Here is a 115343-nt window from a genome sequence, read left to right on the forward strand (position 1 = left end):
CGTGGCAACGTGGCACCAACGAGAACACCAACGGACTGCTTCGTCAGTACTTTCCCAAAGGCACCGATCTGTCCGTTCACTCCCCGGAACGGCTCGCCGAGGTCGAGGACCTACTCAACAACCGTCCTCGTAGGACCCTCGGATGGGATACTCCTCTGAAGGCATACGACAAGACGCTCGTTGCGATGACCGCTTGAGACCGCCTACATTCGCACGCACGTGCGGCGTAGCCGCCTGAAACCGCGAACCCACCTCGAACAACATGCCCTCGCGGTGCGCCGCAGCGGTCAACTGCGCACCGATGGGCATGCCCGACGACGGATGGAACCCGACGGGCAGGGCCAGCGTCGGGCCGTCGTGCAACGACCACGGATAGCTGAACTGCCCCATCCGCCGCGACTGCTCGATCACTCCACTGCCGCCGTCGATCAGCGGCACGTCCACCGGCATCGTCGGCGTCAACACGACGTCGACGTCCGAGAACAACCCTGCCAGTCCGGCGCGGTACTCGTCACGGCCCCGCAGAGCCGCCAACCGCTGTTCTTCGGTAATCCTCAGCCCCAACGAAATTCGCTCCAACGTCGCCGGTTGGAACAACTCGGGCGACGTCTCGAGACGCTCCCGATGGCGGGCAGCGAGATCCGAGTAGATCAGCGTGTAGACGATGTCCTGCGCCGACGCCGCACCCGGCACCTCGATCGGCACGAGCGAGTAACCGAGAGCCGCCAACTCACGCGCAGCAGCGGAGACCGCGTCGGAAATCGCCGGATCGACGTCGTCGGTGATGAACACCGTCGGAACGCCGATCCGACGCGCCGTCCCTCCGAGGTCCGACGAGGTCGACAGCACCGAGAACAGCCGCGCCACGTCGTCGACGGTGCGCGCCATCGGCCCGACGGTGTCGAAATCCTCGCTGACGGGATAGACGCCGTCGTTGCTGATCGCACCCCACGTCGGACGCAGGCCCGTGACACCGCACGCCGACGCCGGAAGCCGCACGGACCCACCGGTATCGGTGCCGAGGGACGCGTCGACGAGCCCTGCGGCGACGGCCGATCCCGAACCGCCGCTCGACCCACCCGGCACCCGAGCGAGATCCCACGGGTTTCGCGGCACCGGCCCGGCCGTGTTCTGCGACGTCACGCCGACGGCGAATTCCGCCATGTTGAGCTTGCCTGTGATTCGCGCACCGGCCCCGATCAACCGGGTGACGACGTCCGCATCCGCCGACGCGACATTGTCTTCGAAAAACCGTGACCCACAGGTCGATACGACGCCCTGAACATCGATGTTGTCCTTGACGCCGATGCGCATGCCCGCCAACGGCCCCGAAGAACGCCCGGCGCGGTCACACCAGGTGATGACCGCGCCGAGATCGGTCAGGCCGCGCTCCCTGCGCGCAGACCCGCCGTCGCGTCCTCGTCGACGACCCACTTCTCGGTATCCACGACGACACCGTAGTCGCGTCGTGCATCCTCGGCCGTCAGGTACTCGTCCCAGACGTCGCTGAGCACCTGGAACGGGTCACGCTTGAACGGATCACCGAAGCCACCGCCGGACGGCAGCTTGATTTCCAGCGTGTCGCCTGCCTTGATCGTTTCCTGAGTGACCTTGGAGTACAACACTTCCTCGCGATCCGTTCCCGCGTTGCGCGTGAACGAGCCGGATACACCGTCGTGACCGCCGAGCGCACCGGCGGGTGCGTCGGAACGGTTGTCGGCCTCGGATCCGAGGAACGTGTCGGTCTCCATGAGCCACTTGCGCACGCTACCGATGCCGCCGCGCCACTGACCGGGAGCGGGCGGCTCGTCACGCAGCTCGTACCGCAGAGCCCGCATCGCGTGGTTGAGCTCGAGCTCCTCGATGGGGTTGTTACGGGTGTTGGCCATCAGCGCGTCGACGGCGTCCATGCCGTCCTTGCCGTTGCGGCCACCATACGAGCCCTCGTTGATCTCGATGTACACCCAGTACGACTCGCCGTCCGGCGCGATGCCCGAATACGCGATGGCGCACAGCGCAGCCGAGGAACCGGCGACGGAGTGATCCGGCAGCACCGGAGCCAGCGCCAGGTTGATCGAGTCGAACACGCGGTTGACCTGTGAGAACCGAGCGAAGCACGACGCCGGGAAGTCCGGGTTGAAGATCGTGCCTTCCGGTGCGTAGGCCTTGACCGGGCGGAAGCAGCCGTCGTTCTGCGGAACGAATTCTTCGGTGATGTCCTCGTCGAGCAGGATCGTGCGGATCGCCGACACGGCGACCGGGAGCACCGAGCCCTCGAACGGCACGTTGAACGCCGTCGGCACCTGGCTGTTGGATCCGGTGAGGTCGATGAGGATGTCCTCGCCCTCCACCTGAACACGCACGGCCACAGCCAACGGCTCACCGCGGTTCTTGCCGTCGTCGTCGAGGTAACCGATGGGCGCGGAGTAACTGCCGTCGGGAATCTCCCGAATCTTGGTGCGCAGCATGTTCTCCGAGTAGTCCATCCACCGCTCGCCTGCGCTCATGACGGTGTCGAGGCCGTACTTCTCGAGCAGTTCGGTGAAGCGCTTCTCGCCGATGCGCGAGCAGGCGATGAGGGCTTCGAGGTCACCGCGGTTCTGCTCGGGCGTGCGGACGTTGTCGAGGATGTGCTGGATGAGGTAGTCGTTGCGGACTCCGGCCTCGTAGATCTTCATCGAGTCCATCAGCTTGCCCTCGGCCCAGACGTCGACGACGTCCATGCACAGGCCGGGGAAGTTACCGCCGACGTCGGACACGTGGCCGGTGCAGCCGGCGAATCCGATGTGCTCACCCTGCCAGAAGATAGGGATGATGACGCCGTAGTCGGGCGAGTGTGCCGCACCGTGGTACGGGTGGTTGTGCAGAATCACGTCGCCGGGCTTGTACGTCCCCGCGAGTCGACGGTTCACACCGCGGATGTAGGCGGGAATCGAACCACAGTGCATGGGAGTGGAATCCGACTCGCACAGTTCGCGGCCGTTGACGTCGAAGATGCCTGCGCCGAGGTCCTCGGACTCGCGAATGAGGCTCGAGTACGCCATGCGATAGAGAACCTGGGCCATCTCCTTGGCCATCGACTGGAGTGCACCACCGATGACGCGCAACGTGATCGGATCGACCTCGACGTCGTTCCACGTGCGCGTGGCTTCGCCCGCGAGCGATACACCGGTCTTGGGCATCAGCGCCTTGCTCATGCGGGCTTCCTCTCGATGATGATGTGGCCGACAGCGTCGACGTATGCGTGCTGGTTCATGCCGATGATGGTGGTGGAGTCGAACTGTTCGACGATGGCAGGACCGTCGATCTTGTTGCCCGCGAGCAACTGTGCGCGTTCGTAGACGGGGGTCTCGACCCACTCCGGCTTCGCGGTTTCGCTCGCCCAGAACAGTGCCTGCGTCGTGGTCTTGATCGCGGCCGACGCGTCGTCGCCGCCCTTCTCGATCTCGGCGATGCGGACGTGCGGGACAGCGCCGACACCCGTGACGCGCACGTTGATCAGCTGCACCGGCTTGTCGTCGAACCGCTGCGAGTACGTGCGGCCGTGCGCCTCGTGGAATGCCTCGGCGGTCGTCTTGACCCAGACGTCGTCGATTTCACCGTCGGGTGCGGACACGCGAAGCTCGTAGCCCTGTCCGACGTAGCGGCAGTCGACGCTGCGTTCGAGCGAGATGTCCTCGGGGGCAACACCGTCCGCTTCGAGCTGCGCGATGGCCTGCTTCGACAGGCGGTCGATCTGCTCGGAGATCAGCTCGACGTTCGGGTCGGCCGACGACGTCCACACCGTGGTGGGCATTTCGTAGCGAATGTCGGTGGTCAACAGGCCGACTGCCGACGTGATGCCCGGGTGGCCGGGAACGATAACGCGCGGAATGCCGAGCTGGTCGGCGATCTGCCATGCGAACAGCGGTCCGGCGCCGCCCTCGGCGATCAGCGAGAAGTCGCGTGGGTCATAGCCTTTGCGCACGGAGTGCAGGCTGATGGCCTCGGTCATCGAGTGCGCGAGGATCTTGAAGATGCCCATCGCGGCCTCGTCGACCGGGGTCTCGAGCTTGTCGGCGATGTGGGTCTGGATTGCTTCACGCGCCAGTTCCGGCTTGACCTCCATGGTGCCGGACAGGAAGCTGTTCTCCCGCAGCCAGCCCATCATGACCATCGCGTCGGTCGACGTCGGCTCGGTGCCTCCGCGGTTGTAGCAGGCGGGCCCGGGAACGGCACCTGCAGACCGCGGGCCGACGCGGAACATGCCACCGTCGTCGACGACGGCGATCGAGCCGCCGCCCGCGCCGATCGTGTCGACCTCGGCCATCGGCACCATCGCGTGGTAGTCGCCGATACGGGTGTCGAGCAGGTGCTTCATACGCAGCGCACCGTCGGGTGCGACACCGACGTCGGCCGACGTGCCACCCACGTCGAGTGTGATGACGCTCGGGAATCCGGATGCCTTGCCGATGGCGCAGCCACCGAGCAGGCCGGCGATGACGCCACTGGTGAGCAGCGACACGGGAATCTCGCTGGCACTCCGCGAGGTGACGAGGCCACCGGCCGACGTCATCAGGTGCACGTCCTCGCCGACCTGGGCAGCACTTGCCTTGCCCGCCAGGTTCTCGATGTACTTCGACGTCTTCGGGCCGATGAATGCATTCAACGCGGCCGTCGAAAAGCGTTCGTACTCACGGTATTGCGGCGCGACTTCACTGGAGAGCGAGATGAAGACCTCGGGGAACTCCTCGAGAATGATCTCCTTGACGCGGCGCTCGTGCGTCGGATTGCGGTACGAATGCAGGAATGCGACGGCAATCGCCTGCACGCCACGTTCTTTCAGCAGGCGCACCTGCTCGCGGACGGCGTCCTCGTCGAGCGGCGTCAGGACGTTGCCCGCGGCGTCGATGCGTTCGGGCACGACCCGACGGTTGCGGCGCGGCACGAGCTGCCACTTCTGCCACGGCAGGTCCTGGTAGTTCGAGTAATTGAGCGGACGCTTCTTACGCGCGATGTGCAGGAGGTCGCGGAACCCTTCGGTGGTGATCATGCCGACGTCGCAGCCGTTGTGCTCGAGCACGATGTTCGTCGCGACGGTGGTGCCGTGGAAGAACATGTCGATCTCGGACGGGTCGATTCCGGCGCGCTCGGCGAGAACCTGAATGCCGTCCATGGTTCCGATCGACGGATCGTGATTGGTCGACGGTGTCTTGTGGACCACCACGGTGCCGTCGTCGTCCCACAGCACGAGGTCGGTGAACGTACCGCCGACGTCGACTCCGATTCGTTTCATCCTAGGTTCCATTTCTGCCGGCGCTCGCGGTGGAGCGGAGGGGCTGACGTGCAATGCGTCGACCCCGAAAAGTGTCGGGTTCACCGTGCGAAGGTGACTGGTGTCATAGTGCCTGTCGCCCGATCGGAAAGCAATACCTCAGATGTTTCGATCATGAAAACTCGGTTTCGTCGCCCGAAAGGTCCGATCCAGACACCGTGCGCGTTCAAAAGGCGGATGATTAAACGGCGCTGATGTTCAGGACGAATCGCATCACTCGGGATAGGCTCGTGCCCGCACCGACCCCTGCACGAAAAGGATCGCGACGTGACCGATACGACCGCCGACGTGGCGCCGAAGAGCGGCCCGGCATACGCCGTTCTGGCCGCGCGCCTGCGCGAGCGAATCCTGTCCGGCGAACTCCAACCCGGCGCCCGACTTCCCGGCGACGCCGAGTTGAGCGCCGAATTCGGCGTCGGCCGCAGCACGATTCGTGAAGCCCTACGGTCGCTGGCCAGCCAGAACCTCATTCTCACGACGCGTGGCGTCACCGGCGGCAGCTTCGTCGCCGAACCGAGCGTGGGGCACATCAGCGCTCACCTCGAGACGGGCGTCGCGCTGATGGCTGCCGCCGAGGCGGTCACCGTCGACCAGCTCATGGAAGTCCGCAACCTCATGGAGGTCCCGGCAGCGGGTATCGCAGCGTTCCGTCGCACGGACGAACATCTCGAACAGCTGCATGCGGCCATGTTCGACCCCTCGGGTGCGCAGGGCCCGGAAACGTACAAGCAGAACCAGGAGTTCCACCTCGTCCTGCTGCGTGCCGCCCAGAATCCCCTGCTCGAGCTCATCACGGCACCGGTGTTTCGTGTCCTGTCCAGTCGTTTCGGGCGCGATCATGCGCCCGACGGGTTCTGGCAGTGCGTCGATCACGACCACCGCGCGATTCTCGACGTCGTCGTCGCGGGCGATTCGATGAGCGCGATGGATTTGATGCGCAAGCACCTCGACCACCTCGGCGACTCGTACCGGCAGATGGATCGACTACGCGCCGAGTAAATATCTGCTCTTTTCGCCCAGTTTCTCCGCGGTTCTGCGGCGATAGTGACCCTTGACACCCTAAACATCAGATGTTTATGGTTCAGTGGAAGGCATTCGCCGAACCAACCTGAGGAGACACGGTGGCAACCCATCCGGCCGTTCTAGGGCGCTTCTTCGAGGATTACGTCGTGGGTGACGTGTACCAACACCCCCTGGGACGGACGATCTCCGAAACCGACAACACGTGGGTCACGCTGCTGTCGATGAACACCAACCAGAATCATTTCAACGCCCACCTCGCGGCGCAGAACCCGATCACTGAGGGACGCGTCATCGTCAACTCGGGTCTGACTGTTGCTGTGGTGCTGGGTATTTCGGTACTCGACATGAGTCAGAACGCGATCTCGAACCTCGCGTTCACCGACATCAAGATGTCGCATCCGGTCTACGCCGGTGACACCATCTACGCCGAGAGCCTGTGCACCGGACTGCGCAAGTCCGAGTCGCGGCCGTACTCGGGAATCGTCTCGATGATCACCCGCGGCCTGAATCAGGATGGCGTGGAGGTCATTTCGTGGAAGCGCTCCGTCATGGTCGCGACGCGCGAGAGCGGCATCGGCCAGAACTACTTCCCCCAGGCCAAGAACGGCCCGCTGCAGCTGCCGGAGACGAAAGGCACCGAATCATGAGGCCACTCGAAGACGTCCGCATCATCTCGCTCGAGCAGTACGGCGCAGGCCCGTTCGGCAGCGTCCACCTCGCCGATCTCGGTGCGGACGTCATCAAGATCGAAGACCCGAACGTCGGCGGCGACGTCGGGCGCTACGTGCCCCCGTACAACCAGGGTGAGGATTCGCTGTTCTTCGAGACCTTCAACCGCAACAAGCGCAGCCTGTCGCTCGATCTCTCGACGCCTGCAGGTCGCGCCGTGTTCGAGGATCTCGTGCGCGGCGCCGACGCGGTCTACTCGAACCTGCGCGGCGACGTTCCGAAGAAGATCGGAATCACGTACGACGACCTGAAGCACCTCAATCCCGCGATCGTGTGCTGCAGCCTGACCGGCTTCGGCATGACCGGTCCGCGCGCGAAAGAGCCTGGCTACGACTACATTCTGCAGGGACTTGCCGGTTGGATGGACGTCACCGGCGATCCCGACGGCCCGCCCACCAAGTCGGGTCTGTCGCTCGTCGACTACTCGGGAGGCTTCGTCGCGGCGATCAGTCTGCTGTCCGGTCTTCATGCTGCGCGACGCGACGGCGTCGGCGGCGACTGCGACGTCTCGCTCTACGACACGGCGATGTCGCTGCTCACCTACCCGGCGACGTGGCACCTGAACGCGGGGTTCGAGCCGGTACGGACGAAGAACTCGGCGCACCCGTCGCTGGTTCCGTTCCAGGCGTTCGAAGCGAGTGACGGCTGGCTCATCGTCGGCTGCGCGAAGGAGAAGTTCTGGGAACGCCTCGTCGTCGCCATCGGGCGGCCCGAGCTCGGCGAGGACCCGCGTTTCACGTCGTTCGCACTGCGCGGGACCAACCAGGGTGAGCTTCTCCCGATCCTCGAAGAAGTCTTCGTGACCGACACCGTCGAACACTGGTTGTCGCTGCTGCGTCCGGCGGGAGTTCCGTCCGGTCCGGTCAACAACATCGAGCAGGCACTGAACGAACCTCACACGCTCGCAAGGGATCTCATCGTCGAGACCTCCCACCCGGTGTACGACACCATCCGCCAGGTCGCCTCGCCGGTGAACTTCGGAGCCGAGAAGCCGGAGTACCGTCGGGCACCGCAACGCAACGAGCACTTCCAGCAAGTCCTCGACTCCCTCGGGTACGACGCCGACCGCGTCGCCGAACTCGATGCCGCAGGTGCATTCGGGAAAGCCGGTGTCCGGGTATGACGTCGCGTGACCTTGCCGAGTGGGCAGTGGGCGTCGGCGATCTGCCCGACGACGTCCGGCACGCAGCTGCGCGGCACATGCTCGACGGCGTCGGAAATGCCATTGCTGCAGCACGATTCGGCAGCGGCACCGCGGGATGGGCCGTCGCGAATGCTCTCGGCGGCCCAGGCGAAGCTCGGCCGTTGACCGGCTCGGCGGGTCTCTCCGCACCCGCCGCGGCCATGGCGACGGCCGTGCTGATACACGCCCTCGATTTCGACGACACCCACGCCGGTGCCCTCGTTCATCCGACCGTGGTGTCGCTACCTGCGGCATTCGCTGTCGGGCAGGAGACGGGAGCGACGGGGGCAGAGATCCTGACCGCCTTCGCTCTCGGTCTCGAAACCGCCTGCCGCCTCGGCGCCGTCAGTCCGCACGGCTTCCATGCGCGTGGAATGCACGCATCGGGCGTCGTCGGAACGTTGTCGTCGGCACTCGTCGCCGGACGCTTGATGGGCTTCGAGTCGTCGGTTCTGGTGCACGCGTTGGGTATCGCGGGCTCGTCGAGCGCCGGTCTGCTCGAGTTCCTCGACAGCGACGCAGACACCAAGTCCCTGCATCCGGGATCGGCGAGCTTCAACGGCATTCTCGCTGCACGGCTCGCTGCGGCGGGCGCCAGCGGACCTGCGTCGGTACTGGAGGGCAAGCGCGGACTGTACGCCGCACTCTCGGACCGCCCCGCGGATCTGACGGTTCTGACGAACGACCTCGGCAGCACCTGGGAGGCCACGCGCATCGGCATCAAGCCGTATCCCAGCTGCCAGCTGATGCACGTGACGCTCGACGCCGTGAAAGCTGCCGGACCGTCTGCCGACGAGGTCGCCGACATCGAGGTGTTCGTCCACCCCGATTCGAAGCACATCGTCTGCGGCCCCAACGCCGGAGTCGCCGCACCGCGCAGCACATACGACGGCAAGTTCGACTTGCCGTGGTCCGTCGCCGCACTGCTGCACGACGGCGCCGTCACAGTCGAGACGTACACTCCCGAATCGATTGCACGCGAGAAGATCTTGCAGACCGCGCGCAAGGTGCGCGTGGGCGACATGATGTACGACGGGCCTGCCGCGTCCGCACCCGGGCGGGCACTGATCACTCTCGACGACGGCCGCATCCTCGAAGGCCGCGTCGACGGTAGCCGCGGCAGCGCTGCATTCCCGCTCGACGACGACGCACTGCGGAACAAGTTCGACGCGAACTGCGGTTCGCACTCTCGCGCACAGGAATTGGCCGACCGGATCTTCGGCCTGGCCGACGAACCCGACCTCACCGCGGTGCTGGACCTGGCCGCCGACATTTCCCGATAGGACATCTCCCGTGGATTTCACCTACACCGAAGATCAGCTCGAATTCCGTAAAGCTCTGCGCCACTTCGTCGACAAGGAGATCGTCCCTGTCGCGAACGAGTGGGAGAAGAGCGGCCGCTATCCCACCGAGATCGTCGACCACATGAAGGCCATGGGTCTGTTCGGCATCACCACACCCGAAGAGTACGGCGGCATCGACCTCGACAAGGTGTCGTTCACGCTCGTGTACGAAGAGTTGGCGCGTGGCTGGATGGGCATTGCAGGAATCGTCGGTAGCCACAACCTGTCGTGCTGGATGATCAACAAGCACGGCACCGACGAGCAGAAGCAGAACCTGTTGCCCAAGTTGGCAACCGGTGAATGGCGTACCGGCGTCGGCCTGACCGAACCCGGCGCCGGAACCGACCTGCAGGGCATCAAGACCACCGCCAAGCGCGACGGCGACCATTACATCGTCAACGGTGCGAAGACGTGGATCACCAACGCTCGCCACGCGAACGTACTGCCCGTGCTCGTGAAGACCGATCCGACCGCGACTCCCCCGCACAAGGGCATGAGCCTGCTGCTGATCGACACGAGCACCGACGGCTTCGAAGTGCAGCGCGACATGGGCAAGCTCGGCTACAAGGGCACCGAGTCCTGCGAGATCCTGCTCGACAACGTCTGCGTTCCGGTCGACGCTCTCCTCGGTGGCGTCGAGGGCCGTGGTCTGCAGCAGGCGCTCTCGGGACTCGAGATCGGACGCCTGAACATCGCCGGCCGTAGCGTCGGAATCGCGCAGGCGGCCTACGACGCGGCCCTGCAGTACGCCCGCGAGCGCACCGCATTCGGTCAGCCCATCGCCGACTTTCAGGCCATCCAGCTGAAGATCGCGGACATCGCCACCCAATTGCAGGCCGCACGCTTGATGACGTACTGGGCTGCGTCGCAGGCCGATTCGGGCAAGCGCGTCGACATGGAAGCCGGAATGGCGAAGTACTTCGCGTCGGAGACTGCGATCACCGCAAGCCTCGAAGCGATGCGCATTCACGGCGGCTACGGCTATTCGACGGAGTTCGTCGTCGAACGTCTGTACCGTGACGCACCGCTGATGGCCATCGGTGAGGGCACCAACGACATCATGCGGACGGTCATCGCGAAGTCCCTCGTCGCCGGTAGTGGAGTCATCGGGTGAGCGGTGCGCTGACCTACCTCTACGTACCGGGCACCATGCCCGAACGGTTCGACAAGGCGCTCGCGTCGGGGGCCGACGCCGTCGTACTCGATCTCGAGGACGCGGTTGCGCTGGCCGACAAAGAGACTGCGCGACGCACCGTCGCGCAGTGGGTGGCGCAGTGCATGCCCGGCGACGTCGAGGTCTGGGTTCGCGTCAATCCCGGCGATCTGGACGACGTTCGGGCCGTCGCCGATCCCCGATTGACCGGTGTGTGGTTGCCGAAGGTCGGGTCGGCGGCGGAGGTCGCGCGGGTGGCCGACGTCCTGGACGCGGTGTGCCCTGAGGCGGCCATCTCGGCCATGATCGAAACCGCAGCTGGAGTGTTCGAGGCGTTGGCCATTGCCAGGGCGCCGCGCATCAGGTTCCTGCAGATCGGCGAGGTGGATCTGGCGGCCGACCTGGGCGTGGACGGTTCGCACGATTCGTTGCTGTTCGCACGCAGTCAGGTCGTCGCGGCGTCCGTCGCGGCCGGCATCGAACCGCCACTGGCTGCGGTGTCGCGGAACTTCCGTGACCTGGACGAGTTCGAATCCGACACCCGAAAACTCGCCGGGCTCGGATTCGTAGGGCGGGCCTGCATCCATCCGGCGCAGGTGGCGGCGTCACGAAAGGTTTTCGTGCCGACGGTCGACGAGGTTCAGGATGCGTACGCCGTTCTGGAAGCGCTAGCGACAACGGGTGTCGCCGTCGACTCCCGCGGCTTCCTGATCGACGAGGCAGTTGCGCGTCAGGCGCGGCGGGTGGTGGCGCTCCGCGCCCCGTGAGTGGGAATGTATAGCGGGCTATACATTCCCACTCACGGCCTGCATCACCGACTCGGTCCCGCAGGCTCGTGGCTCAGTCGTGCACCGACCTGTCCGGCTCACCGCGGAACCGGGAGATCTGGCCGTCGATACGCAGCTTCTTCCACAGATACCTGGCGATCCGGTTGGTCATTCCGATGTCGTCGACGAGCATGCGAACGTCACCGAAGTACGACTGCAACTGCTCGCTGCCGACCGGTCCGTCCCAGTACGCTTCCTTCACGACGGCGCGCGGAATGCCCAAGTCTCGCGCCAACTTTCGCGGCGGCGCCATGATGACGCCGGCGAGCCAGCGCATGATGATCGGCGTCGACACCGCGACGAGCCACTTGTTGAACCGCCCGAGGTTCGGGTAGTGCTGGCGCAGGAAGTGATGCGCGAACGAGATGTGCCGCGCCTCTTCCGCGATGTGAATCTCCATGGTGCGCAGCATCGCCGGTGGGACGTCCGCACCCTGGCGGATGACCGACTTCTGCCAGTGATCGATCGGCTCCTCCCCTGCCAGGATGCCGATGAAGAACACGACGGGGAACGCTGCGCCCAGCATTCCCATCGTGGGCGACGCCAGTCGGAAATCGGTACGCATGCCGGGCACATCGGCGCCGGAGCGGTTCACCAACTCCTGGAACATCTGAATGTGGTTGCACTCCTCGGTGATTTCGTGGAGGCAATACCGAAACTCGAGTGAGTTGTTCGGCATCTTCATGATGAACTGCATCATTCCGCGGATCAGGATGCTCTCGAACGCAGACCCGACCTTCACCGAGTTGATCTGAATGTGGTGTCCGACTTCGATCTGCCGATCGATCGACAGACTCCGATACCACGACGTCCCGCCGAGCGGGTGATACTCCGGCAGCACCCACCGCGGGTCGTCCGACGTCATCTGAAACTCGTCGCTGTCCCAGTCGATGTCCAGATACGGATCGAAGTTGCGACGCACCGACCCCTCGGACAGTACGTCGAGCATCTCTCGGTAGGTCTCGACCGGCAGTCGAGTCGTGCGTCCCGTCTGGCGGGTAACCGTAACCATGAGCTGTGCACCTCATCCCGATTGCGCGTTTGCCGTGCTCACGGGCCTTGGACCCGAAAACAAGCACCATTGCTGGTAACTGAGGTTACACACACATTGATGCCGAGGGAAGAGGTCGGGCGGCTTCGCCACCCGTGCGTGGTCGGTTGGCCCCTGGGCCAACCAACCACGCACGGGCGCGTCAGCGCACTACCCGGTGACGCCGGTCAGCTCGTTGGGTGTGTGATCGAGCTGTCCGGTCACGGCGACGGTGCCGGCGGCGAGGTCGACGGCGTGAATCTCGTTCGTCGCGGGCTCGGAGACGTACGCGGTGCCGTCCTGGACGAACAGCGCCGGACGCGGCTCCTGCCACTTGATCGGCTCTTCCCAGGCATCGACGACGGGGATGGTCTTCGTAACCGCCTTGGTGTTGACGTCGATGACGTGCAGCGCGCCGTCGGTTCCGAGAACGATCGCCTCCCCCGCCGGTCCACGTCCGAGCGAGCGGAAGGTGTAGCTGGTGCCGAGGTCGACGAGGGTGAGTTCGCCGGAGGCGGTGTCGGTGAGCGAAACGCGGGTCGGGCGCTCGAGTTCGGCGTCGGGGTCGACCTTGTAGTCACCGAGCAGGACCGGCGAGTCTTCGTCGCCCGCCTGGTTTCCGATGCGTCCGTAGGCGTCGGGGCTCTGGACCTTCGTGATTACGCCGTCGCGGTAGATCAGCAGACCGTCCTCGCAGCCGACGACGACCGTCTCGTTCGCCGCGACTGCCTCACCGTGGACACCGGGGCACTCTTCGTTGCGGACGATTTCCTTGCGGTCGGCGTCGAGCACGACGATCCCGGTGCGCTCGTCCTCGTTGCCGATCGTCGTCAGCAGCGAGCCGTCCGAAAGCTCTACGGCGACACCGTGATGCGCCTCGGGCGTCGTGTAGCGCTCCGAGTCCGGCTTGGAACCTTCGAGCAGCGCCGCAGACTCGAAGACGTCCACGTTGCCGGTGCCGTCGTCGAACAGCACGGTCTTGCCGTCGTGACGGACGACGTGACCCGGCGTGGTGGCGTCGAACTTCAAGTCGGTGAGCGCTGGAGTCGACGTGTAGTACTCCGAGCCCTCGGTCCATGTTCCCGCGTCGAGCGCGGTGAAAGCGCCTGAGCCACTGACGAACACGTGTCGTCCGTCGCCTGCGGGGTTGAGCCGGGTGAAGCCGTCGATGCCGGAGATGTCCTCGACGGTCTCGAGCGTCTTCGCGTCGAGGATCAGGACGCCGCCGTCGTAGCTGGTGGCGATGCGAGGCGTTGCCGCCGAGTTCGATTGCGCTGCGGCAGTGGTTGTTTCAGCGGAGGCATCGGAAGTCGATTCCGACGAGCACGCGGCCAACAGGGCCGCCGAGGTACCCAGCGCCACAGCTGCGCCGAGTGTACGAGATGAGCGAATTGTCATGGCATCAGAAGTACAGGGCTTCGTAAACGCATGTCAAAGGGTGTAGTGCGTACAAATGCATGTGTTGCAACGGAATTGGCGCTGCACGCCCCGTGCGCGTGAATGTACAGCGGGCTGTACATTCACGCGCACGAGCACGTCAGCGAACCAACCCCTCCGCAATCGCCGCGGAATTGAAATCCATCATCTCCAGATAGGTAGGCGCTTCGGAATTCTCGTCACCGAGGGATTCCGTGAACAGCTTCACGACGCCGATCTCGATCCCCGCTTCCGACGCCATCACCTGCGCCAATCTGTCGGGCTGCGACGAATCGACGAAGATGGTCCGCACACCGGCGTCCCGTACCGTCCCCGCCAGCTCCGACAGGTCCGACGCACTCGGCGACGCCAATGTCGTGCCGCTCGGAATGACCGCACCGATCACCTCGAATCCGTACCGATCCGCGAGATACCCGAACACATGATGATTGGTCACCAACTTTCGACTGTCCGGCGCAATGGCGTCGAACCTCTCGGCCATCAAGGCGTCGAGTTCGACGAGCTTCGCATCGTAATCCGCCGCTGCCGCATCGACATTCACGCCGTCGACGTTGGCGTTCACTGCGTCACGAATCAACGTCACGACGCTGCGCATGCGCTCGGGGTCGGTCCAGATGTGCGGATCCTCGGCACCGGTCGACTGGCCCGTCACGTACTGGATGGGATCCGCAGCTGGTCCCGCCTCGACGACCTCGATGCCTTCCGAGCGCGCCGCATCGATGGTCTTCGCGACGCCTTCCTCCAGGCCGAGTCCGTTCACGATCATCAAGTCCGCAGATTCGACGCGTGCCGCCTCGGCGGCGGAGATCTCGAACGAGTGCGGATCCGAGTTCGGCGGCATCAGCACCATGACGTCGGCCTGGTCCCCGACGATATTCGACGTGATATCGCCCAGAATGTTCGTGGTCACCACGATCGTCGGTTTGCCCGACGCCCCGGCATCGGAACAGCCCGCGAGAACAGCCAGCAGCGGAAGTGCCAGCAGCATCAGCTTTTTCATGCGCCGACGACTCCGATCGAACCGGGCGAGTACTCGAAGTCGAACGTGCGCGCGACGCGCCCACCGTCACGGTAGTCGATCTCGACGACGGCGTTCGCAGCCGGATCCGACACGTACGCACGGGTTCCGGCGACGACGATCGCCGGCGAGTCGTCCTCGCCGACGGGCCCCGCCAGCACCGGCGTCGACGACAGTTCCGCCCCGGTCACCGCATCGAACGTCCGGAAAGTGCCGTCGGTCTGCAGCGACAGCACCGTCTTGCCATCGCTCGACATCCCCGACGCCACAGCCTCGTCCGCGGTCCGGGCCTCGACCCACTGGCCCGAGCGGGTGTCGAGGACGAGGACGCCCGTCGCCGTGGGTGCGGCGACGAGCGCGCCACGCGACCCATGTTCCACGGACCAGGCACGCTCGGCGTTCGGCGGGTACGGGAACTTGGTCGTCGCGAAGTCGGCCGTCGCGTCGACCTTCAGAATGCCGTCGTCACATGCGACGACGAAGTAGTTCGAGAACACCGCCTCGCCGTGCATCTCGGGGCAGGTCCCCTCGAGCGCTCTCACGAGTTCGCCGGAGCCGTCGCGCAATTCGAGGCCGTTCGGCAACTCCTCCTCGGTTCCGCCCGTCGACACGACGAAGTGGTCCGACAGCGGGACAGCGATGCCGTGATGCGGCGCGCTTTCGATGGTCGTCGCAACTGCGGACTCACCCTTGCTCAACGAGTCGAAGTCGACGACATCCGCCGTGCCCGAGCCGTCGAAGAACACCGACACCTTCCGATCACCGGCGATGACGTGGGCAGGTTCGTCCCCGTCCAGGGTGCCGATCTCGACGGGATCCTTGATGTACGAGTGCGAGTGGTCGCCATGTTCGATGGTCCACGATCCCGGATCGAGCACCGACGCCTTCTTCTCGTCCGTCGCGACGACGTAGCGTCCGTTGATCGTCGTGATGCGCGACGCGTCCTCGACGTCGAACGAATGCAGCGATTCCTCCGTCGCGAGGTCGAGCACATCGATGCGACCGGAGTCGGCGTCGGCTACCACGAGTCGCGGCTCGGCACCCTCGACCTCGGTCGACCCAGCTTCCGCAGCCAAGTCGCTACCGGCTCGCGCGGTTCCGGTCTCCTCGGCAACCGGTTCGGTCGGCTCTTCACTACTGCACCCAGCAACCGTCAGCGCCACGACGCCGACAGCCAGAACAATTTTCCGCACAGAATCTCCAGACAGATATGACAACGATTGTCATTACGGTAAACCATGTGGGTGTCCCGGTTCGACCGAGGGCGACCTTCGCTCACTCAGAGTGACCGAATGCGTCATTCGCTCAGCTCGGCCGGCGGTCCGGTTCGGACCGAGGGCGCCCCTCAGTCACTCTGAGTGACCGAATGCGTCCCTCGCTCAGCTCGCGCCCACGTACTAGCGAAGGCGCCCCTCAGTCACTCAGAGTGACCGTCTGTGACATTCGGTCACCACCCGGCATTCGGTCACCACCCAGCGCCCGCGCACCACCCGAGCCCCGCGCACCACCCGACCCCCGCGCACCACCTACCGCCCGCACCCCCGCGACCAGGAAGAACTGCAGCACTGCCAACCCTGCGATCGTGGCGCCCGCGGCGGTGTTGGCGTGCCACGACACGAGGAGCCCCACGACTACAGCCGACCATCCGAACAACGTGGCCAGGATCATCGACGGCACGATCGACCGCCCGAACAAGTACGCAGTCGCCGACGGTGCCACCAACAGCCCGAAGACCAGCAACGTCCCAACGATCCGGAACGACGCAACCACTGCCAGCACCACCAACGCCAGCAGCACCACATGCGCCAACCGCGGTCGGAATCCGAACGTCTGGGCCTTCCGCTCGTCGAACACCAGCGCCACGAACGGCCGGTAGGCGACGACCGACACCACCAGCGCAACCAGGGCCGCAACCGCGAGAAACACCAGGTCCGCGTATGTCGCCGACAGGACATCACCGAACAGGAACGACGTCAGGTCCACCGCAAAGGATCTTGCCCTCGACACGATCACGACCCCGAGCGCGAGCATGCCGACGAATAGCAAGCCGATGCCCGTGTCCTCCGACAGCCGCGAGTGTCGCGACACCCACGCCACTCCTCCGATCATGACGACGGCACTCACTGCCGCGCCGATCAGCAGGTTCGCACTCATCAGGTACGCGATCGCGACGCCCGGCAGCATGCCGTGCGATACCGCGTCGCTGAGAAAAGCCATGCCGCGCAACACGACCCAGGTTCCCACCAACGCACACAAGATCGATACGAGCATGCCTGCCCACAGGGCGCGCTGCACGAACGAGACAGCGAAGGGGTCGAGTAGCCAATCCACATCCAGCACCATATGCGACAATGGTTGTCATGAACGAATCGGTGACCGTACGCAACCTCTCCGTCCGGTACGGCAACACCACCGCGCTGCACGACGTCACCGCATCGTTCGGGCCCGGCACCGTCACCGCACTCGTCGGGCACAACGGATCTGGCAAATCGACGCTGCTGCAATCACTTGCGGGGATCGTCACGCCCTCACACGGCACCGTCGACACTCACCGATGTTCCGTCGCCTACGTCCCCCAACGCTCCGACGTGAACGACCGCATGGCCATCACCGTCGGCGAGGTGGTTGCCATGGGCACCTGGCCGCGACGCGGCATCCTCGGACGGGCCACGAAGCAAGATCGACAAGCAGTCGACGACGCCATCGCGCGCCTGAAGTTGACCGAACTCCGGTCACGCCGATTGTCGACGCTCTCCGGTGGCCAACGTCAGCGAGCGCTCCTCGCGCAGGCACTCGTCGAACGAGGTGATCTCGTCCTGCTCGACGAACCCACCACCGGTCTCGACGCCGAGGCCCGCGAAATCATCAACGGCGTCGTCGACGACGAGGCGGCCAGGGGCGCCGTCGTCGTCATGGCAACGCATGACCTCGACGACGCCCAACGGGCGCACACCACCATCACGCTCGGGCGCGGGGAGGTTCTTTCGGTGCACGCTCCAGAGCACGAGCCTCGACGGTCTCGATCGCTGCAACGAGTGTCTCGACAGTGACCTCGGCGGTCGTGTTCCGGATGTGGGGAGCGGACATGGCGGCGACTGCGAGTTCGCGAATCTCGTCGGGCGCTGCGTCGTGCATCCCCATGTCGGCCAACGACGTCGGTAGCTGCACTGCCGACAACAAGTCCGTCACTTCACCGACCAAGTCGTCGTGGTGACGCTCCAGCGCGAGCTGTACGAGTAGTCCGTAGGCGACGTGATACCCGTGCAGCGCCGACCGAGTTCCCCTGCCTGCCATGAGTCCCCTGGTCATGCAGTGCGCTATGGACAGTCCCCCGTTTTCGTATCCGATCCCGGACAGCAGCACGACCGCCTCGACCACCGATTCGACAGCAGGGGTGAGTTCGTCGTTCTCGACTGCTTTCACGGCGTCGACCGCATGTGTCGCGAGCATGTCGTAGCAGCCGGCCGTGACGATGCTCCCGATGTCCAGCGGCCGGGTTCCCTGCATCGTGTTTCCGGTCCCGACTCTGCACGCGTCGGCCTCGAACTTCTTCGCCACTGCGTCGCCGATGCCGGAAATCAGGAACTGGACAGGAGCACGTGCGATCAGCGCGGTATCGACCACCACGCAACTCGGGTTGAACTCCAGGTTGCCGACTTCGCACAGCACATGACTCTCGTTGTAGATCGCCAAGATCCGCGCGGTCGGTCCGTCGTTGGAAGCGATGGTCGGGCAGGTAACCATTTCCGCGCCCAGATCGATGGCTATGCCCTTGGCAAGATCCAGCGCCTTGCCCCCACCGATCCCCACGACCACGTCACGCCCCCGATCTCTCACCAGGGCGGCATGTTCGGCGATGTTCGGCCGCGTCACATCACCGGAACACGTCAACACCTCGTAGTCCGTGCCACTTTCCTCGAACGACCCCGTCACGACCGAACCGAGCGTCGCAAGCACGAATTCATCGACGACGACCAATGGACGACGCCCGTGCTCGGCGACGAAACTCGCCAAGTCACGAATGACATCCGGTCCCTGAATGTACCGACGGGGCGCGCCGAACTGGCGGTAGTCGACTGTCATGCGAACGCCCAGTTACCCGTCACCACGGCGTCGGTGATCGCATCCTGGTCGAGACCGAAGACCTTCTCGTTGTAGGCCTGAGACCCGCAGGGATGAAATCGGTCGTGCAGACCGATACGCGTGACGGGAACAGCAATACCGCGATCATGCACCACTTCGATCACCGCAGTCCCCAATCCGCCTGCGCGCAATCCGTTCTCGACCACCACCACGCGTCCGACCGACGAGGCGATGTCGACGATCGCCTGCTCGTCCAACGGCTTGATCGTCGGAACGTGTAGAACCGCGGCCGACACACCGAGATCTCGGGCGGTATCCGACGCCTTCATCGCTCGTTCCGTCATGAACCCGGTGCTGATGACTGCGACGTCCGTTCCTTCGCGAACCCGCCGCGCCTTGCCGACGACGAACTCGAAATCGGACTCGTCGAACACCACGGGCACCTTGCCGCGCAGATTTCGGATGTAGAAGGTGCCAGGAGTTGCTGCCGCCGCACGCACTGCGTGTCGCAATTCGACGGCGTCGCACGGGTCGATCACCGTGAGGTCAGGAACGCTGCGCATCACGACCAGGTCCTCCAGCGACTGGTGCGTCGCGCCGTACGGGTTCACCAATCCTGGTGATCCCGCGACGATTTTGACGTTCGCCTTGCTGTGGGCGCACGCGATCGCGATGAAGTCCAGCGCACGTCTCGACAGGAACGCCGCGTAGGTGGCACAGAACGCTGTCTTTCCTACCTTCGCCAGTCCGGCAGCCATCATGACTGCACTCTGTTCGGCGACACCGGCATTGAAATAACGCTCGGGGTACGCCTTCATGAACGGGACGATGTCGGAGTACTTCGACATGTCGGCGCTGAGTCCGACGATCGACGGATTCGTCTTCGCCAGTTCGACGAGCTCGTTACCGAACGGCGCTGTCTCGTAAGGCCCTTGAACCTCGGCGATTTCACCCATGCCTCCGGCACGGTTCAGCAGATCAGGCATGGTTGTTCTCCAACTCTTCGATGAGCGACGCCCATTCACCCGGTTCGACGCGTACGAAGTGCGCGCGTTCTCTGGCGACCAATGTCGGCACGCCGCGCCCGGGGGTGGTGCGCGCGATAATCACTTTCGGACGGTCGGTGACGCTGTCGAGTCGATCGAAGGCCGTGCACAATGCATCGACATCGTTGCCGTCGACTTCCTCGACCGCCCAACCGAACGACGCCCACTTGTCCGCGACCGGTTCCATGTCGAGCACCATCGGACCGTCCGCCTGTATGCCGTTGCAGTCGACCACCGCGGTGAGGTTCGCGCACCGAAAGCTCGCAGCCGACATCGCGGCCTCCCACGTCGACCCCTCTTGCAGCTCCCCGTCGGACAGTTCGACGATCACCTTCGAATCCCGGCCGTCGAGCCTGAGCCCCAGGGCCATCCCGACGCCTTGGCCGAGACCATGCCCCAACGAACCACCGGTGATCTCGACACCCGGTGTTTCGTCGAATGTGCTCATCGGCAGGTCACTGCCGTTGAGCCCGTAGGTCGCGATGTCGTCGTCGTCGAGAATTCCGATTTCCGCCAAGACTGCGTAGAGCGCGACGGAGTAGTGCCCGGTCGACAGCACGAAACGGTCGCGGTCCACCCATTCGGGATCGGCCGCGTCGAACCGCAACTGCCGGAAGTAGACGACCGCAAGCACATCTGCGATTCCCAACCCCTGGGCGATGTATCCCTCGCCCTTGTCCGCCGCCATATGCATCATTCGACGCCTCAGCGCAAAACTTCTGTCGCGCAACTGCTCCGGCGCAACAGCCGTCGTGAGAACTGTCATGTCACGCAACCTCGTCCTTGTAGCTGTTGTCACTGTGGAATGTTCCGTCGATGGTGATGCCACCATCCACTTCGAGTACGACACCGGTCACGAACGACGCATCGGCGGACACCAGGAAGGAAATTGCCGACGCCACCTCCTCGGGCCGTCCGAAGCGCATCAACGGCGTTCGCATCAGGATCCGGTCGCGGTCGAGCGTGCCGCTTGCAATGCCCGACTGCATCATGCCGGTGTCCATGTATCCGGGAGCGACGGCGTTGACACGAATGCCCCGTCTCCCCCACTCCGCAGCCAAGGTCCGTGTCATTCCGACCACCCCGGTCTTCGCAGTGCTGTACGCCAACCGATGCGGTAATCCGAACGTCGACCCCACCGACGCCAGGTTGACGATCGCAGGCGCCGAGGATTCGAGCAGTCTCGGGAATGCCGCCCTGCTGCACCGCATGGCACCACCGAGGTGAACGGACAGCTCGCGTTCCCAGCGATCGGACTCGGTGTCCTCTGCGTTGGATCTCGAGATGATGCCCGCATTGTTGACCAGTACATCCAGCCCGCCGCCGACCGAATCGACCACGGCGAAACAGTCTCGCACCGAGGAATCGTCGGTTACGTCGATAGCTACCGCTGTGGCGGTAATTCCCTCGGCCGTGAGCTTCTCTACGGACTCGTTGGCGCGGTCTCGAACGATATCGGCGACGATCACGTGAAAACCGTCTTCTCCCAGCCTTTTCGCGGTCGAGAATCCGAGTCCCTGCGCACCTCCCGTGATCAGTGCGGTGCGCATCATCGAGCCTGCCCTTCGAGCGGCTTGCCGATCTGGGCCTCTGCTTCGAGTGCGACGGCGTCACCCTCGTCGAACGGCTCCCACATGATGGCTCGGCAGATGACGACACCGATCAGTGGGACGATCGCGAAGATCGTGATGGTCGTGGACAATCCGTACGCGTCGACCATGTTCGGGAACGCGTAGAGACCGACGATTCCGCCGAGACTCTGTGAAACGGTGGCGATTTGGCCACCGCGACCACGAAGATCACTCGGATAGGCCATGGCCGCCATGGTCAATCCCGATACACCCGGTCCGGCAGAGTGGAAGAAGATGAACATCGCCGGCACCAGGAACATCAACGCGGTGGGCAGAGAATCGAAGAAGACGCCGAGCACCAGGATCATGGCCGCGACTGCCAGGAAGCCGTACATTGCTGCGCCGTGCGCGCCGAGCTTACGTGCCACCCAGATGGATGCGATGCCGCCGATGATGCCGAAGATGTTGAACACCAACGATCCGAAGATCGCTTCTCCGAATCCGCCCCCGAAGAGCGTCAACGCGATGACCGGCAAGTAGTAGGCAACGGCGTAGTACTGCAACGCCTGCATCGCGGTGACGCCGTTGGCCAGAATCGTCCGTCGACGGTAGGTCTTGCTGAACAGATCGGACCACTTGCCGGTGTCCGTGCGCTGTTCGTCCGCCGCGAGAACTCCCGATGACGGAAACACCGGTTGAATTTCGTAGACCTGGTTCAGGGATTTCTCGAGTCGACCGAGGTCGTTCTTCTCCGCGAGCCAGCGTGGACTCTCGGGCATGAAGAAGATCTGGCCGACGGTGACGATGATCGCGAACACTGCCGCGGCTGCGAGTGACCAGCGCCAGATGTTCAGACCCAGGTCGAAGTTGTAGAGCCCGAGTACGACCAGCAATGCGAAGGAACTGGAGATGTACCACTGGGCCTGCCAGAAGTTCAGGAGATGGCGTCGCAGCTTCGGGAGGAACTCGGCCAGGTACGCCATCGCCACGCCGAGATCGATGCCGTACGCGGCGCCGGCCAGGCATCGGCCGAGGACGAGTATCAGGAAGTCCGGCGCTGTGGCCATGATGGCGAGCGCTATGACGGCAACGATCTTGGCCACCACCATCAACTTGACGCGACCGAAACGGTCCGCAAGAAAGCCGCAGGTCAATGCGGCGATGAGAGTAGCGATGTACCCGTAGGAGCTGACCAGGCCCACTTCGTTCGCACTGAGACCGAGCTGTTCGGTCATCGGGCTCGTACCGGCGCTGAGGACCGCGAGATAGAAGGCCTCGAACGCGATGCCGCCCAATCCGAGGAGCAGCAGCAGTTTGTGGCGACGTGTTCGGATGTCTTCGAGGTCGATCAGATCGTTGATGTCCCGAACCGAATTGATCGTCAGAGATCGCATATCGGATTCCGTTCTGTCACAACCTCATCGGTTGTGTCCGATTAGTGGAGAGGAAGGGAGGAGGTGAGAATACCCAGAGCGTCGAGAGGTGTTTCGAGCGAGAGGTCGGGCGCGTGCGGAGACAGAAGCTCCGCGCCGTAGTATCCGTAGTTCGCGCCAGCAGTGCGCACGCCGGCGGCTCTTCCGGCGAGAATGTCCTGCGGGCCGTCACCGACGTACCAGGATCCGGCGATATCGATGTGCGATCGTTCGATACCGATTCGGATCGGCGTGGGATCAGGCTTACGCTGGACCGAATCATCCGCTGTGACAATGCAACTGAGCAAAGCCGGGTCGATGCCCACCCATTCGAGATCGAGGAGCAAGCGCTTCCGCGACTTGTTGGTCACTATACCGAATTTCGTTCCGCTGGAGGCCAATTCGGAGATCAGGTCGAAAGTTCCATCATAAGGCCGCACGTGCTTGTACGCGCCGCCGACGTAGTGACGTCCGTACGCGTCGACCAGCTCCGCAGCGTCGCCGTCCGACCACGTTGCGAACACTTCGATGGGCCGTGGTGCCATGAGAACGTGGACGTCCTCGAGCTCGGGGGGTAGAGGTACGCCCAGTTCGTCCTCGAAGGTTCGGCGGTACGCCGCGAGAATTGCACCGCCGGAGTCGACCAACGTGCCGTCGAAGTCGAACAGAATTCCGCTGTCGTTCGACATCAGCTGGCCCGGACCGGCTCGAACGCGAAGAACTGCGCCGGGTTGACGACGAACAATTGATGAATCAGCTTGTCGTTCATGCGCGCCTGGACTCGGCGGGTCAATCCCGCGAAACCCGGTGTGCCCCCGTAGCTCGGTTGATAGCTGGGGCGCCCGAGGTCGCCGGACACCATGACCTTCGTGAATCCGTCGTCGAAAAGCCGTTCCACGAACGAAATTCGGATGTCGTCGGACGGGTATTTCGGTTTGGTCCAGTGATCGAAGCCGATCCAGACCCCCGTCGACGCCAGTTCGCGCACGTAGTCGTAATCGAGGTTGCGGTCGACGTGCCCGATCAGGACGCGATCAGGATCGACACCGTGTTCTTCGAAACCAGCGACCTGGACGGTGCCGAGCTTGCCTGCCTGGCAATGCGTCGAAATCGGGGCTCCCGTCGCGAGATGAGCTCGCGAGACCGCCCTCTGGACCTTTTTCTCGTCGTCGCGAATGTGGTCCGTTCGGCACGTTCCGTACTTGATGACGCCGGCGCGAAGATCGGTGCCGTCGACGCCGACGGTGACGTCGTCGATGAACCGCTGCGCCACATCGTCGACACTGTCGGCCTCGACCGAATCAGGATAGTAGATGCCCTTCTGGTAACCCGACGCCGACACCACGTGTACGTCGCTGCGGGATGCCGCGGCGAGCAGCTTGGCCGCGTTCCGACCGTAGTCGGCAGTGGTCATCTCGATCAGCGCGCCGCCACCGACCGCCTCGAAGTCCGCGAGCTCGGACACGGCGTTGTCCACGTTGTCCAACACCATGTCCGAGTCCTCGTTCGTCGCCCACGCAGGGGGTTTCGTGAACAAGTGTTCGTGACACAGCGTGACGCCGAGTTCTGCGGGATCGATATCTCCCAGAACGGTTCTGACGATCATTGGTTCTCCTTGTGGGAATGCGAGAAAGCGAACTGCCGAGCCCATGCAGGTGCCAGCGGCTGCAGCAGTGCGCGGTAGGTGGCGAACATGTCGTCGTACGTGCTCGCCGTAGTCGGATCGGGGTCGTAGACAGCCCCGTCGCGGACAAGTGTTGTCGTGGCGTGGGTCAAGTCGCGATAGTGGTCGACGGCGACGCCTGCGAGCATCGCGGCGCCGAGAGCGCCGGATTCGGCGACGTCGGGGACGACCATCTGCTTCTGCATGACGTCGGCGATGACTTGGCACCAGGCCGCACTGCGGGCGCCGCCGCCGGTCAGACGAATCTCCGTGATGTCCGTGGGCATCGCTTCGTAGCAGTCGCGAATGGCCAGTGCCGTGCCTTCGAGCACCGCTCGGATCAGCTGGTCGCTGGAGGTCTCGGGACCGAATCCCACGAAACTCCCCCGCGCCTGGACGTTCACGAACGGTGCCGTCGCACCTGCCGTGTTGAGGTACGGGTGAAAAATCACGCCGCCGTTGCCCGGGTGCGTTGCGACTGCCGCCTGCTCGACGACGGACCCGAATGTTGTTGTTCCGTTCCGTATGTCGGAGAAGAGGTCACCGCAGAAGGTCTGCACGACCCAGTCGAGGCACAGAGTCCCACCGCCGGAGTTGGTGATCTGTCGCTGCCACCGGCCATCCGGCATGAGAAAGCTGAACCCGATTCCGGGAGGGTCGAACAGCGGCTCCGCGCTGGACGTGCCGTTCATCAGACTGGTGCCGAGTGTCGTCGTCGCCTGTCCGTCGCCCTGTGCGCCGATTCCGATCATGTTCGCGGTCGCGTCCCCACATCCCGCGGCGACGGCCGTTCCGACCGGGAGGCCCGTCAGCGCAGCGGCTTCGGCCGTTACTCGACCCAGCACGGCGGCACTGGGCCGAACGGGCGCGACGAAGCGCACGGCCTCGGGAATACCGAATGCGTCGAAGATGATGTCCGACGTCGTGCGGCCCGCGAGATCACAGGGCCAGAAGGACAGGTCGGATTCCTCGGTGGAGATCACCCCGGTGAGACGGTAGTTGATGTAGTCCTTCGCCATGAACACGGTGGAGATGCGTGCGTAGCGTTCCGGGTCGTGCTCCTTCAACCACGCAAGCAGCGGGTACGGCATGCCGGGGATCATCGCGTTGCCGCCCAGGGCGTAGAGCACGCCCTCGGCGTCGCGGCCGATGACATCGTCGAGCACGTCCGTTGCGCGCGCATCCGGCCAACAGATGGCGTTACCGACCGCAGTACCCTCGTCGTCCAACGCCCACAATCCACCCATGTGCCCGGTGACACCGACACCGAGATACTGCGTGTCCCGAGGTAGCCGTCCCACGACGTCTGCGATCGTTGCCGCCGTTGTCTGCCATGTCTTTTCACAATCTTCTTCGTGACGGTCACTCCCCGCTCGAACAGACGGTGTCGGACACCCGGATTCGGCGAGTAGTTCACCGGAGAACGCGTCGACCGCGATCGTCTTGATCGAACTGGTCCCCTTGTCGACTCCGATGAGCACCGTGGGTGCGGACAGCTCACCCACGACACACCACCTGAGCAACATCGTCGAGAGCGGGACGCATGGAATCCACGAAGGGCCGTCTGTCCCCGGATTCGAGAAATCGAACGACGGACCCGGCAGTCACGTGCTCGCAGTGCACCATGAACGTCGCGATCCCCAAGCGCGTCACCTCGGCGATCACGGCGTGGCAGCACGCTTCCCATACCGCGCCCAGTACCTCGTCGATCGTCGTCTTGTACGACGCCCCGACGAGAATGCCGAGAGCAGTCGCGTCCGGAACCCGGTAGGACAGCGGGGACGTTCCACGAAGATGGTCCGCGACCAGGCTGCGAATCCTTGCATCGTCGTAGTTCGACGGCGCGAACCGCCGCACGACGGAATCGAACTCTGCGAGACCGGTGCCCACGATGGACTCGACGATCGATCCATCTCTGACACAGTCGAACTGGGCAGCCTCGCCGACAGTGATGTGCCATCCGTCGACCCGTTCGATCATGGAATGCGGTACCTGCGAAACGGCTGTCATGTTGCTCCTCGGTGAGCGTCGCCCACAGGAGTGGGCGGAAGACCTTGCATGTTGTCCGGAATCCGGATAGCCTGTCCGGAATCCGAGAGAACGGTCTCACAGGGCCGTCGAAGTGTCAACGGTCACACCGAGGAAGTCCGATGCCTGCTATCCCCGAGCTCGAGATCGATCCGAAGAATCACATTGCGTCGGTCGTCAAAGCGACCCGCATTCTCGAGGCGTTCGACCGCGAATCCCCCGAACTCTCCATCAACGAACTGGTGAAACGGTGCGGCTACACGCGCACGACGACGCATCGAATACTCGCGACGCTCGAGCTCACCGGTTGGCTCGAACGAACGTCGACGGGCGACTACAAGATGACACTGCGCGTCTTCGAACTCGCGTCCAGTGTTCTCGGCAGCTTCGACCTCCGCACCGAAGCCAGTCATGTGATGTCCGATCTGGCAGCGCGCTTCGACGAGAACGTGTACCTCGTCGTACCGGACGGCACGAGAGCGGTCTGCCTGGACCTCATCGAAAGCAGTCGTCCCGTACGCGTCATGTCGCTGTCCGTCGGCAGATCTCTCCCGCTGTTCATCGGCGGCGCGCCCGTGGCGTTGCTCGCCGAACTCGAGGACACGTTGCTGCCGCGACTGCTCTCATCGGGACCACTCACGACGCCGCTGGGACAGGACGTCGACGAACCGACGCTCCGCCGGATCCTCGCCGACACCCGTGCCCGCGGCTACGCGATCAGCCTCGAGGACGTCACCCCTGGGGTCGCGGCTCTCGGCGCCTGCATCTTCGACCGCGCGCGGCGACCGGTCGCTGCGTTGAGTTTCGGAGGGTTCCTTTCCAACTTCGAGCAGCCCCGCAGGACGGAGTTGGCCGAAGCATTGGTCGACGGCGCCCGGACCATCTCTCGCCGACTCGGTTTTCAAGACCGCGCGTGAGGTGCGTTCTAGCGCACCGCCACCCGCAACGACTCGTCCGGCTCCGATACCACTGCCGGAGGCCTTCCCGACAGCAGGTCCAACGCAACCTTGGGGCGCGCCAGCAACTCTCGCGCGTAGTTGCGCCATTCCGGCAGCCATCCGCATTCGCAGCCGGCGGTGACTCCGTCGGCGTCGATTCCCACGTCGCGACACAGCGCGACGGCCCGCGACACGTGCAACGGCTGGCTGACGACCAAAGCCTTGGTGACGCCGAACGTCGTCGCGGCCCGGACACACGAGTCGTACGTGTCGATTCCGTAGTCGTCGCTCACGATGATGTCGCGATCGATTCCGGCGTCGACCAGATACTCGGTCATGGCATCGATTTCGTTGCCCGACAGTCCGTCTCGATTTCCGCTGACCAGAATTGCCTTGGCCTTGCCGGACTCCACCAACGCGATCGCCGCGTCGAGTCGCCCGGACAGGAATCCGCCCGGCTTGCCGCCGTGCACCACGGCACCGAGCACGATGACCACCGGAGCTTCCGGCGCGTCGGCCACATCGTGCACACGTCCGGATGCCGCGTGCGCGACCCACGCCGTCGACGCAGCGATGGCGGCAACGGCAAGCGCAACCAGTACGCCTACGACCTGAACGAGCCTGCGCCGAAACTTTCTCACTCACGCGAGAATACCGTCAGACCGGTTCGGGCTCCGTCGTCGACAACGCCAGCGCCGACTCGATGGCCGCGACGTCATCCACCCGCGTCACCGTTGCGATGTACCCGTCGGGACGGATGACGACGATGCCGCCGTGCTCCTGCAGACCGTATCGCTCGGCGATCTCGTCGTCCCACACTGCTACTGCCGTCGTACCGGGTATCGAAATCGGTTGCGTTTCAGCCTTCACGACGAGTAGAACATGGTCCGACGGCCGTGCTCGACGCGTCTTCACGAGGTACGGCCACAACTCGGTCCCCACCACTGCGGGCGCGGCCTCCCCCGCCTTCACTCGCGCGTGCAGGCCCTTCCGAACGATCGGGCTGTGCACGTACGAAATCGAGTACTCCTCCATCTCGTCGGCGATGCGCCGCTGCGCGAAGCGCTCGCCTCCGACGACGTGAACGAGCCGATTGCGCACGCCCCGTGCAACTTTCGACGTCATCGTGGCGCCACGTGTGATCAGCGTCGTCTCGCCGATGACGTGCGCAGCGACGGGGTGGCGTTCGTCGTGGTAGCTGTCGAGCAGCGTCTCCGACGCCGTATCCATCACTGCCGCAGCGAGTTTCCACCCGAGGTTGAACGCGTCCTGCATGCCTGTGTTCATCCCCTGCCCGCCGGCCGGACTATGCACGTGCGCCGCATCGCCGGCGAGGAACACCCGGCCGGTTCGATAACGCGGAACTTGCGCGTGATGAATCTCGAACGTCGTCAGCCAACGCGGTGACCGGAGCTGGGCGCCGAGACCACGCTCGTCGCACACCTGCTGTAGCCACTCCATCGTCGCCTCACGGTCTCGATCCGCGGCGTCGATTTCGGCAATCACCCGAACACGATCACCCACCATCGGGAAGATGAGCGCCGGACCACCACCCGACGACGCGAACATGTGCATCGCCCGTCGATCCAGGTCGTAGGTCGCGTCGACGTCACCCATCAGGAACCGCTCGCCCTTGAAGGAGCCTTCCAGCTTCTGGCCGAGATGATGCCGAACGGTGCTCGACGCCCCGTCCGTCCCCACCAGGTAGCGACACGTGATGCTGCCGGTCGACGTGAACGCCTGCACCGACGCGCCGTCCTGCGTGAAGTCGATCAGCTCGACACCCCGCTCGATCTCGACGCCTAGCTCCCGAAGCCGGGCGGTAAGAATGCGTTCGGTTTCGGTCTGCGCCGTCGTCACCGAGAAGGGATACGGACTGTCGACGGTATCGAGCGGGACGTCGGCCAGCATCTTCCCGTCGGCGTGGAAGTGCAGCGCAGTGGTCCGGCGGCCGGAATCGACGATCGCGTCGACGACGCCCATCGCGTCCATCATCTCCAGACTGCGCGCATGGACGACCACGGCTCGCGATTCGTCGGTCGGTTCGGTGCGGCGGTCGATGATTCTGGTCGCGACCCCTCGGCGCGCCAACTCGACTGCCAGCACCAAACCCACCGGCCCTGCCCCCACCACCAGGACATCTGTATCGAACGACGTCATGTGCAGCATCGTGTCCGACGCCGCGGCGTCCTGCCGCCGGTCGGCCACAATTCACCCTGTGGTGATCGACAAAATCACCCGTTTCTTCCGCCCGCGGGCGATCAGCGGTTCGAGCACCTGCAGGATGCGGTATTCGAGACCGTACTTCTTCTTGATCTTCTCGGTGGCCCGATCGGCGGCATTGCCGGTGACGATGACCGCTTGCCCCTGCAGCGCGACGGCGTCGTCGGCCACCTTGCCGCGCCGGGTGCACGGCCGCAGCTCGACGCGGCCCGAGTTTCTGATGCGCTTGACCTTGCCGGTCTCGGCCGGCGTCGTGACAACCAGCGTGTCACCGTCGCGCGCGACCCACACGGGTGTCGAGACGGGCTCTCCCGACCGGCGGAAGGTGGTCAACGAGACGAAGGCCTCGTCGCCCAATGATTCCAACGATGCTGTCATGCCACAACGTTACGCACCCGGATCCACTGAAACTGCCGCCTCGTTCGTTCGGTTCCGTAGTGTGCACTCTGTGATGCGCACCACATCGAGCACCGGAGGAACAGGACGTACATGAAGAGCACGATGCAGGACACCCCTCTGTCGATCGGCCAGCTGGTCCGCTTCGGGACGACGATTCACGCCGACGCCCGGATCACCACTTGGGGTGACGACGGTCCCAGCACTGTCACTTTCGCCCAATTGGGCCGACGCGCAGCGCAACTCGCGCACGGCCTACGTTCCATCGGAATCGACGACGACCAACGCGTCGGCACGTTCATGTGGAACAACGCGGCACACATGGAGGCCTACATGGCCGTGCCCGCGATGGGGGCGGTGTTGCACACCCTCAACATCCGACTGTTCCCCGAACAGCTCGTCTACATCGCGGAGCACGCCGAAGACCGAGTGATCATCGCCGACGCCAGTCTGCTGCCCCTCTTGACGCCGCTGCTCCCGAAGATGCCGACCGTCCGGCATCTGGTCGTCGTCGGCGCCGACCCGGCGGACGTGCAGGCGCCGTCTCACATCGAGGTGCTGAATTACGAGGCCCTGCTCGACGGCAAGCCCGAGGAATTCGACTGGCCCGAGCTCGACGAACGATCAGCTGCCGCAATGTGTTACACGTCCGGGACCACCGGCGATCCGAAGGGCGTCGTGTATTCGCATCGCTCGATCTGGTTGCACTCGATGCAGGCATGCATGTCGGACAGCATGGGCCTCGCGCAGTCCGACACGGTCCTCGCGATCGTGCCGATGTTCCACGCGATGTCGTGGGGTCTGCCCTACGCCGCGCTGATGGTCGGTGCGTCGATCATCATGCCCGACAAGTACCTGCAGCCCGCGCCCCTCGCTCAGATGATCGAAACGCTCCGTCCGACGGCGGCAGCTGCGGTCCCGACCATCTGGCAGGCCCTATATGCGCATCTCGCCGAGCACCCGGTCGACCTGTCGTGTCTGCGCGACGTGTTGGTCGGCGGAAGTGCTTGCCCGCCGTCGCTGATGCGGGCGTTCCACGAGGAGTACGGCGTACACATCACACAGGCGTGGGGCATGACCGAGACCTCGCCGGTCGGTACGTCGGGCAGGCCCGACGCCGGACTGTCGCCGGAGGAAGAGTTCGACTTGCGCTGCACGCAAGGGCGATTCATCGCTGCTGTCCGGGCGAGAATTGTCGACGACGCAGGCACCGAACTGCCCTGGGACGGAACCAGCGTCGGTGAACTCGAAGTTCGTGGGCCGTGGATCACGGGCAGCTACTACCGCAACGACGCGTCGGACAAGTTCGACGACGGGTGGCTGCGCACAGGTGACGTCGGCACCATCTCGTCACGCGGCTACCTGACGCTGACCGACCGCGCCAAGGACATCATCAAGTCAGGCGGCGAGTGGATCTCGTCGGTCGAGTTGGAAAACCACGTCATGGAACACCCCGACGTGCGTGAGGCTGCGGTCATCGGCGTCCCCGACGCAAAGTGGGACGAGCGACCGCTGGTTGCCGTCGTCGTGCGCGACGGTGCGAGCATCACTGCAGACGAGCTCAAGAAATTCCTCGACGGCCGCGTCGCGCACTGGCAGTTGCCGGAGCGGTGGACGTTCATCGACGAGGTACCCAAGACGAGCGTCGGGAAGTACGACAAGAAGCGGCTTCGGAGCACGCACGCGGAAGGTGGGCTGACGGTCGTCGAAATTTAGTGCGGCTGCGCCGCCCGTGCGCGGAAAGTTGGGCCAGGGCCCAACTTTCCGCGCACGGGTCGCGTAGCGGCCACTTCGGTCGGCCAGGGCTGTGGCAAATTGCTACAGTGGAGGTCGTTGTCACCCGATCGGAGATGATTATGGCCACCACCTCGTCCTTACGGATAGACGACGACCTATACGCCGCGGCGAAGTTGGCGGGTGCAGTCTCGAGTCGCAGCGCCGCGCAGCAGGTAGCCCATTGGGCTCTCGTCGGTCGGGAAATGGAAACGTCCCGCCATGTGTCGGCGCGCGATATCTCGGACGTCCTGGCTGGCAGGAAGGCGTACGACTCCCTGTCCGCCCGAGAGCAGGCGGTCACTCGTGCTGAATGGACCGAGCGCATCGAGGCGTTGACGGGATCTTTGAACTTCGAGAGCGAGTTCGCCGACGAGGGACGTGCGTACGTCGAAATCGACGCAGACGGCAACGTGCAGCACAGGAAGCCCGGCGCCGAACCCGCATGAGCGCCGATCCTGTTCTACACCTGCTTGCGGGTCCGAACGGCGCGGGAAAGAGCACCTTTTATGCTCGCGTTCTGTTACCGGTAACCCATCTACCGTTCGTGAACGCCAATGAGATCGCCCACGCTCGCTGGCCTGGCGCTGAGGCCGCACATGCCTACGACGCGTCGAGTATCGCCGCCGAGCAGCGTGTTGAATTGCTCGCGGATCGGCAATCATTTGTGACGGAGACCGTCTTCTCGCACGAGTCCAAGCTAAGTCTCAGTGAAACCGCGGTCGACGCCAGTTACCTGGTGACCTTGCATGTCGTCGCAATTCCAGTCGACCTTGCCGTTGCTCGTGTGGCCAATCGCGTGCGAGTGGGTGGCCACGCGGTTCCGGAGACGAAGATTCGCGAGCGTTACGACCGACTGTGGCCCCTGGTGCGATCCGCAATCGCAGTCGTTGATCGCGCTGTCGTGTACGACAATTCGACCGCCCGTGCGCCGTTCCGGACCGTCGCACGTTTCGATCGCGGTCGATTGATCGGCAACGCCGACTGGCCGGAGTGGACGCCCGCCGCCCTCCGTCAGTAGACCGCGTTGGACGCCGAGCGGTGGCAGTGGCCGGAGGACTACTCCGCCCCAGCCCCAAGTTTCGGTTCGTACCTTAGCGACACCGCACCCGACGCGAATTCCTGACGCCCGACGGGCACGAGATCCAGGGGCGTCTTTATCCCTTCGAACAACGTTCGCCCGTGGCCGACGATCCGGGGATGAACGATGAACTCGTACTCGTCGATCAATCCCATCTCGGCCAGCGCCGTCGGTAGAGTCACGCCGCCGACATACAGACCCTCACCGGGCTTCTGTTTCAGTTGCTGCACAGTCTCTTTCAAGTCTTCTCGCACCAGCTCGGAATTCCACTCGACGCTTGTAAGCGTGTTCGACACGACATACTTCTTCTTCGCGCCGATTGCCGTGGCGAACGGCTGCGTCCACTCGGGCATTTCGGGTCCGGGTTCACGCCACGCCTCTTCCATCATCTGGTAAGTCACTCGACCGAGGATGAGCGCGTCGGCGCGCGCGATGATGTCCGCCGAGTGCTGATGCATTTCCGGATCTGGCGTCACCGCCGTGTGGTCTATACAGCCGTCGAGCGTGACGTTGATGGAGTAGCGCAATGGTCGCATGCGGGGAAGGTACCGGAAAGCACCGACGCGGTTCAGGCTTTGGACGTAAGGTCCGTCAAGTCGCGGAACAGGTCCTTTGCGATGTCACCGAAAGAACGATCCTCGTCGGCCGCGATCCACTGCCGGAATGCGACGCCGAAGACTGCAACGCCGACCTCCGCAGCCAGTACAGCCTGCGGTTCGGACACACCACGATCGGTGAGCGCCGACGCCACTGCGCGCGCCAGCGCCGCCAATTTGAGCAACTCTCGTTCCTGCAAGCCAGGATTCGCGTCGATGACGGTTTGTCGTGTACGCGAATGCGGCCGTTGGTCGTCGTTAAAGAACGCGGCTGCCGACGCAACTGCCTGCGCGACGACCTCGATGGTTGCCGCCTCGTCGGATGCTTTCGATACCGCCTCGACGAAGACCGCCTGGAGCTGCTCCTGGCCGTCGAACAGCACTTCGCGTTTGTCGGCGAAGTGCCGAAAGAACGTCCGTTCCGTGACGCCGGCAGCCTGGGCGATATCCGTCGCGGTCGTCTGCTCGAACCCGCGCTCGGCATACAAGTCGAGCGCGGCTGCACGCAGACGGTCTTTCGCACCCGGTTCCCATCGGACCATGGGAAGCATCTTAGTGATGACAGCGACTGACACCAACGTGTACGCTGATGTCAGTCACCGACGTCAGTCACTGACATCATCCGCTCGCCTTCGACGAGCCTTCGATAGGAGAACTTCATGCGTGTTTTCGTCACCGGAGCGTCGGGTTGGATCGGTTCGGCCGCAGTCGACGAGCTGCTCGCGCACGGCTATGACGTCACCGGGCTCGCTCGCAGTGATGCGTCGGCAGAGGCGCTTGCGGCGAGGGGTGCGGCCGTACTGCGCGGCGATCTCGACGACCTCGACAGCCTGCGCATGGGCGCTACCGAGGCCGACGCCGTCATCCACCTCGCGAACAAACACGATTGGGCAAACATGGCCGAGTCGAATCGCGCCGAACGCGCTGCTGTTCAGACACTCGGCGACGCGTTGATCGGGTCCGGTCGGCCGTTGCTTGTCGCATCGGGTGTCGCCGGCCTCGCGCAGGGCCGACCGAGCACCGAGGACGATGCCTCCCCTGCCGTCGGTCCGGACTCGCCACGCGGCGGTACCGAAAACCTGGCACTGGACTATGCGGATCGGGGCGTAAAGCCGATTGCGCTGCGCTTCTCGCCGACGACGCATGGCGACGGTGACCACGGTTTCGTTTCTGTCCTCGTTGCCGCGGCTCGTAGGACCGGCGTCTCGGGATACGTCGGTGACGGGTCGACCGGTTGGGCTGCGGTGCATCGCTCCGACGCCGCCAGGATGATTCGTCTCGGGCTCGAGAAGGCACCGTCGGGCTCGCGTCTGCACGCGGTCGGTGAAAGCAGTGTGTCGTCGAGGGAGATCGCAGGGGCCATCGGGCGCGGGCTGGGTCTGCCGGTTCAGTCGATCTCCGCGGAGAACGCGATGAAGCACTTCGGATTCACCGGCATGTTCTTTGGAATGGACCTCTCGTCGTCCAGCGAGAAGACGCGGAAGCTGCCTGACTGGGAGCCGACGGGTCCGACTCTGGCAGAGGATCTTTCGTCGGGGTCGTACTTTCGCGGCTGAACCGCAGCAAGGGTGTCGACGTCAGTTCGGTCCATTTTGGTCGATCGCCATCGAATTCCGAGTATCAACGGCCGTCGTGTCTGCGAAGAACTTCTTGAATACAATTTGCATCTCGGTGACCACGTCGATGTGGCTTTGAAGTACGTCAACCAGATTGTTTGCGCCGCCCATTGCCTTCTGGGCAAACCGAACTCGTAGCGCTCTGCCTGACTCGAATTCGCCCAAGCCGTTGACATCGGCAAGCAGCCTCGCGGCAGCTTGGTGCGCAACGAGCTTCTCCAAGAACTCATCACACGCTCGACTGCACGACACAGCTGCGTCCGGGTTCAGGTAAAGCTGTCCGTTGTCAGCCGCATTCGCGAGAGCTTGCCAGCGTGTCACACCGGGTTCGGTCACAGTAGCTCCTACTGGGTAGAGGAAGGCAGTACCGGTTCGAGATCCGTTGCGTGCGAAACCACCAACTCACACGGATCGTCGGCCGGTTCGACCCCACCTGCGAAGTCGACCGATAGGACTACTGCGCCTTTCCCTACCGGGAGTGCGACGTTGCAATCAGCGACGGCCCTCGAATCGTTGGTCCTATACCGAAACGCGTCACGCCCATTGACAGTGAGATCGACACGGTCCAGCCGAGAATCATCGGACCTGATCGACTCGATGGTGTGCCGATCCGAGGAGCGAATGTGGAAGAAATACGGCTGCGAGGTCGGAGGCGCACGAAACCCACACAGGTCCCAGTCTTCGACGACCACCCCCGACTGCCACCCCTGTTTCCGCGAGCTGGGATCGAGACCCATCGCCTCGATTACGTCATCCGCGACTGTGCACGGATCCCACCGCGTCGGCTCGGCGGCGGCCTCAGGCTGGACGTCGCGACCGCATGCGACGACCAGCAGCGCAACAGCAGACAACACAAACACCCACCTGCGCACCCGAACCCCCCCCGGTCTTGACGGTCGACAGATTAGACGCATCAGGGACGGGTGCGGTTCCGGTCGACGCAAGAACAAGCCGACGACGACGGCAAACGTGGCAGTATCGCCGAGATGGAGTTGCTGATCGCCAAGAATCCCGACGAAGGTTCCTCGCTGCCCTACCTACTCCGTGTCCCTCTGGCCGGTGTGCCGATTCTCCGGGCCCGTGATGTGTGGCCCCGAACTAACGCCGTCTATTGCCACCCCGTCGCCGACGAAGAATGGCCCACGAAACCCGAGATCGTCGAACGCGTCGAGCTTCGGGTGTGCGAGCGTCGCGGTGCCGCGATCGACATCGTTGCCACCCGCAGTCGAGAGAACCGATCGCAGATCGTCTTTCACGAAGGCCCGTGGCCGCGACATGGTGTTCTGGCAGTCACCGCGAACCCGCACACAATCGAGGCCGAAGACAGCACCGTCACGGTCCAAGGCGTCGGGTATCGCGGAGCTCGAGATCGTCGTCGACGCACACGAACGCTACGCCTACAGCTTCAACCAACAGCGTGCGCGCATCTCCAAGCAGGCTCTCCCGTGCGGTGACTACGCAGTGGTGTCCGACGGCAAAATCGTCGCATCGGTCGAGCGGAAGTCAGCAGCTGACCTGCTGTCGAGCATGACATCGGGTCGACTGCGATACGCGATGGCCGATCTGGCGTCGCTCCCCCGAGCGGCGGTCGTCGTCGAGGACCAGTACTCGACGATTCTGGCGTCGAAGTTCGTATCGGCCAAGGATGCTGCCGACGGTCTCGCAGAATTGCAGGTTCGCTATCCGACGGTGCCGATCGTGTTCGCACAGACACGAAAGCTCGCTGAAGAGTAGACTTTTCGCTATCTTGCCGCCGCCCTGACGTGGATCTCCGACGACGCTGACGCCATGAATTCAGCAGCCACGCTTCCCGCGAAGAAGTTAGCCAAGACAGGGCCGTCGAACACCGTGATCCGCGCCTGGGCCCGCGAGCGCGGATACGCAGTCGCCGACCGCGGAGCGATCAGCCGCGAAGTACGCGAAAAGTTCGCCGCCGACAAGGCACCCTGACACGAGCAACGCCGACGCTCGACGGCTACTACGTCGCAAAACGTCGGGTCCGTTCGGCGAATCGGTCGAGCGCTCCCAGAATCTCGTCCGCCTGCCAGACGCGGTTGCGTCGTCCTTTCGACGTCTGATGCAGAATCTCTGCGTCGACGAGTCGATCGATCGCACGTTGCGCAGACATGTCGCTGACGCCGAAAGTTCTTCGCACGAAGTCATTGTCGATAACCGGCTGCGCGACAAGCGCATCGATTAGCTTCCATGCGACGGAATCGCGACGTGCAACGATCCTGTCGATGAATTGATCTCGTGCAGAGGCCAAGTCGTCGACAAGCATGCGTCCGTTCGCTACCGAGGTGAAAGTCGCAGTATTCAGCCTGCTGATAATCGGCTCGATGTTTCCCGTCCGGTATTCACCGAGGCTAGAGAAGTAAGATGCGGTGTCTGTCAGCAGTCCCGCAGACACGGGGACCGTGACACGTTCGACAACCCCGGCTCGACGCAACATCGTGTGGACCAGCGCTCTACCGGTTCTTCCGTTTCCGTCGGTGAACGGGTGAATCGTCTCGAACTGCGCATGCGAGATAGCTATGTGGGGCAATACGGGGAGATCTGTCCTCGACGCGAAAACGAAAAAGTCATCCAGCACCACCTCGAGACGATCATGGTGCGGCGGAACGAATTCGGCGCGATGCGGGCCGAAATCGGAACCACCGATCCAAACCTGCTGCGTTCGCCAACGACCCGCGTCGGGATCACCGGCTGGTTCCATCAAAGCCCGATGCATTTCCAACACGGATTCTGCGGACACAGTTGCACTCGCCGCCAGCGCGGCCTCCATCGCACGTACGTTGCCGCTGACGATCGACGCGTTGCGGCTGCTGGGCGAGCCGAGTTCCGAAAGCGCAAGCGACCTTGCCCCCACGGTGAGGTTCTCGATCTGCGAGGAAGCAGCACTCTCGGAACGAAGCAGAATCGACATCATCGGCGCCAATTCCGTGGATGGGCCGAGTTTCCGCGAAGCGTACTCGTCAAACCGAACGACCTCACGCAGGGCATCTTCGGATTCCGCCGCAAGTTCGACGGAAATGCGGACTTCGGCATCACCGACCAGGGCGGGGATCGCGGCTTCGTAGTCGCCGGCATGTAACCGACGCTGGGTTCTGGATGCATGCGCCGACGGGTGCCACGGCCGGGATTCGAACTCCACAGCGGGCACACCCTGCGTCGAATCGTTCGCCATGACCGCAGCATACCAAGCCTTATCAATCTAAAGATTGCTATGAGCGCCGCAAGCCTACGTTTAGCCAGCCCAGACGCGGGCGCCCTACCCGTCCACCTCCACGCCATACCGAACAGCTAGTTCCGCAAGACCGTCGTCGTACCCCTGCCCGATTGCGCGGAACCGCCACGTCCCGTTTCGCCGGTAAATCTCTGCGAGCATCAGAGTCCGTTCTGTCGTGGCCGCGTCGAGAACCGCTGTTGCAAGCGCAGATTCGGGACTGTCCAGACAGACAGACACCGCACCCACATCACCGAAAGTGCGTTCGCCTTCGATCGCCGCGGCCACGACGATGCGTTCGCATTCCGATGGTACGACCGACAAATCGATGCGAACCCCTTGCTCGCTGTCACCGTCGATTGTGAGGGCGACCGAGCCCTCCGACGTGGCGGGTGCGTTGTAGAAGACGAAATCCTCGTCGCTCGACACCAACTCGTCACCGTTCAGCAGGAAGGCCACGACGTCCACTTCGGCCGGTGACGAGTCCGACGCGTGCCATGAAGTGTTCACGGTCAGCGATGTCGCCTCAGGAGCAATATCGACGACGCCTCCGCGTGGGACGAGCGGCGCGATTGTCGGACGCGGGGACGGTGTGGGCGACGGCTCCTCGAGGTTCAGCGCCCCGTCGACCAGGTCCTGCGTGAGCATAGGCAGCGCGCGTTCGACGACGCGTGGCATCTGTTTGAATGCCATCCACTGGCCTTCGCTAAGTGACAATCATTGTCAAATAACAGAGGTGTGTCGAGTTTGGACTTTTCGAGTTCATACTCGGCGCACTTTGGTTTTCCTGAGGTCAAGCGGGTTCAAATCTTGCTTGATCATTTGGCAGTATCGCCACAAATAAGTTGATTCCGTAAAGTATGTAAAAGCAGGAATTCGTCATACATCGTGCGCGGCTTTAGCTTATCGGCTTTCCCTGCCCCTACTTCTGGGGGCACGCTCAGCACGCAGCTAAACCGTTGCATCTAGCAACGTTAGTCTGTAGTGTAAGCAGGCCCATTCTAGGACTTTTGCTGCCTCCGAGAGATAATTCGAATAGGAAGAATATAATGAAGATACGTCGCTTGGATATCAAGAATTACCGCGGGATTCGAGACCTAAGCTGGATTGTTCCGGAAGATCATCAGCTTGTCATGCTGGTTGGACCTGGCGACAGTACTAAGTCGACAATTATCGACGCTCTATATCTCGCCCTCAGTGAACGCTACTCGTTATCCCTATCTGACACAGATTTCTACTTGGGGAACGTTGATGAGCCAATCACGATACGTGTAACGCTCATCGAGCTTAGTGCTGACGTGATGAGGCACAACGTTCTCGGTATGGAGATGGGGGGAATCAAGGAGGATGGAACGTTAACTCATGACCCTGGAGATGGCGATAAGACTTGTCTAACGATACAACTGTCAATTGACGCGGATCTAGAGCCTATATGGTCGGTCTATCGGGAGGGAGGTACGGAGTCGTTCACTCAGATTGGAGTGGGTGCACGTAAGAAGCTCTCAGTGTTCAAGGTGGACGAGCGAATCGATGGCCACCTTCGCTGGAGTCGGACTTCCGCGCTTGGAAAGCTGACAGAGTCGGAGCATGACACCTCGGGAACGCTGGCTGCGGCTACTCGCGCGTCTAGGGCGGCGGTTACGAAGGCAATCTCGGCCGAGCTGCAGACGCTGACTGGCGAAGTGCAAACCCGCATGAACCAGCTTGGAAGTGGCGACTTCAAGGCTCTGCGTCCTGGGCTCGACACGTCAGTCCCATCGTCATCGGGCTTGCTGGCGTTGTATGAGGACCAGGTTCCTTTGATGAACTATGGCCTCGGTACGCGACGTCTAGCCGGCCTCGCAACCCAGCAGCTGGCACATTCAGGTAAATCGATACTGATGATTGACGAGGTCGAGTATGGTCTCGAACCGCATCGTCTCGTCTTCCTGCTTTCCAAGCTCAAAGGATCAGGAGACATCGCCCAAGCTTTCATCACTACGCACTCACCCGTAGCGATCGAGCAGATGAAGGCAACGGATGTCTTCGTCGTGCGGTCCGGCGGTGCTGGAGGTGTGCAAGTCCACTCGTTCTCCGGGTCTCCCAACAGTGCGCAAGCAGTACTGAGATCGAACCCGTCGGCATTGCTTGCGCGACGGGTGTTCTTCGGTGAGGGTCGTACGGAGTATGGACTGCTGTTGGGCCTGATGGAGGTATGGGACCGCGAACGGGTCGTGCTAGGTGATACTCCTGCAGTTGGACTGGGTACCGCACTCGCTGATGGTGGCGGCGGATCTACGGCGCCGGTTCGCGCGCGAATGCTTCAAGGTGTTGGGTACGAAACCTATGTTCTCATGGATAACGACGACCGAGGTGTGGACAAAGCAGTTCGGCAGGCCGGGCGTGCTGGAGTTACCGTAATCAGGTGGAGCCTGGAGAAGGCCACTGAAGCTGAGTTGGTGGAAAGCCTAGATAGCGACCTTTTGACAGATTTGCTTGACATTGCTGTTCAGAACAGAGTCGACGAGAGAACTGTTCTGCATGATCTCAACAATAAACTGACTAGTGACGCGGTGTTGATAGATCTCGATGTTGACACATGGGTGGCAGACCACGAGATGACTATCGAAGAGTGTCGGGTACTCATCGCGAGCGCGGCAAGTGAATACTCTTGGTTTAAGAATCCAGATCAAGGAAGAAATCTTGCAGCTTGGGTATTAGACCACGAATTAGATCTTGACGGCTCAAATTTTTGGGCAAAAATTGTGGAAGTGAAGGCTGCGATGTATCCGCAAGAACCTGCAGAAGGAGATGCGGAACCGGGGTCAGACGTCGATGGATAGCGATCTTCGATCCGAAGCTGTTCAGCTTCTGGCGCGACTTCCTTTGTCAGTCGAGATGCCCGCTGGAACTGGTAAGACCCAGCTGATTGCAGCAATGGCCAGTGTCGCTGTGGATAAAGGTCAATCGGTCCTGATACTGACACACACCAATGCGGGTGTGGCCGCTCTGAGAACTCGAATAAAAAAATTTGGCGTTAAACAGAGCAATATCCACGTTGACACCATCGCCAGTTGGGCTTTCGAGCTGGTCAGACACTACCCCGTACTTGCGGGAATCCAGATACCACCACTGCCAGATTGGTCAAAATCTAGCGAATACGTTGATGGTGCAGCGAAAGTAGCAAGTGCAAATGCTATCCAAGCGATGCACGTCGCAAGCTTCAACGTTCTGATGGTCGACGAATATCAAGATTGCAATGTACGGCAACATGAACTTGTCACTGCGATTGCTAATGTATTGCCGACCGCAGTGTTCGGCGACAGACTTCAGGGTATCTTTGACTTCAAGGACGAACTATTGGTCGACTGGGAGATCCATGTCGCCCCTGTCTTCCCCGTGGTTGTTCGCGCACACACCGCTTGGCGGTGGAAGGGTTACAACGAGCCACTAGGTCAGTGGTTGTTAGATATCCGCGACGAACTAATAGCTGGGAATACGATAGACCTCGCCGCTGTTGACATCGAAGGTTTGACCTGGCGTCCTAACACTCACGAAGAGCTAACGGCGTCAGCATTTGCGATCACGGACCATGAGGAGACCGTAGCTATCATGAACCGTTGGCGCGGAGATAATGTTAGAACCGCTAATCGCCTTGGAGGCGCCTACTCTGTAATGGAAGACCTTAACGGACGCTTTATGCACCAAAGCTTGCAAGAGCTTGAGGATGCAAATCCGTCGGACTATCCGCTTTGGCTAGCCTGCTTTATTAAAAAATGTTTCACTGGATTCGGAACGCTTGATTCTACAGTCTTGAGAAGGCTGCGTCGAGGTGAATCGACCGCTGATTTGTTACGACCGGAGATAGAGCTTTCACTCCAGGCTTTGTCGGCGTTGGGTGCTTTTCCGAGTATTACGAATCTTGTTCGAGTTATGACATTGATCGAGCGAAATGGTGAAGGTCGTCTACATTGCCATGAAGCGTGGCGCGATACTCTAGCCGCATTGCGTGCCGTTGCGCTTGATCCAGCCCAGAAACCACGCGACAGTCTTGCTTTAATTCGGGATCGACTGCGATACACTGGACGAAAGTCTCGCCAGCGTATCATATCTAGGACTCTCCTTATCAAGGGTCTCGAATACGACCACGGAATTATCTGCGGTGCCGACAATTTCGGTTCGCTCCGTCATCTCTATGTTGGTTTTACTCGGCCTCGCAAAAGTCTTACGATATTGAGTAACTCTCCCTTAATAAGGTTGATAGACTGACGCTACTTTCACCTGCCATAAGCGAAGGAGATAAACTTGTGATCCATTCCAAATATCAGATACCAAACGAAGAGGGACTAGAACAACATCGCAAAGGCACCCAACTATCGCAGCCGGAGCTCAGTCTCAAGCTCATCGCCCGAGCCAACTCGCCATCCTTCTGGATTTGCAGGAGTCAGATGAGCTCGACCAGCTCCAGCCAGTGCCGGCCGTCGATCCAGGTGACCTAGTAGACGTGACACCGCCGGTGCCAAGACACGAACGCGTCCGCGTTACGCCCTCCACGATGCATCAAACCCCAAACCCCGACGGATCAAACGCCTACGCCTTCGAGGGCGGCCATGTGTTCGCCCTGATCACCGATCAGGGCTACGTCGCCTACCGCATCCCCGAAGATCACACCTCATGATCCCAGGCAAAACTGACTAGATCTCCGACGGCTCTGGCGTCCGCATACCCGCCTGGCGCGTCACCCTCTCCACGGAGTACAGGAAGTTACTCAAAGTGTTTGAGAGTGCTCGTGACCTCGTCAACGCGGAACTGTATGCGCAGGAGCAAAGCGACCGGCAAGGCAAAGCCGCTAAACTGTGCAGCTCAGACCACTTTCCTGTCATCCGGCGTGTCTCCGGTGAAAGGTTTGAATGCCATCCACTTGCCTCCGTCAAGAGGACTGCGCCGATTCCAGGCAGCCAGACGCACCGGCGGCGCGCGTAGCCGGACATGGTGCCGTACGCCTAGGGGTACTGAAACGGGCAGCGCTTTCGTTAGGACCCGCACAGCCGCCGTCGTTCTTGGCGAAAACACTCCAGCGGCCACGGGCAGGTGACCGCCGTCCGACACCCACCTGACGCGACCAGGCTAATCTGCCACCCGTCGATAACCAGCCATCACTCTGAGCAGGCCTCCATCTGTGCAGCAGTATCTGCATTACTGATGCAGTCGAGGCCGGAGTCCAGGTCGTCGACTGCCCCAAAGACGATCGTGATTCCCCAAATGCCAAGGGCGATGGCGAGAACCGAAACGACGATTCCCGAGATTGCGGTCTTCTTGTGGGTTGCCTTGTTTTTCCTCACCCTGGACAGGCCTGCGAAACCGAGCGCCAGTCCGACGATCCCAAGTATCAGGCAGATGAAGCCGGTGAACGGGATGATGCCGAACACTAGACCTACGATGGCCAGAATGAGAGATGCCAGTCCGAACCCGTTCTTCTCTGGGTTGACCGGCTGCTGCGCGGCGTAACCGTACTGGTAACCCGGCTGCGGCTGGCCGTATGCCGGTTGTGATTGCCCGTAGCCAGGTTGACCCTGCTGATAGCTGTTCGGATCGTAATTTTGGGCGCCTTGGCTGGGACCGGTCGGGTAGTCAGGATTCGACATCGTTCACCCTTTCGAGTGGTGTAGGTCACATCGCCGACTGTTTTCGGGGCGTTACGTCGTCTAGTTCTTCGGAATGTCCACAGCCTCTGACGAAGACCCAGAGTGAACATGAACTTGATCCTGTAGTCGCGTCTAACAACGCGCGGATGTGGGACCACCGGCGGCAACCGTCGACGCACTCCCGGCCCTTCAACAACCTCTGCTGCGCCCGTCGCATTAACACGCCCCTCACATAACAGCCGAGGACCAGAAATGGTCCACCCCTACCGTCAGGAACACGAAGGACGGACGGGGAGGTGACCGACAGTGTGGATCAATCGCATCGCCGCTGCCCTTGCGGTGCTGTCGGCATATCTCCACCTCACGATGAACGACGCAGGGATCGCCATCGTCGCGATGGCCATGCTGTGCCTGTTCTGCGCCGTCGACCTGTGGAGGTCACCGGGTAACCGCGCGTGGGTGATGGTCGCCGCGTCGAGCGCAGGGATGCTGCTGGCGCACTCGTCGTTCCCGTCCGGCCATCACCACACCGGCCACGCCGCGAGCCAACCGAGCATGACGGCCGCGTCGGCCATCGCTGCAGCCGAGCTCGTACTGGCGGCGTCCGTCGTCTTCTTCCGCACCCGCCGAGTCCCCACCGAGTTTCGTCCCAACAGATTGCAGGAGCTTCGATGACCGACACGTTCGCGCCCGTCACCATCCACCCGCTCGAGCCGCTGAGCCCGCAGGAGATCTCGCAGGCGTCGGCCATCGTGGTCCGCGAACAGAACCTCACGCCGTCCGCGCGTTTCGTCTACATCGAGCTGAACGAGCCGTCGAAAGAGCAACTCGAACAACAACATACAGACCGACGCGCTTTTATCGTTCTCCGAGACCGCGACGCGCACGCGACGTTCGAGGCCATCGTCTCCCTCACCACCGACAGCATCATCAGCTACACCGAGATCGCCGACGCGCAACCGCCCATCACTCTCGAAGAGTTCCTGCAGTGCGAGGACGTCATCAAGGCCGACCCCCGCTGGCAGGAAGCGATGATCAAGCGCGGCGTCACCGACTTCAGCCTCGCCATGGTCGACAAGTGGGCCAGCGGTCACACGATGGACGACGACAACCCCGGTGGCCGACGCCTCGCGCGTCCCCTGACGTTCGTCCGCAGCGAGGCGCAGGAGAACGGCTACGCGCGGCCAGTCGAAAACCTCGTCGTCACAGTCGACATGGACACGATGGAGGTCGTCGAGGTCGCCGATACCGGCGTCATACCGCTCCCCCAGTCACCCGGCAACTACCTGCCCGGATTGTACGAACGGCCCGGCAACGTGCCGGAGTTCGCCGAGCAGCGGGCACCGATGAAGACGATCGACATCACACAGCCGGACGGACCGTCGTTCACGGTCGACGGCCACTACGTCGAATGGGCGAATTGGCGCCTGCGCGTGGGCTTTACACCCCGCGAGGGTCTCGTCCTGCACGACGTCAACTACGTTGACCGCGGTACCGTGAGGCCGGTGATCCACCGTGCGTCGCTGTCCGAGATGTACGTGCCCTACGGCGATCCCGGCGACAGCCAGTGGAACAAGAACGTCTTCGACGAAGGAGAGTACGGACTCGGCGTACTCGCGAATTCGCTTCAGCTGGGCTGTGATTGCCTCGGCGAGATCCACTACTTCGACGCGTATGTCAACGATCAGGACGGACAACCGATCGAGCTGCCGAACGCGATCTGCATGCACGAGGAGGACTACAGCATCGGATGGAAGCACACCGACTTCCGAGACAATCTCGGGCAGGTACGACGCAATCGTCGCCTGGTCGTCTCGTTCTTCGCGACAGTCGGCAACTACGACTACGGGTTCTACTGGCACCTCTACCTCGACGGGTCGATCGAGTTCGAGATCAAACTGACGGGCATCATCTCCACCGGCGCGATCGAGCCCGGTCAGATTCCGGAGTTCGGCACACTCGTCGCCCCTGGTCTGTACGGGCCGCATCACCAGCACTTCTTCAGCGTGCGTCTGGACATGAAGGTCGATGGGGAGCGGAACAATCTGTACGAACTGGAGGCCGAGGCGGTACCCGTCGGACCGGAGAACCCGCACGGCAATGCGTGGCGACAGACCAAACGGCAGTTGACCACCGAGTCCGAGGCACAGCGCGTCGCCGACCCGTTGAAGGCGCGGACGTGGCTGATTGCGAACGCCGACAAGAAGAACAGGCTCGGCGGGCATATCGGGTACAAGATCGAACCGTCGGGCGCGGTCGCGTTGCCTCTCGCACAGCCGGGTTCGCAGCAGGCTCGTCGCGGCGGGTTCGCGACGAAACACATGTGGGCGACGCCCTACGCCGAGCGTGAGCGCTATGCCGCCGGCGAATACGTGGCGCAGAACCCTGGTCACGACGGTCTCGAAAAGTACACCGCGCAGAACCGCTCACTGGAAGACGCTGACCTTGTCATCTGGCCGACTATTGCGGCGCATCATGTCGTACGTCCCGAAGATTGGCCTGTCATGCCCGTCAGTCACGTCAGCCTGCACCTGAAGCCGACGGGATTCTTCGACGGTAACCCGATGCTCGATCTGGCCCCGGAAACCCCGAAGTCCGGCAGTCATTGCTGTTAGGCGACTCCGTCGCATGTGTACGGAAATACATAGCGGGCTATGTATTTCCGTGCACATGGGCGAAGCCCCCTCACATGGGCGAAGCCCCTCACAGGCGGGTAGCGCTGCGCACCTTCAACCGCGTCCGATCCGCGCGGAACAGGTCCACCGAGTATTCGACGGGCCGCTCCTGCTGGTCGTAGCCGATGCGCTCGAGCTTCAAGATGGGTGTCCCCTCCGGCTGGCCGAGGAGCGACCCGACCGGCGCCGTGACCATCGCCAGCTCGATGGACTCGTCGGCCATACAGACCGAAATTCCCAGATTCCTGCGCAACGCTTCGTACACCGAATTCAGCGGCGTCTCCAACACGGGCCCACAGATGCTGCCGCTGAGGTACATCTGCTCGAGCGACAACGTGTCCCCGTCGGCAAATCGCAAGCGCAGCAACGACACAACGGGACCGTCGCCGAGGACACGAGCCACTTCGGCAGACGGCGTCGCCATCCGCGCCGAGATCACCTTGGTTCCGTCGCGAAAACCCTGCTCATGCAACATCTGTGGGACGCCTTTGACCGTGTTCAGGCTCCGCAGCAACCTACGGCTCTCGCACACTGTCCGTGCACTCTCCGGCGAGGGAGACCCAGGTGCGACCGACGTCAGGTAGGCACCGCCCGCGCGTCCTTTCAGACGGCGAATCACGCCGTCACGTTCCAGCAGGTCGAGTGCCTTGCGGAGCGTCGTGCGCGAGGTACCGAGCCGCTCCGCCAGCTCGCGCTCCGGTGGCAGCCGAGCAACAGAGCGCTGCTCGAGTTCCTCGACGAGGCGCAGCAATGCGGCATGGGTCTGCTCCATCAACAGCACCGGCCAACCTCCTTGAATCACGTCACGACAATCTAACCCGCGCCCAAACCTCGAAATGACCATCTACCAGCAGATTTACGCACGATTAACAACGCTGGCGTTCTACGTCACTCCAGTGCGGACTCGCGTTACACGCAGTTCACACACGGTGAGTAAAACCAGAAATGGTCTACGCGGATCGTTGTCCGTGTTCGAAAAGTAGGAGCCGGTTGCTACTACCCACTCACGGGCGGCGAAGCCGCACAAGGAGGCACCACTGTGGAAGATTCACGGTCGGCGCGCGCCGCACTCGGCGTCGAGCTCGCCCGCTCGGCCGGTGAGATCGCACGCCGCTGGTTCGACACCTCGGCCCTGACGGTCGAGGCAAAACAGGACGGTTCCCCTGTTACGCAGGCGGATCGGGAGATCGAACAGCACATCCGCGCCGAAGTCATCAAGTACTACCCCGAGGACAGCTTCCTCGGCGAAGAGTTCGGCGAAACAGAAGGAACCTCGGGTTACCGTTGGATCGTCGACCCGATCGACGGCACCAAATCCTTCGTGCACGGAGTTCCCCTGTACGCCAACCTGATCGCGCTGGAAGAGAACGGCACCATCGTCGCAGGCGTCATCAACCTGCCCAGCGCCGACGTCCTCATGCACGCCGAGCGTGGCAAAGGTTGCTTCAAAAACGGCGAGCGCGTACACGTTTCGGACAAGACCGAACTCGACGGCGCCTACGTCATGGCGACGTGGCTCGAGGACTGGCATCCCGACGCGCTGATCGACCTCCAATCCGCCGGAGCCGTCGTCCGCACCTGGGGCGACGCATACGGCTACATGATGGTCGCGAGCGGCCAGGCCGAAGCGATCGTCGACTACACCACGCAGGCCTACGATCTCGCCCCCATGCCGGTCATCATCGAGGAAGCCGGCGGCACGTTCACCTCGCTCGACGGAGCGCGAGAGTTCGACGGAGGCAACGGCATTGCCTCCAACGGAGCAGTCCACGACTCGGTCCTCAAAATAGTCAACCAAGGATGACGCACATGAAAGAGTACATTCGCGGCCTCGACCGGAGGACGATCACCACGTTCTTCGGCGGCATCTACGCACTCGCCCTGCTCTTCGCTCTGTTCCCGCCGCTCTACATGTGGGGCAGCGGAATTCGATTCGAGATCCTCGGCATTCCGTTCTCCATCATGTACTGGCTGATCAACGGACTCGTGCTCGGATTCACCCTCTGGGGCCTCTACATCGTCGAGGACATCCGCGGGGAACTCGACGAGGACCTCCTCCCTGCCACCGCACCTCTTTCTGGAGAATGACATGTTGATCATGCTGGGAATGCTGGCGGTCTTCTACGCCATCGTCATCTTCATCCTCTACACCACGCAGCAGAAGTCCTCCCCGACGTTCGACGAGTACTCCGTCGGCGGCCGCAGCTACGGCCCCTGGTACGTCGCGATGAGTTACGTCAACTCGTGGTGGCCCGGATCGGTGTTCATCGCCTTCTTCGGATTGGCCAGCGGCGCAGGCGTATTCGGCCTCTACGGTCTCGCCTACTCCAGCCTCGGCGTCGCGATGATGTACTTCATGGCCACCCGCGCCTGGCGTTGGGGAGCGAAGTACAACCTCCGCTCACAGCCCGACCTCCTCGGTCTGCGCTTCAACTCGCGCGGCACCAAAATCGTCGCCAGCGTCATCGGCATCGTCTCGCTGTTCCCGTGGGTCGTTCTCGGTATGCAGGCACTCGGCGAGGTCTTCCAGGTCGCGACGGCCGGCGCCTGGTCGGTCACGACGTGCCTGTTCGTCGGACTCGCGGTGATCGTCATCCGCCAGTACTGGACCGTCAAGATGGGCATGCGCGGCCTGATCATGACCGACATGTTCCAGGGCCTCGTCGCCTACGTCTTCTCCGCAGCCCTCTGCCTGATTCTGCTGTCCGGTGTCGCCGGCGGCCCGATCAGCTTCGCCACCCTGGGAGATGTCGCCGACGAGTACCTGCGCGTCCCCGGTGACGGCGACGCCTACGGCCCGTTCTACCTGTTCGCGCTCATCTTCACCGGCGTCGTCGGATCGCTCTGCTGGCCGACGAGCTTCCAGCGCATCTACACCGCCGCCAGCGTCCGCGCCGTCAAGTCCGGCACCATCCGCACCGTCCTGATCTCCGGTGTCTTCTACTCGCTGCTCATGCTCGTCGGCATCGCCGGATCGGTCATGGCCGGCGTCGCGGAGTCGCCGCAGACCGGCTGGTTTACCATCATGGAAAGCTACGGCGGCACATGGCTTCTCGGCCTCGGCGCCACCATGGTGTTCGCAGCGTCCATGGGCCACATCGACGGCAGCGTCCAGGTGTGCGGCCTGCAGATCGCCAACGACCTCGTCAACTCCGAGAAGCGTCCACTCACCGACAGCCAGCTCACCAAGGTTGCCAAGGGAAGCATGCTCGCGTTCATGGCAGCCGCGGCCATCGTCGCCTACGCGACCTTCAACATGACGCGTCTGCAGCTCCTCGCGCAGATCTCGTATCAGGGCGTCGTCCAGCTCGCGATCCCACTGTTCCTCGGCGTCTTCTGGCGCGGAGGCAACGGCAAGGGTGCGGTCGCCGGCATGATCACCGGCTTCGTCACCGCTCTCGTCCTCACCGCGATCTACCCCGACGACATCCCCGGCCTCGGCAGCCTCACCGGCGGCGTCATCGGCATGGCCGTCAACCTTGCCGTCTTCCTCATCGTCTCGAAAGCCACCGGCACGACGGCCGAGGAGAAGGCACGCGTCGACGCGATGTTCGAGGTCGGCAAGCGCCCCGCCCGCACCGCCCCCGCAGATCTGTCCATGGAAGGACAGATCCAGGAAATCGCCTCACCGGAGAAGATCTAGTGTTTTTTCTACAAGACTTCGAAGCAATGTCTCGGTTCGGCGCCACCGCAGCTGGTGGCGTCGACCGGGAGGCAGCGACCGCCGACGACGGTCGGACCAGGCGGTTCCTCGCCGCCTGGTTCGACCGGCACGGCCTCACCACCGTCGTCGACTCCGTCGGCAACATGTACGGCACCGTCGAGTTCGTTCCCGGCGCTCCCTACGTGCTCGTCGGCTCGCATCTCGACAGTCAGCCGACGGCCGGGAAGTACGACGGCGCCTACGGTGTCCTCGCCGCCGCTCACGCCGCACGGGAGATCGCGGACCGCGTCGAACAGGGTTCTCTGACTCCCCAGTTCAATGTCGCAGTCGTCAACTGGTTCAACGAGGAAGGCTCCCGCTTCTCCCCGTCCCTCATGGGAAGCGGGGTCTTCATCGGCAAGTTCGACGCAGAGAACATTCTGGACGTGACCGACCGAGCTGGTATCAGTGTTCGAGACGCGTTGTCCGACATCGGTTTCCACGGCGACGGCACCGCACCCATCGCCGCCTCCTACGCCGAAATCCACATCGAACAGGGCCCCATTCTCGAGAAGGAAGACACCACGATCGGGATCGTGACCGCCAACTGGGCGGCGCGGAAGTACTCGATCACGGTGCACGGCGAGCAATCCCACACCGGCGCAACGCATATGGCCCTGCGTCACGACGCGCTCGTCGGCGCCAGCAAGATCGTCGTCGCCGCCAGAGAACTCACGACGAAGTTCGACGACGGACTCCTTCTCGCGTCCGTCGGCCAGTTCGACGTGGAGCCCAACTCGCCCATCGTGGTTCCGTCGAAAGTCACGATGGCGATCGACATCCGGTCGTCGGATCCCGACGTCCTCGAGAAGGCGCACGCAATGCTGCTCGACGCGATCGAGCAGGAAACCGAGGTGCAGGTCAGCATCAACACCTCGTCGCTGCGGCCGTCGACCAGCTACCAGGGCGAGGGCGTCGAACTCGCCGAGAAGGCTGCCACCGATCTGGGCCTGTCGTATCGACGCATGCTGACGATGGCCGGCCACGACTCGGTGAACATGAAGGACATCGTGCCGACGGTCATGCTGTTCGTCCCCAGCGTCGACGGCATCTCCCACAGCGAGAAGGAGCTGACGCACGACGACGACATGGTCGACGGCGTGCGGATGCTCACCGAAACCGTGGCTCGCTTGGTCCGTGGCGACATCGCAACCAGTTAGAAGGATCTTCCGTTGACCAATCCCCTGCTGACCAAGACCACCGCGGAGCTCCGTGCGAGCTTCGCGAGTGGTGAGTCGACACCCATCGACGTCCTCGACGCCACCCTCGACCACATCGCGACGACGAATCCGTTGATCAACGCGATCGCGTACATCGACGAGCCTGGCGCCAGAAAGGCCGCCCAGGACGCGACCGACCGGCTCCGGACCGGGCGCGCGTTGTCCGATCTCGACGGCATTCCCGTCACGATCAAGGACAGCATCCACGCCGTCGGTATGCCGTGGCGGCACGGTGTGAAAGCGAATGCGGACCTGCCGATGTCGACCGTCGATGCTCCCCCGGCTGCGCGGTTGAAGGAGGCGGGCGCGGTCGTCGTCGGCAAGACCACGATGCCCGACATGGGCATGATGGCCGCAGGCGTCAGCTCCCTGTACGGGATCACGCGGAACCCGTGGGATCTCTCCCGCAACACCGGCGGATCGAGTTCCGGCGCGGGAGCCAGTTTGGCGTCGGGAATCGGGTTCGGTTCTGTCGGTTCGGATATCGCCGGTTCCGTCCGGTTGCCGGCCGGTCACTGCGGGTTGGTCGCGCTGAAGCCGACGCAGGGACGCATCCCGCATCTCGCGCCGTCGACGATGCGGTCCGCCGGACCCATGGCCCGCACCGTCGACGACCTCATCGATCTGTATCGCGTGATCACCCGCCCCGATCCGCGGGACACCTGGAGCCTGCCCTACGAAGACACCGCCGACATACACGCGGCCATCAGCCCTGCCGGACTTCGCATCGGCGTCATGCTCGACATGGGCCACGGCACAACCATTTCCGACGACGTGCTCCACGTCGTCCGTTCTGCAGCAAGCCACCTGTCCGCAGCGGGTGCCGTCGTCACCGAGATGCCGCCGATCTTCGGTGAGGATCCGTACCCGGCTCTCGATCGACTGTTCCAAGTACGAGCTCGGACCGAGTGGGAGTCGATCCCGGAAGCGCGCCGGTCCGAGGTACTCCCCGCCGTCGCCGACTGGGCCTCGGGTGCAGCCAATTACACTGCGGCCCAGTTCTCCCGAGATACCGACGCGGTGATGCGCGCCCAGGAAATCGTGCGGGCGAAGACGAATGAGTTCGACTTCGTGATCAGCCCGGTGATCCCGACGATCGGGTTCGGTGCCGAGGACGTCGGGCTGAACTCGGCGCAACCGTTGGCGCACTGCAGTTTCACGGCGTGGTTCAACCAGACAGCGCAGCCTGCATCGTCGATCTGCTTCGGATTCGCCGAGCGCATGCCCGTCGGGATCCAGATCGCCGGGCCACGATTCGCCGACCAAGCAGTGCTGCGCCTGACGAAGTGGCTCGAAGGTGCACGCGAATTCGACATGGCCTGGCCGACGGACGTCGCGGCAGAGAAGATCGGAGCAAGCGCATGACAGTACGAGAGACTCTGAGCCAATTGGGTATCTGGAGTTACGCCGACGTGTCGCTCGACCCCGCGACGACCATGGCGAGCCCGAGCTGGTGGGGCGCTGATTCCGAGCGGTACTCGGCCCGGTCCACCGTCCCCGACGCCTCCGCCGGTTCCGCGGCGTTCGTGAAGGTCATGGAACCGCATGCACGGGACTACGTCGACGTCGGCGCGTCGTTCGCAGCCGCAACCGCAGCCGGCGAGGCCGGCATCGGACCAAAGGTCTTCATCTCCGACGCCGACTCGGGCGTGCTGGTGATGGAGGACTTTACCGGTGTGTCGTCGACCGCCACGCTCGATCTGTTCGACGACGATTCGGCCGTCGAGAAGCTCGTTGCGCTGCGGAAGTCGGTGCACGGGTTGACCGGTGTGGTGCGTCGGGCATCGGTATTCGACGACATCGCTCTGGTGCGCAGTGTGATCGACCAGGTCGGTGGCGTATTGCCCGCCGACTTCGACTGGATGACGCGCACTCTCGCACCGGCCCAGGCGCGGATCGAGTCAGCCGGCTACGACCTCGTCCCCTGCCACGGCGATGGCAACGTCTCGAACGTGTTAGTACTGGACAACGGCAGCTTCAGGTTGGTCGACTGGGATGTCGCGGCACTGATGGACCCGTTGCAGGACATAGGGGCGCTGATGGCCGAGCTCCGGCCGTTCGACTCCGATGCGCGCGAGGTATTCGAGATGGCGTGGGGGTCGTTCGACAGTGCGCTGTTCGACCGCGCCCGCATCTACGGCATCGCCGACTCGCTGCGCTGGGCACTGATCGGCCTGTACGCCGACGCCGTGCGCCCCGGCACTCACGAGTACTCGAAGTTCTCCGATTGGCAGTTTCTGCGCGCACGAGCAAGCTTGCGCGACCCGCATTTCGACGACCGCATCCGAAACATCTGAGGTGACCATGAACGACATCGCGATCGGATCCGCCCGCACCGAAGCCGAGCGGCAGGTCGAGAAGGCTCTCGCGTCCATCCCCGAGTGGGAAGGCTTGGGGACGACGTACTCCCCGGTGCCTGGTGGGCTGATGAACAGTAATTGGCGCATCACCGTCGAGGGGAAATCGAAGCGCTACTTCATGAAACTGCCGGGCAGCGGGACGGATTCGTTCATCGACCGTTCGCTCGCGAACGAGGCTGCCCGACGCGCCGGCGCTTTGGGTATCGGCCCGGAGGTCGTGTTGTTCGATCCGGTGACCGGTGTCGAGGTCATCGAGTTCCTGGAGGGCTATCGGGCCTGCACAAACGGTGATCTGAAGCGGCCGGAGATTCCGCTGGGGATGATCGACGTCTATCGGACGCTGCATTCGGGCAGCAAGCTGAGCGTGACGAAGACGATCTTCGACATGATCGACGAGCATCTCGAGCAGGTGGCCGAGCTGGGTGTGCGCTTACCGCGCGACGCCGAGGTCATTCTGACCGAGTACCGGCAGGTCAAGTCGGCCATGTTGGCAGGCGGCTTGGATCTGGTTGCGTGCCACAATGACCCGATGCCTGGCAACATCCTCATCGGTGACGGTTTGCCGATGAAGTTGGTGGATTACGAGTTCGCGTCGAACAATGATCGCGCCTACGAGCTGGCCGTCTTGGTCACAGAAATGTTCTACGGCGAGCAGCAGATCATGGAGTTGATCGAAGAATTCTTCGGCCGGGCGGAGTGGTCGATCGTCTCACGGGTCCAGGTCTGCAGCTTCCTCGCCGACGTCAAATGGGGGTTGTGGGGCTGTGTGAACCACAAGCTCTCCGATGCCTGGGACTACGACTACCACAAATATGGGTCATGGAAGCTGGCCAGGGCGAGAATCCAGATGGGTGATCCGAGGTGGGCGTATTGGGTTGAGGGATTGTAGGTGATGACGCCAAAATGGGTTGACCTTCGTGCGGAAATGCGTCGGACTCGTTGACCATCTATAGAACGAGGACGATGAACTTCGGGCACGTCAACGACCAGCAGGATGCAGCGAAATAACTAATCGATTTGGCCACGTTTACCTGGGATACGCCAACACATGGTCGAAGGGACTGCCGATCTAGCTGGAACTGCAACGACGAATCGACCTGAACATGCGGACTATATTCGGGCGGCCATGCAATGATCCCTGCTATGTCGAAGACTATATGGATCATCAACCCAGAAACTGCCGGTGCTGGATGCAACGTGCCCGCTATGCGTCAGCTGTTAATCGATGCGACGGAGGCTCCAGACCCCTCGATCGCGCTTCGAGGTAGAGTTTCTGAATACACCCAAGTCGTCAGCGCGTTGCTCGAGAACTTCAACGTCAGTTTCGACGATGCAGAAAAAGCACGATCGGCGCTCTTCGATAAGCACTGGGGAGGTGGCGCGGGCATGGGTGTGCCTGCTCACGTTCAGTCCGCTGTGGTCGATGCGCTTGCAATACAAGCCCCAGAGTCTGAACATCCAGCGTTCGAGGACGTTGCAACTGCAGTCGTAGCTGGGTTAACCGCAATCAAACGAGACACTGCCGGCAGGGCGCGCCTCGCGTTTGCGAGCACCCTTGGACACGCTGAATCGGTCTGGGTCCAAGAGACCGCATATCAGCTTCTCCAGATGGGTATCCCACCATCGGAGATCAGGCGCGAGTCGACAGTCGGGGCGCAGAGAATGGTCGACCTAAGCGTCGGAGACGTTCCGATCGAGTTTAAGTCAACATTCGCGTCGTTCGCACTCAATCACACGCTCGCGCACACGGCGCAATGGTTTGGCAGCGACATCGACAAAATTCGCTCCGCTGGGCATGACGGTATTTGCGTTATCAGTGTTGCCCATCTAATTGGCGTTCCGCATCAGAAAATTAGGTTCTCAACGCGTAAATCTCACCACCTGACTCACGATGAAGTGCGCTTTCAAGGTTTGAAAAGATACAGCGAATACCTGGAGGAGGAGACTGGTACATCCCCGGTTCATGTCGATCTTGGGGTGACGGCGGTACCCGCTTCGACGGGGACTGTTCACCTCGACGCACTCGTGGCGCGCGTACCGCATTTAATCTAGGAATGAAAGCCTTAAAATAAACCCCGCGTCATTCTTATTGCGTTTGTGCAAATTTTTCTAAGCTTCCATACAGGAGGCAGTCGATGAAAGATAGATAGTCGGATTATTTCTGAAACCGTGTCGCAATACGTCTGACACGGTCCGCGAGGGCGCTCCCCACTTGTCCAACCCTATCGAGGTCCACCGCCGCGAACCATCGCACGCCGACACCATCGGTCCATTCGATCCGACCGGACTCGTGTAGTACCGCGATCTCCAATCCAAGCCGTTCCCTCACTTGGCTATGTATCTGGTCACGGTAATTCCTCGCAGATTCTGGGAGCACGATCACGAAGCTGTCGACATCAGACACGGTACTGATTGCGCGGAGTGCACGACCATACAGGATGTCTAGGTCGGTTTGCCTTTACTCCCACACGCCTAGAGCGATGAAGTGAATGGTCTCATCACCCCGCCAGCATCGGAAACCACGAGAACGGCTGCCCTCCACTACTTCCCAGCCGCCGTTCTCCAGTTCGGTGCGAAACAGTTCGTTGACCGACGGACGACTAGCCCCTCGACTCGACATTCCTGGCCCTCCTCGCCGTGCACGTTTACGTTCAGTCTCCGAAGCGGTCCAACCAGAACGGCGCGTTCCTGAACCTATCGATATCTTGCTCGCCACCGAAGAATGCGAAATCGATGAGTTGGTCCCACACGAACTGGAAGCCCGAAGCCAATGGCCAGACCGTGTCCTGACTGGTGTATAGGTAGAAACGAGACGGACGTTCTGTCGGCTTCTCCCACTTCACCTGGACCGAGCACCCGTCCCCTGGGTTGTGCGTGACGACGCCACGCAGGTGAAAGTCCATCACCGACACGGCATGCCCCCGACGGTCGAAGGGCACCTGCTCGACGACGTTACGCCGCGTCCGCACGGCGATCCGTTCACCAGGTCGCATGTCGGCTACCTTCGATTCGTAGCGGGGGTTCGGATCCATGCGCCATTCACTTCGGGTGAAGAAGTCCGACACCTGGTTTCGATTCGAAGACTTCGGTCCGGGGCTGACGATCCAGTAAATCTCGACGTCGCCGAGATCTTCGATCTCATCGAAGGTACCGGGCTCATCCATGACGCTCTGCGCAGATGACGCAGGTAGCTCGACGGCCAGATCGGGTGCACTGCCCGCTTCCGTTGGACTCTCGGCGGGACGACGACGAAGTTCGGGATAGACGCGCTCGACCAGCTGAGGGCAGTGATACCGCGTGTAGACGCAGAAGTGCTTCCGCATCAGGTCCAGCACCAAAGCGCCCGCCGCCGCCACAACTCGTCTATCGGACATCAACTTGGTCATCGCTTCGAGGCCATCGATGTCAAGACGAACGGCATCCGATCCGGCGTCGTCGTACGGACTCTCGGAAAGCTGGACCGTTGGGTGGTCTTCAAGGAAGCTGTCGACGTCCGTCAATTGGTCCAACACGCTGGCGCGCACGTTGACGTGCCCAAAAAGCTCCCCGCCGCGCTTCTTGTCCGCGCTGAGGACAAAGACCTCCATCTTTCCCACGCTCACGCAAAATCGGCGGGGGAACCTCGTATTACCGTATGTCCCCGTGCTGACCGACCAGTACTGAAATTCGGTAGCGCGTGGAGCCGGTATACAACCCTCGATGAAACGCCGCAGTAGGTCGGTGACCTCGGGTTCGTCCCCGTGCTCGAGATAGCGTTTCGCCGCCGTCGAGTACCGAATCGACTGCCCTTCCATGTCTTTCAACGGAGTGTCATCTAAAGAGTTGTAGCCGACGGGGTCGCGCAGCCAACTCGCCTGGCCCTCTTCGTCGAGCAACTCGCTCAACGCGTCGACTCCAGAAGTGATGCTGGCGTTGAGAACGTTTCGCAGTGGCGCGCCCACCCCTTCGAGTTCGTGGGTGAGCTTCCTCTCGACCCGCCTCAACTCTTGTTTGGACGCGGTGCGCACCAGCAGTCGCACAGTGGCGATCTCGTCACCCCACTTCGTCCGATGCCCACCCATGCGGGACCGTAGATCGACCGACTCGCCGAGGTAGAAAGTGTCATCCTCGAAGCGGAGCAGGTAGAAACCACTTCGTTTGGGTTCGTTGGCCGGCAGTCCGACTGCTTTGATCTCGGCAAACTTGGTCTCGGGCCCGAATCGTCGATCGTCAGCCCACTGTGCAACCGCTTCGCGCGGAGTCGGCATCATCGGAGACTCGGGCTGTCGAGAACTGCAGCCCGTACACGAGCGGACATCGCACCACACACAGAATTACTCCACCGATTTGAACCGACATTCAGTACTGGACGCAGCGTACAGCGGAGCCACGACACACCCTGGGTAGAGCCATCGAACGTCACTGAGTTGCCTTCACAATGGCGAAACACGCCAGCAGAAGCCGACAAATTCATTCGACTAAATGAATCCCCCGCCACTCTCTTAGCATCAGTAAGCAAGACACCCTCATGTCCGATACCGTTCCGGATGCACCTTGTCGGTAGGCCCCTCTAGCGTGTGAAGGTTGGCGGCACTGCCGCGACCATCGACAAGGCGATGAAAGACGGAGCTCGGAGGATAAATGCAGGATCTCGAACAGGAACTGAACCCGTTCCGCACGGTGGTCGACGGCGTGTCCATCGAGATTCATGCTCACCCCGCGGTCAATCTTGCACTCGTCTACAACGGTGTCCCGCTGATCACGAGCATCGAGATCGTGAACCTCTCCGACGCAGACATCGTCGACGTCCGAGCCTCCGTCCAGCTGTTCGGCTCAGGCGAACAACTCTCGACGCAGCGCGTCGACGTGCACGACGGTCCCCTCCGCGTCGGCGAAAATATCGTCTGGTCGAACTACTCGTCGATCGTGCCGCCGGTCCCCCACCTGCGCGCACTCAATGAGAGCCACCCAGCCACCATTTCCGTCACGGTGTCCAGGCTCTGGGGCGAGGACATTCATCTCAACGCACCGATTCGCGTTCTCGCGCACAACGAATGGTTCAACGCACCAGTCTTCTACGACTCCCTAGCCGCGTTCGTTCAGCCGAACACCCGCGCAGTCAGTTCGGTTCTCGACACCGCATCGAACCTGCTCGGATCCGCTACGGGTGATCCGTCGCTCGGCGGATATCAGAAGGGCCCCGAACGGGCCGCTCAGATCGCAGCCGGCATCTACGAAGCTCTACGACACCAGCAAATCCGCTACATCGATCCGCCCGCGTCGTTCGAAGACACCGGACAGAAGATCCGCACCACCGCCCAGGTACTCGACGAACGCTTCGGCACCTGCATCGACCTCGCCGTCACCTACGCAGCGTGCCTCGAAGCGGTCGGCCTCCGTCCCGTCCTCTGGTTGATCGACGGCCACGCCTTCGCGGGCTTCCTGCGCGAGGAGAGTCAGCTCGCGCACTCGACGATCACGGAACCCAACGCACTGATCAACCTCGTCGAGTCCGGCCGCATAGTACCCGTCGAGGCCATGTACCACGACACCAGCGAGTCCGGCTCGTTCAAGAACGCAGTCGTCGTTGCCAAACGGCACTTCGCCAACCGCGACGGATTGCGCGGCGTCGTCGCGATCTCATCGGCACGCAAAGACGGCATCCGCCCGCTTCCGAGCCTCGACGAGGTGGTCGCGGCCAAGGCCGAGGCGTCGTCGCCGGTGCCGAGCCGTGCCGACCTGGGCCTCCCCGCAGAACTTCTCGACGCGCAGGACACGTCGGACCTTGTCCTCGACACCAGCGACACCGCCCCGCCGCGGGTCCAGAAGTGGAAGCGATCGCTTCTGGACCTGAGCACTCGCAATCGTCTCCTCAACCTCAAGCCGACGCGCGAGGTCATCGACCTTCACGTTCCGACATCCGGTCTTGCTCTACTCGACGACTTCGTCCATAGCGGGCACAGCATCGAACTGATGCCGCACGACGAGCTCAGCTCGATCCACGAACTCCAGGGCGCCCGACGCGCACAGGACATCGATGACAAGACGATCCTCGACTACCTCCGCGATCAGAAGCGCATTCATGCCGTCATCACCAAGGACACGTACCCGGCACGGCTCAAGCACCTTCAGCGCACCGCGCACACGATGTTCGAGGAGACCGGCAACGCCAACCTCTACCTCACCTTCGGTGCGTTGATCCACACCACCAGCACGGGCAACGAGGCCCGTGCTCCGCTCTTCCTGCTTCCGATCAAGGTCGTCGGTGGATCCGGCCGCAGCCAGTTCAAGATCACCGTCGACACTGCGGGTGTTTCGACGCCGAACTACTGCCTCGTCGAATGGCTCCGGATCAAGCACAACGCAACGATTCCCGCGTTGCAGAGCCCTCCGCTGGACGACAACGGAATCGATATCGACGAGGCGCTCAAGCAAATTCGATCGGCGCTTGTCGAGCACAACCTCGACTTCAGAATCGACGAGACCGCGTCCGTCGCGATCTGCCAGTTCGGCACGTTCGGGATGTGGAAGGACCTGACCGACAGCTGGGACATTCTGGAGCAGAGTCCGATCGTCCGGCACCTCACCCACAGCGCCGGCGAGTCCTTCCGCGACGCGAGACGCCCGGACGGCTCGGCCATCGAGTCAGTCCCGGTTCACGAGCTCGACGTACCAGTCCCGATCCCGGCCGACGGTTCTCAGCTTCGAGCCGTCGCCCTTGCAGCCGACGGCCACACCTTCGTCCTGGAAGGCCCTCCGGGAACCGGCAAGTCGCAGACCATCACCAACTTGATCGCGCACACCCTCGCGCAGGGCAAGTCGGTTCTCTTCGTCGCCGAGAAGCAAGCCGCGCTCGACGTCGTCAAGAAACGTCTCGACAAAGTCGGCCTCACGAAGTTCACGCTGGACCTGCACGGAAAGAACCAGAGTGCGAACGCAATTCGATCGCAGCTGAAGCACGCGATCGAGAATTCTGCCACCTATAAAAACAGGACCTGGGCTGCCAAGCTCGCCGACGTCCGATCGCGCCACGTCCCACTCGACGACTACCCCGTCAAGATCCACCAGCAAAACGGCGTCGACCATTCGCTCTGGTCCGCCTATGACACCATGCTCGGTCTCGGCGATGGGCCGATCGCGCCTATCCCCGCGACATACGTCGGCAATCCGGCTGTTCCGGTCGCCGACATCACCGGGGCCCTGAGGCAATTCGAGCGTGCTGCCCGTTCCGTCCCGATCAGTCGCGACAACCCGTGGACCATCGCGGGAACCATCGATCAACACGCCACCGATAATCAGTTTCGTGCTGTCGCATCGCGGCTCGCCGCTGCTCTCGATGCAGTCCACCACAGCAACATCGTGCGGTACATCGCCGAACAGCTTCCGAATCCCGAAACGATCGAACTCCTTCTCCCCCAAGCCCGACGGCAGGTCGGTCGGGCCATTCCCACGGCGGATAACCTGACCGCCACACAATCCGCACAGTGGGTTGCGTCTAAACACGCTCTGCTGGGCGAGATTTCGCTGCTACAGCGGCAATGCGGTCCTTTGACGTCGGTCTTCACGCCGAGCTTCATCGACAGCGGTGACACCGAGTCTCTAGCCGTTGCTGCAGAGGAAGCCGGAAAAGGCCTGTTCGGCAAGAAGAAGCGCATTGAACACTTCATCCGCGACGTGGCCCCCGGACTACTGCCGGGCGTTCAGCTGGATCCCGAGACCGCTCTCCCACTTCTGAGGTCGATCCCTGGCGCGCGAGAGCTCACCGCAAACACGGTGCGGCACATGCACGAATTGTTGACGCAGTTCGCACCCCCGATCTGGAATCCGTTCAGCCCGGATGCAATCGGCCACCTGCAGTCGTCCTTCGACTACATCGAACAGTCCGCGCAGTTCCTTCAGGCGCACCCACAGCTGTGGCAGACCCTCGTTGCTACCGGTCCATTGAGTCCGCAGGACATCGCCGTCCTCGACGACCTCTCGCAAGCATGGCGATCGTGGCGTCAGATTCTGGGTGCCCGAGACGTCGACGTCGACCGGTGGCGTAACGGCATTCACTGGCTCGGTGCGTGCCAGCGAGACTCGCGGTCATGGCTCGACGCCATCCAGACAGACGGCAGCGCGCCAATTCGCCACTGGTCCACCATGACCGGTTACCTCGACCCTTTGCGTACCGCAGGGTTGCACGATCTAGTCGAGGAGCTGTTGACCGGTGTCATTCCGGCTGGGCAAGCCGAGATTGCGTTCATGCGCGGAGTGGCGGTCACCTCTCACGACGAACGACGCCGCAAGCACGGCCTCACGCAGTTCGATCGCGCCATCAAGGACGGGGAGATCGAGGATTTCGCGAACGCGTCGGCTGCCGGTCGTGCAGAACAGGTCACCGCACTCCCGGCCGCTCTACTGGAGCGTCGGTCTTTCCACGCCGGTTCGTTGACGGGTGAGGTCGGCAATCTTCGACGACTCCTCGATGCCAAGCGCGGTGGAACGTCGTTCCGCCAGTTGATGAGTCGCTACGGCAACTACATCCTCGAAGCGACACCGTGCTTCTTCGTCAGCCCGACATCGCTCGCACAGTTCGTGCCACCGGGCTCGGTCACGTTCGACCTCGTGGTGTTCGACGAGGCATCTCAGGTGACCGTTCCCCAAGCCATCGGCGCGTTGGGGCGTGGCCGGTCTGCGGTGATCGTCGGCGATTCACAGCAGATGCCGCCGACGGCGATCGGCGTCGTCAACACGAACGACGGCGACGAGTACACCGAGGACGACGAGGTCATCCCGGAAGATCTCGACAGCATTCTCACCGAGGCGGTCGAGTCCGGAGTTCCACGGTTGTGGCTGTCGTGGCACTACCGCAGTCAGGACGAGTCGCTCATCGCGTTCTCGAACGAGAAGTACTACGAGGGCCGGCTCGCAAGCCTCCCGTCTCCTGGTGGCGACGACACTGCCGGTGTCGAGTGGCGGCGCGTCGACGGCCACTTCAATCGCGAGACCAAGGATCGCATACGCATCAACATCGTTGAGGCGGAAGCGATTGTTGCGGAGATTCGTAGTCGACTGTGGAATGCTCACCTCGCCGATCAAAGCACCGGCGTCGTCACCTTCAATGCACAGCAGCAGACGCTGGTCCGAGATCTCCTGGAGGCGTCGGGCGATCCGCTCATCCTCGATCAGCTCCGAGACGATCGCGAAGACGGGATCTTCGTCAAGAACCTGGAGAACGTGCAGGGTGACGAACGGGATGTGATCCTCTTCAGCGCTGCCTTCTCGAAGAAGCCGGACGACCCCAAGCTGCCTCTCAATTTCGGCCCGTTGACCAGGACCGGCGGCGAGAAGCGACTGAACGTGGCCGTGACACGTGCCCGACGCAAGGTGGTCATCTTCACCTCGTTCGATCCGATGGACATCGATCTGTCGCGCACGAGGTCGGTCGGAATCGCTCACCTGCGTGGGTACCTCGAGATGGCTGCGCAGAATTCGCGGATCGACGACGCTCGACCCGCGCATTCGCGTGGAGCGTCGGACGCGGTGCAGGAGCATCTGGTCCGATCCATCCGCGAGGACGGCTACGAAGTCGAAGCCAACTACGGTCTGTCCGAGTTCGTCTTGGATGTGGTTGTGCGCGAACCGGGTTCAGAGCAATGGCAGGTTGCCGTCATGTTGGACGGTCCGCAGTGGGCGCAGCGACCGACGGTGGCCGATCGGGACCTGACGCCGCAATTGCTGGAATCGATGATGCATTGGGGTTCGTCCGTCCGCGTGTGGCTTCCGGATTGGATCGACAACCCCGACGGTGTCATGACGCAGATCGCCGACGCCGTGAGCCGTTCCAAGGAGCGACTGGCTGCTCGCCAGGCCGAGATCGACGCGGCGGCCGAGGCTCAAGCGGCTGCCATCGCGGCCGCAGGTACGGTGGTCGACGACGCCATCGAGTCGCCCGACGAATTCGCGCCTGACAGCGACATGTGGATCAAACTGGGCGCGACCCCGGAGGAGTCGGAACCCCTACGCGTGGCAAGCCTGACCGTCGTAGAACTCGCGCTGACGATCGCGGAGCCGAGGAATTGGCATGGCCGCAATATCGAATACATCGAGGCACCGACGTCGAACCTCGGCGTGCGCGAGGACCTGGACCGCGTGCACTCACCTGCGGTGCGCAACACCATCACCCGGGCTGTCCAAGAGAAAGTAGAAATCGAAGGTCCGATCTCGCTCGATCGTCTGGCACGAAATGTGGCCAGGCGCTTCGGCTTCGACCGAGTCGCTGCGGGACGCCGCGAGTTCGTGTTGCAGACCGTGCCCGACGAGCTGATCGAGCGGTCCGACGAGTTGGGCGATTTCGCCTGGCCACGCGAGCTGGACCGCGCGACGTGGCGAGGATTCCGCAGGACGCACAGCGACCTGACGCGGGCGCTCACCGACGTAGCGCCGGAGGAAATCATCAACGCGATGATGTCGGTGTGCGCGCAGACTGGCCAGCCGGACTACGACACCCTGCTGCGCAAGAGGTTGACCATCTTCAACCAGAAGCGTTTGACAGGTCCGAGCCGGGAGAGACTCGAAGCTGTCATCGATCTGGGCGTCCGACGCGGACGGTTGATCCAGATCGACGAGACCTACCGGGCGGGGGCTTGATGACGGGGATTGGCTTCGACATACCGGTCTCGAATCCGCTCAGAAGCGATAGCACCCAATGCCGCTTTCACGTGCGCCTGTCAAGTAATGTCGGTTTCCACGTTCGTGACAAGGGGGCATGATGGACGTTTTCGATCTCCACGGAACGCTCATCCAGGACTACCGTTCCTACACAACGTCTTCGGTGGACGTTCGCAGCCCGCGACTTCAACAACATGTTGCAGAGCTGACAGCAAGAGGGGACCAGTGGCCGGAACCCTGGCTTTCCTTGAACCCACTTTTCGCGACCGGTGGATCGATTGGCGAGCTAGTTGAGCAGGGGCTCCTCCATGCCGAGTGCGAGCGAATTTTCCGGCCGAAGGCACAGCCGACGGACATAGGTAGGCGCGCAATTACCCTTCATCGCCATCAACGCAAGGCGATCGAGGCGGCGCAGACCGGCAAATCGTATGTGCTCACCACCGGTACGGGTTCGGGCAAATCGCTGGCATACATCGTTCCGATCGTCGATCACGTCCTGCGCATGCCCGAGCGCACGCCCGGGGTCAAAGCGATCATCGTGTATCCGATGAACGCCCTGGCGAACAGCCAGGTCGGCGAGTTGGAAAAATTCTTGCGCCACGGGTACGAGCCAGGAAACGAGCCCGTCACTTTTGCCCGCTACACCGGCCAGGAGCAGGGCGAGGAAAGGGAGAAGATCCTCCGTGATCCGCCGGACATCCTGCTCACGAACTACGTCATGCTCGAACTGGTGCTCACCAGGCCGGAGGAACGGCGCCGGTTGGTGCAGGCAGCCCAAGGTCTCCAATTCCTGGTGCTAGACGAGCTGCATACCTACCGCGGGCGGCAGGGCGCCGACGTCGCGATGCTGGTGCGCCGGGTGCGCGATGCCTGCCAGTCACCAAACCTGCAGTGCGTCGGCACTTCGGCGACGATGGCGAGTGGCGGCACGGTCGACGATCAGCGGTCAGTGGTGGCGAAGGTGGCCAGCCACCTGTTCGGGGCGGAGGTGACGCCGGAACGCGTGATCGGCGAGACGCTCGACCGCGCGACCGGCGGTGATCTCACCGACCTTGCACGCCTCGGTACCGAGGTGCGTGCCGGCGGCGCTCGCGGCGACTACGCCGAGCTGTCGACATCACCTCTCGCCACCTGGATCGAGGCCACCTTCGGCCTCGACGAGGAGACCGGCACGGGTCGGATAGTGCGCCAAAAACCGGCTCGGGTCCGAGAGTCGGCAGCCCGTCTTGCAGATGTCACGGATTGCACGATCGACGAATCCGAACAGGCCATCCGAGCAACGCTTCTCGCCGGGTCCAACGAGCGGCATCCCGTGACGGGCCGCCCCCTGTTCGCGTTCCGGCTGCACCAATTCCTGTCCAAGGGCGACACGGTGTATGTGTCGATCGAGACCGAAGAACGCCGACACGTCACGTCCACGTACCAGGTGTCGGTACCGGGCGAACCGCACAAGGCGCTGATCCCCTTGGCGTTTTGCCGCGAATGCGGGCAAGAGTATTTGGTGGTCGCCCGTACCGACGATCACGGCACCACTCGCTACCGGCCGCGCCGGGATCGCGACGCGAGCGGTGGCGACGAGGCGAACGGCTACCTGTACGTCTCGTCCGATCAGCCGTGGCCGATCGATCCTCTCGCCGAGGGACGATTTCCCGATTCGTGGGTCTCCGATGGCGAGGTGGTCGAGCGGCTGCGCAAACACCAGCCACGGATTGTGCGGGTAGGGGTGGACGGAGCCGAAGCGCAGGACGGGCTGCGGGCAGCGTATGTTCCGTCGCCGTTCCGGTTCTGTTTGCGCTGCAAGGTGTCCTACGAACAGGCCCGTGGCAGCGACTTCGCCAAGCTGGCGACGCTCGATGCCGAGGGCCGCAGTTCGGCGGTGTCGGTGGTCAGCGCGTCGGTGGTGCGGTCGCTCAAGCAACTACCGGAGGCTGAGTTGTCAGCGGATGCGCGCAAGCTGCTCACGTTCGTCGACAATCGCCAGGATGCCAGCCTGCAATCGGGTCACTTCAATGATTTCGTTCAGGTGACCCAGCTGCGGGGAGCGGTGTTTCGCGCACTCGCGAACGGACCGTTGCGGCACGACGAGGTGGCTCAGCGGGTCGTGGCGTCGCTGGGCCTGCCGTTCGAGTCGTACGCCGCCAACCCGGACGCGGTGTACGGTGCTCGCTCCGCTGCGCAGCGGGCTTTCAAAGAGTTCATCGAGTTTCGGCTCTACGCAGATCTGCAACGCGGGTGGCGGGTGACCATGCCGAACCTCGAGCAGACGGGTCTGCTGCGTATCGACTACGACTCGCTCGCTGAGATCGCGGCGGATACGGCCCTCTGGGAGAGATCACTGGCGGCGTTGCAGGCCGCTCGCGCGGGTGAGCGGGAAGAGTTGTGCCGCATCGTGCTCGACGAGTTCCGACGCGAACTGGCGGTCGACGTCGATTGCCTGTCCGAGGACGGTTACGACCGTATCCGCCGCCAGTCGGAACAGCACCTCACGGGCCTCTGGTCGATCTCCCGTCGCGATGCCCCACCGATCCTCGGGACGGTCTCGACCCGGTCGGGCGCACCTGGGCGCCCGCGGGCCGAGGTGCGGTTGACCGGGCGGTCCGCGCTCGGGCGGTACATCCGAGACCGCAGCGGTCTGCGCAACCTCGACGGGCAGCCCCTCGACACCGCCGACGCCCAACAGGTGATCGAGAACCTCCTCACGGTTCTCGAACGTGCCGGCTTGCTGACGAAGGTTGTCCTGCCCAAGGACGACGGGCTCAACTACCGACTCAAAGCGTCGACCATCATCTGGTACGCGGGCGACGGACAGACCGGCGCACCCGACCCGTTGCGCCGGACTGCAGGCGCAGATCAGGGACTGCGCATCAATCCGTTCTTCCGGGACCTGTACCGCGGCACGGCACCGACGTTGGCCGGACTGCACGCACGTGAGCACACTGCGCAGGTGTCGTCCGCGGATCGCGAGAATCGTGAGAGTGACTTCCGTTCGGGCACTCTGCCATTGATGTTCTGCTCCCCGACCATGGAGCTGGGTGTCGACATCTCGAGCTTGAACGCCGTAGGCCTGCGCAACGTGCCCCCAACACCCGCCAACTACGCGCAACGTTCGGGACGCGCGGGGCGTTCGGGCCAACCAGCTCTGGTGGTGACATACTGCGCGACCGGCAACTCGCACGACCAGTACTATTTCCGACGCTCTCGCGACATGGTGGCGGGCTCGGTTGCTGCGCCCCGACTCGATCTGACCAACGAGGCGCTGCTCGCATCGCACCTGCATGCGCTGTGGTTGGCCGAGACGGGAGCGGATCTGCGGTCGCGGATGCCGCAGCTCCTCGACGTCGAGAATGAAGGAATGCCGCTGGTCGCGGACCTAGCGAGGGTGCTCGGCGAGCCCGACGCCATCCGGCGTGCCACCGACCGCGCGGCCGAGGTCATTGCGCCACTCCGCGCGGATCTGGAGCAGACGGCGTGGTGGCACGACGGCTGGGCGGCATCGATCGTCGCATCGGCACCTCAGGGATTCGACGACGCCTGCGGGCGCTGGCGTGAGCTGTACCAGGCCGCGCTGGCCGATCAGCAGGAGCAGAACAGGGTCGTGCTGGACACCTCCGCATCGCACGGGGCGCGGAAGGCTGCGGAGGCGCGGCGGCGCGAGGCCGAGAGCCAGTTGCGGCTTCTCCGCAACGAGGACTCCGACCGCGGACACTCGGACTTCTACACGTACCGCTACTTTGCATCCGAGGGCTTCCTTCCGGGCTACAGCTTTCCTCGGCTACCGCTCGCCGCCTATATCCCCGGCGTCCGGACGTCGGCCGGTGGTGCGGATGGCGGCGACTATTTGCAGCGGCCGCGTTTCCTTGCGATCAGCGAGTTCGGGCCCGGCGCCCTTATCTACCACGAGGGCGCCCGCTACGAGGTACGTCGGGTACAGGTGCCCATGTCCAGTGGCGGGGTCGGCACAATCGATCTGCAGGACGCGCGACGGTGCGACGAGTGCGGCTACCACCACGTGCGGCAGGCAGGTCTGGACGTGTGCGAGAACTGCGGTGTTCCATTATCGCCTCCGCGCTACAACCTGATGAAGATGCAGACGGTGTTCACCCGGCGGCGGGAACGTATCTCCTCCGACGAGGAAGAGCGACGTCGAGCGGGGTTCGAGTTGGAAACGTCGTTTCGGTTCAGCCAGCACGGTCCTCGTTCCGGCCGTTTGGACGCCGACATCGAAGGCCAAGACGGGACTATGGCCGAACTCGCCTACGGCGACACGGCGGTTGTGCGGGTGACGAACCTGGGTCGGCGACGACGTAAGAACCCTAACGAACTTGGCTACTGGCTCGACACGGTGAAAGGCAATTGGCTCAGCGAGAAGGACGCCACGGACTCGACGCCACAGGACGACGGCCTAGAGGATGTCGCGGATGCGCCTGCGAAGTCCAAGGTCATTCCGTACGTCGAGGACACCCGCAACATCGCGGTGCTGCGGCTGTCCTCACCTGTGGACGAATCGATTGCGACAACGCTGCGGTACGCCCTGGAGCGCGGCATCGAGGCGGAGTTCCAGCTGGAGGATTCGGAGCTGTCGAGCGAATCGCTGCCGGACACCTCGGAAAGGGCGCGGATGCTGTTCACGGAGTCCGCGGAGGGCGGCGCCGGTGTGCTCCGCCGCCTGCACGGAGAACCGGACGCGATCGCCCGGGTGGCGCGTCGGGCACTAGAAATTGCCCACTTCGGCGTGGACGGCGAGGACCTCAGCAAAGCCGACGGGGCGGGCGAACGCTGCGAAAAGGCTTGTTACGACTGCCTTCTCGCGTACGGAAACCAGTCCGATCACCAGAAGATCGACCGTCACGCAATCAAGGATCTGCTGCTCGCCTTCACGGACACGCGGACGGCGACGCGGCGTCAAGACGTGGCACCCGCGGCGGATTCAGGCCACCTGCGTGGCCGATGCCGGTCTGATGCCGAGCGAAATTTGGTGGATCTGCTGGTGGCGCACGAATTCGCGCTACCCGACACCGTTCACGAAAAGATCGGCGGCGTTACCGCGGACTTCGTCTTCCGCGGAGACGCCGGAGTGACGGTGGTGTTCGTGGACGAGTCCGGCCAGGCGCCGGGACCGGGCCGCGACGAGACCGCCGAGGACGAGCTGATGGACCGAGGGTGGTCGGTGCTGCGCCTGCGAGTGGGCGACGACTGGCTGCCCGAATTGCGCGCGAACACGTACGTGTTCGGTACGGGAAGGAAATAGGAATGGGTTTCGCACCGGGCAACCTGGTAACAGCGCGGGGCCGTGAGTGGGTGGTCCTGCCCGACAGCACCGACGATTTCCTCGTCCTCCGGCCGCTCGGCGGGCTGGACGACGACATCGCCGGCGTACTCGTCACTGAAGGTGTCACGCCCGCGATCTTCCCCGCGCCGAACGCCGAGGATCTCGGCGACCACTTCAGCGCCCAGCTGCTCACCAACGCCATGCGGATCGGATTTCGGTCCACCGCCGGACCTTTCCGGTCACTCGCGTCCATTGCGGTACAGCCGAGGGCTTATCAGCTCGTCCCGCTGATGATGGCGCTGCGGCAGGACGTCGTCCGTCTGCTGATCGCCGACGACGTCGGCATCGGCAAGACGATCGAGGCGGGGTTGGTTGCGGCGGAACTGCTCGAGGTGGGTGAGGCGCGCGGCCTGTCGGTGCTGTGCAGTCCTGCGCTGGCCGAGCAGTGGCAGTCCGAACTGCGGAACAAGTTCGGAATGGAAGCGGAGCTGGTTCTGCCCTCAACGGTACGGCGGCTCGAGCGGGGCCGGATCGGCACCGAGTCGATCTTTGAGCGGTACCCGATCACGGTGGTGTCCACTGACTTCATCAAGAATTCACGGCGGCGCCACGAGTTCCTGCGCACCTGCCCGGATCTGGTGATCGTCGACGAGGTTCACACCTGTGTGGCGGCGTCCGGCCAGGGCGGGTCAGGACGCACCCAGCGGTATGAGCTGGTGCGGGACCTATCAAAGGACCGCACCCGGCACATGATTCTCGCGAGCGCAACGCCGCACTCCGGCAAGGAGGAAGCGTTCCGGAACCTGCTCGGTCTGCTCGATCCACTGCTCGAGACCGTGAATTTGGATGAAAGGAAGGGCCGTGAGCTACTGGCCCGGCATTTCGTGCAGCGGCGCCGCGGCGACATCCGCCGCTACCTCGACGAGGACACCCCGTTCCCTAAGGACCGCCTCACTCGCGAGGTGCCGTACGCGCTGTCGCCGGAGTATCACGCGCTGTTCACTAAGGTTCTCGACTACGCCCGCGAAACGGTCCGAGCCGGCGACGGCGAGTTGTCGAAGCGGGTGAACTGGTGGTCTGCGTTGGCCCTGCTCCGTGCGCTCGCCTCGTCACCGCGCGCCGCGGCACAAACCCTGCGGACGCGGGCGGCATCCGCAGCCGCAGATTCTCCGGACGAGGCCGACGCGATCGGTCGAGCGATCGTCCTCGATCAGACCGACGACGAGGCGATAGAGGCCGCGGACATTACGCCCGGCGCCGACAGCGGCGACGCTGGGAACGCGACTGTCCGGCGCCTCCGCGGTTTCCTCGCCGACGCCGCGAAGCTGGAGGGCAAACCGGACCGCAAGATCACAACGCTGGTCAAGGAGGTCAATAAACTCCTGGCCGACGGCTGCGATCCGATCGTCTTCTGCCGTTTTATCGACACCGCTGACTATGTCGCGGAGGAGCTGCAGAAGGCGCTGGGCCGTGGCGTCACTGTCCGCGCAGTCACCGGCACGCTGCCCCCGTCGGAGCGGGTGGCGCGGATCGACGATCTGACCGCCACCACTGGCCGACACGTCCTCGTCGCGACCGACTGTCTGTCGGAGGGTGTGAACCTGCAGGACGGTTTCCAGGCGGTGGTGCACTACGACCTCGCCTGGAATCCGACGCGGCATGAGCAGCGGGAGGGCCGCGTCGACCGGTTCGGTCAGCGCGCCGAGCAGGTGCGGGCCGTCACCCTGTACGGACGTGACAACCAGATCGACGGCATCGTGCTGGAAGTCCTGCTGCGCAAGCACGAGGCGATCCGCAAGGCGACGGGCGTGTCGGTTCCGGTGCCGGACAACAACTCCGCAGTGGTGGAGGCCCTGATGGAGGGGCTGCTGCTGCGCGGCACGGACGCGGAGCAGCTATCCCTGGACCTCGACGTGCAGCAGAAGCAGTTGACCCTCTATCGGGAGTGGGAGTCGACGGCGGAGCGGGAGAAGCTCGCGCAGACGAAATACGCGCAGCACGCGATCAAGCCGGAGGAGGTGTCGGCGGAGGTGGCCGCGGCGCGCGCCTCGCTGGGTACCCACGGGGACGTCGCGACCTGTGTGGAGCACGCCCTGCAGGCGCTGCGGTCGACGATCAGCCGAACCGCTGACGGGTTCACGGCGACCTTGGCACCGCTCCCGTTGGGTTTGAAGGATGCGCTGCCCCCCAACCGCAACGACCCGCTGCTGTTCGCGGACGACCTCCCGGTCCGCCGGGGTGACGCCGTGTTGACCCGCACCGACGCGACGGTCGAAGCAATCGCGCAGTACGTGCTCGAGTCGGCGTTGGATGCCGGGATGGACGAGGCAGTCCGTCCCGCGAGGCGCTGCGCTGTGGTGCGCACGAGTGCGGTGTCTGTGCGGACCACCCTGTTGGTCGCGCGGTTCCGTTTCCATCTGGAGTTGCCGTCTCGCACTGGGACACGGCAGCTGGTGGCGGAGGATGTGGCGACGTTGGCGTTCGAGGGTGCCCCAGCGCAGGCCAAGTGGCTGGACGCCGACGCGGCCGCCGCGTTGCTGGCTGTTACCCCGAGCGGCAACGTCCCCGCCCCGCAGGCTCGACAGTTCGTCACCCGGGTTGTCGACGGGTTGGACGGGCTGCGGCCGAATCTTGACGCGCACGGAGCCCAACTGGCCGACCGGCTGTTAGCGGCGCACCGCCGAGTGCGGCAGGCGTCGTCGGAAATCGTGCGTGGGTTGAAGGTGACCCCCGAGGCGGGCGCCGACGTGTTGGGTGTGTTCGTGTTCGTTCCGTCGATCGAAGAGGGTGCCAAGTGAGCGGCGAGTCGTTCGTCGGAGTCCGGATCCAGGGCGGGCTGCTGCCGGCAGACCTGCCCTCGCAACTCGCCAGCGGACTCGACCCGTCGGGTAACACGCTCTCCCCGAAGGATTATCACCTAGCGACCGGCGAGACCGTCCGGGACGCGGCTAACCGCGTGTGGGCCTACCTGCGGGGCGTATGGACGGGGTACCGGGACGCGCTGGCTCAACTTCCGGCCGATGCGCCGACAACCGCGCTGACCCGCGAACGTTTCCTGCTGGTGCTGTTGGACCAGCTCGGGTACGGCCGAGTTCCCACCACGGGGAAGGGCGGCATCGAGGTCGAGAGGCATCCGTTCCCTGTCTCCCATCTGTGGGGTGCCACTCCGATCCACCTGCTCGGTTCCGGTACCGCGCTGGACACCCGTACCAGGGGTCTCGCAGGTGCGGCCGGGTCGTCCCCGCAGTCGATGGTGCAGGAGCTGCTGAATCGCAGCGACGATCACCTGTGGGCGATCCTGTCGAACGGTCAGGTGCTGCGGCTGTTGCGGGACTCGACCTCCCTCGTCGGGTCGGCGTATGTGGAGTTCGACCTGGAGGCAATTTTCGACGGTGACCTGTTCGCCGATTTCCTGCTGCTGTACACACTGTGTCAGGTGTCGCGGGTAGAGGTCCGTGACACGGAGATCGGGCCGGCGTCGTGCCGGCTGGAACAGTGGCGTACCGAGGCAGTCGAATCCGGTTCTCGCGCACTGAATCTGCTGCGGGATGGAGTCGTGGACGCGCTTCGCACCCTCGGCGTCGGGTTCCTCACCCACCCGGCGAATGCGTCGCTTCGCGATGATCTCGCCGCTGGCAAGACCTCGGTCTCGGACGTCAACCACGCCTTGCTGCGGGTGGTGTACCGGTTGCTGTTCACGTTCGTCGCCGAGGATCGCGGCGCCCTGCTCGACCCGAAGGCCGATCCGCAGGCGCGCCAGCGGTATCTGGACTACTTCTCGACGGCACGGCTGCGCAACACCGCCCGGCGGCGGCGCGGCGGCCGGCACGGAGACCGCTGGCAAGCGTTGACGCTGGTGTGGCGTGGCCTGGGCAGCGAGAGCGGTCGGCCGGAGTTGGGGCTGCCCGGCGTCGGTGGCCTGTTCGAAACCGGCAGCTTGGACTTCCTCGCTGACTGCGAGCTGTCGAATGAGTACCTGTTGTCGGCCGTGCGCTCGCTGTCTCTGGTGCGGGAACCGAAATCCGACGTGCTGCGAGTGGTGGACTACCGCAACCTCGGGGCCGAGGAACTGGGCAGCATCTACGAGGCGCTGCTCGAATTCGTGCCGCAGTGGGATCCTGCAACGAAGCAGTACACCCTCGACATCGCATCCGGGAACCAGCGCAAGGACACCGGCTCCTACTACACGCCGACGTCACTGGTGGAGTCGCTGCTGGATACCGCGCTCGAACCGGTGCTCGACGACGCGGTGAAGTCCGCCGACACTTCCGACGGCCAGGTGGCAGCACTGCTCGCCGTGACGGTGTGCGACCCGGCGTGTGGCAGCGGACACTTCCTCGTCGGCGCAGCGCGGCGGATCGCGAAGCGGGTCGCCGCGATCCGCACGGGCGATCCGGAGCCGGCACCTGAGCAGGTCCGGGCCGCGATGCGCGACGTGGTCGCGGGCTGCGTGTACGGCGTGGACGTCAACCCGCTCGCCGCGGAGCTCGCGAAGGTGTCCCTGTGGATGGAGGCGCTGGAGCCTGGCAAGCCGCTCGCCTACCTGGATGCGCAGATCAAGGTCGGCAACGCGTTGATCGGTGCCACCCCCGCGCTGCTGGCGGACGGCCTTCCGGATGAGGCGTTCAAGCCGATCGAGGGGGACGTCACGACGATCGCGACCGCCACGAAGGCGGCGAACAAGGCCGAACGCAAGAACCAGGGCAGCCTCTTCGACCTCGGTGACGCGATCGCCGCGAACACCGACCTGGCCGCGAAGGTGCAGCAGGTGGTCGGCGCAAACCCGCTGTCCCTTGCCGACGTTCATGTGCAGCAGCAGCGTCTGAATGCGTACACCGATTCGGATGAGTACCGCCAGGCTCGCCTGACAGCGGACGCGTGGTGCGCAGCGTTCGTGTGGCCCTTGCAGCCAGATGCGCCGACGCCGATCACGCACGCGACGGTCGCCGGGCTCGGCGACGGCACAACTACGCTGAGTGAAGCCCAGTCCGCGGAGGTCGCCCGCCTGGCGGCGGAGTATCGATTCTTCCATTGGCACCTCGAGTTTCCGCACCTGTTCCCTACCGGCGCGACCTCCGGCGACGCCGTAAGCGAGGCAACGGGCTGGGGTGGTGGATTCGCCGTCATGTTGGGTAATCCACCATGGGAACAGATTGAAATAGATGAAACTGAATTCTTTTCCCAGTACCACCCTGCCATCAGCCAAGAAAAGCGTTCGTCGGCACGTCGAGCAATGATTGAAGACACACTGGACAATTTTCCAGACCTCGAAGAATTATACGCCAGGAGGCGCCGCTACGTCGCCGGAACAGTCGGCTTCATCAAGGGCTCAGGAAAATACCCAAGAACCGTTTCGCGACGCCTCAACACCTATCGACAATTTGCCGAGCTGTTTGTCGATCTTATGCAACAATCCGGCCTTGGAGGAATCATAACTCCTACCGGACTGATAAACGACCTGAGCTCGGCGGGGCTCACGGAAGATCTCGTCAAATCGGAGCGAGTTTGCAGCGCCTTCGATTTCGTCAACCACTGGAAAACCGAGTCGATCGACAGACGTTTTTTCCTTCAGGTTCCGAACCATACGAGATTCTCGCTCACCACCATCGCCGGAGCCAGACGACGAGCTGCATCAATCAAGACAGCTCGGAGGCTGCAGGATCCGCGAAACATCAAGCCGAAGACCATCGAGGTCCAGCCATCCGATATTTCCCGCATCTCATCCGAGACTTATTCAATCCCATTATTTTCAGACGCCACTGAATCCTCTATAGCCATTCGCACGTACCGAAACTGCACCCTGTTCCGCGACACCGAACTGGAAACACGACAGGGGACGCTAAACATAAGCACCAACGACAAGCATCTCCGCTCGCATGAAGAATTGGTTGCTTCAGGTCTTCATCTCACCGGAGTGACGTTTACAAATTCTAACCGATCAAACCACCTCCCCGTATGGGAAGGAAAGCTATTCGGTGCGTATAACAACTCCCGGTCGACTTTTGCAGGAATCCCGGCAGAGCGACGCTTCAATAAAAAGGCCTCTCCGCGCCCGACGTCCATTCAGGATGGCGAGCTGCCATTGCCTCGCTACTGGGCGCCACAAGAACTCGTTTCCGAGAAATGGCCCTCTAAACGCAACTGGGTTCTATCCGGCAAAGAGACTACTGATGCAGACACCTCGCCACGCTCGTCCGTTTTCTGCGTCTACCCATACAGCGGGCTGGCCCACACATGCCAGATCATTTTCTCCGATGCACTTCCGGAGGATCATCTTCTTCACTACCTCGCATGCCTAAACAGCTTCGCATTCGACTTCTTTGTCCGACAGAAGCTCGTTGGTCGCCACCTGACGGCCTCGATCCTCAGGCAGTTGCCCGTCGTAGTTCCCCGGCAGCGCTTCTGCCTAACAGATAAGTGCGCCTATGAGTTCACATCCACGCGCACGAAGCTTCTATCACTTAGCGCGTACACCCCGAACATCTTCGATACTTCCACCAGTTCGGAATCGCTTGATCGAGAAATTGCCATAAGCGAACTCGATGCCGCATTCTTCCATTTGTACGGATTCTCAAGGGAGGAGGCTGAATACGCCATGGATAGCTTTCAACTTGCGAGAAAGAAGGATATCGAAACTCACAACGAATACCGCACGAAGCGGCTGATCCTCGAGCAGTACGACGCCATGGTCCCCGCTGCCGAGGCAGGCTAGCACTCCGCCAAGCTCTGCACCATCGCCCCACGGAGGTTTCGCATCATGTCGCTCGTGTACCGCGCCATCTGGCAAGACAATCTCGACTCGGTGTGCACGACCGCCGCCGATGTGTTCCGATCGTGGGCAAACGGCAAGAAGAGGGTGCCGGACGCCATCCCGGACTCCGGCACAATCCATAGCACGGTGATCAACGGCACCGACCGCGTTGATATCGAGGTCCAGACCGAAGGCGCTACTAGCGACTTCGGTGCGGTAACCGATGCCTTCCGTGCCCAATTGGTCGAGACTCGACCTAAAGGGCAGCGGTGGCACACGACGGTGCGCAGCTGGCAGGAGGCACCGTCCGGAGAGAGCGCCGCGGGGCCGGCGTGGCTGTGGGTCGACGTCGAAGTCGTCGGAGACGTCGACATCCGCAGCCTCGCCCCGAAGGCGCCGATCTTGGCTCGCGATTTGCTTCTGGCGGGTTCGAATCCTCGTATCGGCGACGAGCGACTGCTCACCCGAGCAGATTTCGTGCACGGAGCCGCCGCAGGTGAGCACCTCGCTGAGGAGCTGTCGCACTTCGACCGCTCCATTCCGTTTGTCGTTCTGCACAAGAACTTCGGGGCTGAGCAACGGATGCCCGCGAATGTCAACTTCGACCAAGTGGTGCGAACCACCGCGAACGCCGTCGCCGGCATCGCGAATGTGGTCTGTGTCGACGGAGCCGCCGCACATGCTCTCACCGAAGCACTGACCGAAAGCCACGGCCTCTGGGGCGGCGCCCTTCGGATCTATCAGAAGGACCTTGACCCGGCGAGCCCATCGGACAGCTGGCGACACCGCTACGTCACCGCCGACCGCTACCTCACCAACCGGTCAACTGCTGCAGACATCGCGGGCCGCACTATCGGCCCCATCTCCTCCGTCCGCCGCCCGCCGCCGTCGTTCGCCAACGCGAAGGCACTCCTGAACCAGCAGAACACCGGATCGGCGACGTACGCGGAACTGCTCGAGTACGCCGACACACAATTACAGGCGGCAGAAGAGAACAACGCTGCGCTGCTGGACCAACTGCGTCAAGCGGATGAGGACGCCCAGGCGCAGGCGTTGGACCTCGACGAAGCGCTGGAGGACCGTCTTCGTGCACTCGACCAGGCGGAGAAGCTGACCCGCAAGGTCGACTATCTGGAGAAGCAGCTCGCCGAACTGGGCGGGAGCTCGGCGTTCGCAGTGGGTGCGGGTCCAATGCTGCCGGACACGGCGTCGAACCTGTCCCATGCCGTCCAGTTGGCGCAGGAACACCTGGCCGATCGACTCGTCATCCCCGGCGAAGCGCTCCGCGACCTTCCTGTCCTCGACAGCACCAATACCGCTGGCGCGTGGGGAAATCTGTCGTGGCTCGCGTTCCGGGCATTGCATGCATTCGCAGACGACTGCGCCAACGGATGGGACAGGGGCGGCTTCTACGAATGGTGCGGCAACTCCAAGCACCCGCTGGTGTGGAGGGCATCGACGAAGAAGCTCGCCATGAAGGAGTCCGACACCGTCCACCAGAGTGACAAGCTGAAACAGTGCCGCGTACTTCCTGTCGCGACCGACGTCGACCCGAGCGGGTCCATCTTCATGGAGGCGCACATCAAGATCGCCACCGGCGGCGGAAACCTCGCACCGCGCATCTACTTCCATTTCCACAACCCGACCTGCACCATGCACGTCGGCTTCTTCGGACCGCACAAGTACATGCCGAATTCGAAGACATAGCGACCGGGCGATGTTCGTCTCGTCCCGTATGCGATCAGTAGACCCTCCATCGTCCGTCTGTAGGAGCCCACCACTTGCCGCGTCCCATCCCGACCACGGTCTGCCACTTCACGCACATCGAGCACCTACCGACGATCGCCGGCCACGGCCTACTGTCGGATACTCGAGCCCAGGCCGGTGGGCTGTTGACAACCGAGGCCGGGGAACCTCGCATCAAACGACGCCGGGCCCGCCGCGCGGTGAGGATGAGTCGTGGGGGCGTCGTCGCCGACTACGTGCCGTTCTACTATCGATCTCGCAGCCCGATGCTCTCCGCGATCCACAACGGACGGGTGCCGACCTTCACCGGCGACACCCACGACCTCATCTACCTGCTCAGTACCGTCGAGACGCTTCTCGACCACGGCCTGCCCCTCGTCTTCACAGACCGGAATGCGTCGCTGGAGTTGGCGGCATATTCGGACTCGCTCGAGGAGCTCGACGACCTCGTCGACTGGGAAGTGATAAGGGCCCGCTACTGGGCAAACACCGAGGACGATCCCGACCGCAAGGAACGGCGGATGGCCGAGTGCCTCGTCCACGACCACGTCCCGTGGGAGGCCTTCACTGGAATAGCGGTCTACGATGCGGCCCGGGAACGCCGCGTCCGAGAGATCCTCGATAGGCTGGACGGGAACCAGCCACCCATCCGCGTCACACCTGACGCCTACTTCTGACCTCGGAGCTCCGCATGTTGACCACCACCACCGGAAATCTGCTGCGCGCAGACACCGATGCCCTGGTCAACACGGTCAACACCGTGGGCGTGATGGGCAAGGGAATCGCGCTTCAGTTCCGCCGCGCCTACCCCGACATGTTCAAGGCGTACGCCACAGCGTCCAAGGCCGGCGAGGTGCAACTCGGCCACGTGCACGTGTGGGAAACCGGGGCGCTCGACGGCCCCCGGTTCATCATCAACTTCCCCACCAAGGGCCACTGGCGGGCAGCGTCCAAGCTGCGTGACATCGAGGCCGGGCTCTCCGACCTCACCCGAGTGATCCGCGAGAACAACATCACGTCAATCGCTATCCCACCTCTGGGCTGCGGCAACGGCGGCCTCGACTGGGCCGACGTCCTTCCCCTGATCCGTCAGGCGTTCGCGGAGCTACCCGACGTCGAGGCGATCGTGTACGCACCCGACGCTCCACCGACGCCGATGGACATGGGCAATGCGACCGAGCGCCCGAACATGACGGTCGGCCGCGCGGCGCTCGTGACACTCCTGGACCGCTACGCCGGTGTGGCCCTCGGCGCCACACCCATCGAGGTCCAGAAGCTGATGTACTTCCTGCAGGTGCTCGGCGAACCGCTGAACCTGAACTACGCGAAGAACTTGTACGGCCCTTATGCCGACAACCTCCGGCACGTTCTGAACCGTGTGGAAGGGCACTTCCTCACCGGTTACGGCGACGGCACGGCGCGGGTTCTCGACGCCGACCCCATCCGAGTTCTACCAGGCGCGGTGGACGAGGCCGCAGCGGTGCTCGCAGAGAACGGCGAGACCGAGAAACGCGTCGAGAAGGTCCTGGACCTGATCGACGGCTTCGAGTCGATGTACAGCATGGAACTGCTCGCGACAGTCCACTGGGTGATGTCCGAGGACGCCGCTGCGGCCGAGGACTGCAAGCATGCCGTGAAACTTGTTCACGAGTGGACACCACGCAAACGCCGCACCTTCACCGAAGATCACATCCACGTTGCTTGGCGAGCGATGAGGGAACGGGGTCTCATCTCGGCTGGCTGATCGGTTCGGTGCGCTGCCACCACGAACTGCAAGCGCGCATCGCGGTCGGTTCACGTCATACGGCCGACGAGCCTGGCGGTATGCAAAGGTACAGGCATGCCATCCGATGAAGAGCCCGGCGCCGTCGAACGAATCGGCAGGAGACTCGTCGACGCCGGCCTCGGCCGCGGAGACTCATTGCTCACCCCCGGCCAAGCGATCTGGACTCTGGAACACCTCACCGAGCTCCAGCAGGACTTCGTCGACAAGCCCGACGAAGGCTCCGGCACGTTCTTCGACAAGCTCACCGCACAGTTGGAATCGACCTCACCCGACGCGATTCAGCTTTTTGCCGAGCTGTACATCATGAACGTCCTTCCCATCGTCAACCTCACCGGCAAGCTGAAGGTGCAGCAGGTCGATTCGATACTCGACCTGTGCACCCCGCGTGTCGCCCTCCCGGCAGATGTCGAACAGGCACTGTTGGTCGGCGGCGTGTATCACGGCGGCCAGGCCTTCAACAACTACCGGTGGAAGCAGCTCGCATACCTCATCGAGTTCGCGAAGGCCTTCCTCTCGCTCTCAGCGGGTGAGCGGTCGGAAGCACTCGACGATCCCCTGAAGTTCAGGGCCGTCGCGAACTCCGTGGCGACGGGGCAAGCAGCGCAACGCCAGTCGTTGCTCTACCTCGGATTCCCCGACTTCTTCCTGCCGATCGTCAGCCCCAGCCACCGACGTCAGATCCGTGATGCCTTCGCGGCCGACTACCTCGACCACCCGCCCACCGACGACGTCGATGTTGACCTTCATGAGATCCACACCAACGCAGCCGCCACCACCTCCGGCGACGCTGTCGACTTCTACTCCGCTCCCTGGAGCGATCGGTGGCAACAACCCAAGGCCACCGCCGCGTCACCGTCCGACCAGGTCGTTCACGCGTGGAAGGTGTACGGGTCCAACGTCGCAGGCGAGGACATGGTTCCAATTTGGCGCACCAAGGGAACAGTCTCCCTGGCAGCGAAATTTCTGCGCCCTGTCGAATCGGACGTCACACGTGACGAACTGAAGGGGTTCATCGAGGAGGACTACCGTGCGTCGGGTTATGCCGCGAGGCAGGAGAAGCTCGACGAGTTCTACTCCTTCCTCGCCCGCATGCACCCCGGTGACCTCGTCGTTACCGTGAGTCAAGGCAAGGCACACTTCGGCACCGTCACCGGAGATGCTGAATACGTGCAGAGCACCGACGGCCGCTCGAACCTGCGCCGACCCGTCAAGTGGGAATCGGTGACCAGGCCGAGCACCGACCTTCCACTCGAGATCGCCTCGCGCCTGAACGCACAGGGCGAGGTGGTGGATCTGACCCCGCAGATCGACGCACTCAGAGAAATCTTTGGGCAGCGTCGCGCTGCCAAACCGGCCACCGGGCTTAACCTTCCCGATGCCAGTGCAGATCTCGCGCGCCGCCTGCACGTGCCGCAGGAGTGGCTGCAGGAATGCGTCGACTTGTTGCGGGACCGCCCACAACTGATCTTCTACGGCCCGCCCGGCACCGGGAAGACCTACATCGCCAAGGAACTGGCGCGGCACCTCGCCGGAGAATCGAACGTCAAGATCGTCCAGTTCCACCCTGCGTACTCGTACGAGGACTTCTTCGAGGGGTACCGCCCCGCCCAGCAAGTCGCAGGCCAGGTCGGATTCGAGTTGCGCCCTGGTCCACTGCGCACCATCGTCGACCGCGCGACCGACAACCCCGACGCGGTGTACGTACTCATCATCGACGAGATCAACCGAGGCAACCTCGCAAAGATCTTTGGCGAACTGTACTTCCTACTCGAGTACCGCAACGAGAGCATCGACCTGCTCTACGGGTCCGACAACACCGAGCCGTTCATGCTGCCGCGCAATGTGATTCTCATCGGGACGATGAACACTGCCGACCGGTCCATCGCCCTCGTCGACGCCGCGATGCGCCGCCGGTTCGCGTTCCTCCCGCTGCACCCGTCGGAGCCGCCCACCTCAGGCATCCTGCGAAGCTGGCTGCAGGCCACGAATCGTAAATCCGATGCCGCCGACCTACTCGACATCCTGAACGCGCGCATCGACGACGAGGACTTCAAGATCGGCCCCTCGTACCTCATGCGGGATGCGGTCTACCACGAGAAGGGACTCGACCGGGTGTGGCGTACAGCCATCCTCCCGCTGCTCGAGGAGTTCCATTACGGCGACCGCGGTATCGATGTCCAGTTACGGTACGGACTGGACGCGCTGCGAAAGACACTCAGCACCAACGATTTTTCGGAATCCGGCGATGACACCAACGACTCTGATACTGACTGAAGGCGGTCCGCCTCAACCCGTCCGCCTGTCACCGATCGAGTACGAGACGCTCCGAACCCTCGCCATCGTCGACGTCACCCCCACCTTGAAGACTGGGATCTACTCGATATCGGCGGGTCGCAAGATCGGCGCCGTGTCGGTCGGCGACAGACAAGTCTTCGTCCGCCCCAAGATCGCCGACCTGAACCGACTGGTGTTCCTGCTCGGATACAGCCTCAATCGCGACATCTGGCGCGACGACCACGTCCGGCTCACGGAAGCGGACGAACTACTGCCCGCACTGGCCGAGGCGTTCTCCCGACTGGCCGCACGCGCCACCGAGCAGGGGCTGCTACAGGGTTACCGCACCGTGAAGGACGTCCTGCCGGTGCTGCGCGGCCGCGTTCTCGCCGGCGAACAGATGTCCCGGCGCTTCGGACTCCCAGTGCCCCTTGCAGTCGAGTACGACGACTTCACCGTTGACATCGCTGAGAACCGGCTTCTGCTCGCGGCTGCGTTGCGGCTACTAACGGTCGCCGGGCTATCCGTGGCAACCCGGCGACGCCTACTGAGACTCCGAGTCGCACTTGCCGACGTCACCGTGCCGACACGTGGAGAAGTCCATCCGTCATGGGAACCGAGCCGCCTCAACACCCGCTACCACAACGCGCTACGTCTCGCCGACATCGTCCTCGCCGCACAGTCATTCGAACACCGGGCCGGCGACCTGACCGTCACCGGATTCATGTTCGACATGTGGAGAATCTTCGAGGACTTCGTGTGCGCGGCGCTCGGTGATGCACTGGCCACGCGAGGCGGTCGCTACGCGACTCAACACCCACTACATCTTGACGACAACCTAGAGGTGCGAATGAAGCCGGACCTGGTGTGGTTGGGCTCCCGCGACCGCTGTCGTGCCATTGTCGACGCCAAGTACAAGGCCGAACGACCCGACGGTTTCCCCGATGCCGACCTCTACCAAATGCTCGCCTACTGCACCGTGCTCGGGCTGGAGCACGGCCACCTGGTCTATGCGAAAGGCAACGAGCAGGTCCGAACACACACCGTGCGCCGCGCCGGCGTCGTCATCCACTGTCACACCCTCGACCTCGCCGAACCGCCGGCGCAACTTCTCGGTCAGGTCGACCAACTCGCAGGTCGAATCATCGATCGCGCTATTGGCCGACAGTGAGGACGAGATGGTCGACGACCGTCTGGTAAAGAACAGTGCGAAGGATCGCCGTCGACACGAAGGAGTCGCGATGTACGGAGCGTGGAAGAGCCGCGAGCACTTCAGTGTCGCACGATCAGATCCGTGGTTCGTCTCGGTGTCACTCGACAAGGTCGAGGCAGCGGTGCGTAGCCAGGTCACCCACTACCGTCCCAGCGCGGTGATCGCCGGCGACAACGACGGCACATGGTCACTCATCTACTTCGTTGAGCTTCAGACGCTTTGCCGCATCACTCCCGAGCAGGCTGCGAAGTACGAGGGTGTCCGGGCGGGGCGGGTGCCCTGGTCATCCACGATGCGACCGCCGCCGGAACCGACAGAAACGACGGCACCCACGATCGACCTGGACCGTCTCGGTCGCTAAAACTTCTCCGTAACGCTACCTTCGAGAGAGAGATCCATGCCATCCCTCGCCATCGATCGAGATTTCCTCCTCGACCTCGGGAAACTCGAGAAGCCTGTGCAGGAGCGTGTCTCCGAGGTGTTCGAGAAATTCGAGTCCGCCACTCACGCCGGTCTGCACCTCGAGAGGATTCAGAACGCCCGCAACGAGCGATTCCGTTCGATCCGAATCAATCAGTTCTGGCGCGGTATCGTCCTCGCCCCTGAATCTGGCGATACCTACGTCCTGCTGAAGGTTCTCCCCCACGACGACGCCTACGACTGGGCGAAGCGCCGCGCCATCTCCGTGAACCGGGCAACCGGCGGCATTGAGATCCGTGACGAAGCCGCGCTGGACGAGTCCCTCTCGACGATGACGGCTGCATCGCCACCCGCAGGCGGCCCGATCTTCAAGGATGTCGCCGACAAGGACCTCACGCAGTTGGGCGTCGACGAGAAGACGCTGACGTTCGCGCGGGCCCTCACGGACGTCACCCAGCTGGAAGCAGCACAGGCCTTCCTGCCCGCCATCCAATGGGAGGTGTTGTACGGGCTCGCCGCGGGCATGACACCCGAAGAGGTGTGGTCCGATCTCGGTGCCGCGATCCTCGACGAGCCCGTAGACACCGACGACATCGACGCCGCGGTGCGCCGTAGCCGTGACCGCGTCGTGCTGGTGGACGGACCCGACGAGTTGATGGCCATGTTCGCCAACCCATTCGCGCTGTGGCGGATCTACCTGCATCCCACGCAGCAGTCGGTGGTCGACGCGACCTTCCGTGGTCCGGCCCGCGTCACCGGCGGACCCGGGACCGGGAAGACGGTGGTGGCGTTGCATCGCGCCCAGCGGCTCGCGCAGCGCGCCGAGGGCAAGGTACTGGTCACCACCTTCACTTCGACCCTCGCCGATTCCCTCCAGACCGGTGTCACGCTGTTGGTCGAGGACTCAAGCGTCATGTCGAGAATCGTCGTGCAGCACGTCGACCGGGTCGCTCACCGAGTGTTCCGTGACAGGCACGGAGCCCCACGTCTGCTCGCCAGCACTGACGAGAAGCAAATGTGGCGAGGCATCGTCGACTCACTGGAGGTGCCGTTCAGCCCGACCTTCCTCGCCGAGGAGTGGCGTCAGGTGGTCCTGGCGCAGCGCGTCTCGACCGCATCCGAGTATCTCGCCGCGAAGCGCACAGGCAGGGGACGCCGCTTGGGTTCGAACCAGAAGGCGCAGGTGTGGCAGGCGATTTGGGAGTTCGAGACCGCGCTTACGACTCGCGGCGTCTGGACACACGAGACTGTTCGACGTGAGGCCACCGCACTGCTCGAATCCCGCACCGACAAGCCGTACCGGCACATTGTCGTCGACGAGGCCCAGGACCTCAGCCCCGACCAGTGGCGCCTGCTCCGCGCCGCAGTCCCGGAAGGCCAGGACGATCTGTTCCTTGCCGGTGACACCCACCAGCGGATCTACGACAATCACGTCAGTCTGCGTGAGGTCGGAGTCAGCGTCACCGGGCGATCCAGCAGATTGTCCGTCAACTACCGGACCAGTGCCGAAATCCTCGCGTGGAGCCTCGGTGTGATCCGGGGCGAGCAGATCGACGACATGGACGGCGGCTTGGACTCGATCGCCGGGTGCCGGTCCGACATTCACGGCGACGCACCCTCAACTGCTGGGTTTTCCACTCGGGACCTCGAACTGGGCCACGTTGTCGAAGCGGTCAAAGGATGGATCGACTCCGACGTTGCACCGAGCGAGATCGGGATCGCGGCACGTTCGAAACGGCACTGTGACAAGGTCGAGGAAGCACTACGGAAGGCGGGAATTCCGGTTCGGGCGCTCGCCAAGAGCACCGCCGCCACCGAGGCGGTGTCCGTTGGCACCATGCACCGGATGAAGGGACTCGAGTTCCGGTGCCTCGCCGTTGCGGCAGTCAGTGACAACGCAGTACCGGAGCCGAGCGCAGTCACCGCAACCGATGATGATCAACAGACCCACGACCGCGACCTTCAGCGCGAAAGGTGCCTACTGTTCGTCGCCTGCACTCGCGCCCGGGAACAACTCCTCGTCACCTGGCACGGCGAGCCGAGTCGATTCATCGTCCCCCTGGTCTGATAATTACTCAGTTACAACGCAGCTCCCACGGAAGGTTCCACCATGCCGAAGCTCTCTACCCTGCTCGACGAGATCGACTCGGGAACGGTAGTGCTTCCGGAATTTCAGCGTGGCTACGTCTGGAACCGCGACCAGGTCCGTGGGCTGATGCGGTCGCTGTACCTCGGATACCCCGTCGGCGGGCTACTGATGTGGGAGACGAACTCCGACGGTGTCTCCGTGCGCGGCTCCGTCGCCTCGGCCGGCGTGAAGCAGCTCCTGCTCGACGGGCAACAGCGCGTCACGTCGATGTACGGCGTCGTTCGTGGCACCCCGCCGCCGTTCTTCGAGGGTGACGCCTCCGCGTTTACGGGCCTCTACTTCAACGTCGAGGACGAGATCTTCGAGTTCTACGCCCCGACGAAGATGTCAGGTGACCAGCAGTGGATCAGCGTCCAAGAATTGTTCGCACCTGGGAACGGGCCGGTTTCGTTCCTGCCGCGGTTTGCCGCAGATCAGGAACTAGCCACTCGCTACTTGAATCGACTGAATCAGCTTCACCAGATTCGAGACCGCGAGTTCAATCAAGAGAAGATAACCGGCGCGAACAAGTCGGTAGACGAGGTCGTCGACATCTTCAACAAGGTCAACTCCGGCGGCACCAAGCTATCGAAGGGCGACCTCGCGCTTGCGAAGCTGTGCGCAGAATGGCCGGAAGCGCGCACCGACATGCGCGGCAATCTCGAGCGTTGGAAGTCCGCAGGCTACGACTTCAGCCTCGACTGGCTGCTCCGCAACGCCACTGCCGTCGCCACCGGACGCGCTCTGTTCTCGTCCTTGGAAAAGGTCGCAGCGGACCAGTTCGAGCAGGCACTCACCGCATCGGTGCAGCACATCGGAACATTCCTCGACGCCGTGTCCGGTCGACTCGGCCTGGACCACGACCGAGTTCTGATGGGCCGCTATGCGATTCCCGTCGTCTCCTATCTGCTCTCACAGCACGGCGGTCAGTTCCAGGACGCGGCACACCGCGACAAGGTCCTGTACTGGTACGTGCACTCGGCGTTGTGGGGCAGGTTCAGCGGGTCGACCGAGACGTACCTGCAGCAGGACTACGAGACAGTCCGCCGGGCAGGTATCGACGGATTGATCGCCACGCTGGAACGCGCACGCGGTGGTGGAACGTTGGAGATTCGGCCGGACGACTTCGAGGGTTCGACGCGTGGAGCGCGGTTTTATCCGCTGCTGTACCTTCTGACCCGGGTCAGCGGTGCACGCGACTTCGGCAGTGGATTGGAGCTCAAAGCCGAACTGCTGGGCAAGCTCTCAACATTGCAGATCCACCACATCTTCCCGAAGGCGCTCCTCCGTGATCACTACGATCGCGGCGAGATCAACGCGCTGGCGAATTTCTGCTTCCTCACCCAGATCACGAACCTTCAGATCGGGAAGCGCGCACCGGAGGACTACCTCACGGAAATCGCAGCGAAGCACCCCGGCGTTCTCGAATCGCAATGGATTCCGACGGATCCGAACCTATGGAAGGTCGAGAACTACCTCGGTTTCCTCGCCGCACGACGCGAACTGCTCGCCGGCGCCGCACAGTCATTCCTCGACGGGCTGCTCTCGGGTGCAAACACGGGAGTCGAGCAGGACCTCACACCCGTCGTGGTTGTCGTGGAGGAGGCCGACGACCCTCGCGCGACGCAGGTCCAAGACGCGGTCGCCGAACTGCACCGACTCGGATACGCAGAGCCGACGGTCGATGCCGAAATCGCCGATCCGGCCACAGGTCGCGTACTCGCGGTGGCCGAAGCGTTCTGGTCTGACGGCCTGCAGGTCGGCCAGGGCAATCCCGTAGTTCTGGAGCTTGATCCGGAGGACGCGGATCTCCCACGGCTCGAGGAGCTTGGCTACGAGGTGTTCACCTCCGTGGACTCCCTGCTCGGGTTTGTCGCTCGCCGCAACGAGGTTGCGGCCGGCACCGACGTCGAGCTCGACACCGCGGAGGTGGTCGAAGCGATCGACGGCGACCTGCCGGCTGAATTAGGCCGCCACATGATCACCGGCTACGAACGCGGCCGCAGCGAGGCCGGATACAACGCCACCTACTTCCGTTCGATGCTCGCCGAGATCGGACCGGTCGCGACCGCAAAGAAGCTGCTGGCCTCGCCCACGGTGTCGGATGGCTTCGCCTCGCTCTGGGAACGTGGGCGTCTCGACCTCACCGTTGAAGCGCTCGTGCTCGATGCACGGTTCGAGACGCTGTTCGACCTTGACGAGTTGGAAGTGGCGCGTCGACGTCTAGAACAGTTCGACTACTCAGCATGACCAATCGGGCCGCAGCGGCAGATTCACAGCTCCGCGGCCCGTCCCAGCCGACTACGACAAGAGCAAGCTGCGGACTCGGCTTCCTCGAAGGGCGAAACTTCGAGAAAGTTCCCCGGAGCGTATTTGAACTGCCGCACCCAGATCGCCACCGCATCGGGCCGCGACCATTTGCCACCAGTATTGCGTGAGCCAGGGTGAGCAGTGTTGTAAACCGCCAACGGAACCTGCGGGTTCTGATCCGTCGTCCAGCTCTCAAGGTGCTGACCAGCGGCACGTAAGGCAGAGATTTTTCGGTCGACGCTGGCGAGAACTCCCGGGGCTCGATACCCACAGCCGCCTGTTCTACGGAAACCCAGCTTTCAGGCGGTTAGACGCGTTTCAGGCTGCCACCGAGGCCGACGACAGCTAGTCCAAGATGTACTAGTTCGTTCTTCGCGGCTTGTTACGTCGCCGGTTGCCACCCAAGGTGGTTCTGAAGCGACGTATACCCAGGAGTCGGGTCAGGCCGATGCAGAACACTGAGCAAAGTATTCGCGTCGAGCGACATCGCACAATTCGAAGGCATTGTTGCATCGGATTTCTGAGAACTCCCGGGGAGAAGGAGCTGGACGGGGTTACTACCCGCAGGGTTGGATCGGGGCATCCCGAAACGTTGCCTACCCGCTGATCACGCGCGTAAGTACACGCGGCGCCTCCCTCTCCAACGACTTCATCCCCCGCTTCTCGAGCTGGTCGATGATCAAGCGCTTCAGACTCATCTCCGCCGCCACCTGCGACACCGTCCGCGGCTTCGCCCCATCGATCCCGTACCGCCTGATCAACACCGAAGCCTCCCGCACATCGATGGCCGCAAGGCAGCGCAGGATCCCGTCGAGCTGATCAGGCGTCCCGTACTGTGCCTCCAACAGGATCTCCTTCACCGTCCGCGTCCTCGGCGCAGAAACCGTCGTCGGCACCATCTTCGACTGCGGAATCACAATCGGCTCGATCGGCTTCGGCGCCACCGGAAGCTCAGGCAGAACCGGCGCCGACTGATCCAACCAACTCGCGAGCACCGCACCCGCGTCGGCGAGATCGACGTCGACGACCTGCTCGGCAACGTTGGTCAGCTCGTCGAGAAACGCCTCATGCGCACCAAGGTTCGGATCCTCGTTCGTCCCCGCCACATACATGATCACGAACGCCGCAGGCCGACCATCCGGCTTCAAACGCAGAATCCGGCCCATCCGCTGAATCATCTGCCGCTTCGACGAACTACTCGCAATGATCACACCGACATCCACCGCCGGCACATCGATACCCTCGTCGAGCACACGCGGCGCAACCAGGCTCGTCAACTCACCGCTCCGGAACTGCTTCAGAATCCTGGTGCGTCCCACCCGATCAAGGTGACTCGAATACTGATGCGCCGCAAGCCCACCAGCCTTTAGCACCTCCGCGCCCTGAGCGGCAGACTCCTTCGTCTCCGAGAACACGATCGACCGCTTCGACTTCGCCAACCCCGGCGCAATCGCTACCAACGCCTGCAACTTGCCCTCACAGTCCGCCAACAGCGCCCGTCGTTTGGAGAACGCCGACAGATACCGGCTCGCGACCCGACTCGCAGGCAGATGCCGGTCCTTGCTCAGATCGACGACGGTCTTCATGAACTCACCGAACGGCTCAGCAGCACAGCCATGGTCGAAGATCAGCGTGTTGCGCAGCGACTTCGCCTTCTCGTCGAGATCGGCAAACTTGGTAGCTTCTGCAGCCGTGAACGGCACCGCCACCGTCATCACCCGCACCGGCGCGAGGATCCCGTCGCGCCTCCCCCGCGCCGCATCGCACCCCTTGACCAGGTTCTCGAAATACGGCATCAGGTAGGAATCGACACCGTCGTCCTGGCGCTCCAACGTCGCAGTCAAACCGAGACGCTCGTCGAAACGATCCATCAACACCTTCGCGTACGAACCCGCACCGTAGCGATGCACTTCGTCCGCGACGAGCAACGCCCCGGTCCGTGGCAGCGGCGCACCTTTGCGGACTGCTGACTGGATCGTCGTGATCAACACGTCGTAGTACCGGAACGTATCGCTATGGTTGTTGCCGCGTCGGCCGATGCGCACCGACGGCAGCGCCTTCACCATGGCCGAATACCACTGCTCGAGCAGATCGACGCTCGGCACCACCACCATCACCTGGCGACCACGACTCACCGAGTCCAGCGTCGCCGCCAACCCCACATGCGTCTTGCCGGTACCGGTGACGGCCTCGACGATCGCGCGGTAGCCGTGCGACACCCACGCGTCGAACGCTTCCTTCTGCCACTCCCGCAGCCCCTCGGACCGCGTCGCTACCTGTGTCACAGCGTCAACCCCTGCGGCCGCACCCATTCCTCCACACCATCACGTTTTCGTCGTACCAACTTCTTCAAAGCCAGCAGGTCCCACAACAGCTTCTCGGCTTCCGCACTCGAGAACCCGGTGACTCGCTGGCATCGCTCGACCGTCAACGGCGCATTCGGCCGCGCGGCCGCTACCGCGATCTGCCGAGCAGCAGGCCAGGACGGCACCTTCAGCGCATCCAATTCAGCTTGCAACGAATGGCTTTCGTTGACCGTCGAGAGCTCTGCCACCACCGGCCGTCGACGCGGCGTCGGAGCTGGTGGCCTGCGCTTCGACGCCCGCAAGGCCTCGTCCCTAGACTTGATCTCGGCCAACGCTTCGTGAACTGCTTCAGCCGTGACTTCGAGTTCCTCGACCGTCTGCGCGACCGAGAACATGTTCTTCTTCTGTGAATACCGAATAGCCGCAATCAGGTCCTCGGGCGGCATGACCCGCGTTGGTGTCGGCGCCGGTTCGACGTCATCTACGTCGTCGTCGAAATCTTCGGCCTCATCGACGCCGGAGTCGTCGGGCTCTTCAGCCTCGTCGACGGTCTCGATGACCTCCGGGAGCGGCGCGAGTTCGACGGCGACCCGCGATGGCTCACGTGTGTCGACGGTGCCGAGTTCGACCACCTCGTCGTCGACCTCTGTGTCGTCGGCGTCCCGTACGAGAGCGATCGGCGACCATGCCGTCGCACCGGAACTTTCGACGACCACCTCGACCTCGTCGCGCAGCAGCCCCACGGAGTCGAGGATCTCAGTAATGGTGTCGAGCACGCGCTCTCGTTCGAGAGCAAAGTCCGACGCCCGCACACGGTGGAAAAGCCATCCGCTGCGACGCAATTCGAACTCGCGCTCCATGCGATCCATCAACTCGTCGGCATCGACGTCGGAGTCGTCGTCGCACTCGATGGCCACCCGCACCGCAGCACCGGTGACGACGAGGTCGATGGCCATCCCGTTGACCTCGACGCGAGGATTGACGTGATAGCCGCGCTCTCGCAACGCGAGAAAGACCTGCTGCTCGAACAACGATCCGAAGTCCGGGTGCCGCGTCGTCGCCGAAACCGACTCGGGCACAGCAGGAACGGGAACCGTCGGCGCCGCCTCGACGTACGACAGCAGCGAGCGCCGAAGATCCGTCGGCGACAGGTCGTCGAAGATGACCGAGTGGAACAGCCACAGCTGATCCCGAGCACGTGACGCGGCGACGTTGAATCGGCGCTTGTACACATCCGCGGTCAAGGCATTGAACGATGTCCCGGGTGCGACGACCATCGACAGGAACATCACGTCACGCTCGTCGCCCTGGAACTCGGGTGGAGTGCCGATCCGAATACGGCGCTCTTCCCTCTGTTCCGCCGGAACACGCTCGAACACCAACGACTGAATGAGGTTCGCCTGCGCAGCGCCCTGCAGGACCGCGATGCCGAACGTTCTTCCTGCGTACTCGGGATCGGCCAGGCACTGAACAAGCTGGTCGACGACGGCCTGCGCCTCCGCGGCATTGGTCAGGCGCGTGCTCGACCCAGCGGTGGTCGCACCGTCGACCAATGTGCTTCGAAGCGGCATCAGCCGGTCCGCACCGAACTGCCTGACGGGTACGAGCGGCATGTCGTCGTAGAACTGAGTCGACGACCATTCGATGATCTCGGGCATGGATCGGTAGTGCTCGCGCATTCTGACGATGTCGCCGAACTTCGCCCGCTGCAACGTGAACAGACTGGACTTCGGCGTCAGCATCATGCGAGTGCTGATCGGGACGTCCGGAAGAAGGTCGTCGAGCCGGTCGAGCACCGACTGCAGCGTGTAGTTCTTGATTCCCGGAGGCGCACACTGCTTCTCGTCGCCCACGAGAATGATCTTGGGCGCCAACCACATCAGCAGCAGGCTGGTGACCTCTGACTGACTCGCCTCGTCGACGATGACGACGTCGAAGGCGTTCTGCTGCGGCGGAATCGACGACAACACCTGGGCGATCGGCATGACCCACGCCGGCACGACCGTCTGCGCATCCTTCATCGCGGCCCGTGCTGCGACGCGGTACCGCTGCGCGAGCGCGTTGGTTCCAAGTCCGGCGTTGGACATGTTCTCCTGGTATGCGCGCAGGGCCGTGACCTCGCGATTCGTCATGCGCTGCAAGCATTCCTGCCACGCCTGTTCGGCCGCGAGTTTCGCCGTGAGCGCGGACAGCTCGTCGTCGATGGCGTCGAGTTCGGCGTCGAGATGCTCGTTCTGGTCGGGCTGCTGAACGCTCTCGACCCACTGTCGAGTCCACCGCCACGCCCACGCCTTGGTGAACGACATTGTGGGCGGCACGAATCCGTCGTCGATAGCACGGGCGAGGCTCGGCGCCTGCGCAGTGAGCGTCTCCAGAACCGCGGAATTGCCTACCGACGGCTGAAGATCAGCGGCGAGGCGCTCGTAGGCGTCGGGATCCGCGGTTCGAAGCGCGACGACGAGGTAGTCGGAGTTCGGCACCTCGGCCGCGATCCGATCGGCGAGGGCGTTGAGTTCGGCGCGTGCCGATGCGGAGTCCGACCGATCGGTGAGGCCCGTAATCTCGCTGGCGAGAGCACTGGCGTCGGCGACCGTTGTCACCTGCGGAAGCGACGGGACCAGGGCACCGAGCGCGGACACGAGCTCATCACGAGCCGAGGCGAGACTGCCCGTCGCGAGGGCCTGATTCCAGACACTCTGGAGTGTCTCGACGCGCTGGGTGCGGGTGCCACCGTCGGACGGGAGCTCGATGCCGATGGTGCGCAATAAGTTCGACGCATCGTCGACGGCGACGAGAGCGCGGATGTGCTCGGCGACCAGTCGCAGCTCGGAACCCGCTGCGGCCGGCACGCCGTCGACCGTGGCCCCGGCGTCGAGCAGATCGGTTGATTGCGGTGATCCGTGACCGGCTTGGCCGCTTTCGTGGAGGCGAGCGGCTGCATCGAACGCGTTGAGCGCCTGCCGGGAGGCGGTCGCCACGACGTGGTGGGATCCGACTGCGGCGTCGGCGCTGACCGCCACGGACAGCATGGCCGACACCGTCTGCGCGCGGGACCACAAGGATCCGAGCGCGCCCGAGAGAAGACCGTCGGCGAGGGCTGTGTAGGTGGGTCCGAACGATTCGACCGTCCGGGCGCGATCGGTCAACGCATACGCGGACGGAAGGATGTAGTGGAGCTGGGTTGGGTCGATGTCGTCGAGACCAGCGATGCTCGACGGGCTGTGCACGCGAAGACTGAGCGCTCGAATATGCTCGGCGGACGGCAGATTGGGCCCTCCGGTGCTGGTGGTGAAGAGAGAAGCGAAGCTGGCGTCGTCGCACGGCGCCTGCTCGGAGTGCAGCGGGCCGGGAATCCAGCCGAGCTCGTCCTGCTGGGCGTTGAGCTTGCCGATGATCGTCGCGAGCGTGCCCGTGTAGGAGGGCAGCGGGGAATGGATGTCGGCTTCGGACGATCGCGCGACACGCATCAGCTCTTTGATCTCACGCCGCTGCTCTTTCGCGCTGAAGCGCTTACCCGCAAGGCTCTTGATGCGACGGGCGGACTCAGTGGGATCGAAGGAGGCTTTGCGGGAGGCGATGGTGGAGACGCTTTCGTCGAGCTCGGCCGATCCCCCACGTGCCATGTCCGTGACGGACACACAGAGATCTTGCAATTCGACGGGCAGCTTGTCCTTGAGAACTCGGAGAGCCTGGGCCTTCTCGCTGGTGACAAGGATGCGCTGCCCCTGAGCCATCAACGCAGACATCAGGTTTGCGATGGTGTGGGTCTTGCCAGTGCCGGGAGGCCCTTCGACGACGACGCCGGTGTCGTTCATGACGCGGTTGTAGATGCCCGCTTGTGCCCGGTTGGCTGGCAGCGGGAAGAGCGGTTCGGCGCTGGGGGTGTCGCTGATTTGTGCGTTGAGCCAGTCCTGACGCGTGTTGTCGTCGTGGCCTTCGACGAGGTGTGAGAGGCCGACGGGTACCGGCGCGCCGTTGTCGAGTGCTGAGATCATCGCGTCGTAGTAGGACATCAGCGCGTAGGAACCGCGCTTGCGCAGGACGAGCGCCGGAGACATACGGAGGGTGTCGGCGGTCGAGTTGGCGGGCTTGTCGTGGTCGGCGATGACGGTGAGTGGCTGCTTCAGCGCGGATGTCGCCCAGTCACCGAGGAGCTTGGGGATGTCGGCAGAGAGCGATGACGTGATGAGCTCGGAGAGTCTGCGGTGCTGGGCTTTCGAGCCGGCGCGGTCGAAGCCGTCGAGGTCGAGCAGAACCTGCACGTCTTCGAGCCGCGGGCTGCTGGCCGGCGCGACGGTGACGAGGAGGTCACCGGTCGAGTCCTCGCGACTGATGCTGGCCTGCTGCGTGATCAGGTGGGTGGCGATCTGCTGGCCACCGATGGTGGCGTCGAGGTAGCCGGAGGCGATGACGAGTTCGAGCGACTCGGGCTGGGCGCCGAGGTCGTGGAGCATGAGGTCGACGGAACGGAAGAGTTCGGCGAAGGGGCGGCGCTGCTGGTCGTCGAGGGACCATTCATGCCACTGCCGAAGCCATTCCTGCGCTTCGGCGGGTGCGTCGGGCTTGACGGTCGGCGGGGTGGTGGATTCGTCGACGTGGTCTGCGAGACCGCGCGGCAGGCTCGGGCGCTGCTCGATGCTGGTGCGTGGGATGCGAACCGCCACGTCACCGGGGGCGACGTCGGTGTTGACGTCGAGCGGCCTGGAGTCGTCGAACAGCCACTCGACGCGAGCATCAGTGCCGTACGAGCGAATCGGCTTGGACTGGGCGCCCACCGTTTCGCGCAGGAACTCGAGCAGACGACGTACGCGTCCCCGAAGCTCGTCGTCATCCACTAGCGACATCAGACCTCACATTTCGACCATGGTTGAACACCACTCAAGATATAGGTGGTGGGTGACAAACTTTGGACGGTCTGCAGCTGCGTCGCCGGTGTCGCAATCGTCGGAAACGGCTCTATCTGCGGCGTTGGAGTTCAACTGGCCTTGGATCGTCCGCGTAGACGCGACAGGTTCATTCACGTGAATGAACCTGCGCTGCCCATGAGCCGTCCTCAGATACGCCCGTTGCCAAGCCTAAGTCGCGAACACGACCCCGATTTCGCTGATTACACTGACCGACGTCTGATGCACAGACTGCGGAGCCGTTTGTCGAAACTGGATGGGAAATGCAGGAACCTTCAGAACCACGCGCATTTGCGGACGATCGCGTCCGAGCAGAACGAGCGCTGCAGATCTGGAACGAGCCAGTCCGAGCGATCAATGAGTTGATGCGCGAGATCTCGAGCGACGTCGACTCGCCAAATCTCCCTTACAACGACCCCATGTTCGGCGGAGTCGAAGCCGAGTTGCTGATTGTGATGAAAGCACCCGAGGCCGATGCTGCCCCGGACAAGACCGGGACCAGGTTCCTTTGCTTCGACAATGCCGATGCGGGCGCTGCCAACATCTTCGAGGCGTTCCGACGCAACGATATCGCGAGAAGCCGCTGCATCGCCTGGAACATCTGTCCCTTCCCCATTCAGGGCAATTCGCCGACCGCCAGTGAACTCCGGCAAGCACGGCCCTACACACAGAAGCTCATCGATCTTCTCCCCCGGCTGAAAGTTGTGCTCCTGCTCGGTCGTCCAGCCGCGGACGGGTGGGATCGCAGTCTGCTCCGAGGCCGGGCAGGGATCTCGGTTCTCACGGGAGCTTCACCGTCTCCCCCTGGAATCAGTTCGCCGAGAAACCGTGAGAGCTTCGAATCGGCGATCCGGGAGGCGGCGACGATTCTTGAATCGAAGCCGGTCGTCAACGGCCCGTGGGGTCATCACGGTGGCGCGGCGACACTGGCCTAATCCCAGCGTCAAATCGCGACCGACAAACGAATACGGATCTCAATCCCAACGAAGGAAACATCTCGATGAAGTTGGTTTACTTGCACGGGGTCGGCTCTGGCGATACAAGCCAAGCCTGGTTCGAAGCGCTCAACGAGGCGTTGATTGCCCAAGGAATGCCAGCGATCGGCGTAGAGGACGTAATCGCACCTCAGTACAGTGACCTACTCACGTCACCGGACACGCAAGAGAGCATCCCCAAGCCGACCGTAGACAGCGAGAAGTCGGACTCTTCGGCGGAACGGGCTCGGTTCGTCAACCGGCAGATCGAAGCTGCGCGGGTTGTGGGCGTAGACCCGTCGGCCGAGAGCCTTGGATTTCCGCTCCCCGATTTGAACGCCTCAGACGCGAAAGTGGCAGTTGCGCTGAAAGCAATGCCCAAGAAGCTGTTCGCGGAAGAAATTAAACAGATACAGACGTACGTGGACCGTAAAGGAAGCCGAGGGGCAGTTCTGAGGCGGGTCCTGGCGGAGATACCTCAGCAGGGCGAGATAGTAGTAGTTGGGCACAGCCTGGGAAGCGTCGTGACTGTCGATTTGCTGTCTCGCTTGCCGATCGATGTATCCGTCCGTCGTGTAGTTACAATCGGAAGTCCCGCGCACACCGGATTGTTCGCGGTGTCTCGTCGCGAACTGATCGGCAACTTTCCCTACACGCGCACCAATTCGTGGCTGAACTTCTTCAGTAGCCTCGACCCCGTCACGCGTGGCCGCGGATTGGCGTCTGTGTTCGCCGACGTTCAGGACGTCAGAGTGAGTGTGGGCGGCATCGGCCACGGCTCGGCCATGTATGTCGCTCAACCCTGTGTGGCCAGAGCTATCGGCAGCGCTTTCCATCAACCCACGTCGACACCACGGCGCACTACGTGGGTAACGACGGACCTCACTGACGACACGGCTGCCCTGGTATTGGAGCTGAACTTTCGGTATGCGGTAGCGGATTCGATAACAGATCGCAAGGTAAAGGCCCGTTTCATCGAAGCGATGCGGATCAATCGCCTCGACCTGATCGCCTGGATACGAGAAGCGGACGACGCGGGCCTGCCGCTTCCTCGCGAGCTCCATATGCTCGCGGACGATAGAACTCCGAAGGTACCCAATTACTGGAGTAAAGCCGAGATAATCGAGCAGCTCACCATTCTCGCTTTCAGCAACCTCACGACGCCCTTCGAAATCGATGTTTCCGACGCCCGCTTCAAAGCCCTGCCTGATTTCGTCGAAAGTATCGGGATGCCCCCTGAGTTCGGCGAAACCTTGTCGGGTGCACTTCGCTCTTTCCAGAAGAAACTGGCGAAACTGGCCAAGCCTGGAGTGAATTGGCAACGATGGGCAATCGTAGGTGCAGGTGTCGCGATCCCAACCGTCGGTCTGATAGTGGGAGCGACAGCGATGACTGGCGGACTTGCTGCCCTCGGACCTCGAGGTATGGCCGGGGGTCCCGCCGCAATCGGCGGAACCGCCACCACCGGAGCGGCGATTACAACTGCCGCTATAGTTGCCGGACGACGCCAAGACCGCCGTATGAGTTCCGACGAACTGTTACTCGCCGTCGCAGTTGCCTACACCCAAGAGAGTCTGGGCCATGACTTCGACGAAGACTTGTGGTTCAAAGCATCGGCAGCAGAAGGAGAACTGTCTGCCCAGATCAATTCAATCGAGGCGCTCAGTGATTCGAAAGCACCCTCGGTGACTGCAATGGTCACGGAACGAGACATGATCCACAACCTGATGCAGTTGATGGAATCGAACGGTCTGGCTCCTCAGGACGTACCGCGCATCACTCGAACCTGATGCAGAGCAGCGCCCTCCCGCATGGCGGTCTTGGACTGGTAGCGCGGGCATTCTGGTACGCGTTCGAACACGCGGACAGGCGGCCCGTCGGTTGGGAGATCCAGTCGGGCCGCACTAGGGCAACGGGCAGATCGGGTACTGGCATCACACTGCGTCCTGAGTGACGACAAATCGGCCCGTATCAAGCCCGTTCCGTCATGCTCGCCAGTTGGGAGCCAGAGATGATCTTGAGGGTCTGCCCTTGCCGGCGTCGCTCGCGCACCTGGAAGAGCTTTCGCCCCTCGTGTTCGCTGAGTCCGTTGCGGACAGTCCCGCGCACCACCAGTGTTGTTCTATCAGAAACCATTTCCTGGACAACGGCTCCAGCCGACCGCAACATCGAAGCCGCCTCAGTGCGGTTCATGTCGTCGAGTTTTCCTGTTAGAACGACGCATTCGCCCCTCAAGCCCGCCGGGGCGCGTCCGGGACGCATGCTCACTGACTGGAGCTCCCTCAACGCATCTTGCGCATCGAGCGCGTCGTCATAGCCGCGAGCGCGGCCGGACGTGGCGTGCCAGATCCAGCATTTGACGTCGTCGGGAAGCTCAGACCGTTGCAGACGCGCCAATGACTTTGTCGTCCAGACCTTTCCTGTCAGTAGGCTCGCGGCGAGCAGGGCGACTTGAAAGATGTCGTGGCGCGGCCCCCATTGCCGCAATTCTCGAGCGTTCCGTGGGCTAAAGTCAGGTGTGAAGGCGTCGGCGGCTCGATGGTGCGGCGTCAGAGTCATTTCCGAGATTCCGAAGTCGCCGAGGATCAACTTCCGACTCTTGACGTAGACGTTGGCGGGCTTGATATCGCGATGTGTGATGCCGGCATTGTGCATCGTTCCGAGTAGGGTCAGCAGCGCACTGATTTCTCTTCTGACCATCACCTCGGACATGAACGGCCGCCCCGGTTGGGCACTGAGAAGATCGTTGATTGTGCCGTGAGGCATGAGCTCGAACACCAAACAGTACGTACGCCGGTTGCCACTCCGACTTCTTGATACGTCGACAAAGGCATCGAGCAGCTGCACTACACGCTTGTTTCCCACGAGAAGCTCCCCGTAGAACGCTTCGCCATGCCAATCACGCCTGCTGGCACAAATTTTGAGACACACTTCGCGGACTTTGTCGTCGGTGTCGGCGAGCTCGATTGCTCTGTAGGTTTCGCCGAACCCCCCTTCCCCCAACTTCGTCAGGAGTTCGTACTGCACTCCGTCGTCATTGGTGAGCCGTGTCCCCTTCTTCATGCACACCTCGTCCAGTCAGCCCCGACCGACCTCAACCGTCTCACATCTCGGTGCATCATACGAGCGTCATGCAAGCCCCAACCGCCGCTTCTCCATGTCCACGATGCTGTTCTCCGCCGGCCCGACACCTTGGTCCCACCCGTCGTCGACGGATGCTCGGTTCTTCTCCTTGGCCTGACTCTTCCGGGCGTATTCGTCGAACAGCGCCGACTTCTGCGCGAGCACTTCTCGCATCCGCTCGTCGACCGTGTCTTTGGCGAGCAGCCGATGCACCTGAACGGTCCGGATTTGCCCCATCCTGTGCGCACGTGCGATCGCTTGGACCTCGGTGCTCGGTTTCCATTGCGGCTCAGTCAGAATAACCACCGAAGCGGCCTGAATGTTAAGCCCTACTCCCCCGGCCTCGATCTGGCTGACAAGCACCGCTCGACCGCGATGAGCGGTGAAGTCGTCGACCATCTTCTGTCGTTGGATCGTCGGCGTCCCACCCGTCAGTGGACCGAAAACCGCGCCGGGAACTTCGCGGCACACGGTATCGAGCACCGACCGAAAGTATGAGAACACGATGACCTTCGCGTCATTCTCCTCGGCCTCTTCGACGATTTCCCGCAGGCGGTCGAGTTTCGCCGACTTCCCCCCTGCGGTCGGATAGGCCGCCTGTCGCATCGCCATGAAGTTTCCCGAGCCCACGGCCGCCCGGTAGCGGGCGGTGTCGTCGGAGTGCGGTTGCACCCAATCCTCCACCTCGATCAGATCGGGGAGTTCTTTCAGAACGTCGACCTGATTGCGTCGAAGATATGCCGGTGCCACTGCTTTACGGAACGATGTTGCGCCACCCAGCCCGTCGTGAACATGGATCCGCCGTGCGGTATCGGGTTGGACGTACTCGACAAGGCCACGGAACTCGTTGACCCTGTTCTCCATCGGAGTTCCGGTCAGCAGGACCGCACGCGATGCGGAGTCAATCCACCGCCGCGACGCAATCGACCGCTGCGCTGCTTGGTTTTTGATGTAGTGCGCTTCGTCCACAATGACGAACTGCGGGCTGACCGTGATGTTCAGGCGCGAGAGCGTGTTGAACGTCGTCACAGCGACGCCGCCGGAACGCGCCCACTCCGTCGCCGCGGAATCGCGGGATGGACCGTGAAGTTCGTGCACACGAAGCGTCGTATGTTTGCGTGTTTCGTTGCCCCAGTTGATCAGTACGCTCGCCGGACAGATCACCAGGACGTGCTTGTTGCCCTGCGCAGCGAGGTGCGCTGAAACAGCCAACGCTTGAATCGTCTTACCCAAGCCCATCTCGTCTCCGAGAATCACTTTCCGGCGATGAAGAATGTATTGCGCTCCAAAAGTTTGGTAGGCACGCAGATACGAACGCATGTGGGTGCGGTCCAACGCGACTCGTTGAGTCTCACCCGTCAGCTTCTCACCGATGAAGCCATGAGTCGCATCGACGTCCTCGGCAGCAACCGTCGTGAATTGGCTCAGTAACGCGTTGAGTGCTGCCGCGTCGCGCTCGTACTCGTCCCACGAATTACCCTGCGACGCGCCGGCCGTGAACACACCGCTTACGTGCGCGCGCAGTGCCTCCACAGGCTCGGTCTTCGCAATCGCGTTCAGCTGATAGATCGCCCGCTGAGTTTCGAGCTTCGACGCCTTGCTTGTGAAGACCCGCTTGATCCAGCTGGTGGAACGCGACGCCGGCTCACGCCACGGCTCGACCAGCTGCTTGACGGCGTCGATTTCCGTTTGGAGCGTGCCCACTTCCTTCTGGACCCGATCGAGTGCCGTCAGTAGCTTGACCAATTGTGTTTGGCGCGTTGACTTCTGCTGCGGGTTCAGTCGCAGCCGCTCACCCGCCCGCACGCGCTTTCGGTGCGCTGTGGCGGCATCGTAGATCGTCCGAGCGGACTGCGGGCCGATACCCGGAACGGCAGCGATTTCTCCAGGTGACGAGATGGCGAGATCGAGGACCGTCCGCAACCTCGACTTCTCGAGGCCGCCCAGGCGCGTGCCCTTCGGCAGCACCTGCTTCAGGTCTGACACTGCCGACGCACGCAGGACTGCATCGGCCTGGGCGTCGAGAATCGCGTCGACCTCGCCCTTGATCCTGGAACGCAGAACCGCCGGGAAACCTAACGCGGTATCCGCGTCGTCGAACAGGGCGTCGAACAGCTCGACGGGCTTGTCCGACGGAGTCTCGCTCATGGCGCTGGGACGCTCAAGACACCACGAAGTGCGACAGGATCGCCTGTACTTCGTAGATGTCGACCTGCTTAGTGAACTGCTTCTGAATCGGCACGGCGTTGCCCGATATCCAGATCTTCAACTCGGCGTCGAGGTCGAACGTTCCGGCAGTCTCGACAGCGAAGTGCGTGATCGAACGGTACAGAACGCTGTGGTACTCGACCTTCTTACCGGTGAGCCCCTGCTTGTCGATCATCAACAGACGCCGGTTGGTGAACAGAAACGCATCTCTGACCAACTGGTACGCCGCGTGAATCTGCTCCCCGTTGCCGAGGAGTCGGCTGTACTCCTGATGCGCTACCGCGGGATCGATCTTGCCCGCATTGCCGATCAAACCATCCATAAAGCCCATATGCTTGCGCCTTCTCTGACTGCGCCCGTCGTCCGCGGGTACCCCCGATTATTCGGTAACGGATCCGCGATCGTTACCGTCGTTCGGACTCATTCCTGTCGGACCTCTTCCGTACCGTGAAGCCATAGGACCAAGCCATCAACCCTGCACCAATTGTGCCGATCTTCTACCAGGCTGCCTTGCGCCACGGAGATGCGATCGGATCACTCCGATGGTTACGCACGGTTGATCAGATGTCTCGACGATCTGGCCGCGTCACTCCGCGATGACACGCCACCGAACGAAGGAGCCCACTTTGCCTGACTCGCTCGCTCGAGCTGACAAATTAATCTCTCCCGGCTGGCATTTCGCCTCGACTGTCGACCGCGATCGGTACGCCGTGATCACCGACCTCGACCACACCTACGACGGCTGGTCGGTGGAAGTCTCGCACGACGGAGACACTCACCTCGGTCAGGTGACGTCAAAAACCCTGTGGCGATCCGACGACGGTGATTTCAACTTGCTCGGCCTCGGCGACTCCGCGTCCGGTTGGGCCGCACCCGTGGAACCGGGTGCGATCGTGGACGCGTTCATTACCCCCGAAGGTGCTCGATTCGAAATAGATCCGTGGGCATACACGGTCGAATGGCTCGTCGAATCGCTCGCCAATCAACCCGTCGCATTGATTATCGACCTCGGTCCGAACGACTACGTTCCGAGCGAAGTTGATGCCGACGACGTTCCGTGTGCTCAAGTTCAAGTCATGGCCGACGACGTCTTCATGGTCCGGCGCTCGCGCACCGAGCTCGGGCATCTCATGCTCGCTAGCTACTCCACTGCGGGCGTCACGCTCGACAGGTGGTATCCGCAAGAGCATTTCGACGACTGTACCGACGGATATATGTTCACCAAGGACCGACGGCTGGCCGCCGAAACCTGTGTCACGTGGTTCCGAGACAACCAAAGCGCCGCCATGACAAGCGAACTCGGCTGCAACTACCGCTACGCCGACGTACTGCTACCCGAGGACCCAACACTCTCCTGACCGGTTGGGGCCGAGGAGCAGTATGAACTCTGCGGTAACGCGAGAGTGGTTGCGGCCGATGCAGGCATTACCCCACAACCGGGTCCTGACGATCGGAGCGCTGATGCTGAAGAAGATGCTTGCCACCTCCGCCCTGGCGATCGGTGTCACCGCGCTGGTGGCCGCACCTGCTACGGCCGAAGGTATCAGCTATCCCGGGCCCACGGACGAGACGGAACATTACGTCAGTGTGTTCGATCCCGCGGCATACGGATCCCGGGGTCAGAATACTTTGCTGGTCAGCCCGTTCGGCACGTCTCAGCCGATCCAGTGTTGGAGCTTTCACGGCCAGGGAGGTTGCTGGCAGACGGACCTCGCAGGTACCAATCACACGCTCCACTTTGTACGAATCCCGACGGGTTCCTCCGAAGCGAACAGTCGCCCGATCGCTATCTTCAATCCCTTCTGGTAGCCGTCGGTCCACCCAGCGACCCGAGCGGAGCGTTAGCTCCCATGCACGTTCGCTTCCGGCTAGGGCGTCGGACAGCGTTGAATCAGCAGCGGTCGAGTAGGTAAGCCGTGACATCATCCCAGGTCTTGTACGGCTCTTCCCCGTACCGAGAGGAAGTCACCTTCCGCCGCCATCGGCGGGTCACCTTTCCCATGGGTCGCCGTAGGTCTCGTACGGATCTCCGCCCAACCTCGATAGTCGCGCAAGACCCGCGTCGGTCAGGTCGGCACGAAAACTTCGGTGGTAGCAAGTTCTTTGTCGGTTGCGTTCAGAACTCCGACACTGCCCAAGTACCCATTTGCGATCCGACTCATGACCGTATCGTGAGGCACCGCCCAGGGCTCCCACGTCTTGGAAGTCTCCAATGCCCATCCGCCGAACCTACGGTGCCCTCTAGCCGCAATCTCCGAAATAACGTCCAGAATCTGACGAAGCGTGTAGGCGTCGGGCGTTATTCGACGGATCAACGACCGAACGCACCCACTGGCATCCAGTCGTCGGACATCTCGTACAGGAGAAAATGTTCGAGTTCTTCGTCGTTCATGCGCGCCTACGGCTGCCAGGGAGGGAATTCGCCCTCAGCCCGCACAAAGGGGTCAGCCTCCCATGGATCGCCATACAGCTTGAACGGATCGCCCAGTTTGTGAATTACCCGCTCACCTTCATCGGTGATGCCGGCTCGGAACACCTCGGTGTTGGCCAACTCCCAGTCGGTTGCACCCAGAACCCCAGGCTCGCCGTCGAAGCCGTCTGCGATTCGATCCAACGCAACGTCGCTGCTGACTCCCCCACGGCTCCCAAGTCCCAGACTCTTTCGACCATCCGCCGTACTCGAGATAACCCTTGCGAGCTAGTTCAGCGATAACCTCGATCACCGCAGTTCGCGAGTACGCAGACGGTGTGATGTGGCGTATGAACGACGCAAACTCGCCCGCGGGCATCCAGTCGTCAGACAAATCGTAAAGCAAAAAGTGTTCGAGCCTCTTGTCGATCATGCGGTATGCACCTTTACTCATTCGCCGCCTGTAGTCACTGGTGTCCAGTGCAACCCCGCCTAATTGACCGGGCCCGCGCACCGAAACCTGCGCCTCCACGGCCACGATTACTCAGTGCTCCCAGGGAGGAAAGTCGCCTTCCGCCGCCATCAGCGGGTCACCTTCCCACGGGTCGCCGTAGATCTCGTACGGATCTCCGCCCAACTCTGATAGTCGCGCAAAACCCGCGTCGGTTAGATCGGCACGGAAAACTTCGGTGGTGGCCAATTCCTTGTCGGTTGCGTTCAGAACTCCGACGCTGCCCTTGAACCCATTCGCGATTCGGCTCATCGCCACATCGTGAGGCACCGCCCAGGGCTCCCACGTCTTGGAAGTTTCCATCGCCCACCCGCCGAACCTAAGGTGCCCTCTAGCCGCAATCTCCGAAATAACGTCCAGAATCTGACGACGCGAGTAGGCGTCGGGCGTTATTCGACGGATCAAAGACGCGAACGCACCCACGGGCATCCAGTCGTCAGACATCTCGTAGAGAAGAAAATGCTCCAAGCGTCTATCGATCATGCGACGTGCACCTTCGCCGTTCCGCTGCCTGGATAGTAGATGTCAAGTGTGGCGCCTCCCGACTTACTGGTCTCACGCATCATCACTTTCGTCCCATCAGGTAGCTCCATTACCTTGCCCGGATAGTCGCTGTTTTCCACGACCCGCCCTTCAGCGGTCAACTCGTCCCACAAGTCGCGAAGTTGCTCTTCTGTTGCGACCTGCCGGACCGGGCGGTTCCGCCCAGGAACAGTAGCGTCTTGAATTCGTTCCCTAACGCCAGACTCATCAACTGGACCGGCATCTTCGTAGAACGAACTCGGCACAGCGCTTTCGATCAAGTCCCAGTTGTCGGTCCCGAACTCGTCGACCAACGCGAACAGAATCGCCCCGGCGGACACCACACCTGCCGAGATCAACAGCGACACCGCGGCGTCGATGAGAAACGCGAGTCCGATCGCGACGGGAACGAACCCCCGCACGTCGTCACCGACGAACCGGAACTCGTCCAACGCACGCGCAATCGCCTGGGCTGCGGTGGCATCTGCCCGCATCAACCCGGACAGGCATTGTCCGATGTCACGTTCGTGCCGCCGCTGCAACTCCACGTCGGCGACACTGCCGAGTACCGCCCAATGCTCATCAACCGTCAGACCGTCGGCTTCGGCTGATGAGACTGCTCCGAGAAGCGCGATTCGACAGTCACCGACAGCCTGCAGTTCCGAGCGAACAACTGACGCCAAGGACCGCGTTGCCCTCGAAAGGTCCTCTGTGCAACGCAATTCGGCCGCGGCCCAATCCGATGCGGCTGACTGGGCGTCGCCACTCCACGCATGAGATTCGTGAAGTCCTGCCACAGTACGAGACGTTCGCAAACCTTGTTCGGACACAAGGTTGGCCACCTTATCGAGCTTGTCGGTGTCCGCTGAAACCTGTTCTGGCGTCCAGGAGGCGACGACGCTTCTCGTGAACGCGACTCTCAATCCCCCGGCCCCTGAGGGGCTCCGGGCACCGACCTCTTCAGCGCCTCAGCGAACTCGACATCCGTTTGCTCATAGCCCTCTGCACTCAGCACAACATCGTCCGCGAACTGCGACAGTCGCAACGACGCCGCATCGATACTCGCGGAAACAATTGGACGGATCTGGGCCAAGACGGTCGCAGTCAAGGATCCCGACACACATTCGCCGTCCACGTTGACACTCGCGGCTGCAGCTGCCATCGCATCTGCGTCGATCCGCATGTCCTGAGCACCTGCACGTAGGCTCGCCGGATCTACCTCCACAGGGGCAACAGATATCTCCGCCATCGTGTCCCCCTCCGCGTCGACGCAAACTGAGTCCCCACTTGGCTTTGACGCGTGTCGCCGACGATCGGTTCCACACGGCGAGAAGGCCCCCCGCCACCTGCGCTCCGTGTCAAAAGACTGCAAACTGACACTGCGAGCCACGTTACGAAAGGACACCGACGAGCCGTGACCACCAGTTCGCCCCGCGTCGAACTCGGAACGCGGCCGACTCCGCTGGAGCCGGCACCTCGTCTGGCCGAAGCCATCGGGCTCCGATCGTCCGACCTGTGGATCAAGCGCGACGATCTCACAGGTTTGGCCGCCGGTGGCAACAAGATTCGCAAGCTCGAATTCACAGTCGGGGCCGCGCTCGCCGACGGCGCCGACGTCCTCGTCACCACCGGTGCACCGCAATCCAATCACGCACGCCTGACTGCAGCGGCGGCTGCGCGCCTCGGACTGCGTTCGGTCTTGATTTTCCGGGGTCTCCGGTGGAGGAGCAACAGGGCAACCTCCTTCTCGACGTGTTACTCGGCGCCGACATCGTCTGGACAGGACCAGTTCCCGACGGCGTCGACGTGCAAGAGCTTCTCGACCGAACCGCGCGTTCGACGGCAGACGAGTTGCGTCGCGACGGTCGTCGTCCCGCGATCATTCCATTCGGCGGCTCCAATGCCGTTGCGGCGCTGGGTTATCGAGGGGCCGCCGCAGAAATCCTGCAGCAGCGACCCGACGTCGACCATGTCGTGTGCGCCGTCGGCTCCGGTGGAACGATGGCCGGGTTGGTCGCGGGCCTCGGTGCCGACCGTGTGCTGGGCGTCGACGTCGGCGCAGTGCGGGATGCGGCATCACGCGTCGCCCAGATGCTCGACGAGATGGGCGCGAACACAAACGGTCTGAAAATCCGGGCAGATCAAATCGGCCCGGGCTACGAGCACCTCACCCCGAATGCCAGGAACGCGTTGATGACCGCGGCACGCACCGAGGGCTTGATCCTCGACCCGACGTACACTGCCCGCGCACTCGCGGGTTTGATCGCTGCGGTGTCGGATGGGTCGATCAAACCCGAGGATACGACTGTGTTCCTCGCCAGCGGCGGCCTCCCCGGGTTGTTCGGGCACCCAGAGGTAGGCGTCGACAACTGAGCTACGACCCCCGAAACGGACATTTGCCCCACTCCGGACGTTACGCTCGACAAGACGTCAAGGAAGTGGAGGCCCCCGTGGCGACATCAGGCTCGGAGGAGCAGACCGACCGCAGGCAAGAAGCTGGCGACTTCGACGAGGTCGACAACAAATCGGCAGGCGAACGCGCCGAGGAGGTCAAGCCAGGTCGACGCAAGCGCCAATGGATCGGCCTCGTCGCAGGCGTGGCGCTCGCAGCCCTTGTGTACGCGATACTCCCGGCGGATGTCGAGCATGCTGCCCGTCTGACCGCGGGAACGGCTGTGCTGATGGGCATTTGGTGGATGACCGAGGCGATCCCGATTCCGGCGACAGCACTGCTGCCTCTGGTGATCTTCCCCGTCTTCAACTCCGAGGTCGCCGTCGACGACGTCGGTGCGTCGTACGGCAACAACGTCATCTTTCTGTTCATGGGCGGCTTCCTGCTCGCGCTTGCGATGCAACGATGGAACCTGCACCGACGAATTGCACTGCTGACCGTCAAAGCAATGGGCACCAAGCCGACGATGGTCGTCGCCGGGTGCATGATCGCTACCGGCTTCCTGTCCATGTGGGTATCGAACACCGCCACCGCTGTGATGATGATTCCTATCGGTGTGTCCGTTCTGGTGCTCGTCCTCGATATCGGGAAGAAAGCGGAAGTCGTCGACGACGGTGCGTCGGCGACAGTCGAATCGAAAGACGGCGCATCCGAGGAAGACTCGATAACCAAGGCTGTGATCAAGAGCAATTTCGGCACCGCGTTGATGCTCGGTATCGCCTACGCGGCGTCGATCGGCTCCCTGGGAACGATCATCGGCACACCGCCCAACACCTTGCTCGTCGGATATCTCGAAGGCCAAGGGATCACCGTCGGCTTCCTCGAATGGATGCTCGCGGGCGTGCCGCTTGCGGTGATCTTCCTTGTCATCGCCTGGTTCTTGCTCACCCACGTCATGTTCAAGCCCGAGATCGACGACATTCCCGGCGGCAAACGCCTCATCGAGGGAGAGCTCGACAAACTTGGAATGATGTCGAAGGGCGAGATCCGAGTCGCCATGATCTTCTGCCTCGCAGCAGCGTCGTGGGTCGCGGTACCGCTCCTGTTCGACGATCCGCCGATCTCGGACACCGGCATCGCAATGACCGCGGCGGTTCTACTGTTCCTGTTGCCCAGCGGTAGCAAGCCCGGCGTGCGCTTGATCGACTGGGAGACAGCGATCAAACTGCCGTGGGGCGTCCTACTGCTGTTCGGCGGGGGCCTCGCACTGTCTGGGCAGTTCCAATCCAGTGGTTTGACGGAGTGGATCGGTGAGGTCGCCGGAGGACTCGACACCATTCCAGTTGTTCTTCTGGTCGTCGTAGCAACCGCAGCGATCATCTTCCTGACCGAAATCACCAGCAACACGGCGACAGCAGCAACGTTCCTCCCGGTGGCGGGCGGAGTCGCCATGGGCATGAATCTCGACATCCTGGTGCTGACGGTCCCGGTTGCGTTGGCGGCGACGTGCGCATTCATGCTCCCCGTGGCGACACCCCCGAATGCGGTGGCCTACGCAAGCGGATACGTCACGATCGGACAGATGATGCGCGGCGGATTGTGGCTCAACCTCATCGGGATCGGCCTCATCACGGTCGCCGCGTACACGGTGTTCGCCTGGTCGCTGGGAATCGCCTACTGAAGTCGACGTCGTCGCAAAGCTGTCGGTGGGTGATGCCAGGATGGACCCATGTCATTTCTCGACGAAGGTTTCGCGCCGCCGGAGGCCTGTGTGCAGTGGTGCCAGCTGCGCAGCTACGACCTGCATGTGCTCGACGACGGCGTCCTCGTCGACCTCGACTGGTGGAACACCCACCTCGAGCGTGCAGGGCATGACATCCGGCTGCGCGGACGCAACCTCGACGGGGCGATCGTGTCCCACGGCGGAGCTACGGTGCAGCGCAACGACCTTCGCATCGATACCGAACTCGCCGAGGGTGAACAAAAGTCGCTGGGCCTGCTCTTTCTCTGTGCGGCGTGGCAGGGTAGCCACAAGAACCGCAAAGCGATGCGACGGTTTCCCGACGTCAAGGACCCGCACCTGCCCCGTCCGGAGATGAACCCCGTCGCGAAGACGCTGGCGGTCCTCGACCGGTGCATCAAGAACCGCGTCGTACCCGAGCTTCCGAACGGTTCGTGGTCCGGCTGGCCCGACACCCCGGGCGTGGGGATGTCGCTCATGGCCACGTTCCTCTGGGCATCCAAAGCATCGGTCGCGGGCGGGCGTGCCCAGCTGATCGACCAGTTCGGGGTCTCCACCCTGATCCATGAGGGCTGGCTGGAGGATCCCGCGGTCACCGGCTTCACCCGACGCAGGTACGACCGCTACGTCGAACTGCTCACGTCGTGGGCCACCGACATCGGAACCAGTCCCGAACTGGTCGAGATGTGGCTCGTGCAGCGCTGGAGCGCCCGGGTGCAGGAAGCGCGGGACGGGCGTCTCGCTGAACCGACGCTGTTCTGAGCGAGCGAGACTCGCGCTGACACGGCGCCGATCGGAAATCTTGACTGCACTCGCGGTAACTTTGGGCTCATGGATGGAGTCGATGTCATCGTGTCGCACTGGGCCGTCGCGCGCCCTGAACTCGATGTTTCGGGCCTCAAGGTCTTCGGCCGACTCCACCGAAGCTTCCTGGTCTACAAGAATCGGATCGCCGAGACGTTCGATAAATACGACCTCACCGACTCCGGCTTCGACGTCCTCGCCTGCCTACGACGCGCGGTACCCGACCATCGCCTCACCGCAGGCGAGCTTGCCGAACAAACCCTCGTCACCACAGGCGGTCTCTCCCTGAGAGTGAAGCGCCTCGAAGATGCGGGCCTCGTCACGCGAACCCGCGACGCCGGCGACGCCCGCGTCGTCTACGTCGAACTGACCCCGTCGGGCAGCGCTCTGGTCGACACCATCGCAGACGAACACTTCAAGAAGCTCACCGTCATGCTCGGCGACATGAGCGAAGACGACGTGCAGACCCTGTCCACTCTCCTCGCGCGACTGGAAAAGTCCGCGCGCGGCGTCGACGGCCCCGGTGCCGCCTCCATTACGTCCGCTTGACCCAAAGATTTTCTGCCCGCAGTGACCGTGAGCACACCCGGTGTGACCTGCGCCTCTCCTGTGACATTGGAGTAAATCCTACGTAAAGCCAGCTCGGGTCGGCTGTTCGCACGTTGACGTCTTAGCGCTAAGGGATTACAACTGTCTTAGCGCAAAGATATTTAGGCGCCAGAACACCGCCTCTTCCGAACGGACTTCCCGATGACTCTCGCCGCCCACACGGTCTCCGCGACACCGCTAGCTGCCGACCTTCGCGACTCCATCTACGTCGGCGGCAGGTGGGTCATTGGAGCCGGTGACGCGATCGAGTCCATCGACCCCGCCACCGGAACCGTGTTCGCAACCCTGCACGGCGCAACCGTCGCCGATGTCGACACCGCCGTCCGGCACGGCTTGGCTATCGCACACCGCAGCGGGTGGGCGTCGATGCTTCCCCACGAGCGGGCCGCCATCTTGCATCGGATCGGCAATGCCATAGAGCTGAACTCGGACCGGATTTCGGCGCTGCAAACCCTCGACACCGGCAAGACCCTGAGCGAGACGCGCGCCCTTGCGATAAGTGCCGCCAACACATTTCGCTACATGGCCGCATCGCTCGAGACCATGGACGGTTCGTTGACGACGCCGCGCGGACCGTGGCTGACGATGTCCACGCATAATCCGATGGGCGTCATCGGCGCCATCACCCCGTGGAACTCCCCCATCGCCTCGGACGCTCAAAAGATTGCTCCCGCATTGGCAGCTGGCAATGCAGTCGTCGCGAAGCCACCGGTATGGGCACCGTGGGTGACTCTCCTTCTGGCCCGACTGTGCGACGACGCAGGTCTTCCCGCCGGCTTGCTGTCCGTCCTGCCCGGGCCCGGCCGAACCGTCGGCGAAGCATTGGTACGTCATCCCGACGTCGCGAAAGTGACGTTCACCGGTGGCACGGCCACCGGTCGCCACCTCGCGCACGTCGCCGCAGACAAGCTGATGCCGATCACGTTGGAACTGGGCGGCAAGTCGCCGACCATCGTGTTCGACGACGCCGATGTCGAACACGCCCTTCAGGGCGTGCTGTACGGCATCTTCTCGTCGAGCGGCCAGAGCTGTATCGCCGGATCGCGAATTTTCGTACAGCGCAGCCTCTTCGAGAGGTTCGTAGAACAGCTGACCGACCGTGCACGCGAACTGCACGTAGGCCCAGGGACCGATCCTCGAACCCACGTCGCGCCGATGATCACTCTCGCACATCGAAATTCGGTCGCCCACATGGTCGACGCAGCGGTCGCCGCCGGTGCACGCGTACTGTGCGGAGGCTCGGTACCGACCGACGCCTATCTCGCCAACGGTGCTTACTACCCGCCCACGATCTTGACGGACGTCGTCAACTCCGACGCGATCTGCCAGGAAGAAATCTTCGGCCCGGTCGCCGTCGTCCTGCCGTTCGACGACGAACTCGACCTGCTCGAACAGGCCAACGACAGCGTTTACGGTCTCGCCTGCGGGATCTGGACCCAGGACTACCGACGCGCACTCCGCATCGCGAACGCGATCCACGCGGGCACCGTGTGGGTGAACACGTACAAGCAGTTCTCGATCTCCACCCCGTTCACCGGACTCGGCGACAGCGGACTCGGCACCGAGAAAGGCCGGGACGCAGTCCGTCAGTACTCGAACCAGAAGAGCATCTACCTCGATGTGTCCGATTCCCCACTCCCCTGGGGTCGAAACTGAACACGAAAGGCCGCACATGGCAAGCACATTCACTAACAAGACCGCCCACCCGTACAGCCCCGCCTACTCGGTCGCCGGCTTCGGATTCGTCTCGGGCGCACTGTCCGTCGACACCGATGGCATCGCGGTCGACGGAGTCGAACCCGCACTCGACGCCGCCGTCGCCCGTATGACCGAACGCCTCGCGACAATCGACATGACATTGTCCGACGTCGTCAAGACCACCTATTTCGTCACCGACGTCGCCACTCGCGACGCAGCAAATCGTCACTACCAGAACATCTTCGACGAACCTCGTCCGGCGCGTTCGTTCGTCGAGGTCGCCGCGCTCCCCTACGGCGCGACAGTCGAGATCGAAGCCATCGCCTACCGGCCCTGAACGTAACCACCACCCGAAAGGACTGCACAATGACCGCACCGGAGAAGACCACCACCGAGCTCGAGAACCTCATCGACTCGTGCATCGCCAGCAAAGACACCCGCTTCGAGGATTGGGACACACTCGGCTTCCAAGCAGCGAAGGGCGGCGATCGCTTCAAGCGCGCACAGATCCGCTACATCGGCTCGGGCGCAACAGGAAACCACGACGGCGACTCTCGATCGCTGCCCTCGGAGCACTTCACGTTCTCGAACATGCGGCTGCCTGCCGGCGCCGTCGGTCCCGAGCACACCCACCACGACGTCGAGGAAGTCTTCTACGTCCTCGAAGGCGAACTCGAAGTGGCCGTCCACGACGTCGAAGACGGTACCAAGAAAGCCGTGCGACGCCTCGGCTACCGCGACCTCATCCGCGTTCCCGCCGGAGTGCCGCGCAGCCTCGCCAACGTCGGCGATACCGACGCCCTGTTCTGCGTCGTCATCGGCGCACCCAAGCCGCAGCTGCCCACGTACCCGCCGAGCTCGGAGATGTACGGCGTCACGCGCTGAGCCGCCCAGACCCACACGGAAGGAGCTTCGATGTCCGAGCACACAGCGAGAACCCTGCGCGTGCAGCAGAAGAACTACGAAGCCGACGGCGTCACCAGCATCACCTTGGTCGACCCGGAAGGCGCCCCGCTGCCGACGTGGGAGCCCGGCGCTCACGTCGCTCTCCATCTACCCGGAGGGCTGGTTCGCGAATACTCGTTGTGCTCGGACCCGCACGACGCATCCAAGTGGACCGTTGCCGTACTCCGGGCCGAAAAGTCCCGCGGCGGCAGCGTTCTTGTCCACGACAAGCTGTCGGTGGGGGCGCAGATCGAGGCAGCCGGGCCTCGCAACGCCTTCGCCCTCGACGACGACGCGTCCCACCATGTGCTGATTGCGGGTGGCGTCGGGATCACCCCGATCGTCACGATGATGCGCAGGCTGGAACGCACTGAACGTACCTGGACGATGCTGTATGCCGGCAGGTCTCGCGCGTCGATGGCCTTCGTCGACGAGATCTCTGGATCTACCTCGGCAACTATCCATGCCGACGACGAACAGGGCGGGTTGCCCGACTTGCCCGCCCTGCTCGGCGGGCTCGGCGCCGGTGCCGTCGTCTATTGCTGTGGCCCAGCCCCGCTGCTCGACGCCGTTGCCGCCGCCATGCCTCCCGGCGCGACGCTGCGGACCGAGCGGTTCTCCGCACCGGAGATCGTCGTACCGGACGGCGGAGACACCGCGTTCGACGTCGTCCTCGACCGCACGGGTGGGCGCATCCCGGTCGCGCCGGATCAGTCCGTGCTCGACGCGCTGCTCGACGCGGGTGTGGACCTTCCGAGTTCGTGCACGGAAGGGATCTGCGGAACGTGCGAGGTCGGTGTCGTGAAGGGCGATGTGGACCATCGCGACTTCCTCCTCGGCGAGGCCGAACATGCAGCGAACAGGACCATGTTTCCGTGCGTATCTCGTTGCCGCTCGGCCGAACTCGTACTCGATCTCTAGGAGAGACCCATGCTCGTCGACCGCGTACCGACACACCGGCAACCGCTGCTCACCGACCGACCCGTCTGCACACTCCGCAGTCTCCGTTCCGTGGGACTGACCGTGCCGAATCCCCAGGCGTCCCGCGACTTCTATCACGAGGTGTGGGGGCTGACGACCGTCGACGAAGACGGCGATCGATTCTGGCTACGGGCCACCGGCACCGATCACCATGTACTCGATCTGCAGCGAGGCACCGCGAATGCGTTGCAGCGAATCAGTTTTGCCGTCGCAACTCCCAGGGAGGTCGACGACGCAGCCCGAGCACTCCACCGGATCGGCGTCCCGATCTTACGTGAGCCAGGTGTGCTCGACCATGCCGGCGGGGGCTACGGGCTGCGGCTCGTCGACCCCGAAGGGCGAATCGTCGAACTGTCCGCAGACACGAACGCCGTGCCGGCGCAGGACTCGGCAGG

Annotated in this window: 87 protein-coding genes and 3 pseudogenes (1 of these 90 running past the window's edge); 53 read left to right on the forward strand and 37 right to left on the reverse strand. The window is 63.0% G+C overall.

Annotated elements, in window-relative coordinates:
- Positions 1-197, forward strand: a pseudogene (locus tag DK926_RS12625) (IS30 family transposase); the annotation flags it as partial.
- Here the strand turns inward: DK926_RS12625 and DK926_RS12630 are convergent.
- Genes DK926_RS12630 through DK926_RS12640 form a run of 3 tightly spaced genes read right to left on the reverse strand, consistent with a single transcriptional unit; the run spans position 115 to position 5275 of the window.
- Positions 115-1434: an amidase gene (locus DK926_RS12630; protein WP_243636777.1), complete on the reverse strand. Its 1320-nt coding sequence runs from the start codon at positions 1432-1434 to the stop codon at positions 115-117. The pseudogene DK926_RS12625 and the gene DK926_RS12630 overlap by 83 nt on opposite strands.
- A complete protein-coding gene (locus DK926_RS12635; protein WP_114330687.1) occupies positions 1380-3197 on the reverse strand; it encodes a hydantoinase B/oxoprolinase family protein in 1818 nt (605 codons plus the stop codon). Before DK926_RS12635 ends, DK926_RS12630 begins: the two co-directional genes overlap by 55 nt.
- Entirely contained in the window at positions 3194-5275 is a 2082-nt protein-coding gene (locus DK926_RS12640; RefSeq protein ID WP_114330688.1) for a hydantoinase/oxoprolinase family protein, read from the reverse strand. The genes DK926_RS12635 and DK926_RS12640 overlap by 4 nt, the downstream gene beginning before the upstream one ends.
- A 306-nt stretch (positions 5276-5581) precedes the next feature.
- On the opposite strand from DK926_RS12640, the gene DK926_RS12645 reads away from it, so the two are divergent.
- From DK926_RS12645 to DK926_RS12670, 6 genes are all read left to right on the forward strand, one after another.
- Positions 5582-6313, forward strand: coding sequence for an FCD domain-containing protein (locus DK926_RS12645; protein ID WP_174551487.1), 732 nt, complete (start codon positions 5582-5584; stop codon positions 6311-6313).
- Between the two features lie 122 nt (positions 6314-6435).
- Positions 6436-6984 carry a MaoC family dehydratase gene (locus DK926_RS12650; RefSeq protein WP_068430530.1) on the forward strand — a complete coding sequence of 183 codons (549 nt, stop codon included), beginning with the start codon at positions 6436-6438 and terminating at the stop codon, positions 6982-6984.
- On the forward strand, positions 6981-8189 hold the full coding sequence (locus DK926_RS12655; RefSeq protein WP_114330689.1) for a CoA transferase: 1209 nt from the start codon (positions 6981-6983) through the stop codon (positions 8187-8189). The genes DK926_RS12650 and DK926_RS12655 overlap by 4 nt, the downstream gene beginning before the upstream one ends.
- Positions 8186-9532 carry an MmgE/PrpD family protein gene (locus tag DK926_RS12660; protein WP_114330690.1) on the forward strand — a complete coding sequence of 449 codons (1347 nt, stop codon included), beginning with the start codon at positions 8186-8188 and terminating at the stop codon, positions 9530-9532. Before DK926_RS12655 ends, DK926_RS12660 begins: the two co-directional genes overlap by 4 nt.
- A 10-nt stretch (positions 9533-9542) precedes the next feature.
- Entirely contained in the window at positions 9543-10706 is a 1164-nt protein-coding gene (locus tag DK926_RS12665; RefSeq protein ID WP_114330691.1) for an acyl-CoA dehydrogenase family protein, read from the forward strand.
- Complete coding sequence (locus tag DK926_RS12670; RefSeq protein WP_114330692.1) at positions 10703-11512, forward strand: CoA ester lyase; 810 nt, start codon at positions 10703-10705, stop codon at positions 11510-11512. Before DK926_RS12665 ends, DK926_RS12670 begins: the two co-directional genes overlap by 4 nt.
- A 73-nt stretch (positions 11513-11585) precedes the next feature.
- Here the strand turns inward: DK926_RS12670 and DK926_RS12675 are convergent, their stop codons facing one another.
- The 5 genes from DK926_RS12675 to aztB form a co-directional block, all read right to left on the reverse strand.
- Positions 11586-12584, reverse strand: coding sequence for a diiron oxygenase (locus DK926_RS12675; RefSeq protein WP_207890808.1), 999 nt, complete (start codon positions 12582-12584; stop codon positions 11586-11588).
- A 189-nt stretch (positions 12585-12773) separates the two neighbouring features.
- A complete protein-coding gene (gene aztD, locus DK926_RS12680; RefSeq protein ID WP_114330694.1) occupies positions 12774-14000 on the reverse strand; it encodes a zinc metallochaperone AztD in 1227 nt (408 codons plus the stop codon).
- 139 nt (positions 14001-14139) lie between these two features.
- The gene (gene aztC / locus DK926_RS12685) at positions 14140-15039 is read right to left on the reverse strand and encodes a zinc ABC transporter substrate-binding protein AztC (protein WP_114330695.1); all 900 of its coding nucleotides are present in this window, start codon (positions 15037-15039) and stop codon (positions 14140-14142) included.
- Positions 15036-16250, reverse strand: a complete 1215-nt coding sequence (locus tag DK926_RS12690; RefSeq protein ID WP_243636778.1) for a hypothetical protein — start codon at positions 16248-16250, stop codon at positions 15036-15038. Before DK926_RS12690 ends, aztC begins: the two co-directional genes overlap by 4 nt.
- A 220-nt stretch (positions 16251-16470) precedes the next feature.
- Entirely contained in the window at positions 16471-17388 is a 918-nt protein-coding gene (gene aztB, locus DK926_RS12695; RefSeq protein WP_243636779.1) for a zinc ABC transporter permease AztB, read from the reverse strand.
- A 29-nt stretch (positions 17389-17417) separates the two neighbouring features.
- Here aztB and aztA point away from each other — a divergent pair, with 29 nt between their 5' ends.
- Entirely contained in the window at positions 17418-18107 is a 690-nt protein-coding gene (gene aztA, locus DK926_RS12700; RefSeq protein ID WP_243636780.1) for a zinc ABC transporter ATP-binding protein AztA, read from the forward strand.
- Here the strand turns inward: aztA and DK926_RS12705 are convergent.
- Genes DK926_RS12705 through DK926_RS12745 form a run of 9 tightly spaced genes read right to left on the reverse strand, consistent with a single transcriptional unit; the run spans position 18016 to position 26842 of the window.
- Positions 18016-19140 carry a glycerol dehydrogenase gene (locus DK926_RS12705; protein WP_114330697.1) on the reverse strand — a complete coding sequence of 375 codons (1125 nt, stop codon included), beginning with the start codon at positions 19138-19140 and terminating at the stop codon, positions 18016-18018. The genes aztA and DK926_RS12705 overlap by 92 nt on opposite strands.
- Complete coding sequence (locus DK926_RS12710; RefSeq protein WP_114330698.1) at positions 19137-20126, reverse strand: transketolase C-terminal domain-containing protein; 990 nt, start codon at positions 20124-20126, stop codon at positions 19137-19139. The genes DK926_RS12705 and DK926_RS12710 overlap by 4 nt, the downstream gene beginning before the upstream one ends.
- Positions 20119-20952, reverse strand: a complete 834-nt coding sequence (locus tag DK926_RS12715; protein WP_114330699.1) for a transketolase — start codon at positions 20950-20952, stop codon at positions 20119-20121. The genes DK926_RS12710 and DK926_RS12715 overlap by 8 nt, the downstream gene beginning before the upstream one ends.
- A gap of 1 nt (position 20953) precedes the next feature.
- Complete coding sequence (locus tag DK926_RS12720) at positions 20954-21739, reverse strand: SDR family NAD(P)-dependent oxidoreductase (protein WP_114330700.1); 786 nt, start codon at positions 21737-21739, stop codon at positions 20954-20956.
- Positions 21736-23151: an MFS transporter gene (locus DK926_RS12725; protein ID WP_114330701.1), complete on the reverse strand. Its 1416-nt coding sequence runs from the start codon at positions 23149-23151 to the stop codon at positions 21736-21738. Before DK926_RS12725 ends, DK926_RS12720 begins: the two co-directional genes overlap by 4 nt.
- A 41-nt stretch (positions 23152-23192) precedes the next feature.
- Positions 23193-23858 (reverse strand): HAD hydrolase-like protein, encoded by a 666-nt coding sequence (locus DK926_RS12730; protein WP_114330702.1) that lies wholly within the window; start codon positions 23856-23858, stop codon positions 23193-23195.
- The gene (locus DK926_RS12735) at positions 23858-24775 is read right to left on the reverse strand and encodes a phosphotriesterase (protein ID WP_114330703.1); all 918 of its coding nucleotides are present in this window, start codon (positions 24773-24775) and stop codon (positions 23858-23860) included. The genes DK926_RS12730 and DK926_RS12735 overlap by 1 nt, the downstream gene beginning before the upstream one ends.
- Positions 24772-26337: an FGGY-family carbohydrate kinase gene (locus DK926_RS12740; RefSeq protein WP_243636781.1), complete on the reverse strand. Its 1566-nt coding sequence runs from the start codon at positions 26335-26337 to the stop codon at positions 24772-24774. The genes DK926_RS12735 and DK926_RS12740 overlap by 4 nt, the downstream gene beginning before the upstream one ends.
- Positions 26330-26842 carry a hypothetical protein gene (locus DK926_RS12745; RefSeq protein ID WP_125833400.1) on the reverse strand — a complete coding sequence of 171 codons (513 nt, stop codon included), beginning with the start codon at positions 26840-26842 and terminating at the stop codon, positions 26330-26332. The genes DK926_RS12740 and DK926_RS12745 overlap by 8 nt, the downstream gene beginning before the upstream one ends.
- A 140-nt stretch (positions 26843-26982) precedes the next feature.
- Here DK926_RS12745 and DK926_RS12750 point away from each other — a divergent pair, with 140 nt between their 5' ends.
- On the forward strand, positions 26983-27777 hold the full coding sequence (locus DK926_RS12750) for an IclR family transcriptional regulator (RefSeq protein WP_114330706.1): 795 nt from the start codon (positions 26983-26985) through the stop codon (positions 27775-27777).
- Between the two features lie 8 nt (positions 27778-27785).
- Here the strand turns inward: DK926_RS12750 and DK926_RS12755 are convergent, their stop codons facing one another.
- From DK926_RS12755 to DK926_RS12765, 3 genes are read right to left on the reverse strand one after another with little or no spacing between them, the layout of a single operon-like run.
- On the reverse strand, positions 27786-28439 hold the full coding sequence (locus DK926_RS12755; RefSeq protein ID WP_114330707.1) for an ElyC/SanA/YdcF family protein: 654 nt from the start codon (positions 28437-28439) through the stop codon (positions 27786-27788).
- Positions 28440-28455: 16 nt separating this feature from the next.
- Entirely contained in the window at positions 28456-30006 is a 1551-nt protein-coding gene (locus tag DK926_RS12760) for an FAD-dependent monooxygenase (RefSeq protein ID WP_243636782.1), read from the reverse strand.
- Positions 30007-30009: 3 nt separating this feature from the next.
- Complete coding sequence (locus DK926_RS12765; protein ID WP_114330708.1) at positions 30010-30399, reverse strand: PPOX class F420-dependent oxidoreductase; 390 nt, start codon at positions 30397-30399, stop codon at positions 30010-30012.
- Between the two features lie 111 nt (positions 30400-30510).
- Between DK926_RS12765 and DK926_RS12770 the strand changes: the two genes are divergently transcribed.
- From DK926_RS12770 to DK926_RS12780, 3 genes are all read left to right on the forward strand, one after another.
- On the forward strand, positions 30511-32133 hold the full coding sequence (locus tag DK926_RS12770) for a long-chain fatty acid--CoA ligase (RefSeq protein ID WP_114330709.1): 1623 nt from the start codon (positions 30511-30513) through the stop codon (positions 32131-32133).
- Positions 32134-32273: 140 nt separating this feature from the next.
- Complete coding sequence (locus DK926_RS12775; protein WP_243636783.1) at positions 32274-32639, forward strand: ParD-like family protein; 366 nt, start codon at positions 32274-32276, stop codon at positions 32637-32639.
- Complete coding sequence (locus tag DK926_RS12780; RefSeq protein ID WP_114330710.1) at positions 32636-33211, forward strand: zeta toxin family protein; 576 nt, start codon at positions 32636-32638, stop codon at positions 33209-33211. The genes DK926_RS12775 and DK926_RS12780 overlap by 4 nt, the downstream gene beginning before the upstream one ends.
- A 38-nt stretch (positions 33212-33249) precedes the next feature.
- Here the strand turns inward: DK926_RS12780 and DK926_RS12785 are convergent, their stop codons facing one another.
- On the reverse strand, positions 33250-33807 hold the full coding sequence (locus DK926_RS12785) for a dihydrofolate reductase family protein (protein WP_114330711.1): 558 nt from the start codon (positions 33805-33807) through the stop codon (positions 33250-33252).
- 32 nt (positions 33808-33839) lie between these two features.
- The gene (locus tag DK926_RS12790; RefSeq protein ID WP_114330712.1) at positions 33840-34409 is read right to left on the reverse strand and encodes a TetR family transcriptional regulator; all 570 of its coding nucleotides are present in this window, start codon (positions 34407-34409) and stop codon (positions 33840-33842) included.
- Between the two features lie 117 nt (positions 34410-34526).
- On the opposite strand from DK926_RS12790, the gene DK926_RS12795 reads away from it, so the two are divergent.
- Complete coding sequence (locus DK926_RS12795) at positions 34527-35423, forward strand: SDR family oxidoreductase (protein ID WP_114330713.1); 897 nt, start codon at positions 34527-34529, stop codon at positions 35421-35423.
- Between the two features lie 21 nt (positions 35424-35444).
- On the opposite strand, the gene DK926_RS12800 is transcribed toward DK926_RS12795, so the two are convergent.
- Positions 35445-35819: a hypothetical protein gene (locus tag DK926_RS12800; protein WP_114330714.1), complete on the reverse strand. Its 375-nt coding sequence runs from the start codon at positions 35817-35819 to the stop codon at positions 35445-35447.
- Positions 35820-36469: 650 nt separating this feature from the next.
- On the opposite strand from DK926_RS12800, the pseudogene DK926_RS12810 reads away from it, so the two are divergent.
- Positions 36470-37433 (forward strand): annotated as a pseudogene (locus tag DK926_RS12810) (histone-like nucleoid-structuring protein Lsr2).
- Positions 37434-37461: 28 nt separating this feature from the next.
- On the opposite strand, the gene DK926_RS12815 reads toward DK926_RS12810, so the two are convergent.
- Together DK926_RS12815 and DK926_RS12820 are read right to left on the reverse strand one after the other, a co-directional pair.
- Positions 37462-38670 (reverse strand): Fic family protein, encoded by a 1209-nt coding sequence (locus tag DK926_RS12815; protein WP_114330716.1) that lies wholly within the window; start codon positions 38668-38670, stop codon positions 37462-37464.
- Between the two features lie 84 nt (positions 38671-38754).
- Positions 38755-39402 (reverse strand): TerD family protein, encoded by a 648-nt coding sequence (locus tag DK926_RS12820; RefSeq protein ID WP_114330717.1) that lies wholly within the window; start codon positions 39400-39402, stop codon positions 38755-38757.
- A gap of 371 nt (positions 39403-39773) precedes the next feature.
- On the opposite strand from DK926_RS12820, the gene DK926_RS12825 reads away from it, so the two are divergent.
- The 3 genes from DK926_RS12825 (at position 39774) to DK926_RS27215 (ending at position 43366) form a co-directional block, all read left to right on the forward strand.
- A complete protein-coding gene (locus DK926_RS12825) occupies positions 39774-41531 on the forward strand; it encodes an ATP-binding protein (protein ID WP_165839566.1) in 1758 nt (585 codons plus the stop codon).
- Entirely contained in the window at positions 41524-42957 is a 1434-nt protein-coding gene (locus DK926_RS12830; protein ID WP_165839567.1) for a UvrD-helicase domain-containing protein, read from the forward strand. Before DK926_RS12825 ends, DK926_RS12830 begins: the two co-directional genes overlap by 8 nt.
- 286 nt (positions 42958-43243) lie before the next feature.
- On the forward strand, positions 43244-43366 hold the full coding sequence (locus DK926_RS27215) for a hypothetical protein (protein ID WP_279387083.1): 123 nt from the start codon (positions 43244-43246) through the stop codon (positions 43364-43366).
- A gap of 478 nt (positions 43367-43844) precedes the next feature.
- Here DK926_RS27215 and DK926_RS12835 read toward each other — a convergent pair whose 3' ends face one another.
- Positions 43845-44333, reverse strand: coding sequence for a DUF4190 domain-containing protein (locus DK926_RS12835; RefSeq protein ID WP_114330720.1), 489 nt, complete (start codon positions 44331-44333; stop codon positions 43845-43847).
- Between the two features lie 306 nt (positions 44334-44639).
- On the opposite strand from DK926_RS12835, the gene DK926_RS12840 reads away from it, so the two are divergent.
- Complete coding sequence (locus tag DK926_RS12840; protein ID WP_114330721.1) at positions 44640-45008, forward strand: hypothetical protein; 369 nt, start codon at positions 44640-44642, stop codon at positions 45006-45008.
- On the forward strand, positions 45005-46948 hold the full coding sequence (locus DK926_RS12845) for a primary-amine oxidase (protein ID WP_114330722.1): 1944 nt from the start codon (positions 45005-45007) through the stop codon (positions 46946-46948). The genes DK926_RS12840 and DK926_RS12845 overlap by 4 nt, the downstream gene beginning before the upstream one ends.
- Before the next feature lie 88 nt (positions 46949-47036).
- Here the strand turns inward: DK926_RS12845 and DK926_RS12850 are convergent, their stop codons facing one another.
- Positions 47037-47810, reverse strand: coding sequence for a GntR family transcriptional regulator (locus tag DK926_RS12850; RefSeq protein WP_165839568.1), 774 nt, complete (start codon positions 47808-47810; stop codon positions 47037-47039).
- 237 nt (positions 47811-48047) lie between these two features.
- Here DK926_RS12850 and DK926_RS12855 point away from each other — a divergent pair, with 237 nt between their 5' ends.
- The 8 genes from DK926_RS12855 (at position 48048) to DK926_RS12890 (ending at position 56343) form a co-directional block, all read left to right on the forward strand.
- On the forward strand, positions 48048-48812 hold the full coding sequence (locus DK926_RS12855; RefSeq protein ID WP_165839569.1) for an inositol monophosphatase family protein: 765 nt from the start codon (positions 48048-48050) through the stop codon (positions 48810-48812).
- Positions 48813-48817: 5 nt separating this feature from the next.
- On the forward strand, positions 48818-49096 hold the full coding sequence (locus DK926_RS12860; protein WP_068430596.1) for a hypothetical protein: 279 nt from the start codon (positions 48818-48820) through the stop codon (positions 49094-49096).
- A gap of 1 nt (position 49097) precedes the next feature.
- Positions 49098-50651: a sodium:solute symporter family protein gene (locus DK926_RS12865; RefSeq protein ID WP_114330725.1), complete on the forward strand. Its 1554-nt coding sequence runs from the start codon at positions 49098-49100 to the stop codon at positions 50649-50651.
- Positions 50651-51871: a M20 family metallo-hydrolase gene (locus DK926_RS12870; RefSeq protein WP_279387084.1), complete on the forward strand. Its 1221-nt coding sequence runs from the start codon at positions 50651-50653 to the stop codon at positions 51869-51871. The genes DK926_RS12865 and DK926_RS12870 overlap by 1 nt, the downstream gene beginning before the upstream one ends.
- Positions 51872-51883: 12 nt before the next feature.
- Entirely contained in the window at positions 51884-53296 is a 1413-nt protein-coding gene (locus DK926_RS12875) for an amidase (RefSeq protein ID WP_114330727.1), read from the forward strand.
- The gene (locus DK926_RS12880) at positions 53293-54228 is read left to right on the forward strand and encodes a phosphotransferase (protein WP_114330728.1); all 936 of its coding nucleotides are present in this window, start codon (positions 53293-53295) and stop codon (positions 54226-54228) included. The genes DK926_RS12875 and DK926_RS12880 overlap by 4 nt, the downstream gene beginning before the upstream one ends.
- Positions 54229-54235: 7 nt before the next feature.
- Positions 54236-55180 carry a choline kinase family protein gene (locus DK926_RS12885; RefSeq protein ID WP_114330857.1) on the forward strand — a complete coding sequence of 315 codons (945 nt, stop codon included), beginning with the start codon at positions 54236-54238 and terminating at the stop codon, positions 55178-55180.
- 317 nt (positions 55181-55497) lie between these two features.
- Positions 55498-56343, forward strand: coding sequence for a hypothetical protein (locus DK926_RS12890; protein WP_125833401.1), 846 nt, complete (start codon positions 55498-55500; stop codon positions 56341-56343).
- Positions 56344-56942: 599 nt separating this feature from the next.
- Here DK926_RS12890 and DK926_RS12900 read toward each other — a convergent pair.
- Positions 56943-58310: a hypothetical protein gene (locus DK926_RS12900; protein WP_125833402.1), complete on the reverse strand. Its 1368-nt coding sequence runs from the start codon at positions 58308-58310 to the stop codon at positions 56943-56945.
- Positions 58311-58911: 601 nt separating this feature from the next.
- Here DK926_RS12900 and DK926_RS12905 point away from each other — a divergent pair.
- The 12 genes from DK926_RS12905 (at position 58912) to DK926_RS12960 (ending at position 88760) form a co-directional block, all read left to right on the forward strand.
- Complete coding sequence (locus DK926_RS12905) at positions 58912-64902, forward strand: DUF3320 domain-containing protein (RefSeq protein ID WP_114330732.1); 5991 nt, start codon at positions 58912-58914, stop codon at positions 64900-64902.
- Between the two features lie 121 nt (positions 64903-65023).
- On the forward strand, positions 65024-70171 hold the full coding sequence (locus tag DK926_RS12910) for a DEAD/DEAH box helicase (RefSeq protein WP_114330858.1): 5148 nt from the start codon (positions 65024-65026) through the stop codon (positions 70169-70171).
- A gap of 2 nt (positions 70172-70173) precedes the next feature.
- Complete coding sequence (locus DK926_RS12915) at positions 70174-72990, forward strand: helicase-related protein (RefSeq protein WP_114330733.1); 2817 nt, start codon at positions 70174-70176, stop codon at positions 72988-72990.
- Positions 72987-76904: a DNA methyltransferase gene (locus DK926_RS12920; RefSeq protein WP_114330734.1), complete on the forward strand. Its 3918-nt coding sequence runs from the start codon at positions 72987-72989 to the stop codon at positions 76902-76904. Before DK926_RS12915 ends, DK926_RS12920 begins: the two co-directional genes overlap by 4 nt.
- Before the next feature lie 45 nt (positions 76905-76949).
- Positions 76950-78650, forward strand: coding sequence for a hypothetical protein (locus tag DK926_RS12925; protein WP_114330735.1), 1701 nt, complete (start codon positions 76950-76952; stop codon positions 78648-78650).
- A gap of 74 nt (positions 78651-78724) precedes the next feature.
- Positions 78725-79366 carry a DUF4433 domain-containing protein gene (locus tag DK926_RS12930; protein WP_114330736.1) on the forward strand — a complete coding sequence of 214 codons (642 nt, stop codon included), beginning with the start codon at positions 78725-78727 and terminating at the stop codon, positions 79364-79366.
- Positions 79367-79380: 14 nt separating this feature from the next.
- Entirely contained in the window at positions 79381-80433 is a 1053-nt protein-coding gene (locus DK926_RS12935; protein ID WP_114330737.1) for a macro domain-containing protein, read from the forward strand.
- Positions 80434-80529: 96 nt separating this feature from the next.
- Positions 80530-82749, forward strand: coding sequence for an AAA family ATPase (locus DK926_RS12940; RefSeq protein ID WP_114330738.1), 2220 nt, complete (start codon positions 80530-80532; stop codon positions 82747-82749).
- Entirely contained in the window at positions 82721-83920 is a 1200-nt protein-coding gene (locus tag DK926_RS12945; protein WP_114330739.1) for a restriction endonuclease, read from the forward strand. The genes DK926_RS12940 and DK926_RS12945 overlap by 29 nt, the downstream gene beginning before the upstream one ends.
- Positions 83921-83990: 70 nt before the next feature.
- Positions 83991-84323: a hypothetical protein gene (locus tag DK926_RS12950; RefSeq protein ID WP_165839570.1), complete on the forward strand. Its 333-nt coding sequence runs from the start codon at positions 83991-83993 to the stop codon at positions 84321-84323.
- Positions 84324-84359: 36 nt separating this feature from the next.
- Entirely contained in the window at positions 84360-86450 is a 2091-nt protein-coding gene (locus DK926_RS12955) for a UvrD-helicase domain-containing protein (RefSeq protein WP_114330740.1), read from the forward strand.
- 42 nt (positions 86451-86492) lie between these two features.
- Positions 86493-88760, forward strand: coding sequence for a DUF262 domain-containing protein (locus DK926_RS12960; RefSeq protein ID WP_114330741.1), 2268 nt, complete (start codon positions 86493-86495; stop codon positions 88758-88760).
- A 656-nt stretch (positions 88761-89416) separates the two neighbouring features.
- Here DK926_RS12960 and DK926_RS12965 read toward each other — a convergent pair.
- Both DK926_RS12965 and DK926_RS12970 read right to left on the reverse strand, forming a co-directional pair.
- The gene (locus DK926_RS12965; protein ID WP_165839571.1) at positions 89417-91105 is read right to left on the reverse strand and encodes a DEAD/DEAH box helicase; all 1689 of its coding nucleotides are present in this window, start codon (positions 91103-91105) and stop codon (positions 89417-89419) included.
- Complete coding sequence (locus tag DK926_RS12970; RefSeq protein ID WP_114330743.1) at positions 91102-95970, reverse strand: AAA domain-containing protein; 4869 nt, start codon at positions 95968-95970, stop codon at positions 91102-91104. Before DK926_RS12970 ends, DK926_RS12965 begins: the two co-directional genes overlap by 4 nt.
- Before the next feature lie 425 nt (positions 95971-96395).
- On the opposite strand from DK926_RS12970, the gene DK926_RS12975 reads away from it, so the two are divergent.
- Together DK926_RS12975 and DK926_RS12980 are read left to right on the forward strand one after the other, a co-directional pair.
- Entirely contained in the window at positions 96396-96965 is a 570-nt protein-coding gene (locus tag DK926_RS12975; RefSeq protein ID WP_165839572.1) for a uracil-DNA glycosylase, read from the forward strand.
- A 65-nt stretch (positions 96966-97030) separates the two neighbouring features.
- Positions 97031-98794 (forward strand): hypothetical protein, encoded by a 1764-nt coding sequence (locus DK926_RS12980; protein WP_114330745.1) that lies wholly within the window; start codon positions 97031-97033, stop codon positions 98792-98794.
- A 181-nt stretch (positions 98795-98975) separates the two neighbouring features.
- Here the strand turns inward: DK926_RS12980 and DK926_RS12985 are convergent, their stop codons facing one another.
- The 3 genes from DK926_RS12985 to DK926_RS12995 all read right to left on the reverse strand — a co-directional run bounded on the left by DK926_RS12985 (position 98976) and on the right by DK926_RS12995 (position 102666).
- Positions 98976-100067, reverse strand: a complete 1092-nt coding sequence (locus DK926_RS12985) for a protein kinase (RefSeq protein ID WP_114330746.1) — start codon at positions 100065-100067, stop codon at positions 98976-98978.
- Positions 100068-100133: 66 nt separating this feature from the next.
- Positions 100134-102275: a DEAD/DEAH box helicase gene (locus DK926_RS12990; RefSeq protein WP_114330747.1), complete on the reverse strand. Its 2142-nt coding sequence runs from the start codon at positions 102273-102275 to the stop codon at positions 100134-100136.
- A 13-nt stretch (positions 102276-102288) separates the two neighbouring features.
- A complete protein-coding gene (locus tag DK926_RS12995; RefSeq protein ID WP_114330748.1) occupies positions 102289-102666 on the reverse strand; it encodes a PH domain-containing protein in 378 nt (125 codons plus the stop codon).
- A 295-nt stretch (positions 102667-102961) separates the two neighbouring features.
- On the opposite strand from DK926_RS12995, the gene DK926_RS27020 reads away from it, so the two are divergent.
- Both DK926_RS27020 and DK926_RS13005 read left to right on the forward strand, forming a co-directional pair.
- Positions 102962-103693, forward strand: coding sequence for a hypothetical protein (locus DK926_RS27020; protein ID WP_243636785.1), 732 nt, complete (start codon positions 102962-102964; stop codon positions 103691-103693).
- A 22-nt stretch (positions 103694-103715) separates the two neighbouring features.
- Complete coding sequence (locus tag DK926_RS13005; RefSeq protein ID WP_243636786.1) at positions 103716-104144, forward strand: hypothetical protein; 429 nt, start codon at positions 103716-103718, stop codon at positions 104142-104144.
- A gap of 589 nt (positions 104145-104733) precedes the next feature.
- Here DK926_RS13005 and DK926_RS27025 read toward each other — a convergent pair.
- From DK926_RS27025 to DK926_RS13030, 4 genes are all read right to left on the reverse strand, one after another.
- Entirely contained in the window at positions 104734-104949 is a 216-nt protein-coding gene (locus DK926_RS27025; protein ID WP_243636787.1) for a hypothetical protein, read from the reverse strand.
- Positions 104950-105289: 340 nt separating this feature from the next.
- The gene (locus tag DK926_RS13020) at positions 105290-105739 is read right to left on the reverse strand and encodes a hypothetical protein (RefSeq protein ID WP_114330750.1); all 450 of its coding nucleotides are present in this window, start codon (positions 105737-105739) and stop codon (positions 105290-105292) included.
- Positions 105736-106461, reverse strand: coding sequence for a hypothetical protein (locus DK926_RS13025; RefSeq protein WP_114330751.1), 726 nt, complete (start codon positions 106459-106461; stop codon positions 105736-105738). Before DK926_RS13025 ends, DK926_RS13020 begins: the two co-directional genes overlap by 4 nt.
- Positions 106462-106697: 236 nt before the next feature.
- Positions 106698-106961, reverse strand: a complete 264-nt coding sequence (locus tag DK926_RS13030) for a hypothetical protein (protein ID WP_125833403.1) — start codon at positions 106959-106961, stop codon at positions 106698-106700.
- Positions 106962-107192: 231 nt separating this feature from the next.
- Here DK926_RS13030 and DK926_RS27220 point away from each other — a divergent pair.
- The 10 genes and pseudogenes from DK926_RS27220 to DK926_RS13075 form a co-directional block, all read left to right on the forward strand.
- Positions 107193-107423, forward strand: a pseudogene (locus DK926_RS27220) (pyridoxal-phosphate dependent enzyme); the annotation flags it as partial.
- A 74-nt stretch (positions 107424-107497) separates the two neighbouring features.
- A complete protein-coding gene (locus DK926_RS13035) occupies positions 107498-108151 on the forward strand; it encodes a pyridoxal-phosphate dependent enzyme (RefSeq protein WP_279387085.1) in 654 nt (217 codons plus the stop codon).
- Between the two features lie 77 nt (positions 108152-108228).
- A complete protein-coding gene (locus DK926_RS13040) occupies positions 108229-109851 on the forward strand; it encodes a DASS family sodium-coupled anion symporter (RefSeq protein ID WP_207890810.1) in 1623 nt (540 codons plus the stop codon).
- A 48-nt stretch (positions 109852-109899) separates the two neighbouring features.
- The gene (locus tag DK926_RS13045) at positions 109900-110673 is read left to right on the forward strand and encodes a hypothetical protein (protein ID WP_114330753.1); all 774 of its coding nucleotides are present in this window, start codon (positions 109900-109902) and stop codon (positions 110671-110673) included.
- Positions 110674-110742: 69 nt separating this feature from the next.
- Positions 110743-111264: a MarR family transcriptional regulator gene (locus DK926_RS13050; protein WP_114330754.1), complete on the forward strand. Its 522-nt coding sequence runs from the start codon at positions 110743-110745 to the stop codon at positions 111262-111264.
- A gap of 201 nt (positions 111265-111465) precedes the next feature.
- Entirely contained in the window at positions 111466-112980 is a 1515-nt protein-coding gene (locus DK926_RS13055) for an aldehyde dehydrogenase (protein ID WP_114330755.1), read from the forward strand.
- 16 nt (positions 112981-112996) lie between these two features.
- Entirely contained in the window at positions 112997-113359 is a 363-nt protein-coding gene (locus DK926_RS13060; RefSeq protein WP_114330756.1) for a RidA family protein, read from the forward strand.
- A gap of 29 nt (positions 113360-113388) precedes the next feature.
- Positions 113389-113907 carry a cupin domain-containing protein gene (locus DK926_RS13065; protein WP_114330757.1) on the forward strand — a complete coding sequence of 173 codons (519 nt, stop codon included), beginning with the start codon at positions 113389-113391 and terminating at the stop codon, positions 113905-113907.
- 30 nt (positions 113908-113937) lie between these two features.
- Complete coding sequence (locus tag DK926_RS13070) at positions 113938-114888, forward strand: PDR/VanB family oxidoreductase (protein WP_114330758.1); 951 nt, start codon at positions 113938-113940, stop codon at positions 114886-114888.
- A gap of 9 nt (positions 114889-114897) precedes the next feature.
- A protein-coding gene (locus DK926_RS13075; protein ID WP_114330759.1) for a VOC family protein crosses the window boundary here: on the forward strand, positions 114898-115343 show its 5' end (the start). 568 nt of this gene lie beyond the right edge of the window; the window shows 446 of its 1014 coding nt (coding positions 1-446); its start codon is at positions 114898-114900; its stop codon lies beyond the right edge, outside the window.

The organism is Rhodococcus sp. Eu-32, from assembly GCF_003336925.1.
GTDB classification, from domain to species: domain Bacteria; phylum Actinomycetota; class Actinomycetes; order Mycobacteriales; family Mycobacteriaceae; genus Rhodococcoides; species Rhodococcoides kyotonensis_B.

Excerpts from the sequence above, each read along its gene's own strand:
- DK926_RS12635 (WP_114330687.1), bottom strand. The coding sequence starts at position 3,197 with ATGAGCAAGGCGCTGATGCCCAAGACCGGTGTATCGCTCGCGGGCGAA.
- DK926_RS12640 (WP_114330688.1), bottom strand. The coding sequence starts at position 5,275 with ATGAAACGAATCGGAGTCGACGTCGGCGGTACGTTCACCGACCTCGTG.
- DK926_RS12655 (WP_114330689.1), top strand. The coding sequence starts at position 6,981 with ATGAGGCCACTCGAAGACGTCCGCATCATCTCGCTCGAGCAGTACGGC.
- DK926_RS12660 (WP_114330690.1), top strand. The coding sequence starts at position 8,186 with ATGACGTCGCGTGACCTTGCCGAGTGGGCAGTGGGCGTCGGCGATCTG.
- DK926_RS12675 (WP_207890808.1), bottom strand. The coding sequence starts at position 12,584 with ATGGTTACGGTTACCCGCCAGACGGGACGCACGACTCGACTGCCGGTC.
- aztD (WP_114330694.1), bottom strand. The coding sequence starts at position 14,000 with ATGACAATTCGCTCATCTCGTACACTCGGCGCAGCTGTGGCGCTGGGT.
- aztC (WP_114330695.1), bottom strand. The coding sequence starts at position 15,039 with ATGAAAAAGCTGATGCTGCTGGCACTTCCGCTGCTGGCTGTTCTCGCG.
- aztA (WP_243636780.1), top strand. The coding sequence starts at position 17,418 with ATGAACGAATCGGTGACCGTACGCAACCTCTCCGTCCGGTACGGCAAC.
- DK926_RS12705 (WP_114330697.1), bottom strand. The coding sequence starts at position 19,140 with ATGACAGTCGACTACCGCCAGTTCGGCGCGCCCCGTCGGTACATTCAG.
- DK926_RS12710 (WP_114330698.1), bottom strand. The coding sequence starts at position 20,126 with ATGCCTGATCTGCTGAACCGTGCCGGAGGCATGGGTGAAATCGCCGAG.
- DK926_RS12715 (WP_114330699.1), bottom strand. The coding sequence starts at position 20,952 with ATGACAGTTCTCACGACGGCTGTTGCGCCGGAGCAGTTGCGCGACAGA.
- DK926_RS12720 (WP_114330700.1), bottom strand. The coding sequence starts at position 21,739 with ATGATGCGCACCGCACTGATCACGGGAGGTGCGCAGGGACTCGGATTC.
- DK926_RS12725 (WP_114330701.1), bottom strand. The coding sequence starts at position 23,151 with ATGCGATCTCTGACGATCAATTCGGTTCGGGACATCAACGATCTGATC.
- DK926_RS12730 (WP_114330702.1), bottom strand. The coding sequence starts at position 23,858 with ATGTCGAACGACAGCGGAATTCTGTTCGACTTCGACGGCACGTTGGTC.
- DK926_RS12735 (WP_114330703.1), bottom strand. The coding sequence starts at position 24,775 with ATGATCGTCAGAACCGTTCTGGGAGATATCGATCCCGCAGAACTCGGC.
- DK926_RS12745 (WP_125833400.1), bottom strand. The coding sequence starts at position 26,842 with ATGACAGCCGTTTCGCAGGTACCGCATTCCATGATCGAACGGGTCGAC.
- DK926_RS12750 (WP_114330706.1), top strand. The coding sequence starts at position 26,983 with ATGCCTGCTATCCCCGAGCTCGAGATCGATCCGAAGAATCACATTGCG.
- DK926_RS12765 (WP_114330708.1), bottom strand. The coding sequence starts at position 30,399 with ATGACAGCATCGTTGGAATCATTGGGCGACGAGGCCTTCGTCTCGTTG.
- DK926_RS12770 (WP_114330709.1), top strand. The coding sequence starts at position 30,511 with ATGAAGAGCACGATGCAGGACACCCCTCTGTCGATCGGCCAGCTGGTC.
- DK926_RS12775 (WP_243636783.1), top strand. The coding sequence starts at position 32,274 with ATGGCCACCACCTCGTCCTTACGGATAGACGACGACCTATACGCCGCG.
- DK926_RS12780 (WP_114330710.1), top strand. The coding sequence starts at position 32,636 with ATGAGCGCCGATCCTGTTCTACACCTGCTTGCGGGTCCGAACGGCGCG.
- DK926_RS12785 (WP_114330711.1), bottom strand. The coding sequence starts at position 33,807 with ATGCGACCATTGCGCTACTCCATCAACGTCACGCTCGACGGCTGTATA.
- DK926_RS12790 (WP_114330712.1), bottom strand. The coding sequence starts at position 34,409 with ATGGTCCGATGGGAACCGGGTGCGAAAGACCGTCTGCGTGCAGCCGCG.
- DK926_RS12795 (WP_114330713.1), top strand. The coding sequence starts at position 34,527 with ATGCGTGTTTTCGTCACCGGAGCGTCGGGTTGGATCGGTTCGGCCGCA.
- DK926_RS12815 (WP_114330716.1), bottom strand. The coding sequence starts at position 38,670 with ATGGCGAACGATTCGACGCAGGGTGTGCCCGCTGTGGAGTTCGAATCC.
- DK926_RS12820 (WP_114330717.1), bottom strand. The coding sequence starts at position 39,402 with ATGGCATTCAAACAGATGCCACGCGTCGTCGAACGCGCGCTGCCTATG.
- DK926_RS12830 (WP_165839567.1), top strand. The coding sequence starts at position 41,524 with ATGGATAGCGATCTTCGATCCGAAGCTGTTCAGCTTCTGGCGCGACTT.
- DK926_RS27215 (WP_279387083.1), top strand. The coding sequence starts at position 43,244 with ATGCATCAAACCCCAAACCCCGACGGATCAAACGCCTACGCCTTCGAG.
- DK926_RS12835 (WP_114330720.1), bottom strand. The coding sequence starts at position 44,333 with ATGTCGAATCCTGACTACCCGACCGGTCCCAGCCAAGGCGCCCAAAAT.
- DK926_RS12845 (WP_114330722.1), top strand. The coding sequence starts at position 45,005 with ATGACCGACACGTTCGCGCCCGTCACCATCCACCCGCTCGAGCCGCTG.
- DK926_RS12860 (WP_068430596.1), top strand. The coding sequence starts at position 48,818 with ATGAAAGAGTACATTCGCGGCCTCGACCGGAGGACGATCACCACGTTC.
- DK926_RS12865 (WP_114330725.1), top strand. The coding sequence starts at position 49,098 with ATGTTGATCATGCTGGGAATGCTGGCGGTCTTCTACGCCATCGTCATC.
- DK926_RS12880 (WP_114330728.1), top strand. The coding sequence starts at position 53,293 with ATGACAGTACGAGAGACTCTGAGCCAATTGGGTATCTGGAGTTACGCC.
- DK926_RS12885 (WP_114330857.1), top strand. The coding sequence starts at position 54,236 with ATGAACGACATCGCGATCGGATCCGCCCGCACCGAAGCCGAGCGGCAG.
- DK926_RS12890 (WP_125833401.1), top strand. The coding sequence starts at position 55,498 with ATGCGTCAGCTGTTAATCGATGCGACGGAGGCTCCAGACCCCTCGATC.
- DK926_RS12905 (WP_114330732.1), top strand. The coding sequence starts at position 58,912 with ATGCAGGATCTCGAACAGGAACTGAACCCGTTCCGCACGGTGGTCGAC.
- DK926_RS12910 (WP_114330858.1), top strand. The coding sequence starts at position 65,024 with ATGGACGTTTTCGATCTCCACGGAACGCTCATCCAGGACTACCGTTCC.
- DK926_RS12915 (WP_114330733.1), top strand. The coding sequence starts at position 70,174 with ATGGGTTTCGCACCGGGCAACCTGGTAACAGCGCGGGGCCGTGAGTGG.
- DK926_RS12925 (WP_114330735.1), top strand. The coding sequence starts at position 76,950 with ATGTCGCTCGTGTACCGCGCCATCTGGCAAGACAATCTCGACTCGGTG.
- DK926_RS12935 (WP_114330737.1), top strand. The coding sequence starts at position 79,381 with ATGTTGACCACCACCACCGGAAATCTGCTGCGCGCAGACACCGATGCC.
- DK926_RS12940 (WP_114330738.1), top strand. The coding sequence starts at position 80,530 with ATGCCATCCGATGAAGAGCCCGGCGCCGTCGAACGAATCGGCAGGAGA.
- DK926_RS12945 (WP_114330739.1), top strand. The coding sequence starts at position 82,721 with ATGACACCAACGACTCTGATACTGACTGAAGGCGGTCCGCCTCAACCC.
- DK926_RS12950 (WP_165839570.1), top strand. The coding sequence starts at position 83,991 with ATGTACGGAGCGTGGAAGAGCCGCGAGCACTTCAGTGTCGCACGATCA.
- DK926_RS12955 (WP_114330740.1), top strand. The coding sequence starts at position 84,360 with ATGCCATCCCTCGCCATCGATCGAGATTTCCTCCTCGACCTCGGGAAA.
- DK926_RS12960 (WP_114330741.1), top strand. The coding sequence starts at position 86,493 with ATGCCGAAGCTCTCTACCCTGCTCGACGAGATCGACTCGGGAACGGTA.
- DK926_RS12970 (WP_114330743.1), bottom strand. The coding sequence starts at position 95,970 with ATGTCGCTAGTGGATGACGACGAGCTTCGGGGACGCGTACGTCGTCTG.
- DK926_RS12975 (WP_165839572.1), top strand. The coding sequence starts at position 96,396 with ATGCGCGAGATCTCGAGCGACGTCGACTCGCCAAATCTCCCTTACAAC.
- DK926_RS12980 (WP_114330745.1), top strand. The coding sequence starts at position 97,031 with ATGAAGTTGGTTTACTTGCACGGGGTCGGCTCTGGCGATACAAGCCAA.
- DK926_RS12985 (WP_114330746.1), bottom strand. The coding sequence starts at position 100,067 with ATGAAGAAGGGGACACGGCTCACCAATGACGACGGAGTGCAGTACGAA.
- DK926_RS12990 (WP_114330747.1), bottom strand. The coding sequence starts at position 102,275 with ATGAGCGAGACTCCGTCGGACAAGCCCGTCGAGCTGTTCGACGCCCTG.
- DK926_RS12995 (WP_114330748.1), bottom strand. The coding sequence starts at position 102,666 with ATGGGCTTTATGGATGGTTTGATCGGCAATGCGGGCAAGATCGATCCC.
- DK926_RS13005 (WP_243636786.1), top strand. The coding sequence starts at position 103,716 with ATGAACTCTGCGGTAACGCGAGAGTGGTTGCGGCCGATGCAGGCATTA.
- DK926_RS13020 (WP_114330750.1), bottom strand. The coding sequence starts at position 105,739 with ATGATCGATAGACGCTTGGAGCATTTTCTTCTCTACGAGATGTCTGAC.
- DK926_RS13030 (WP_125833403.1), bottom strand. The coding sequence starts at position 106,961 with ATGCGGATCGACGCAGATGCGATGGCAGCTGCAGCCGCGAGTGTCAAC.
- DK926_RS13045 (WP_114330753.1), top strand. The coding sequence starts at position 109,900 with ATGTCATTTCTCGACGAAGGTTTCGCGCCGCCGGAGGCCTGTGTGCAG.
- DK926_RS13050 (WP_114330754.1), top strand. The coding sequence starts at position 110,743 with ATGGATGGAGTCGATGTCATCGTGTCGCACTGGGCCGTCGCGCGCCCT.
- DK926_RS13055 (WP_114330755.1), top strand. The coding sequence starts at position 111,466 with ATGACTCTCGCCGCCCACACGGTCTCCGCGACACCGCTAGCTGCCGAC.
- DK926_RS13060 (WP_114330756.1), top strand. The coding sequence starts at position 112,997 with ATGGCAAGCACATTCACTAACAAGACCGCCCACCCGTACAGCCCCGCC.
- DK926_RS13065 (WP_114330757.1), top strand. The coding sequence starts at position 113,389 with ATGACCGCACCGGAGAAGACCACCACCGAGCTCGAGAACCTCATCGAC.
- DK926_RS13070 (WP_114330758.1), top strand. The coding sequence starts at position 113,938 with ATGTCCGAGCACACAGCGAGAACCCTGCGCGTGCAGCAGAAGAACTAC.